This window comes from Gordonia humi (assembly GCF_014197435.1).
Taxonomy (GTDB): Bacteria; Actinomycetota; Actinomycetes; order Mycobacteriales; family Mycobacteriaceae; genus Gordonia; species Gordonia humi.
Map to the genome: position 1 here is coordinate 57,672 of NZ_JACIFP010000001.1, position 115,343 is coordinate 173,014.

The following is a 115,343-nucleotide window of genomic DNA, read 5'->3' on the forward strand; positions in this document are numbered from 1 at the left end:
GGCCGCTCGGCGCGTTGACCGGCGCACTCGTCGGACAGGTGATCGGTTCGCCAGAGACACTCGGGCTCGACGCCGCGTTCCCCGCGCTGCTCGTGGCTCTCGCCCTGCCCGCGCTCCGCAATCGCGAGACCCGGTGGGCCGCTCTGTTCGGCGGCGCGATCGCCTTGGCGACAGCAGGATTCGTCGCCGCGGGACTTCCAGTACTGCTGTCGCTGATCGGTATCCCCCTCGGGCTGCTGATGACCGGCCGACGTCCCGCGCGCACCGACAGCACGGTCGAGTCATGACCGGCTGGCAGTTCGCGGGCGCGGTCGCCCTGCTCGCCGGAGGCACCTACGCCATCCGCCTCGCGGGCGTCACGCTGCGGACCAGGACCACGGTCTCACCGCTCGTCGAAGCTCTCCTGGAGCGGTCGACCATGGTGCTGCTGATCGCTGTCGGCCTCACCGGAACCCTCTTCGAGGGGACCGACCTCGCCGGCCCCGCACGCCCCGTCGGGGTCGCGATAGGCGTCGTCGCGGCATGGTTCAAAGCGCCGCTGGTGGTCGTGATCGTCGCCGCGGCGGCATCGACGGCGCTGTTGCGGCTGGCGGGGGTGCCGTAGCTCGACCCCGTATCTCCTGCGCGGACGGCTCCTGAGCGCGGGCCGAGGACCCGGCGCGCATGCGGCCTCGCCCTACAGCCGCTTGAGCGCCGACCTGGTCAGCGTACGGACATCCGACTGTCCCGACAGACCGAGCGTCAGATCGAGTTCGGCGACGATGTTCGCGACCGCGTCGCGCGCACCGTCGGCACCGTTCAAAGCGAGACCGTACATGTGCGGGCGTCCGATGCAGACCGCATCGGCCCCGAGCGCCAAGGCCTTGAACACGTCGGAGCCGGTGTAGAAACCGGAGTCGACGAGGATCTTGAGTCGCCCGGACACGGCGTCGACGACGTCGACGAGCGCATCGGTGGACGAGATCGATCCGTCGACCTGTCGACCGCCGTGATTGGAGACGATGATGCCGTCGACGCCGCGCTCGACGGCCTCGAGCGCGTCGTCGGGATGCAGGACGCCTTTCAGCACGATCGGCAGGTCGGTCAACTCGCGCAGCACGGCGAGATCGTCCCAGTTCAACGACGGCCGCGAATAGATGTCGAGGAAAGTCTCGACGGCCGCGCGCGGCTCGGGCGCGGTGAGGTTGCGGCGCAACTCCCCCGGTACGTTCCGCGCGATCGACAGCAGGGTCTTGATCGCACCGATGCTGATCTCCGGCTTCTCTTTCGTCGCGCCTTTGAGCCGCTCGGCGACGATCTCCCAGAACGTCGGATCGGAGGTGTACTGGTCGATGCCCTCCGCGCGCGCGAACGGCAGCGACCCGAGGTTCAGATCCTGCGGGCGCCAGCCCAGCATCGTGGTGTCGAGGGTGACGACGATCGCCGCCGCGCCCATCGCCTCCGCGCGAGAGACGAGACTGCGCACGAGACGGTCGTCGGTGGACCAGTACAGCTGAAACCAGCGCGGGGCACCGGGCCGCACCGACTCCATCTCGGCGGCGACGTCCTCCATCGGCGCGCAGCCCTGGTTGGAGAAGATGTACGGCAGACCGAGTTCGGCCGCGGCGTGCCCGATGTGGACGTCGGCGCGATCGTGGGCGAGCGCGCCCGCCCCGACCGGTGAGAACAGGATCGGGGCCGGCAGCGTCTGACCGAAGAGATCCGTCGCCAGATCGCGGTCGCTGGTGTCGCGCAACATGCGCGGAACGATGGCCCACCGGTCGAGCGCCTCGCGGTTGGCCGCCATCGTCCGTCCCTCACCCGCGCCCCCGGCGACGTACGCCCAGCCGCGCCGGCTCATCCTCGCGCGGGCGCGCCGCTCGAGAGTCGCGAAGTCGGTGGGGACGGACGGGGTCCGTCCGTGGATTCCCGCGGAGTAGATCTCATTCTGTCGTGCCCGCCCATAGTTCTGCGCCATGGCGTTCATTCTGGCCTACGCCGGCGCGTGTGCGGTCAGTCCCGGCGCAGGAAGAAGTAGAAGTGGTCGTCTCGGACCAGAGACGTACTGCCGTTCATGATCCCCATCAGGGTGTTCTCGTCGACCCTCTTGAAATGGTCGATGACCGGCTGGCCGTCGTAGACCATGGACGCGGTCGTCTCACCGCGGAACTCGACCATCCACAGGCTCGCCGCACCCTTGCCGATCTCGAGATCCGAGTACAGTTCGCCGTCGGCGTTCCGACACACCATCGGAGCGACGTCGTAGCGGCCGCGCAGCCATTTGCCGTGCCAGCCGACCGCCGCCAGCTGCCCGTCGAGCTTGTGCCCGGACGGCAGTTCGCCGCCCGCCCAGTCGCCGATGACGTCGTCGACGGACACCGGCGGCAGCGCCGCCCAGATCGCGTCCAGATCCGCGGGCGCGCTGATCTCCTGCGATGCCGCCAGTCGCTCGAACTCGGCGACGGCCCACTGCTCCGTAAGTTGACTCATGCTCACCGATGGTACGGCAATCTGAGTACGTTCGTTATCAGCTTGCTGCGCGACCCTTCACCGACGCCTGCAGCGCCGCGAGCAGGTCGGCCACCTCGTCGTCGCCCTCATCCTTCGGCGGCTCCGGCTCCTCGAACGCCTGACCGCCGCCTGCCTTCGCCTCGATCAGCTTGGCCAGTTCCCGCTGATAGGTGTCCTCGAACTGCGACGGGTCGAAGTCGGAGGCCATCGTCTCGATGAGAGAGGCGGCCATGTCGAGCTCCTGGTCGCGGATCTGCACATCGGAGGAGAGGAAGTCGAAATCGGGCTCGCGGACCTCGTCGGGCCACAGCAGCGTCTGCAGGGTCATCACCCCGTCGATCACGCGCAGCGCGGCGAGCCGGGTCCGATTGCGGAGGGTGAAGTTCGCGATCGCCAGCCGCTCTGTTCGCTCGAGCGCCTTCGCAAGCAGGACATAGGCTTTCGGAGATTTCGACGAAGGCTCCAGATAGTAGGGCTTGTCGAAGTAGATCGGATCCACCTGATCGATCGGCACGAACTCGAGGATCGAGATCTCGGGGCTCCGGGTCACCGGCAACTCGGCGAGATCGGCCTTCGTCAGTATCACCGGTTCGCCGTCGTCCGTCTCATAGGCGTTGGCGATATTCGCGTACTCCACCTCGGTGTCGGTGCCTTCGCGCACACGGCGGTACCGGATCCGGGTGCCGTCCTTGGCGTCGACCTGGTGCGAGCTGCGGTCATGACTCTCGGTCGCCGAGTACACCTTGACCGGCACATTCACCAGACCGAAGCTGAGGTCGCCCTTCCAGATGGAACGCATGCAGCGATTGTGCCACGGCGTCGTACGAATCGAGCCGCGACGACGCGGCACAGCAACTCGATGCCGACGCGGCACAGCAACTCAATGCCGACGCGGCACAGCAACTCAATGCCGACGCGGCACAGCAGCTCAATGCCGACGCGGCACAATGGCTCCATGCCGCAGAAGCTGGAGGTCGACGGGCGGTTCATCACCGTGACCAACCTCGACAAGGTGATGTATCCCGAGACCGGCACGCGCAAGTTCGACGTCCTGCAGTACGTGATCGAGGTCGCGGACGTGATGCTGCCGCACATCGCATCCCGTCCCATCACGCGCAAGCGATGGCCGCACGGCACCGGATCGGGCCCGTTCTTCGAGAAGGCGCTGCCACCCGGAACCCCGGACTGGTTGGCGCGCTTCACTATCGCGCACAACGAGGGCAAGACCGTGTATCCGGTGGCGCGATCGGCGGCCGACCTGGTGTGGCTGGCGCAGATGGCGGCGCTGGAACTGCACGTCCCGCAGTGGCGGATCGATCTGTCGGGAGTCGGCTCGGCGGGTGACGAGTCGCGTCGTACCGATCGCCTCGTCATCGATCTCGACCCCGGCCCGAACGTGCCGCTGAGGCACTGCGCCGACGTGGCGCTCGCGATCCGCGACGTCCTCGCCGACGCGGGGCTCGACTCGTACCCGGTGACCAGCGGCGGCAAGGGCGTCCACGTCTACGCGCGGTTCCCCGCACCGGTGAAGTCGGAGTCGGCGCGGGCCGTCGCCAAGCAGATCGCCGATTCGCTGGCCGCAGCGCATCCCACGGAGGTGACGGCGTCGATGTCGAAGGCGGCGCGGACGTCGAAGGTGTTCCTCGACTGGAGTCAGAACACGGCCGCCAAGACGACGCTGGCCCCCTATTCGCTCCGCGGTTCGGATCGGCCGCTCGTCGCCGCGCCGCGCACGTGGGACGAGCTCGCCGACCCGACGCTCGCCCAGTTGGACTACCACGACGTCCTGGACCGGCTCCGCGCCGACGGCGACCCGCTGGCCGACCTGGATCCGGTGATCGAGTCCGTCGTCGACAAGACCGTGGACCTCGGCGAGTACCGCAAGGCGCGGTCGTCGCGACTGCGCGGCGAGGCCGGGCCCGCCCGCGTCACCGGCACCGTGTCGGGAACCGCACCGATGCTGGCCGCCGACGAGGCGATCGACGGACTGACCGACGATGCGTGGGCGTTCGAGGGCAAGTGGGACGGCTTCCGCATCCTCGCGCGCCACCGCGACGGCGATGTTCGGCTGTGGTCGCGGTCGGGAGTCGACATGACCGCCGACTTCCCGGAGCTGCGCGAACTCGGTGCCGTCCTGCGCGGATTCGACGTCGTCCTCGACGGTGAGATGGTCGCCTACGACGCGACCGGCCGCACCGACTTCGGTCTCCTCGCGTCGCGACACCGTCGGGGCGACGAGTACACGCTGCGGTACCTGGTGTTCGACGTCCTGGAACTGAACGGCACCGATCTGACGTCGACGCCCTGGGACCGTCGACGTCAGATCCTGGACGAACTCGAACCGATCATCTCCTCGGCGTCGATCGCCGAGGTTCCCGGCCTGCTTCCCGGTCCCGGCGCCGACGCCGCCGAGCACGCCCGCGCCAACGGCTGGGAGGGCGTCGTCGCCAAACGTCGCGCATCGACATATCAGCCCGGGCGACGCAGCGCCGACTGGCGAAAGCACAAGAACTGGAACGACATCGAGGTGGTGGTCGGCGGCTACCGCCCCGGCCGCGGCGGACGGTCGGGCACCATCGGGTCGCTGCTCGTCGGGCTGCCCGCCGAGGGTGGGCTGCGGTACGTCGGCCGCGTCGGCACCGGATTCACCGACTCCGACCTCGACGCCCTCCTCGCCGAGCTCGAACCACTGATCATCGGTCGCAGCCCGTTCATCGGAACCCTCGACAGACCGGTGGCATCGAGTGCCACCTGGGTGCTGCCGAAGCTCGTCGCCGATGTCCGGTTCATGGACTGGACGTCGACGGGACACCTCCGTCATCCGAGTTGGCGCGGTGTCCGGCGCGACAAGCTGCCGGGAGATCTGTAGTACCGCGGCGCCTCGCACAGGTGGTCCGGCTCGGTCGAGTCACCGCTGCCCGGCGGGCCGACGCGCGGAGACCGAGACGGCGCTCGAACCGCTGGGGCTACTGCTGGGCGGGTCTGCGACGACTCCCGCCCAGCAGCAGGTCTCGGCGCCGCTCGACGGCGGAGGGGCCCGACCGACGCGGAACGTTCGAACGGTGTCAGCTCAGGTGGTGCACCTCCTGCAGTCCGTAGACCGGGGTGTCGATGCCCTCGAAGCGAGCCTTGAGCTGCAGAGCCAGGTACAGCGAGTAATGGCGCGACTGATGCAGATTGCCGCCGTGGAACCACAGGTTCTCCTGCTGGGTGGGCTTCCACATGTTCCGCTGCTCGCCCTCCCACGGGCCCGGATCCTTGGCCGTGTCCGAGCCGAGGCCCCACACCTTGCCCACCTTGTCGGCCACGTCCTGACCCATCAGGTCGGCGGCCCAACCGTTCATCGAACCGTAGCCGGTCGCGTAGACGATGACGTCGGCCTCCAGTTCGGTGCCGTCGTCGAGCACCACGCTGTCGGCGGTGATGTGGTCCACGCCTCCGTGCGCGAGTTTGATGGTGCCGTCGGCGACGAGTTCGCACGCGCCGACGTCGATGTAGTACCCGGAGCCGCGGCGCAGGTACTTCATGAAGAGGCCGGAGTCGTCGTCGCCGAAGTCCAGGAGGAAACCGGCCTTCTCGAGGCGATCGTAGTAGTCCTTGTCCTGCTCACGGATCTCGTCGTACAGCGGGATCTGGAACTGATGCATGATCTTGTACGGCAGCGACGCGAAGGTCATGTCGGCCTTCTTGGTCGTCATACCCGAGGCCACGGCCTCCTCGCTGTAGAGACCGCCGAGCGCGATCTTCATCAGCGACGCCGATTTCACCACGTGTGTCGAGGACCGCTGCACCATGGTGGTGTCGATGCCGTTCTCCACGAGGGCCTTGCAGATGTCGTGAGCCGAGTTGTTGGCGCCGATGACGACGACCTTCTTGCCGACGAACCCGTCGGGGCCGGGGTGCTGCGACGAGTGGTGCTGATCGCCCGCGAAATCGCCCGCGCCCGGGAACGACGGCACATTGGCCTTGCCCGACATGCCGGTGGCCAGGATCAGCTGCGTCGGATGCAACGTCATCTCCTCGCCGTCACGGTTCAGCTCCACGGTCCAGCGGCCCTGCGCCTCGTCGTAGGTCGCCGACGTGCACTCCGTGCGACTCCAGTACGGCACCTCCATGACCCGCGTGTACATCTCCAGCCAGTCGGCCACCTTGTCCTTGGGGGCGAACACCGGCCAGTTGGCCGGGAACGGCAGATACGGGAGGTGGTCGTACCAGACGGGGTCGTGCAGGCAGAGGGTCTTGTAGCGGCCGCGCCACTGGTCGCCGGGACGGTCGTACTTGTCGACGACGATCGACGGCACACCGAGTTGACGGAGTCGCGCGCCGAGGGCGATGCCGCCCTGGCCGCCGCCGATGACCAGCGCGTACGGCTCCACGGTGCGTCCGAGCGCGGCATCCTCCTCCTCTCTGCGCTCGGCCCACGACTTGGCGCCCGGATCGCTGCCGTGTGTGGCGCCCAGCGGACGACTGAACCCCTGCGACTCCTCGTGTCCCTTCAACTCCTGGAGAGTGGTGAGCAGCGTCCACGCGCGGTCCACGCCGTCGTCATCGGTGCGGATGCGCAGTTGACCGAAGCCTCGCCCGGTCTCGGTCTCGAACGTGATGAACGCCTCGGCCACGCCGTCGGCGTCGGTCGGCTCCTCGTCGGCGACGAAGCCTCGTGGCTTCGTCTCGGCCAGACGCGCCGTCAGCATGTCGATGATCTGCTCGCGGCCCTCGACCGTCTTCAGGTTCCAGGTGAACGAGACGAGGTCGCGCCAGTAGCTGTCCTCGACGAACAGCGCGGCCACCGCCTGCGGATCACCGGAGGCCAAGGCCTCGTTGAACTCGGCGAGCCAGGCGTCGACCCGCTCGGCCGGCGTCGCCGCGGTGTCGATCGGCGCGTCCACGGTCTGCGTCATGATGTGTCCTCTCCAGCAGTCCTTCATTCTTGTGATGGACAGCACACTCTCCCGGCGACCCCGCCGACAAGGGTTGCAGAGGGTTGCAACGCCGTTGACCGCGCTGCACGAGCGGGCGCACTCTGTACGGTGACAGAGATGTGACTGCGACCACATTCGAGTGAGGTGCACCATGACCACTGCGTATCGGGCTCCCGAACCGGCGCTCACCACCGGCGAGGATCCCCGTGAGTTCGCTCAGGTCCTGCACAAGGTCTACGACGCCGCGATGACCGGCGCCCGGCTGCCCGCACGTCCTCGCTCCGTGATCGAACAGTCGTGGGCGCGTGCCCTGGATGCCGGGGTCGATCCGGACATCGGCGGTCCGGCCGATCCGATCGCGGCCGCCGATCTCGCGGCGCGCCGCGGCGCGTCCGGTCTGACCGAGCTTCTCGACGATCTCGCGCACGGTCTGGACGTCGTCCTGCGCGACAGCCCGAACATCCTGGTGGTCGCCGACGCCGAAGGCCACGTCCTGTGGCGCGCCGGGACCTCGGCGGTCCGACGACGCGCCGACGGCCTCGGCTTCGTCGAAGGCGCATCGTGGGCCGAGAACGCGGTGGGCACCAACGCCATCGGCACGGCGCTGACCTCCGGACGGGCCGTCCAGGTGTTCTCCGCCGAGCACTTCGTCCGCACCCATCACGCGTGGACGTGCACCGGTGCGCCGATCCGTGATCCGCGCACCGGCCGCACACTGGGCGTGGTCGACGTCAGCGGTCCCGCGTCGTCGATCCATCCTGCGACCGTCGCCCTGGTCGACTCGGTGGCCCGTCTGGCCGAGGCCCGACTGCAGGGCGCGCACCGCGACCAGCTCGACATGCTGCGGTCGGTCGCCGCGCCCATTCTGGCCCGCACGGGACGGCCCGCGCTGGCCGTCGACGAGTTCGGCTGGGTGGCCGCCGTCGATCGGGTGGAGCCGCGGCGCCGCATCGCGCTCCCGCCCGACGTCTCGCCCGCCCGCATCGTCGTCGCAGGCCTCGGACTCTGCGATGTGGAACCGCTGCCCGGCGGCTGGCTGGTGCGCCCCGCGGGCGAGACCGTCCACGCGGGCACCGTCGTCACGATCGGCGACGTCGTGACGGTGACCTCGGGAGACGGCGCCTGGACGCACAGTCCGTCACCGCGACACCGCGACCTGCTGACGTTGCTTGCGCGCCACCGCACGGGTATGACCGCCGCCGAACTGTCCACGGCACTCTTCAACGATCCGACGCGCACGGTGACCGTCCGCGCGGAGATGTCCCGACTGCGCAAGGTGTTCGGCGGACTGCTCGCGACCGGCCCGTACCGGTTCGCCGACGAGGTGTCCGTCGCGGCGTGAGAACATCGGCGCTCCGCACCGTGCTGTACACCGTCGGGAGTGCCCGATCGTCACCGGTGCGGTCGAAGCGCCGCCTTCCGGATCTTTCCCGCGGGCGTCATGGGCAACGCGTCGACCACTTCGACGCCGTCGGGCACCTTGTAGTCGGCCAGAGCGCGCCGGCACCGGTCGAGCAGCGCATCGACGTCGACGGCGGCGTCCGCCGGTACGACGAACGCGTACCCGGTCTCCCCGTACCGCGCATCGGCCACGCCGATCACCGCGCACATCGCGACGGACGGGTCTGCGGCGATCACGTTCTCGATCTCGGCCGGGTACACGTTGTATCCTCCGCGAACGTACATCTCCTTCTTGCGGGCGACGATCGCGATGTGGCCGTCGTCGGACATCGTCCCGACGTCCCCGGTGGCGAGCCAGCCGTCGGATCCGAAGGTCGCCGCGGTCTCGTCGGGCTTGTCCCAATACCCTGCGGCCACGCACGCACCGCGCACCTGAAGCTCCCCCGTCTCACCGGCCGCGAGAACCGCTCCGCCGTCGTCGACGATCCGAGCCTGCGCACCGTCGAGCACCGTCCCGATCGACGTGCTGACCAGGTCGAGATCGTCGCCGGGCGGTGAGATCACGCAGGCGCCCGACGTCTCCGAGAGCCCGTACAGATTGGCCAGGCGGGGCCCGGCGAAACGCTCGGCGACCTGATGCGCGAGAGCCGGTTCCAGGTTCGAGCCGCCCACCACGCAGAGTCGGACTCCGCTCAGATCGGTCGCGGTGAACGACGGTGCACCCAACAGCATCCGATACATCGTCGGCACCCCGACGAACACCGACACCGGAGTCCGCGCCAGCCGATCGGCGACGAGATCGGGGTGGAATCGCGGCAGCAGGGCGACGGCGCCACCCGCGACGAGAGTCGAGCCGACGGTACAGGTCAGTCCGCCGACGTGGTTGAACGGCATCGCACCCAGGATCGTGTCCTGTGCGGTCTGCGCGAACCGATCGGCCTGCATCGCGGCCGATGCGAGCAGGCTCCGGTGGGTGAGCGTCGCGCCTTTGGGGTCGCCGGTGGTCCCCGACGTGTACAGGACGACGGCGAGATCGTCCGGTGTGACGGTCGGATCGTCGGCCGCCTCGGGCGCCGCGGCGACCGACCCGTTCCACGAATCGTCGCCGTCGCCGAGGTACCGGATGTGCTCGACGGTCGGCAGCTCGGGTCGCAGTCCGTCCAGGAACGGCCGGAACGCGAAGCCGCCGGCCTCCTCCTCGCAGATCAGGACGCGCGCACCCGACTGGCCGAGCATGTAGGTGAACTCGTGTTCGCGATAGACGACGTTCAAGGTCACCAGGATCGCGCCGAGTCGTGCGGTGGCGAAGTAGACGACGAGCCAGTCCGGGCTGTTCGATGCGGCGATCGCGACCCGGTCGCCGCGGGCGACGCCGAGCCCGCGCAGCACGTGCGCCGCCCGCCCCGACCGCTCGTCCATCTCGCCGTACGTGATCGTGTCACCGCCGAAATGCACGAACGGTGCGTCACCGGTGTCCCGCGCCCGGGCGGCGAGCAGTCCGCTGATGGTCCGATCCGTCATGGAGTCGATGAACGAGGCCATGCCCCAACGTAACCCGACAATCGGGCAGCGCGGACGGATTCATCCGGAATGGTCGCGGTGCGGTCGACGGGTCGACCCGAGCCGCTCCCGCGCATCGTCGGGCATGCCGAACACCAGGTCGCGTTCGGTGAGCAGCGCGGCACGACGATCGAGCGTACGACGTCGCGCATACAGCTGCTTGTAGATCCGGTTCGACCCGACCGAGTTCGCCGCGATCTGACCGGTGAGCTCGTCGATCGCCGCATCGAGATCGTCGTCGGCGACGCAACGGTCCGCCAGCCCGATGTCGGCGGCCTCTCGACCGTCCACGAACCGACTCGTGAAACTCAGCTCCTTGGCCCGGGACTCGCCGACGCGCTCGGGCAGTCGCACGGACATTCCCCACACCGGCGCCAACCCCCACCTGCCGTGGGTGTCGGCGATCCGAGCCGATTCCGCGACGACGATCAGATCGCATGCCAGCGCGAGTTCGAGTCCGCCGGTCAGACAGTGTCCGCGGACCTTCGCCACCGTGGGCATCGGCAGCGCTTCGAGCGCGTCGACGATCTCGGCCTCCCGGTACCGGTTCGCCGCCGCCTCGTCGTCGGCCACGGATCCGAGGTCGTGTCCGGCGCAGAACGAGCGACCCGCGCCGGCCAGCACCACGCAGCGGACGTCGGTACTCTCCGACAATCGGTCCAGGTGAGCGGCAAGTTCCTCGAAGAGCTCCGGGGTCACCGCGTTCAGCTTGTCCGGGCGATTCAGGGTCACGGTGGCGACGGCGGCGTCGATGCCCGTGGTTACCAGCGGTTCGGTCATGTCGGTCCCCGGCTCACGCGGTCAGATCGGCGTAGCGCGCGATGTGCAGATCTGTGGAACCGTACTCGTTCTCGATGACGGTCAGCCGACGGAAGCACCGGCTCACCGCGGTCTCGGCGACCATGCCCATGCCGCCGAGGAGCTGAACGGCGTTCTGTCCCACGAAGCGTCCCGCGCGTCCGACGGTGGCCTTGGCCACCGACACCGCCCGCGCGCGTTCGTCCGGTTCCGCGTGCAGCGACGCCGTCGCCAGATGCACGGCCGACACCGACTGCTCGATCTCCATGTACATGTCGACCAGCCGGTGTTGGATCACCTGGAAGTCCGAGATCGCCTGACCGAACTGTCGACGGCCCTTCGTGTACTCCACCGTCTCGGCCAGTGCACGACGCATCAGTCCGACCGCCTCCGACGACACCGCGACCGTCGCCTCGTCCATCACGCGGGACACGATCGGCCACGCCGCACCCTCGTCGCCGAGCAGTGCGGTCGCGGGCACCTCGACACCGTCGAACACGACATCAGCGGCGCGACGACGATCGGTCGTGCCGTACTCGGCCAACCGCAGCCCCGACGGACGCGTTAGGCCCTCGATCGGGACCAGGAACAACGAGATCCCCGACTCGTCACGCCGCGCACCGGACGTCCGAGCGGTCACGATCAGATGTGTCGCGTCGGGAGCGCCGACGACCACCGTCTTCTCACCGTCGAGGATCCACCCGTCGCCGCTGCGCCGCGCCGTGGCGGTGACATCACGACGGCAGTGCCCGCCCGCCGCCTCGGTGGCGGCGAAACCGATGCGCACCGTTCCGTCGACGATGCCGCGGAGGAGTTCGTCCGGCCCGCCCGCGTATCGCAGCAGACCGGCGCCGACCACGGCGGTCTCGACGAACGGTTCCGTGGCCGTCGCCGCGCCGAGCGCCTCGGTGACGGCCATGATCTCGACGGCGCCGCCACCCGATCCGCCCACCGACTCGGGCAGGGCCACGCCGAGGACGCCGATCTCGTCGGCGAGTCCGGCCCACCGATCGCCGTCGTCGGCCTCGCGCGTGCTCAGGAACGCCGACAGCGACTCGGTGAGCAGTTCCTGTTCTTTGGTCAAGGTGAAGTCCATCAGATCCCCAATGCGGATTTGGCCAGGATGTTTCGCTGGATCTCGTTGCTGCCCGCGTAGATCGTGCCCGCGCGGTCGTTCAGGTACCGCAGCGGCGCCACCGCCTGCCAGGGCTCTCCGCTGACGTATCCGTCGGCGGGCGGCTCGTACCCCGGGACCGGTCCGCCCGGTCGCGTGGCGTGCGGCTGGTAGACGGCGCCCCGCGGACCGGCCGCCTCCAGCAGCAGTTCGGTGAACGTCTGGCTCAGCTCGGTCGAGAGCACCTTGACCATCGACGACATCGTCCCCGGCGATCCGCCGTCGGCCACGACTGACAGCACCCGGAACTCAAGCATCTCCAACGCGTCGACGCGGATGCGGGCCTGTGCGAGCTTGTTCCGGAACACCGCGTCGTCGATCAGCGGCCGGCCGTCCGGGCCGGGCGCGGTCCGCGCGGCCTCGAGCACCTCGGCCGCCATCACCTGCAGCAGCGGGGCCGCGGCCACGCCGCCGCGCTCGAAGGTCAGCAGATACTTGGCGACCGTCCATCCGTCGTCGATCTCGCCGACGACGTTGGTCTTCGGCACACGCACAGCATCGAAGAACTCCTCGTTCTGAATGTGCTCGCCGGAGGACATCACGACGGGTTTGACCTGCACGCCCGGCGAGGTCATGTCGATCAGCAGGAAGGTGATGCCCTGCTGCTTGCGGCCGTCGCGGGAGGTCCGGACCAGGCAGAACATCCAGTTCGCCACGTTCGCGTGCGTGGTCCACACCTTGGTGCCCGAACAGACCAAGTCGTCGCCGTCGGCGACCGCCGACATGCTCAGCGACGCCAGATCCGATCCGGACTCCGGTTCGGAGTAGCCCTGGCAGAAGACGATGTCGCCGGAGGCGATCCTCGGCAGGAAGTACTCCTTCTGTTCGGCGGTCCCGAAAGCCATGGTCGCGTGTGCGACCTGGGAGATGCCCATCGGCGACAACGCCGGCGCACCGGCCAGCACCGATTCGCGGCTGAAGATGTAGTGCCGGGTCAACGACCAGTCGCATCCGCCGAACTCCACCGGCCAGGCGGGAGTCGCCCACCCACGCCGATGCAGGATCCGCTGCCACTGCATGCTCGCATCATGATCGGCGTACACGCTGGTCATCAACCGCCCGGCCGCCCGCAGTTCCGGGGTGAGCTCGGCGTCGAGGAACGCCCGTACCTCGTCCCGGAACGCGAGATCGTCCGGGGACCACTGGATGTCCATTCTTCTCCTGTCGTTCTGATGCCGCCTCGTGTACGCCGATCACCGGTCCTGGAACTGCGGTTCGCACCGCGCTCCGGAACGCCGTCGCCGCGTCCGTGCGGTGCCGCATGGGCGAGGTCGTGTCCGGGTACGGTCCTGCGACGCGATGCTCGCGTGGGTTGGGCGCTGCGTCGCCACTGAATCTAAATCCTGTCGATTACGTTCGCAAGCCGTCTCGGGATCCGATCCGGCGGTCCGTCGCGGGATTTAATCTAAAGGTTGACGGCACTCGGATCGCATGGGTAGCCTCTGAACGGTTCGCGCCCCGGCATCCGGTGGATCGGAACGAGTCCCGCCGCTCCTGCGGTCACGGAATCCGCCGTGACCCGGTCTACTGAACACACCCGAACCGACCGGAGGACCCCCGTTGTCCGTACGTCTCACCTTCTGCCTGACCAGACTCCCCCATCTCTCGCGCACCGAGTTCCTCGACTACTGGTACGACGTGCACGCACCTCTGGTCCGCGAACGCGCCGAACTCCTCGGCATCATCGGGTACGAGCAGTCGCACACCGTCGACGGCGATCCAGCGGCGCCGCTCGCCGCACACCGCGGAGCGCCCGGAGCGGTCTACGACGGGGTCGCCTCCCTCTGGTTCGAGTCTCTCGACGCGTTCCGATCCGGTGGACGGACTCGCGAGGAACGGGTCGCCGCGGCCGAGCTCGTCGAAGACGAGAAGAACTTCATCGATCTGTCGAAGTCACCGCTGTGGATGACCCGTGACCGCATCGTCGTCGCGCGTGACGGCTTGTGCGACGAGTAGACATCGACAAGGACAGGCGCTCTCGGAATCGAGAAGCACACGAGTGGCCGGGACGCCGTTCGACGCAGTGCACGGCCTTCGTTCAGGACGCCGCGACCGTGATCGCTCCGGCGACGACCGCGTCGGTGCCCGCATGCAGCAGACCCGTGATGAAGCTGCGGATCGTGACCTCGAAGAGCTGGTCCTCCGACCAGGAGTTCGCCGCGAGCGCCCGCATCAGCGCCGGATGGCGGTCCGCGTCGGCATGAGGGAACACCGCGGTATCGCTCGCACTCGACGTCGCGCGTCGCAGGCTGGACAGCACCGTTGCGAACGAGATCTTCTCCAACCCGTCGAGCAGGGCGACATGAAGCGCCGGGTCGATGTTCGACTCGGCCAGAATGTGCGCGCACCAATCATAATTTCCGGTGAGGACATCACGCGGAAGGAATTCCACAAGGACGATCGCAGCATTCGGATAGCGGCGAATGGCTTCACGATAATTGAAACTCAGCTCAACGAACCATTCCACCCAGTCGTCGTCTTGAGGCATCGGCGGCATCGGTGCCTCCCGCATGATCTTTCGAGCCACCTCCGTCATCAGCGCATTCCGGTCGGCGAAATAGTGGTACAGCGACGAGGTCTGGACGCCAAGTGCCCGAGCGACTTTCGGCATCGAGAACTTGTCCATGCCGATTTCTTCGATCAATTCGATGCTCGTATCGATCACCGACTGATGATCCAACAGGGGCTTACTGGGCCGAGCCATATTCCAGCCCTCCACTTCTCGTCACAGACAGGTGTCGTTTCATGCTAACCGATCACGACACGTTCAGATCGGCACGAATCCCGCCCCGTCGACACCGATAGACCACGCTGTGCGGCGTCGACGGCATCCCGACCGCCACGGCCGCGCGATCACCGCGCCGCAGCACCGGTCACCAGTCGAATCGCCCTCGGTAGTCGTTGACCGAGTCGACGAATTCCGGCGGCCGCTTCTCCAAGAAGGCGGTCACTCCTTCACGGATGTCGGCCGACACGCCACGGTCGAAGAGGATGTCCGACTCGAGACGGTGCGACTCCTGCGGACCGTCGGCACCCAGCATCCGCCACATCAGCTGACGTGTCAGAGCCACCGCGACCGGCGAGGTCCCCTCGGTGAACTCGGCGGCGATCTCCACCGCACGGTCCACGACCGAGGCGTCCGCGTCGACGATCTCCGAGACGAGGCCGGCGCGGTGCGCGTCGGCCGCGGTGACCATCGCTCCGGCGAGCGTCCACCGCAGTGCTTGGGCGATCCCGACGACCCGCGGGAGGAACCAGTTCGAGCACGCCTCCGGCACCAGGCCCCGACGGGCGAACACGAAACCGAACTTGGCAGTCGCCGAGGCGATCCGAACGTCCGCGGGCAGGGTCATCGTCACGCCCACTCCGGCGCTCGGCCCGTTCACGGCAGCGATGATCGGCTTCTCGGACGCATACATGCGCAGCGCCACCAGACCTCCGCCGTCCGGGGGCACCCCGTCGAATCCGTCCTCGGGTGCGAAGGCCTCGCCACCCTCCGCCAGATCGGCGCCCGCACAGAACGCACGCCCGGTTCCCGTCAGGATCACCGCACGGACGGCCTCGTCCGCATCGGTCACATCGAACGCCGCGACGATCTCGTCCCGCATCGCGAAGGTCATCGCGTTGAGCTTGTCCGGCCGGTTCAACCAGATGATCGCAACGGCTCCGCGACGCTCGATCCAGAGGGTGTCGCCCTCATGGATCCTGGTTGCGGAGGTGCCTACTGCTTCGGTCATGCGGGGCTCCATCGAGATAGAAGGTGATGCCGCACCGGAAATCGGCGCGGCGGGGCGCAGCAAAGGACAGATGTCCGATCAGACGAGTTCCTCGCTGTGCGACGACACGTCGGCCGTCGCTCGGTTCCCCAATTAATCTATAATCATTCAATTACTTGTCGCAACGCCGCTTCGAGATCCGCCGCCGTCGGGCCGGAGCGCCGACCTCACGCCTGTCTCCGGGGACGCCGTTCACTGGGATCGGTGGTGATGTGCCAACCCTCTGCCGGGTCGGCCGCACTCACGAGGCTGGTCTAGCCTGGTCTCGTACACGTACGTGGTCAACGGAGGGACGTGTCGACATGCTCGTCGTCGCGCAGATCAGTGACCTGCACTTTCGCGGGGACACCGAGCATCGCGGAAGGATCCTCGCGGTCCTCGACTACCTGCAGAACCGGTGCGGTGGCGCAGCGAACATCGACGCACTCCTCGTGACCGGCGACCTGACCGACGAGGGCACGGCCGAGCAGTACCGAGAGGCCGCCGACGCCCTCGTCACCGACATCCCGACCCTCACTCTGCTCGGCAATCATGACGACCGCGCGGCCTATCGGTCCGTCACCGCGCCCGACGACGCCGCCGATCCGTACGCGCCCGTCGACACGGCTCTGTTGCTCGACGATCTCCTCGTCCTCGGCCTGGACTCCTCGATTCCCGGACGCAACGACGGCGAACTGTCGGAGCAGACTCTCGCGTGGGCCGACGAGCAGATCGCCGCCGCGGGCGAACGCCCGGTGATCGTGTCGTTCCATCACCCGCCGGTGAAGGTCGGCATGCCGTTCATGGACTCGATCGCCCAGCTCGATCCGACCGCGTTCGACGCCTTCGTCCGACGACATCCGCGGATCATCGGCCTCGTGTGCGGCCACATCCATTCACCGTCCGCGACCGCGTTCGCCGAAGTCCCCCTGCTCACCGCACCGGGGGTGTCCTCGACGCTCAATCTGCCGTTCGAGGGCGACGACGTGCTCAACGAGTCCCAGCCCGCAGGCATGGCCTTTCACCTGATCGACGGAGACCGGCTCGTCACGCACTTCCGTAGCGTGATCTGAGACGGACCGACCCGCTACTCCAGTTCCTCCAACAACCCCAGCAGCGCCGGATGGTCCGGCGCGTGCCGGAGCCCTTCGACGAGCAGTTCGCGCGCCTGCGCGGGCTGCTCTCGTTCGAGCGCCTGCATCGCGCTCAGATGCAGCACGGGGATCAGCAGACCGATCCAGTTCGCGGCACGCGCGCGGCCTGCGACGTCGCGCAGCAGTCGTTCGGCGCGCTCGGGGTCGCGCGCGCGGACGATGTCGGCGCGCGCGAAGTCGAGACGGGCCCGCTCGAAGTCGACCGGGGCCGCCGTCGCCAACTCCTCGTACGAGTGATCGGCGCGTGCGAGATAGCCGAGCGCCCGATCGTGGTCGCCGGCGAAATGCGCGGTGAGCGCCGCCGTGCGCAGAGTGTCGGCCGCTTCGAAACCGTCACCGGCCTCGGCGAACGCCGCCACCGCCGCGTCCAGATCGTCGAGGGCCTCGCCGAACCGTTGCAGTTCCGCCGAGTCGACCGCCCGCGCCCGGTGCAGTTGCCCCATCACCCCGATCGGCGCCTGACCGGCGTATGCGTCGATGACCTGGGTGAACGAGGCGACCGCCTCGTCCGAGCGTCCCGCGGCCGAGTACGCGCGCGCCAGGATCTGAGTGCCGTGCAACTGCGCACCGAGGTCCCCGCGCGCGGCCATCGCATCGACGGCCTGCCGCACCGTCTCGACCACCGACAGCGGATCCTCCTCGCGCATCAGCATGACGTGTGCGAGATCGAATCGCGTCGAGTCGGCAGCGTACTCGTCGCCCTCCACCGTCCACACCGAGACGGCCCGCTCGGCGTCGTCGCGCGCAGCGTCGAGGTCGCCGACGTCGATCAGCAGCGACATGCGTGCGTTGAGCACCTGACCGAGTTGAGCGAACCGTGCGTTCGACTCCGCCTCGCCCATCAGGACCAGCGCCGCCGACAGGTCGGTGTGACTCTGGGCGAGTGCCGCGCCCTGCAGCGCGTCGACGAGACCGCCGCTCAGAGCCATCGCCTGATCCGGGTGGGAGGCGAGCGCCACCGCGCGTCGCGCGGCGACGAGCGCCGCGTCGATGTCCGCCGACGGGTCCGCCTCGTCGAGTTCCACCAGCAGGTCCGCTCGCAGATGATGCAGTACCGCTCGCTGGGCCGCGCATTCGGCCTCCACCGAGCCGATCGCGGTGGCCAGCGTCTCCGGGTCGGAGATGAACGCGATGTCCCCGCGGTCCACTCGATCGAGGACGGCGAGACCGGCGTCCACCGCGGCGACGGCGAGCTCGGTGTCGAACGGCGCCATCGACATCGCGCGCAGCCGCGCGAAGTTGGTCTGTGCTCCCGCACTCCAGGCGGGGTCGGCGTCTCGCCATTCGAGCAACGTCTCGGCGGGCGCGTCACCGCCGTGCACGGCCAACAGCGCCGCCAGCAGCTCCGACTGCGCCGACCACGACGGGTAGTCCTCCCGGGTGTCCTGTGCGACGGCCCGCAGGTCGGCGATCGCCTCCTGCGGATCCTGTCGTCGACGATCCCACGCGAGGATGTGGCGGGCCCGGGTCGCCTCCCGGCCGTCCAGTTCGCCGATCCGCTCGCGCAACAGGTCGGCGCACTGCGCCGACCGTCGGGGCGACACTCCGCCGAACGAGGTGAGCCCGCTGATCAGTTCCTCCGCGGTCCGCTCCGACACGGACTTCACTCGGCCGCCCGCATTGCGCTGCGACCCCGTCGTCCGCAACGCGAGGATCTCCTCGAACGCCGTGGACACCGTCGCCGACGCATTGCGGACGTCGAAGCGAGTCGCCGTCAGCCGGACCCGATCGGCCAGTCCGTCGGCGAACTCGGCGGCCGACACCAAGGCGGGCGCACCGTCGTCGCCGCGCCGGACGACCACCGTGTCCGGGTCGGCCGCGGCCGCCGATGCGAGCGTGGCCGACAACGCCGCCGCCAGATGTGCTTCGGCGTACGGGTGCGGGCATTCGTCGACCGCGTCGATGTACTTCACCGCCATCGGCAGCGCGTGATCGAGCGCGTCGACGCGCAGCAGTGCGGCCAACGCATCGGCGACGTGGTGATAGATCCGCACCGGACCGTAGGTCTCGACCAGCGAGGCGGCCGCCCGGATCACCTCGTCGCGACGCCCCTGTCGGCTCCACGCCTCGACGACCGCACCATAGGTCTCGGCCGGAAAGAATCCGCAGCGCTCGCTCGGGTCGCCGTCGAGGTCGGGCGTCGACAACGCCGTCGCCCGATCGAACGCTCCCGCCGCCGCGTACACACCGGCGAGCGTCGCGCGCGTCCCCGGTCCGCAGGTGCCCGCGGGCGGGGAGAAATCGGTGCACGCGTCGAGGATCGCGACCGCACCGGCCCGGTCGCCACGGTGAACGGCGACGGCGCCGCGCACCGACGCCTCGACGGCGGGCGCGTAGTAGACGGTGCCGCGCACCCGCCGCGCCCAGTCGTCGACGAGTGACTCGATCTGGTCGAGGGACAGTTCCGGCACCCCGACCAGCGAGCCCAGGAGGTCGACCATCGTCGTCTCGAACTGCTCGACCTGCCAGTCCTGCAAGTCCAATTCGGCGCCGTGCTCGGCGCGGGCGCGTAACAGCCAGACGATCAGCGTCAGCACATCGGTGGTCCGCGCGGACCAGAGCGCCGCATACGATCCTTCGAGGCGGGTGAGGAATCGCAGATCCAAGTCGTCGAGTTCGTCGGCGCGGGCGATCAGCGAGGGGAACTGCGAGAAGTCCTCGTGCCCGAACCGCGGATCGCCGTGCCGGGCCATCCACAGGTCGTCGAGCAGTTCGGAGACGGCCTGGTCCATCGGCTCGGCACTGGTCATTCCGGGGCTCCTTCGGCGTGGTCACGGGTGGCGAGGTCGGCGAGCAGGGTGATCGCCGAATCGAGTTCCGAGGCGGCCGCGACCCGGACCGACCGGCGAGCGCGAAGCATCGCCTGGCTGTAGACGGCCCGCACGAGGGCACCGGCGACCACGTCGTCACCCAACGACGGCAGTCGCCGGACCAGCGGATTCGCCGCGTTCAACACCAGGGACGGACGCGACGGCGCGCTCTGGCCGTCGTCGATCGCCGACAATGCGGCCAGCCAGGCGTCGGGCTCGCCCGCGGTCTGCGACAGCATCTCCGAGCGGTCTTGCGCGATCTGCGCGGCGTCGTCGGTGAGCAGCAGCGCGGACACCGACTCCGGCTCGAACACGCGCAGCGACACCTCGCAGTCGAACGGCGACACCGCGCGACGGGCCACCGCCGTCGCGCCGCTGAACTCCTCGCGGACCTCCGGTGACGGCATCGCCAGCGCCGACAGCAGGAACTGCTGTCCGATCGGCTCGCACCTCATCGTCGGATCGGCGGCGACGATCGCTCGGATGGCCGCCGTCTCGAAGGCGTGACCGGCGTTGACCAGCCCGATCCCGCGCCCGGCGAGGACGTCGGCGAGCACGCGGTAATCGTCGATGTTGCCCGCGTAGCGGATCGTGTCGAACCGCGCCCGGAACGTCGCCAGCGGCATCGGGCCCACATTGGTCTCGAACAGGCAGTGCTTGTCGACGAAGCCCAACAGCTCCGCTCGATGCGCGGCCAGCGCCTTCACTCCCTGCTCGTGGACGGCCAGGAACTTCTCGCGCAGCGCCGGGCGGGCGCCGAGCCCGGTGAGCCAGCCCTGGATCTGATCGCCCAACGACGCGGCGACCGCGTCGAACAGGTCGTCGTGGACGAGCCCTTCGCGCGACGCGGTCGGTTTGAGCCCGGTGGAATCGACCACGACGCGCACGAAGTACGCCCACTCCGGGACCAGGCCGGGAACGTCACCGATCAGCAGGCCCTTCACGTACGCGCGGTGGACGGCGCGGGCGACGAGGTCCCCGCCGGTCGGCTGCACGAACGCCACACCGCGCAGTCCGGCCTCCGGGACGTCGACGTCGAACATCTCGAGGGGTGTGAACCCGAACTCGTCCTGGCAGAACGCGACCCGAGCCGCATCGCGCCCGCCGGAGGCCTCGCCGAACAGTCCCGGCCCGCCGTTGACCCGGTCGCCGTTCACCAGCACCGGAGTCGGATGCATCGCGGTGAAATCCGCTGCGAGGGAACGCACCCGGTCGGGGGCGAGCCACATGCGGGTGTCGCCGCGCGCGTGCACGGAGACCGTGGTGCCGACCTCACCGCGGTCGCCGTCGCTCATCTCGACGCGGCCGTCCGACGATCCGGTCCACACCACCGGCCGCGAACCGTCGGCGTGCGAGGACACCTCGATGCGGTCGCCGACGAGGAAGCCGCTGAGCATGCCGACTCCGAACTGCCCGATCTGCGTGCTGGAACCGAACCCGAACTGGTCGCGCTTGGAGCTGGCGCCGATCGTGCCGAGCAGCCCGGCGATGGCGTCGGCGGACATTCCGGTCCCGCTGTCGGAGATCGCGAACCGCTCGCCGTCGGTGACGATCTCGACGGGCGCATCCGATCGGCCCGCGACGGTCTGCGCGTCGATCGCGTTCTGCAGCAGTTCCCGTACGTAGACCCCGGGCCCGGTGTACAGATTGGTGCCGAGAACATCGATCAAAGCGCGCAGATCGACGTCGAACATCGGGGCGTCATCCATGGATTCGATGGTACGGGCCGGGTGCGGCAGGCCTCATGCCCCCCGCTGTACCACGTCTCACCTCGGACGACCCGTTCATCTCCCGACGTAATTGGAGTGCGACGATGACCTAGGCGGATTCCGACGCACACGAAACGGGCCGCGCACTCGAGGGAGAGTGCGCGGCCCGTCTGGTGGGACGATCGAACTACAGCGCGGAGATGATGTCCTCCACACGGTCTTTCGCGTCACCGAACAGCATCTGCGTGTTCTCACGGAAGAACAACGGATTCTGCACACCGGCGTAACCAGCGGCCATCGAACGCTTGAAGACAATCACATCCTTGGCGTTCCACACCTCCAACACCGGCATACCCGCGATCGGCGACCCCGGATCCTCCGCAGCAGCCGGATTCACCGTGTCGTTGGCACCGATGACCAACACCACATCCGTCTCACCGAAATCATCATTGATCTCTTCGAGTTCGAGCACGATGTCGTACGGCACCTTCGCCTCGGCCAACAACACGTTCATGTGCCCGGGCAGACGACCGGCGACCGGATGAATCCCGAACCGCACGTCCACACCCTTCGCACGCAACTTGGCCGTCATATCCGCCACCGGGTACTGCGCCTGCGCCACAGCCATGCCGTACCCCGGAGTGATCACGACCGACTTCGCGTTCGCCAACAGTTCCGCGGCCGCATCGGCCTGAATCTCGCGGTGCTCACCGTAATCGGTGTCATCGGCCGGACCGGCCTCGATACCGAAACCACCCGCGATGACCGAGATGAACGACCGGTTCATCGCCTTGCACATGATGTAACTCAGATACGCACCCGAGGAACCGACCAACGCACCGGTCACGATCAACAGGTCGTTGTTGAGCAGGAAGCCCGACGCCGCGGCCGCCCAACCCGAGTACGAGTTCAGCATCGAGATCACGACCGGCATGTCACCGCCGCCGATCGAGGCCACCAGATGCAGACCCAGCAGCAACGCCACGACCGTGATCACCGCGAGCAGGATCATCGACGTCGTGTCGTCGTGCGTGTCCCGCGCGATGTAGAAACCGGTCAGGACGGCGAACACGACCAGCGCACCCACATTGATGAAGTTCTTGCCCGGCAACATCAACGGAGCGGACTTCATCTTCGCCGACAGCTTCAAGTTCGCGATGATCGAACCGGTGAACGTGACCGCACCGATGAAGATGCCGATCGCGACCTCGGCCTCGTGAATGTTCGTCAGCGACCGGATGTCACCGGGATCCACACCGGTCGGGTCGAAGCCCTCGATGGCACCGTTCCACCCGATGAGCACCGCGGCCAGACCCACGAACGAGTGCAGCAACGCGATCAGCTCGGGCATCCCGGTCATCTCGACGATCTTCGCGCGCCACAGACCGATCAGGGCGCCGATCACGACCGCACCGATCAACAGACCGATCGAGATCCACTTACCGTCGACCCCGGAAAGATGATCGACGGCCAGCGCGATGGTCGCGGCGAGCGCCACGACCATGCCCACGATCCCGTACGTGAGACCGCTCTTAGCGGACTCGTGCTTGGACAGTCCCGCCAACGACAGGATGAACAGCAACGCGGCGATGACATACGCCGCGATGGCGATGGAGTTGATTCCCATGACCGATCAGGCCCCCTTGCTGAACATGGCGAGCATGCGACGAGTCACCGCGAAGCCACCGAAGATGTTGATCGAGGCGAGCAGGATCGCGATCGCCGACAACACCCGAATCGTCGTGTCGTCCGTGGCGATCTGCAACAACGCGCCCACGATCACGACACCGGAGATGGCATTGGTCACCGACATCAACGGAGTGTGCAGCGCGTGCGCCACCTTCCCGATGACGTAGTAGCCGATCACGATCGCCAACATCAACACCGTGAAGTGCTGCGGGATCGGATCCGGCGAGAACGCCACGACGACCCCGTACAGGACGATGCCCAGCAGAACCAGCCCGACCTTCTTACCCGCCGACATCGGCTCGGAGGGCTCGACGACCGGAGCCTGGACAGCAGCGGCCTGCGGAGCGGCCGACACCTGCACCGGCGGCGGAGGCCACAACACGTCTCCGTCACGGGTCACCGTGATACCGCGCTGAACCACATCGTCCATGTCGAGCGTGAGCTCGCCGTCCTTGCCCGGCGTGATCAACTTGAGCAGGTTGACGATGTTCGTGCCGTACAACTGCGAGGTCTGCGCGGCCAACCGTCCCGCGAGATCGGTGTAACCCAGAATCGTCACACCGCCGGCGGTCACCGTCTTCTCACCGGGCACCGTGCCCGTCGCGTTACCGCCGTTGGCCGCGGCCATGTCGACGATCACACTGCCGTGCTTCATCGCGGCCACCGTCTCGGCCGACAACAGCTTCGGCGCCGGACGACCCGGAATCAACGCGGTCGTGATGACGATGTCGGCCAGACGGGCCTCCTCGTCGTACATCGACGCCGTGGCCGCCTCCTGCTCGGCGGTCATCTCCTTGGCGTAACCGTCCTGCGACTTCTCCGCCTCGAAATCGACCTTGACGAACTCGGCGCCCATCGACTCGACCTGCTCGGCGACCTCCGGACGCACGTCGAACGCACGCACCACCGCGCCCATCGCGGACGCGGCGCCGATCGCGGCCAGACCGGCCACACCGGCGCCCACGACGAACACGCGAGCAGGCGGAATCTTGCCCGCCGCGGTCACCTGACCGGTGAACATCCGACCGAACTCGTGCGCCGCCTCGACGACCGCACGATAGCCGGCCACATTCGCCTGCGAGGACAACACGTCCATCGACTGCGCACGCGAGATACGCGGGACCGCGTCCATCGCCAGCGCCGTCACGCCCGCCTTCTGAAGCTTCTCCACCAGTTCCGGGTTCCGCGCCGGAGCCATCTGCGAGATCACCGTCGCACCGCTGCGCAGACGCGAGATCTCGTCGTCCGAAGGCGCGTTCACCTTGACCACGACGTCCGCGCCCCACACATCGGCCGCCGAACCGGTACGCGCACCGGCCTCGACGAACGCCGCATCGGGCTGCTCGGCCAGATCACCGGCACCGGCCTCAACGACGACGTCGTAACCGAGCTGACGCAACTGCCCCACCGTCTTACCGGTGGCAGCGACCAACGTCTCGCCCGCCTTCGATTCCCGGGGGATGCCGATCAACATGACACTGCCTCTCCCACACTCATATCAGTTCTCACCTTGGTTGTTAGGCGCAACGAACGAGGACGAGGAGACACAAACCATAGAAGGACCACGAAATGCTGCATGAGCAGCTATTCTGCGTCCACCGGCCAGTGCGTCATCGAACTCGCGCGATGCGTGCGGGTGACACATGGCCGTTCCCGCGTATGAAAAACGTGCGACGAACTTAGCATGAGGGATCAAACCCTCAGTTCGCTGTAAGTCACATCACAGCGCCGGCTCAGGTGTGCGCTGCGGCCGATCTGCCGGCACGCCGCCCGAAGTACGACCCCTCACCGAGCTGCGTGCCCGATGCGTAGCCCTTCCCGTCCTGCGCGAGATTCGCGGCGCAGGCTCCGGCGGCGTACAGGCCCGGGATCACCGAACCGCTCTCGTTCAGGACCGCACCGTCGACCGTGGTCGCCATGCCACCGATCGTGAAACCGGCGTACAGCGCCTTGCCGAGGCTCATGTCGAAGGCCGCCCAGGGCCCGCGATCCTGCGGTGCGAGGAATTCCGGGCTCTTGTGGAGATCGGGGTCCTCGCCGTCAACAGCATAGGTGTTGTAGCGCTCGAGAGTCGAAACGAGGGCGGCACGGTCGAGGCCGAGGCCGTCGGCCATCTCCTCGACGGTCTCCCAGCCGTCGATGAACGGTGCGAGCGGGAACTCGGGGCGTTCCATGTGCGCCTCGTCGACGATCAGGTACGCGACGCGATCGGTCTGGTCCATGACGAACCCCGAGGTCCGCGAATGATAGGAGTCCTCGGCGACGAACCGCTTCGCCTCCTTGTTGACGATGATTCCGGTGAGCAGGACGGACGGTGGATACACCGGCGCGGTGATGAAAGCCTGATCCATGTGCTTGAGTCGCGCGCCGACGGAGACGCCCATGCGGATGCCGAGACCGTCGTCGTACGTGCTGCCGAGGGTGAACGGCTTCTCCGCCAACTGCGGAACGTGTTCGGCCACCATGTCGGGATTCATGACGAAGCCGCCGGCGGCGATGACGACATTCGTCGCGCGGATGAATCCCTCGGTGCGCCCCTCCTTGTACTGCACACCGACGACGGCGCCGGAGTCGTCGACGACGAGCCTGCGACCACCGACCTCGTAACGGATCGGCACGTTCAGCTCGCCGAGTCGCTTGACGAGCAGTTCGATCACCATGCCCGCCCCGCCGGTGTCGCCCTCGACGGGTACTTTGTGTCCACGCGGGGCCGGAACCGCCTGATCCTTGAACGGCCAGACCTTCTCGTTGCCGGTGAACATGAGGCCCTGGGTCTGCGGCTGGATGACCGCTTTCTCCGGGTAGTAGCTCCGCTCGAACTCGAAGCCGAGGCTTTCGAGCCAGTCGAAGTGCTCGACGCTGTCCTCGCAGTAGGCGCGGATCTTGTCCGGTTCCGGATCGCGCGAGACCGCGGTGATGTACTTGATCATCTCCTCGGCGCTGTCGGGATGGCCGGTCGCCTGCTGCACGGCGGTGCCGCCGCCGAGATAGAAGTGGCCGCCCGCCATGCACGTCGTACCGCCCGCCGCCGCCGACCGTTCCAGCACGATGACGCTCGCACCGTGGGACGCCGCATCGACCGCCGCGCAGCAGCCGCCGATGCCCGCGCCGAGGACGACGACGTCGACGGTGTCGCTCCACTCGGTCACGTCGCCGGAGTCGATGACTTCAGGGATGTCCAGTCCGCTCATGAGAACGATCCTAGATCACCATCTGTAACGTGTTCTAGTTTTGGGGTCGAGCCGCTGGTCAGCCCAGCCGTTCGCGGAGGGAGGAGATCTCCGCCGCGATCGCGGCGCGTCCGTCCCGGGTGAACCGTCGCACCTGGGTCGCCAGGACCGCGTCCGCGCCGACCGCACCGATGCCCAGGAGAGCGGCGACCGCGGTCCGCGCATCGTCGACGGTCGCCGCCTGCTCGACCGCGACCATCACCTCTTCCCTGCGCCGCAGACCCGCATCGACCGCGCTCAAGATCTCCAGGCGGTCGACGATCCGGGCGCGGACCTCAGCCGGATCCGGGCGCGGCTCGGAACCGCCGTCCGTGGTCCAGGCGAATCTCTCGTCGTCGATCGGCCCCGGTGTCAGCCCCGACACGGCGACCGAGGCGTCCTGGTTCGACGTCAACGAGACGACGACGCCGGTCGCCGCGTCGATCGACACCGTGATACGACCGTCCGGGCCGGCACCGGGTCTGCCGAGGTCGGTCGACCACGCGGGGCGGTCGCCGATCGCGACCTCGGCGGGTTCGGTGAGTGCACCGACCTCCCGTGACATCTTGTGCAGCATGCCGTCCGGACCGACGAGATCGGCGGGCCCGAATCCACTGGTGACCCAGGCCAGCCGGATCTTCTGCCCGTCCGGCATCTTCACCATCCGACCGTCCCGACCGCGGCTGAAAGCGCGCTCGCCGTCGTTGATGTACTGCACTTCGCCGTCTCGTTCGATCCGCCACCGCCCGCCGCCTCCGTGCCAGAAGTCGAGCACGTCGGTCCCGTCGTCCGGCGTCGTACTGATCAGGCGTCCGGCGAACGAGATCATCTCGGCGGCGGTGTTGCGGCCGACGAGCTCGGGCCAGGTCGGAGTCATGCGCTCACGGTATGTCAGATCCGCTGCACCGCAGCGGACACTCGCCGGGTCGCGCGCGAGTGATCAGGCCCGCCTCGACCTGAATGCACGCAGTCGCAGACTGTTGGCCACCACGAACACCGACGAGAGCGCCATCGCCAACCCGGCCATCATCGGATTGAGCAGAGCCGCGGCGGCGAGCGGCAATGCCGCGACGTTGTAGGCGAAGGCCCAGAACAGGTTTGTCTTGATGGTGCCCAGCGTCTTACGCGCCAAGGCGATCGCGTCGACGACGGCCCACAGATCACCGCTGACCAGAGTGAGGTCGCTCGCCTCGATCGCCACGTCGGTCCCCGTGCCCATCGCCAGACCGAGATCGGCCGACGCGAGAGCGGCGGCGTCGTTCACACCGTCGCCGACCATCGCCACCACGCGACCCCGCGCCTGGAGCGCGGCGACGGCCTCGACCTTCCCCTCGGGCCGAACGTCGGCGATCACCTCGTCGATCCCCACCAGATCGGCGACGTGACGCGCGGCGCCTTCGTTGTCGCCGGTCAGCAGGACCGGACGCAGTCCCATCCGGGTGAGTTCCGCGATCGCGGCGGCCGATGTCGGCTTCACCGTGTCGGCGACGACGATCACCCCCGCGACCACGTCGCGGAAACTGACGACGACGGGCGTCGCCCCCTGTGCCGACGCGTCCTCGATCGCGGTGCGAAGCTCGTCGCCGATCTCCCCGACCGCATCGCGCGGCGCGGTGACCGACACCGGAACCCCGTCGATCGTGGCGCGGACGCCCGCTCCCGCGAGGTTCGTGAACTCGCCGACCTCCGGCAGTTCGAGTCCTTCGGCGCGCCGCATGACGGCTCGCCCGATCGGGTGCTCCGACCCGGATTCGACGGCCGCGGCCCACGCCAGGACGGTCTCGACTTCGCTCGACCCGCCCGAGGACCCGCTCGACCGGAGGAAAGAAGTGTCCCCGGCGACGATCACATCCGTCACCGCCATCTCACCGGTGGTCACCGTGCCGGTCTTGTCCAGGACCACGGTGTCGACCCGACGCGTGGACTCGAGCACCTCGGGCCCCTTCACGAGGATGCCGAGCTGCGCACCGCGACCGGTGCCGACCATCAGGGCGGTCGGCGTCGCCAGCCCGAGCGCGCACGGGCAGGCGATCACCAGGACCGAGACCGCGGCGGTGAACGCCAGCGCAGGCCCGCCTCCCACGCCCAGCCAGAAGCCGAGCACACCCGCGGCGATCGCGATGACCGTCGGCACGAAGTACGTCGACACCCGATCCGCCAGGCGCTGGACCTGCGCCTTGCCCGCCTGCGCGTCGGCGACCATCTTCGCCATGTGCGCCAGCGCGGTGTCGGCGCCGACGGCCTTCGCCTCGACTTCCAGGCGTCCGTGCGCGTTCACGGTGCCGCCGACCACGGCGTCACCCACGGCGACCTCGACGGGCACCGACTCGCCGGTCAGCATCGACTGGTCGACGGCCGACGCACCGGCGACGACGACTCCGTCGGTGGCGACCTTCTCACCCGGCCGCACCACGAACGTCATGCCGATGCGCAGTTGCTCGATCGGGACCGTCGACTCGCGGCCCTCACGGATCACGGTCACCTCTTTGGCGCCCACCTCCGCGAGCGCGCGCAGCGCATCACCGGCCCTCAGCTTGGACCGTTTCTCGAAGTACCGGCCGGCGAGCAGGAACGTCGTGACACCCGCAGCGGCTTCGAGGTAGATGTTCGACGATCCGTCGCCCCGTGACGCGATCAGATCGAAGCCGTGGCGCATTCCGGGGACTCCGGCGTCGCCCCAGAACAAGGCGTAGATCGACCATCCGAACGCGGCGATCGTGCCGACCGAGATCAGTGTGTCCATCGTGGTGGTGCCGTGCCGCAGTCCGGCCGCGGCCGCGCGGTGGAACGGCAACGCACCCCAGACGACGACGGGCGCGGCGAGCGTGAGCGACAGCCACTGCCAGTAGGTGAACTGCCAGGCCGGGACCATCGCGAGAACGATCACCGGGACGGTGAGCACCGCCGACACCATGAGCCGTTGCCGAAGAGCGGCGACGTCGAGTTCGGCCCGCGTCGGGACGGGATCGCCCGACGGCTCCGCCTGGGCCGAGACCACGGGCGTCGCGTCGTATCCGGCCGATCGCACGGTCTCGATGAGCTGGTCCGGGGTGATCGCCGAGTCGTAGGCCACGTGCGCCTGCTCGGTCGCGTAATTGACCGTCGCGGTGACGCCGTCGACCTTGTTGAGCTTGCGTTCGATTCGGTTGGCGCACGACGCGCACGTCATGCCGATCAGGTCCAGATCCACCTCGTTGTCTGCGACGACCGACTGCGTCATGACATCATCCCCTCGTGCGTCTCGGAGTGACCGTGCGACGGTGCCGGATCGGTGTCCCACGGTCCGACGGCCCGCCCGATGCCGAACAGCAGACCGAACACTGCCGCGAGTCCGGCTGCGAATGCGGCGACCCGCACGCCGGGTCGCGACAGTGCGGCGGTCATCGAACCGTGTAGCCGGCTTCGACGACGGCGGCGGTGACCGCTGTGTCGTCGAGTGCGGCGTCGCTGGTGATGTCGACGCGACCGGACTCGACGTCGACCGCGACATCGGTGACGCCTGCGATCTCGCCGATCTCCTCGCGGACCGATGCGGCACAGTGTCCGCAGGTCATGCCGTCGACGGTGATGGTGGTCAGTTCACTCATGATTGTTCTCCTTCGTGGATCTCGCCTCCGCTCGACCGGCGGAGCCGTGGTTCAGGACTTGACCAGGCGAGTGATGGCTTGCATAGCCTCGGCGATCTTCGCGTCCGCGGCCTCGTCGCCCTCGCGCGCGGCGGAGACGACGCAGTGATTCATGTGATCGGACAGCAGCCCGAGGCTCACGGCCTGCAGTGCCTTCGTCATCGCCGACACCTGGGTCAGGATGTCGATGCAGTAGGCCTCTTCTTCGACCATCCGCTGCAGTCCGCGTGCCTGACCCTCGATGAGCTTGAGCCGCCGCAGATACCCGGCCTGATTGCCGATGTAGCCGTGATGACCGTGCTCCTGTTCACCGTGACAGCACTCGCCGGACGTCTCGTCGGCCATCTCCACACATCCTCTCAATACCCCCTGGCGGTATCAGGTCTACTCCGAACCCGACCGTTTGTCTACCCCTAGGGGGTATCAATGACGCCTAGATCACCACATGCCGGACGAGGAGCGCGCACGAGAGTCCGTCACCGACCGCTCGTGCGCAATCGCGCGGAGCGAGCCGCCTTATTTGCCGAAGCGGTCGGCCAGACGGGCCAGCGAGACCGCCATATCGCGGAGTGCTTCGCTGATCGCATGGGTGTCGTCGGTGACCGGACCGGTTCCCAAGCGTTGCGCGGCCTCGCGCACCGCCTCGGTCATCGCCTTCACATCGTCGCCCGAGAGCTGCCCCGCGACAGGCTCTGCCGTACGCGCGGGACCGGAGATCGGCCGAAGCGTGGTCGGCACACCCATGCGGACCGGATCGTCGTTGGAGGTGATGACCTGCAGGATCGACGTGGTCAGCGCCTCGTCGGAGGAGGCCCTGACCTCCATGATCGACGCGTCGGGATCGTCGCGGTACACCACTCGGGTCGCACCACCGGGGGCGTCGTCGCCGAGGGACGGCTCGAAGTGGTTGTCGATCGTGACGGGCCGGTGCTCGGCGGCCTCGACATCGGCGGGCTCGAATCGCGCGGGACCGGCCAGGACCGGCGGCGGTGCGATCTCCTGGTCGGCCGATGGAGACTCCTGCGCCGACGACGCGTCGAGCATCACCGGTTCGGGCGCGGGCACATCGGATACGGGCACATCGGGTACGGGCAGCTCCGGCGGGGTCCACGCGTCGGTCCCCGGCGCGACGTACGGGGCGTCGGCCGGTGCGAGCGACGGCAGCTCGGCGAACAACTGGTCCATCGCGGTCCGCTCGCCCGCGGCGAGCGGTTCGACGGGAGGCTGCGGGGCATGAGGCCAGCCCGGAGGCTTGGGCAGCGGCGGGAACGGAATCGTCGCCGGTTCGGGATCGAGATCGAAGGCCGACCACGGCTCGGTCGGCGGGAAGCCCCGCGACGGCGCCCGCGGCGGGGCGGGCACCGAGGGCTGCGGCGGGGCGGGAGCGGCGGGTTGCGGCGGAATCACCTGTGGAACCGGCGCACCGAAACGGTGCGCACCGCTGTGCCCGAGGTAGTAGAGGCACGGCGCACCGTCGAGTGCGGTGATCGGACAGGGCTCCTCATCGCGCAGCATCTGCGCTCCGCGCGCGAAATCGCCCCAGACCAGCCACCGACGTCGACCGTGGCTCCCCTGTCTGCCGTCGGAGGCGTGCGCGCCCGGATGCCCTTCGGGGAGAACGCATCCGACGAGCCATTCGGCGTCGGAACCCAGCCGGAGAGCGGCGCGCTCATCGGGGGTGGCGACGATCGACGACCAGCACCGGCCACCACTCATGGGCACACTCCCCTTCTCCCGCAGACTCCGTGTAAGTCTACGGAGCCCGATGAGGTCAGACTAGGGCATCCGCCACGACGCGCTCACCGATGACGACCAGTTCGTCGTCGACGAGGGCGAAACCGCGCGAGACGGCGCGCTCGGAGCGCTCGGGAAAATCGGCGCGCGAGTGGGCTCCGCGCGATTCCCGACGAGCCCGCGCGGCGGCGACGATCGCCCGCGCGGTGAGCAGTAGCGACGCGTCTTCGGCGACCCGCAGATCGTCTCGGTCCCGCGGCGCGGCCGTGGCCAGCAGTGCCGCGACCTCGGCGAGCCCCGCCGCATCCCGATCGAGAGCGACGCGCGCGGACATCGCGTCCTGCAGCACCGAACGGTCGAGGACCGCGGCCGAACCCAGAGCGGGAACGCCGATCTCGCGTATCGGCACACTCGCCCGCTCGACGGCCTGCGCCGCTGTCTGCCGACCCATCACCAGCCCTTCGAGCAGACTGTTCGAGGCGAGACGATTGGCACCGTGCAGACCGGTCCGCGCCGTCTCACCCGCGACGAGGAGCCCCGGCACGCCGGTCCGACCGGCGTCGTCGGTCACCACACCGCCGCACAGGTAGTGCGCTCCCGGGACCACCGGCAGCATCCCGCCGTCGACGTCGAGACCCGATGTCCGCACCCCGGCTGTGACCGTCGGGAAGCGCGCGGCGAAGTCGTCGACACCGGTGATGTCCAAGTACACGTGGTCGGCGCCGGTCCGCTCCATCGCGGCGCGCACCGCGCGTGCGACCACGTCGCGCGGGGCGAGGTCCCCGAGCGAGTGCACTCCGGCCGTGACCGAGGAGCCGTCGACGTCCACGAGGCGTCCGCCTTCGCCGCGGACCGCCTCACTGACCAGGGTGCGACGTCCCCGGGCCCCCGGCACGAAGAGCATCGTCGGATGGAACTGGACGAACTCCAGGTCGGCGACTCGCGCGCCGGCGCGCAGCGCCAGGGCCACGCCGTCACCCGTGGCCCCCGCCGGATTGGTGGTGGCCGCGTACACGTGCCCCACCCCGCCGGTCGCCAGGAGCACGGTGGGCGCCCAGACCACCGAGTGGACGCCGCCGTGCACATACGACACACCGACCGCCTGCCCGGCGTCGGTCAGCACCTGCGCGGCCCACGCCCGATCCAGAACCCGCAGGCGCGACTCGGCCGCCGCGGTGCCGAGCGCGGCCTGCACCCGAGCACCGGTGGCATCGCCGCCGGCGTGGATGATCCGCCGCACCGAGTGCCCGCCCTCTCGGGTGCGCAGGAAGCGGCCGTGTGCCGAATCGAACTCGGCGCCGCGCCCGACGAGCTGGGTCACCGCCGACCAGCCGTCGGACAGGATCGGCTCGCTCGCGGCCGCGTCGGTCAGTCCCGCACCGGCCGCCAGGGTGTCGGACAGGTGCAGCGCGATCGAGTCGTCGTCGGCCCCGGGATCGACGACGGCGATACCGCCCTGTGCGTAGAACGTCGCCGTCGACTGCTCCGCCCCGTCGGGACTCCAGCTCGCCCCCTTGTTCAGCACGATCACGTCCAGGCCGCGTTCGGCCGCCGACAGGGCGGCGGTCAGCCCGGCGATTCCGGCGCCGACCACCACGAGATCTGCCCGGCGTTCGGTGTCGGCCATGGCATCCTTACCTTTCTAAGTGGGTGACCGGAGACCTGCGTGTTCGTAGGCTGTGAGTTGCCCTGGGACTCCGGGTATGGCTGTCATGGTTCTGCTGTGGTTCATGGCCGAGGAGGAATGGCCGCCCGGTGTACCGCGACGACTCGACCGCTGATTGAAAGACGCGATGCGATCGCTCTGTAAGGACACGCCGGGGATGTCGTCTGCAGGGTTCCCTACTGTGCACCAACGACTTGCGAGGTGAGAGACCATGGCGAGAACTGTGTGGGCCGGTGTGGACGCCGGCAAGTCCGCACACCACTGCGTGGTGATCGACGCCGACGGCGAGCAACTGCTGTCCCGGCGCGTCGACAACGACGAGAAGGCCCTCGGCGACCTGATCGCCGCAGTCGGTGACCTGGCAGAAGGCGGTGAGGTCACCTGGGCGATCGACCTCAACTCCGGAGGCGGCGCTCTGCTGATCTCCCTGCTCATCGGCACCGGGCAGAGATTGCTCTACATCCCTGGCCGCACCGTCTACCACGCCTCGGCCGGGTATCGCGGCGACGGCAAATCCGACGCCAAAGATGCGGCCGTCATTGCCGACCAGGCCCGGATGCGTCGCGACCTGCAGCCCTTGCGCCCAGGCGACGACATCGCCGTAGACCTGCAACTGCTGACCGCCCGCCGTGGCGATCTTGTCGCCGACCGTACCCGCGCGATCAACCGGCTTCGCGCGGTGCTGCTGGAGATCTTCCCCGCACTCGAGCGGGCGTTTGACTACAGCGGTTCCAAAGCAGCACTGCTCTTGCTGACCAGATACCAGACTCCCGAGGCGATCCGCCGCACTGGCCGGGCCCGGTTGGAAGCATGGCTTCGAAACCATAAGGCGCGCAACGCCTCTGCGGTGGCACAGACCGCCATTGAGGCTGCCAACCAGCAACATATCCAGGTCCGCGGCCAGCAGGTTGCCGTCAGCATCGTGGCGCGGCTGGCGAAGGAGGTGATGGCCCTCGACGACGAGATCACCACGACGGAGACTCTCATCGAGGAGCGATTTCTCTGCCACCGGCATGCCGAGATCCTGACCAGCATGCCCGGCTTCGGCGTGATCCTGGCCGCGGAGTTCCTCGCCGCCACCGGCGGGGACATGGCAGTCTTCGGCACCGTCGATCGCCTCGCCGGGGTCGCCGGTCTGGCACCGGTCCCCAAGGACTCGGGACGGGTCAGCGGCAATCTGCACCGGCCGCGGCATTACAGTCGACGCCTGCTGCGTTCCTGCTACCTCGCCGCGCAGGTCGCCGCACGACGGGACCCCGATTCGCACGTCTACTACCAGCGCAAACGCGCCGACGGGAAGACGCACGTCCAGGCGGTCATCGCACTCGCCCGTCGGCGTCTGAACGTGCAATGGGCCATGCTCCGCGATCACAAGCCTTACGCCCCCTCTGTTCCAGAAACCCGAACGCCCACAGCCGCCTGACTACACCGAGATCGAAGCGCGACGCCACGAGGACTTGACAACGTCATTGAGATTCCTCCTTCGGTCACCCACTTATCGACTCATGGTCGAAAACTCCTTTCGACGCTAGACCTCCGACGCGGCGCGCGCCAGTGGGCGGGACCGGCGCCCTGCGTGGCTGGCTGGTGCGCGGGCCCGGGTCAACTACACTGCGGAACGGTGAAGACCATCAGAGACCAGGCACAGCCTGCACGCGGCCGACTGCCCGCCGTGTCGGCGGTCGCCGAAGTCGGCCGCTTCACCTCCACCGCGGGCCACGCGGCGTTCGGCGTCGGACGATTCGCCGTCGGCGCCGTCGGAGACCTGCTGCACGGCAGCCTGCCCGGACCGGCCGACGTGGCCCACGAGGTCCGCCGCACCTTCGAGCACCTCGGCCCGACCTACGTGAAGCTCGGCCAGCTCATCGCCTCGAGCCCCGGTGTCTTCGGCCCGGTGATGGCCGGCGAGTTCGAGTCGCTCCTCGACCGTGTCCGCCCCGCCGACTTCGCCGAGCTCCGCGCGATCGTCGTCGACGAACTCGGCGCCCCGCCTGAGGAGGTCTTCGCGACCTTCGACGAGACGCCGATCGCGTCCGCGTCGATCGCCCAGGTGCACACCGCCACCCTGCACACGGGCGAGGAGGTGGTCGTCAAGATCCAACGTCCGGGCATCGCCGAGCGGTTGGCTCCCGACGTCGCGATCCTCGAACGGGTCGCCGGTCTGCTGGAGGTCTCCGAGTACGGTCGCATGCTGTCGGCGCGGCACGTCGTGGAAGACTTCGCCGACGGGCTCGACGCCGAGCTGGACTTCCGCAACGAGGCCGCGACCATGGCCGAGTGGTTCGCCTGCCTGCAGCCGGGACCGTTCGGCGACCGTGTCCGGGTGCCCCACGTGTACGACGAGTTCACCACGCAGCGCGTGATGACCATGGAGCGCATCTACGCGACCCGCATCGACGACGTCGCCGCCGTCCGAGCCGCGGGCCACGACGGTGAGGCACTGTGCCGCAATCTCCTTCTGTCGCTGCTCGATTCGGCGTTTCACGGCGGACTGTTCCACGGCGACCTGCACGCCGGGAACGTGATGGTCGACGACGACGGGAAGCTGGTCCTCATCGACTTCGGCATCGTCGGACGGTTCGATGCCCGCACGCGCCGTATTCTGCGGCAGCTCGTCGTCGATCTGATCGTCAAACAGGACTACGACTCGGCCGGCCGCGCGATCTTCCTGCTGGGCGCCGTCCACAATCCCGGATCGACGGCCCGAGGCGCCGAGGACCTCAAGAAGGTCACCGTGCCGTTGTCGACCACCGAACTCGGGTCGATGAGCTATACCGATCTGGGCCGTCAGCTGGCGGCCGTCGCCAAGGCGCACGACGCCCGGCTCCCCCGTGAGCTGGTCTTGGTCGGCAAGCAGCTGCTGTACGTGGAGAAGTACATGAAGCTGCTCGCACCGCGCTGGAAGGCGATCAGCGACCGTGAGATCTACGGCTACATGGCTGGCATCCTGAAAGAAGCCGAACGTGATCGTCGAGCCCGCAATGCGTGAGGCGATGACCGACCCTGCACCCTCGACGAGGAGCCGAACCAAGTGAAGCGTGCCCTACTGGCCCTGATGGCGTTCCTCGGCGTCGCGTGCATCGCGGCGGCGATCGCCCTGCCGACGTACCTGGTGCCGAAGTTGAAGGTGGTGCCCCTCGACCTGGACATCACATCGGTCGCCTCCACCGTGTCGACCGACGGCGACGCGGGCGATCGATTCCCCGCCGTCATCTTCGACCGCTGCTCGGTCACCGAGCGCCACGCCAAGCAGTACGACGCGAACCTGACGCAGCAGCGACGGTCGGTGATCGTCGACCCGTCCGACTCCAAGCAGGCCACCCTGCAGTCGGCGCAGACCGTCCGGATCGACCGGGTGCGCGACGCCGACGGCGAGGAGCGCGACCTGTCGATGGCCACCGACGGCGACCGCCCGTGCGACGACGCGCTGCTGACCGCTTCCGTCGACCGCGTATCGGTGAACCGCAAGTCGTCGGCACCCAACGGCGCCGTCAGCTCGCTGCAGCTCGAGGCGGCACCCGACGGCGTCGACGTGAACGACGTGTCGGTCCAGATCCCGCACGAGCAGCGCCGCGGGTTCCAATACAAGTTCGGTTTCGACGTTCAGAAGACCGACTACCTGTACTTCGACACGAACACGCGCCAGGATGCGACCGCCAAGTACGAGGGCGAGCAGAAGATCGACGGCGTCAACACGTACCACTTCGTCGCCGACGTCCCCGAGACCGACCTCTCCGATCTGCCCGATGCCCAGGGCGACGCCGCGCTCGGCACCATCCTGAACATGCCCGCCCGCTGGTGGGGCATCCGCGGCAAGGGCGTGAAGTCGACCGACATGGTCGAGATGCACCGGTACGCGACCGCCAAGCGACACGTGTACGTCGAGCCGGTGACCGGCACGATCATCTACGGGTACGAGGATCAGCATCAGTACTTCAAGTCGCCGGACCAGAGCGAGGAGACGCCCGAACCCGTTCGCGACTTCCAGATGGACGCGCTCAAGGGAACGTTCAAATGGTCCGACGAGACGGTCGCTCAGCAGGCCGACCGCGCCAAGCACTATCTGACGCTGCTGAACGTCGGCGGCAAGTGGGTCCCGATCGCCCTCGGCGTGATCGGCGCGCTGCTGCTGATCGGCTGGGCGCTGCTCGTGTTCCTGGGCCGCAACAAGTCGGACGGCGGCGGTGACGCCGCAGACGGGCCGCAGGGCGGCCCGGACGACGACGGCCCCGACGACGGCTTCACGCCGAGCCCACACGACGGCGCGCCGACCGCCTACGCGTACGACGCGGAGCCCGCGACGACCACCGTGCTCCCGGCGGTGTCGCCGACCGAGACCACCACGGCCATCCCGGCACAGGAGCCGCCCGCCGACGACACCGCGACCACCTCGTGGGAACAGCCGGAGTGGAGCCGCGACGCCTGGCACGAACCCGAACGGGCCCAGCCGACCCATATCGCGCCGAGTCCGGCAGACGATGTGGACACCGGCTCGTTCCGAGCCGTCGCCGATCCGACCCGCCCCATGCCCGATTACGAGCGTTACCGCAGGCCGGAGGACCAGTCATGAACGCCGATCGACTCTTCGACGTCTCCGGACGCCACGTCCTCGTGACAGGAGGCGCCAAGGGGATCGGCGCGATGATCACCCGCGGCTTCCACGAGGCCCGCGCGACGGTGTACGTCTCCGGCCGGTCCGCGGCCGACTGCCGGTCGTTGGCCGACGAACTCGGCGAACGCATCGTCTCGCTGCCCGCCGATGTGAGCACACAGCAGGGCTGCCGTGATCTGGCCGCCGCGGTGGGCGAGCACACCGACCGGCTCGACGTCCTCGTCAACAATGCGGGAACCACCTGGGGCGCGGACGTCGAGGAGTATCCCGATGAGGCGTGGGACAAGGTGCTCGCCCTGAATGTGAAGGCTCCGTTCCACCTGACCGCCGCGTGCCTGCCGATGCTGCGCGCCGCGAGCGACGCCGACCGTCCCGCCCGCGTGATCAACATCGGTTCGGTCGACGGCATGCACGTTCCGGTGTTCGAATCGTATGCGTATTCGACGTCGAAAGCGGGCGTGCATCAACTGACCCGACACCTGGGCAAGCGTCTGGCCGGCGAGCACGTCACGGTCAACGCGATCGCCCCGGGCCTCGTCCCGTCGAAGATGACGAAGTTCCTGCTCGCGGGCGACGGCGAGGCCCAGCTGTCGGCGAGCGTCCCGCTCGGGCGCCTCGCGCGGCCCGACGATCTGGCCGGCGCCGCCATCTTCCTGGCCTCGCCCGCCGCGTCCTGGATCACCGGTGCGGTGCTCCCGGTCGACGGCGGCATGGTGACACTGCAGTAGGGCTCAGTCGCCGCTACCGCCGCGCCACGGCCCGCCCGGCCGCGCGTCCGGAGAAGATGCAGCCGCCGAGGAAGGTCCCCTCCAGTGCGTTGTAGCCGTGGACTCCGCCACCGCCGAATCCGGCGACCTCACCTGCCGCGTACAGACCGTCGAACGCCGACCCGTCCGGATGCATCACCTGCGAGTCGAGATTCGTCTCCAGGCCGCCGAGGGTCTTGCGAGTCAGAATGTTCAGACGCACCGCGATCAACGGACCGTGCGCCGGATCGAGCAGGCGGTGCGGTTTGGCGACGCGGACCACCTTGTCGCCCAGGTAGTTCCGCGCGTTGTGGATCGCCATGACCTGCGCGTCCTTGCTGTATCCGTTCTCCATCTGCGCATCGCGCGAGGAGATCGTCCGCTCGAGCTCCTGCAGATCGATGTGTCCGCCGCGGCCGATCTCGTTCATCCCCTCGACCAGCTCGGGCAGCGTGTCACGGACGACGAAGTCGACGCCGTGTCTCGTGAACGCCTCCACCGGCCCCGGCATGCCCTTGGCCAGCCGACTCCGCGCGGCGAGCTTCAACGACTTCTCGGTGATGTCCGGGTTCTGCTCGGAGCCCGACAGAGCGAACTCCTTCTCGATGATCGACTTGTCGAGCACGAACCACGAGTAGTCGTAACCGGTGCTCAGGATCGCCTTCATCGTCGTATTCGTGTCGAAGCCAGGGAAGTTCGGCGCCGGGAGACGGTTGCCGTTCGCGTCGAGCCACAGCGACGACGGCCCGGGAATGATCCGGATGGCGTGCTCGGACCAGATCGGATCCCAGTTCTGGATGCCTTCGGTGTAGTGCCACATGCGGTCACGGTTGACGATGTTGCCACCCGCGGCCTCGGTGATCTCCAGCATTCGACCGTCGACGTAGTCGGGCACACCGGCGATCATGAACTTCGGCACCGGACCGAGACGCTCGGTGGGCCAGTTCTTGCGAACCAGATCGTGGTTGTGGCCGATGCCGCCCGAGGTGACGATCACCGCGCCGCCGCGAATCTCGAAGTCGTCGGTCTCGACGCGCGAGGACGGGACGCCTCGCTCGGTGTCGCTGTGCTCGAGCACCCGACCGCGCACACCGACGGCCGTGCCGCCGTCGACGATCAGCTCGTCCACCCGGTGCCGGAACGCGAACGTCACCAGCCCCTTCTTCTCCGCCTCCAGCACGGGCTCGAGGAACACCCGGACCACTTCCGGCCCGGTGCCCCACGTCAGATGGAACCGGGGAACCGAGTTCCCGTGGCCGTCGGCGAAGCCGCCGCCGCGTTCGGCCCAGCCGACCACCGGCGTGAATCGCAGTCCGAGATCGTGCAGGTACTGGCGTTTGATCGTCGACGCGAAGTCGACGTAGGCGCGTGCCCACTGCCGAGGCCAGTAGTCCTCGTCCTCCCGGTCGAAGCCCGCCGACCCCATCCAGTCCTGCAACGCGAGTTCGGGAGAGTCCTTGACGCCGAGGCGACGCTGCTCGGGACTGTCGACCAGGAAGATGCCGCCCAACGACCAGTACGCCTGCCCACCGAGGTTGGCGCGATTCTCCTGATCGACCACGACGACGCGTCTGCCCGCCCGGGTCAGCTCGTAGGTGGCGACCAGACCCGCCAGTCCCGCCCCGACGACGACGGCATCGGCGGTGTTCTCCCCTGTGGCCACGACAACCCCTCTCCCGCGGGCTACGGTATCGCCCACATCACATCGAGTGACTCTACCGCCATTCCGAAGAGGCCCTCCGGCCCACGCCGTGAGTACTTCCGAGATCCGTTCTGATCCAGTGGATCCCGAGCGGCCACCCCGCCGGGCACCGCAAGCGACGCCCCCGCGAAACCGCCGCCGCTCGGGCTGGGAATCACATTCGAACCAAATGAGTGCTTGACATCACATACACCTGGTAGTTCACTATATCCAATGGTCCTACCAATTGATGAATGGACCAGATATCTCCCTCCCCGTCCACCCTCGACCACTGGAGATCATCCGTGACTACCTCCGCGGAGGCGTCCACCGACGCCGCCATGATGCGCCGCGTACTCAGAGCAGGCGCGATCGGCAACTTCATCGAGTACTTCGACAACGCGCTGTACGCCTACTTCGCAGTGACCATCGCGAAACTGTTCTTCCCGAGCGACGACCCGGTCGCCGGCCTCCTTGCGACGTTCGCAGTGTTCGGAATCGCATTCTTCATTCGGCCGGTCGGCGGCATCGTCTTCGGCCACATCGGGGATCGACTCGGACGTAAGCGCCAGTTGATTCTCGCGCTGCTCCTCATGAGCCTCGCGACCACGATCCTCGGGCTGCTCCCGACGTACGACTCCGTCGGAGTCCTCGCCCCGATCCTCCTCGTCGTGGTCCGCCTGCTTCAGGGCTTCTCCGTCGGTGGAGAATCGACCGGGGCCTTCGTGCTGGTCGTCGAACACTCGGACACCGAGTCGCGGGGTAGGAACACGGCTCCGCTGATCGTGTCCTCTGTGGCGGGTGCACTGTTCGCGGCGGTCGCGGCACTCATCCTGACCGCCGCACTGCCCGCCGACTCGATCACCGGTTGGGGTTGGCGAATCCCCTTCCTCCTGGCGATCCCGCTCGGCATCGTCGGCGTCTACCTGCGACTGCACATCGACGACTCGGAAGCGTACAAGGAAGCGGCGAAAGAATCCGCGGTCATCAGCAGCGAAGCCGAACACCGCCCCATGCCTCTGGTCGAGGCGTTCCGCACCGTGCCGAAGCAGATCTTCATCTTGTTCGCCTGGGTCTCACTGCAGGCCGCGGCCGGATACATCACCGTCGGGTACATGGTTTCTCACCTGCAGCAGTTCGAGGACTACTCGTTCAGCGTGTCACTCGGGATCTACATCGCGGCACTGGCGATCGCGATGGTGCTCTCCTCTCTTCTCGGACGCCTGATGGACCGGATCTCCCGCAAGGCGTTCGCGTCGATTCTCGCGGTCGGACTCGCAGTCTGGGTCTTCCCGGCGTTCGCGCTGATGTCCTTGGGGCCGGTGGCTTCCGCGATCGGTCTCGGCGTCTTCGCCTCACTCATGTACGGCACGATGATCACGTCCGGAGTGGCGATCGTCGAACTCTTCCCCGTCGACGTGCGCGCCAGCGCCAGCGGCCTCGCATACTCGGTCGCATTCGCCGTATTCGGCGGAACCGCTCCGTACATCGCGACCTGGCTATCCGACAAGCTCGGTGCCACCGCGCCGTCGTACTACGTCATCGTCTTCGCCGTCATCGGCATATTCATCGCACGATGGGGCATCCCCAACGCCCGGCAGATGAACGTCATCGCCGATCCGTTGACCTCGGCGGGCAGCGAAGCCGCTTCCAGCCACCGACTCGCGACGTAGCGCTAGACTAGCGCCCCAGATCAGATCGTGAGAGTGCCCCAGACACCCGAGTCTGGGGCACTCTCACGTAAAGACACCTTCCACGACGGAGGCCTTGCGATGACCTCACACTCCGGCGAGTCCGTGATCAGCCGGGTCGCCCGTATTCTTGCCGCCTTCGACCGCGAGACGCGGTCGATGCCGCTCACCGTCCTCGCCGACCGGACCGGACTGCCGCTTCCGACCACGTACCGGCTCGTGTCCGAGCTCGTCCGCTACGGGCTGCTAGAACGCGACGCCGACAAACAGATCCGCGTCGGCTTACGCCTATGGGAGCTGTCGACACGCGGCAACGAGACCCTGTCGCTCCGTGACACCGCCCTTCCCTACATGGAAGATCTGTTCGAGAGCCTCGGATGTCTCACCACCCTCTCCGTTCTCGACGGCGGGACTCTGCTGTACGTGGAGCGGATGACTCCGACCGGCTTCTCCTTGGACCGAGCGCTCGTCGCACAGCGACATCCGATTCACGCCGCGTCATCGGGCCTCGTGCTCCTCGCGTTCGCACCCGCCGACGTCCAGGACGAGTTCCTCACGAAACCGCTCCGCAAGTACACCGAGAACACCATCACCGACGAACGCACCCTGCGACGGCTGCTCGCCGAGATCAGGAAACAGCGGTTCTGTTCGGCACCCGGGATCGGGACGCCGGGATGGACCGGCATGGCGGTCCCGATATTCGGCGCGGCGCGGCAGGTCGTCGCCGCGTTGAGCGTGGTGTACGAGAGCGGCACCGAGCGCCCCCGGGAGGCCGTACCCGCGCTGCATTCGGCATCGTTCGGGATCTCGATGGCGCTCGGTGTGAAGCCGCCGAGACGCTCCTGAACCGACCCGCCGACCGAGGCTTTCGGTCAGCGAAAACGGAGCACTCTCATCACATTCGCGGTGGCAACGTGGTGTGCAGCACACCCCGTCGAGAGGATACTCATGACCAGCCCCGCCCATGTCGACGACCGCGTCACGGACACCCCGACCGTTAGGGGAGACAGCCTTCCCTACTCCCACGAACTGGAATGGCCGACGGGACTGACCCCGTGGACTGTGATCGACGAGACCGGAGCCCAAGGCGAACCGTACGCACATTTCGCCTGGATGCGGGAGAACCATCCGGTTCTACGCGTCAGCCACCCCGACGAGGACGTGTACTTCGTGTCCCGATACCAGGACGTGCGGAAGGGCATGCGCTCACCGAAGATCCTGAACAACCAGGTGAACGACGTCCCGCCGTTCGCCTTTCCGACGCTGCTCGACGGGAAGACGCACGCGAAACTGCGAAAGGTGATCGCGTCGGCGTTCATCCCGAAGGCGATCGCACTCGTCGAAGACCGGGTGCGCGAGGTCTCTGCCGAACTGGCTCAGTCGTTCGTGGCGAACGGCGGCGGCGAGGTCGTGGAACAGGTGTCGCGGCCGCTCACCATCGCCACCATCAGTGGAATCCTCGGCGTACCGATCGACGACATCGAGAAGATGAACTTCCTCGCCGACAAGCTCTTCGTGTTGTTCGCTCGGGTGTCCCGTATGGCTCCGGGCGATGCCGACGACGAGAGATACGCGAACGAGTTGTTCGCATACCTCAACCAGACTCTTCGCCGGCTGCACGCGGAACAGAGCGAGACCGTCGCCGGTCTGATCGCTCGCGCATGGCTCGACGACGGGGTGCTCACCGAGGACGAGGCCACCGAACTGTGCGCCTTCGTGTTCGTCGCGGGCTTCGAGACCACCGAACGTCTCATCGCCGGAGGGTTCCGCGAACTGCGTGCGGACCCGAACCTGCTCGTCCGTATCCGGGCCAACCCCGCGGAAGACGGCGAGAAGTTCATCGAGGAACTCGTACGGTTCCGGGGACCGGTGCACAAGGCGCCGCGACGCGCCGTCGACGACATCGAGATCGCGGGCGTCGTGATTCCGAAGGGCTCCATCGTTCGGCTGCTCCTGGCCTCAGCGAACCGAGACGAATCCCGATGGCCGCACGCCGACGAGTTCGACATCGACCGAGAGGCCGACGGGCACTTCGGCTTCGGGCACGGAGTACACGCATGCCTCGGAGCACCCCTCGCCAGGCTCGAGAGCCGCATCTTGTTCGAAGAGCTCGCCAAGCGCGCCGAATCGGTGCATTTCGACCCCGACGCCGACCTGGAACTCCTCAAAGGCAGCAGCCTCACCAACGGTGTCGACTCCCTTGTCGTCACCGTCACGCCCGTGTCCTGACGCGGTCGGTGCACGTCATCCGGATATAGAGAGGTCGGTGTTCGCCAAGCGAACACCGACCTCTCTGTCAGGCACCGATCCGCGGAACGGATCTCAGAAGTTCGTGCAGCCCGCGTCGACCACGAAGTCCGTACCCGTCATGTACTTCGACTCGTCGGACGCCAGGAACAGCACCGCATCACTGACGTCCTCCGGCTGAAGCCTCTCCACGTCGAGCGCATTGCCGAATGTGACACCGATACGCGGATCCCGTTCGATGAGTTCACCGATACGCGACAGCCCGTTGGTCAGTTCGGTCTCCACACCCGTCGGATGAACGACGTTGACCCGAATGGCATGTCGGGCGAGCTCATTCGCCATCGTCTTCGCGACGCCGGACAGGCCGTGCTTGGAGGCGACGTACGGCGCGAAGAACGGCACGCCCTGCACCCCGCACGTCGAACCGGTGCAGATGATCGAGCCGCCGCCGCCTTCGATCAGATACGGCGCGGTGATCGACATGGTGTTCCAGGCCCCGGTGAGGTTCGTGTCGATGGTGTCCTTCCACACCTCGTCGGTCACCTCGTCCCACGAGCCGAGCACGCAGATCCCGGCATTCGCGACGACGATGTCGATGCCGCCGAGTCGCTCGGCGCCGAGGCGGGCCGCTTCCCGCAGTTCCTCGGGCGCGCGGACGTCAGCGACACTGGTGACCGCTCGGCGCCCGAGTGCCTCGACGAGCCTCGCCGTCTCCGCCAGCTCGTCCGGGCTCGGCATCACGTAGTCGGTGGTCGTGTACTCGGTGCACGCGTCGACGGCGACGATGTCGGCTCCTTCGCCGGCCAGGCGAAGCGCGTGACTGCGCCCCTGGCCTCGTGCAGCACCCGTGATGAACGCGACTCTTCCGTCAAGTCGACCGCTGGACATGTTCGATTCCTTCCTTCGATTCACAATGATCAGAGCTGCAGTGCCACGAACTTGGTCTCGAGGAACTCCTCGATCCCCTCTGTGGATCCCTCCCGACCGAGCCCGGACTTCTTCGTCCCGCCGAACGGAGCGGCGGCGTACGCGACGGTTCCGCGGTTGAGTCCGACGTTGCCGGACTCCAGCGCTTCAGAGACCCGTACCGCTCGCCGCAGGTCCTCGGTGAAGACGTACGAGACGAGCCCGTAGTAGGTGTCGTTCGCCCGAGCGATGACGTCGGCCTCGTCATCGAAGGGGATCAGCGCGATCACCGGGCCGAACACCTCTTCGCGCATGAGTTCGGCCGTCGACGGGATGTCTCGGAGGATCGTCGGCGGGTAGAAGGTCCCAGGCCGATCAATACGGTGTCCGCCGGTGACCAGGCGGGCTCCCCGCGCGACCGCGTCGTCGACCATCGCCTGAACGTGCGAGACCTGCTTCTCGTTGACCAACGGCCCCAGCGTCACAGCCGGATCGAGGCCGTGGCCCTGAACGAGCGCGGTCACCCGCGTGAGAACGCGCGACTCGAACTCGTCGACCAACGTCGAGTGCACGAAGATCCGGTTGGCGGACGTGCACGTCTGGCCGCAGTTCCACATCTTGTTGATCAGCAGGCTGTCGACGGCGACATCGAGGTCGGCATCGTCGAAGACGATGAACGGCGCATTGCCGCCCAGCTCCATCGAACAGTTCACGACCTCCTGCGCCGCCTGCTCCAGCAGCTTCACACCGACCGAGGTCGACCCGGTGAACGAGAGCTTGCGCGCGAGGCCAGATCGGATCAGCGGTTCCATCACCGCATTCGACTCACTCGTCGTCACGACGTTCACCACCCCGGCGGGAAGACCCGCGTCGAGGAGGATCGCCACGAAGGCGAGCACCGCGAGCGGAGTCTCCTTGGCAGGTTTGACGACCGCGGTACAGCCCGCCGCGATGGCCGGGGCGAGCTTGCGGACCGCTTGGGACAGCGGAAAGTTCCACGGGGTGATCAGGACGGACGGACCGATCGGCGCTCGGGTGACGATCATTCGCCCGTCGACGCCCGGATTCTGTTGGTACGAACCGTGCACACGCACGGCCTCCTCCGCGAAGTGCTGAATCCACTCGGCGACACTCGTGAGCTCGGCCAGCGACTCCGCGAGCGGTTTGCCGGATTCCACGGTGAGGACACGTGCGAGGTCGTCTCGACGTTCATCGAGCAACGCGAGCGCACGCAACAGAATGCGCTGTCGATCGCGCGGAAGCAGCGCGGCGAAACCCGCTTGTGCGGCGACGGCGGCGTCGAGTGCCCGGCGCCCGTCGGCGGGCGAGGCATCCGCGACCGCACACACGATTTCGCCCGAACCCGGGTCGACGACGTCGAACGTGCGGTCATCGGCCGCCGGCTGCCAGAGTCCGCCGATGCACAGCTGCGTAGGCGTCCGCGCCGGCAACGCGGTGTCCGACGGTGTCACGGTCCCGGTCACAGGGTCTCCCTCTCATAGGTGGCGTCACGGTTCTGATACGCGGCCTTCGTCCCCTTGTCACGGCGCTCGCGGAAGAAGTTGAACTCGTCCTCCTCGAACGACAGTCCGGTGCCGAGCGTGTGTCCCACGGCTCCGCGCATGAACTGCTGTGAGCCGCCGAGCGAATCGATCGCCATGTTGTGAATCGCCTTCCCGAGCACGATCGCGTCCCGGGGATTGCGCGCGACCTTCTCGGCCCACCGCTCGGTCGTCGCCTCGAGGTCCGCCGCGGGCACCGAGATGTTGGCGAGCCCCAGACGTTCGGCGTCTTTGCCGTCGAACTGTGAACCGAACAGCAGGAGTTCTCGAACCTTCTTCGGTCCGTACGTCAGGATCTGCATGTTCAGATGCCAGGTGTTGCCCGCGAAGCCCAGCCGTTGCTCGGCGTGGCTGAACTTCGCATCGTCGGCGCAGACGACGAGATCGACCAGTTCGGTCAGGTACATTCCGAATCCGACCGCGGATCCCTGGACCTGCGCGATCACCGGCTTCTCCGCGTACTGGAACGCCATGTACTCGTCGGCGAGCTTCTTGTCGAAGGACAACCGGGCTCGTTGACTCATCCGGAACGGCTTCCCGTCCGCTCCCTTGCAGTCCAGGCCGAACACTCGCACCACGTCGTCGAAGTCGTGTCCGGCGCAGAACGATCTGCCACGCCCTTTCAGAATGATCACCTTGATGTCGTCGTCGGCTTCGAGTTCATGAAGGCGCTCGACGAGGAACTGCGCGTCGTCGAAGGTGAGAGCGTTGCTCTTGTCCGGCCGGTTGAGGACGAGGCGACCGACATGGCCGGATCGTTCGACCAGGACCGGATGATGCGATGTGTTGCTCATGCTTACTCCTGTGTTGAGAGTGTCGGCCGTGCGGCGGCACGGCGGGCGAGGACGGTGTCCAGGTCGGTCGTCTCGAGCCTTCCCGTGCGCTCGGACGTCGCCCAGGGGCGACCCGGAACGCGGAGGCGGCGACCGCCGGAGATCTCCACCTCGTCGAAGAATCCGCGGTGATCGCTCAGCTGCGGGTCGTCGAGCACTTCGTCCACCGATCGCACCGGAGCTGCCGGCACCGCGTGCTCCTGTGCGAGATCGAGGATCTCGTCGCGGCTGTGGGCCATCAGCCACGGAGCGACGAGCTCGTCGACCTCGTCGGGATAGTCCATGGCGATCGCGTACAGATCCCGATAGCGATCGAGCTCGGACCACTCCGGATCGCCCATCATCGCGAGCATGCTCTCCCATTCGCGCTGACTTCGCGTGATCATGGCGACATAGCCGTCCTTGCACGGAAACAGTCCGAACGGGTAGCGGCCGCCGGACCCGGGGGCCCGACGACCGTCCCGCCGCAGCGGGATGTCGTAGTACGACGCGACCGCACCGTAGATCCGGACGTAGGACGCCAGGACCTCCGAACCGGCGATCTCCACTCGTCGACCTCGGCCGGTGCGCCGCGCGACCAGGAGCGCAGTGTTCGCGGCCGCCGCACCGTGCAGTCCGAGTTGCAGCGACCCGATCCCGTTGGGCAGCGCGAGCGGCTCGCGGTCGGGCGATCCGACCATCTCCATCAGTCCGCTGCGAGCCTGCATGGTGAGCTCGCCGCCCTCGTCCGCGCCGGGGGCCGCCGTCAACCGCACGTGACTGATCCTCGGATTGAGGCGGTTCACCGACTCGAAGTCCCAGCCGCGGCGTCGAAGCTCGTCCTCGGGCAGGTCGGTGATGATCAGGTCCGCGTGCGGCACCAGTTCGTCGCACAGGACCTCGTCGAGCCAACCGGTGCTGCGGTCGGCCGGTGGACCTATCGCGTCCTTGTACGGGTCGAGGAACGCTCGGGCGCTCTCGGGGAGCGCTGCTCGCCGCGCATCGTCGTCGACGACGATGACGTCGCCGCCCATGTCGGCGATCAGCTTGCCCGCGAACGCCGCCGATCGGGATCGACCGATCTCGATGGTCACCGTGTCGTTCAGCAGACCGGGCTCCGGTGTCGACGTCGTGGTCATCGCAGTGCCCCCTCCTCGTCGAATCCTTGCAATGTCTCGTCGGTGACGTAGCGCGTCAGCACCGCGGAGTTGTCGCTTCCCAGGAGTGGCGCGACGCTGCGCACTCGCGGCAGTCGGCCGTCGAGACGCCACGGAACGCTCGTGATGTGCAGATCACCGACGAGCGCGTTCGGATGCGCGATCGTCTGGGTGAATCCCCGCGCGGCGCTCGCCGGATCCGCGGCCACCTGGTCGGGGGTCAGAACCGGTGACGTCTCGACGCCGCGAGCCGTCAACCGCGCGAGCAGCTCGTCACGCGAGACCGATCCCCGACTCAGATCCTCGGCACCGAGTCCGTCCGTCGCGCCGGCCGCGGCGATCCACCCGCTTCCGTCTCGGTCGCCGGGATCACGAATCAGTGTCCACGGACGTCCGTCCGGGTCGGCGTTGCCACGGGGTCCAGGCGGAGTGCCGGTGACGCCGTACTCGGCGAACGCCTCACCCGCCAGTGTCGACGCCGCTTCGATCTGCGACAGATCGATGTGACAGCCCTGACCGGTGTCCTCGCGACCTCGCAGCGCAGCGGACACGAGAGCGACACCGTAGAAGCTGCAGTTGAGATCGGCGAGCGCCAACGCCGAGCACCCGAGAACGTCTCCGTCGTCGTACCCGATCAGCCCTTCGACGCCTGCCAACGCACTCATCACAGGTGCGTACGACCGCTGGGTGCGCAACGGACCGGTCTGGCCGTAGCCGCTCGCGGACAGGATCACCAGACGCGGAAAACGTGCGCGCAGGTCCGCGACGGTGAGTCCGAGTCGATCGAGCCACCCCGGCACGAAGTTCTCGATGAAGACGTCGGCGTCGCCGAGCAGGTCGAGGAACAGTCCCCGACCTGCCTCCGTCTTGAGGTTCAACGTCACGCTTCGCTTGCTCGAGCTGGCCTCGTGCAGCAGTTGGAACGCCTCGTCGGCCGGAAATCCCTCCGGATCCGTCGGCCTCGGCAGTCGCGCCCTGTTGACATCCGGTTTGGCTCGCGACTCGACCTTCACGACCTCGGCGCCGAGTTCGGCGAGTACGCGGCCGACGAGCGGAGCGGACACCGCCGTCGTCACTTCGACGACGTTGACTCCGTCCAGCCACTCGATGTCGGTCAACGGCGGTCCGATGCGTTCGGCGTCTCGCACATCAGACATTCGCGAGCACCTCGTGTCCGTCGGCCGACCAGCCGGCCAGCACGTCTTCGGACTCGAGCACTCGCCCGGTCACCTGCTCCGGGGTCGCGGCGCCGAGGATCACCGCGGCTCGGCCCATGACGTCCGGCTTCTCGGCGTTCGGGTCGTCGGCCTTCAGGACACCGTGGAACACGGGCCCCGGAGTCGCGACCAGTCGAGACGGACGCAGCGCGTTCACCGCTATGCCGTCGTCGTACACCTCCGCCGCGAAGCCCGTGGTGAGTCGGTCGAGAGCCGCTTTGATCATGCCGTACACGGTGGTCGTGCCCTTCGCGTTAAACCGCGACGGCGGCATCTCCGGATGCTTCGACTCCCACGACGTGATGTTGATGATCGAGCCGGTGCCGCGGTCCCGCATAGCCGGCAGCACCAGCTGTGTGAGGTGCAGCGGTGCGGCCACCTGAATGTCGTACATGAGCCGCACTCGACTCGGCTTGAGTTCGGCGCCCGCTTGAAAGAAGGTGACCGCGGCATTGTTGACCAGGATGTCGACCTTGCCGAAGTGCTCGACCGCCTCGTCGACGATGCGCTGCCTGTCCACCTCGCTCGTGAGGTCGGCGACGATCGTGTGCACGCGACCGCCGGCCGCGACCACGGCGGCAGCGGTCTCCTCCAGGGTGCCCGGCAATTTGCCCGGCTGGTCGTTGCTCGAGCGTGCCGTGATGACCACGTCGGCGCCCGCTCGCCCGAGTTCTTCGGCGATCGACGCACCGATCCCACGACTGGCGCCGGTGATGAGTGCGACTCTGCCCGTCAGAATTCCCATGTGAACTCTCCTTATTGCTCAATAGAAGTCGGTGTGGCCCTCCGGCGAATCGGATCGATCCGCCGGACGTCGGCTATGTCAGTTCGCGCCTACGCGGACGAGGCGGTCGGTGTGGAACGTCCGGCCAGATGCTCGGATCCAGTCGCGCCAAGCGCCAGAGCAGCGGCGCCGCCGCCACGATGGAAGCGATCTCCTGGGCGCTCAGCTCGTCCAGCCGCTCGGCCAGAAGCGCGTCGCGCGCTGCGATCGACGCACGCAGTCGGACCCGCCCCTCGTCGGTGATGACCACGAACACGCGTCGCCGATCATCGCCGTGATCGTCGACTCGGCGAACGAGCCGATGCCGCTCCAGCCGTTGGACCACTTCGGTCATGCTCGATACCGCCCGTTCCTGGGCTGCGGCCAGTTCGGTGACGCTCTTGGGCTCGCCGACAGAGAGCTGACTGAGCGTCTGCGCTTGGGCCGACGGCAGCGCCCGCTCGCGTCCGGCGTTGCGGAGGGTGTCGGCGAGAATCGTGATCGGCACACGGATCATCGCCGCGACAGCATCGACGGTGAGCGCGTCACCGTCTGCCTCGAGAATCACGCTGGACCTCCTCGAATGGTTCGGCATCCGAGCCATGTTTCCGCCAAATTTTTTTCGCCCCGAGCCGTTCCCCGGGGTGACGCGCATCCACGTCACCCGGGAAACGGTTCGGTCGCCGTCAGTCCTCTTCGGGCGCGACCGTCACCGTCGCTCCGTCAAGCGCCTCGCGCGCGTCCACCTGGCACGACAGTCGCGACCGGTTCGCGTCGTAGTGTTCGGACTCCTCGAGAAGCTCGAGTTCGTCCTCGCTGCGCTCGCCGAGTTCGTCGACGATGCTCTTATCGAGGAAGACGTGGCAAGTCGCGCACGACGCGGTTCCTCCGCACGAGGCGAGCACCTCGAAGTCGTTGTCGCGAAGCGTCTCCATGAGCGTCTGCCCCGGTTCCCATTCGACGCTGCGGGATGCGCCGTCACGGTCGACGACGTTGATCACGGTCTGTGTTGCGGTAGTCATGGGCTGCCTTTCGTGTGAGGTCTCGTCGTGGTCAGAGTGTTGAGGTCTGCGGGGCCGGTATCGCCTCGCCGAGCTTGATCGAGACGTCGGCCGCCGCGTCGACGTCGATCGGTGTCGCACGTGCGATCAGCTTCTTTCCAGCGGTGAAGTCGCTGAGCGATCCGACGGTGTCGAGCGCCGCCAGGCGACCGTCGCGCACGTAGAGCACCGTGCAGCGGCCGTCGGCGAATCTGCCTCGCAGAACTATCTGGTCGTCGGGACGCCGCAGCCCCGCGGTCTGCAGGCGGACCCCGTGCTGGATCGTCCAGAACCACGGAACCTCGTCCTTGCCCCTCGCCGATCCCATGATGCTGTTCGCCGCGTTCGTCGCCTGTGCCTGCGCGCTCTGGATGCTCTCCAAACGGCGGTCCACTCCGGCCTCCGCATCGACCAGACGTGTCGCGTCCCCGCACGCGTACACGTCCGGATCAGAGGTTCGCGAGTCCGCGTCGACGATGATTCCGTCACGCACGTCGAGTCCGGCGGCCTCCGCGAGGTGGTGATTCGGCACCACGCCGATACCGGCGACCACGACATCGGCGGGGTACGACGAGCCGTCTGCGGTCATCACCGACTCGACGTGTCCGTCTCCGGAGATCGCAGTGACCTCCGCGCCGAACACGAACCGGGTGCCGTGCTCGGTGTGGAGCCGTTCGAAGAACGCCGATACCGGGTGGGACGTCACTCTGCTCATCACCCGATCCGCGTACTCCAGAACCGTCGTCTCACAACCGATCACGGCAGCCGCGGCCGCGACCTCGAGGCCGATGTAACCGGCTCCGACGATCACCACTCGGCGCCCGGGCCGTAGAGCGTCCCGGAGCGCGACCGCGTCGTCGCGCGTCTTGAGAAGATGCACTCCAGTCAGCGATCCACCAGGAATCCGCAGGGCCCGAGGCGCCGATCCCGGCGCGAGGATCAGTTTGGTGTAAGCGATCGATCGACCGCCCGCGATGTGCACGAGATGAGCTCGACGGTCGATCGACTCGACCCGGCCGTGCACTCGTTCGATCGACTTGTCCGCGAAGAACTGCTCCTTCCGCAACGGCGGTATCGAAGCGTCTCCCTGTCCTTCGGCCTTGAGGAAGTCCTTGCTCAAGGGAGGGCGTTCGTACGTCTCGCCGCTCTGTTCGTCGATCACCACGACGCGACCCGGCCAGGCCGCCAACCGGACTGCGGCATGGACTCCCGCGTGACCTGCTCCGACGATCACGACGACGTCTTCGAGCATCTCGGTCTCACTTCCTTCCAGTCTGGAGTGATGGACACCACTCATGCTTGCAGTCATGGCGGTCGGCACAGTCATGACTTTCGGTGAACGAAAACGTGCACGTCAGCCTGCCGATCCATGACCGTCACGGCGCGGTTTCGGAGCGATCCACAGCCCCGTGGCACGTGCACAGACCTGCCCGCCGGCGACGATCTCGCCTTCGGCGAAGGTCTTGCGGCCCTCGGCTTCGACGACGCGGCCGACGATGCGCAGTTCTTCGAACAGGGGGACCGGACGCTCGTACGTCACGGTCAGTTCACGCGTGAAACTGATTCCCGTCGACGCGTGACGAACCGCATACCAGAGCACGTCGTCGAGCAGGACTCCGACGTAGCCCCCGTGCAGCATGTTGCGCGGGCCCTGATACTGCAACGGCAGAGTCACCCGGAACTCGCACTCGTCACCATCGCTGACATGAGTCAGCGGCGGAGCGAGTGGATTGCGTTGACTCAGCACGGGATTCGTGAACATCCGCACTCGCCCCCGATGGTCCAGCCTCGGGGGATGCACCGGAACCCGATCCCGCAGAGCGGCCGGATCCTCGAGTGCCCACTGCACGGATCGAACCTCCGCGGCGACCACGGACCGCAGGTCGTCACCGGTCTCCCGCAGGAGACCGGCGGAGAGACGGCGACACACCTCGGCGACATACTCCGCCAACGCACTGTCCTCCGACGATTCCGGGGCGGGCCGGCTATCGACATCGAGCAAGTCGCTCATCGTCACTCCTGTCACATAAAGGTCGAACCAATTGGGTAGTGCCGCCAGCCTATGCCATTCCGATTGGTATGACCAACAAACCTATTGACGTTGAGTGTGATTTAAGTCATGATCGACTGACGCCCGCACAGCCACGTCTGGCACGCCGAACAACAGCGACAGACACGCGGATCGCACAGTCGCCCGCCCCTCACACGAGAGAGACCGCCGATGCCCCAGCAGTCGCCCACACCGGCTACCGACTCCGGCCCCGCCCCTGGAATCACGATCACCGATCTGGTCAAGACGTTCGAGACCCCCGACGGCGTCGTCACCGCCGTCGACAACGTCAGCCTCCACGTTCCCGAAGGCTCGTTCTTCACCATCGTCGGACCGAGCGGATGCGGGAAGACCACGATCATCCGCATGCTCGCAGGCCTGGAGGACCCGACGTCCGGCCAGATGGACATCAGGAAGTCGTCCGACGACGGCCCTGTCACGAACTCGATGGTGTTCCAAGGCGATTCACTGTTTCCTTGGATGACGGTCTGGGACAACGCCGCATACGGCCTTCACATGCGCCACGCACCGAAGTCCGAGATCCGCGATCAGGTCGGCCACTATCTCGACAAGACCGGACTCACCCGGTTCGCGAAGGCGTACCCGCACCAGTTGTCCGGCGGAATGCGTCAACGGGTGTCCATCGCCCGCGCCTTCGCCAACGACCCGGACGTCTTCTACATGGATGAGCCGTTCTCCGCACTGGACGAGCAGAACAAGACGATTCTGCAAGAAGAGCTGCTCCGCACCTGGGAGGAGAGCCGCAAGACGGTCATCTTCATCACCCACAGCGTCGACGAGGCCGTGACTCTCGGCGACCAGGTGATGATCATGACCGGGCGTCCCGGCCGAGTGAAGCAGTTGGTGGACGTCCCGTTCGACAGGCCGCGGAGCGTTCTGGAACTACGACGGCAGCCCGAGTACGGCGAGATGATCTACGACATCTGGGGATCTCTGAAGGACGAAGTCGGCGGAGCCGCAGCATGAGCGCCCCCGCTACGCCGGCGGGTTATAGCGATCCCCGCAACACCTTGAACTTCAAGGAGTTGCGGGGATCGTGTCGTTCAATGAGTTGAAAGAGATGTTTCTTGAGACGCTGAGGTGTTCGGACATCGGGATCTCAGCCGCCGCTCGCGAGGTCGGTGTCAACCGGAACACCGCGTACGGGTGGGCGCGACGGGCCGGGATCCGTGGACGTGGGGTCAGGGGGAACGGCCCTCACCCTCGTAAGTCTGAGTACGTGCAACTACGCGCCGATGGCATGTCACAGTCAGAAGCAGCGGCCAGAGTGGGCGTCAACGTGCGCTCAGCGAGGGACTGGGACCAGGGTGTCCGGCATGTGAGTAACTCCCGTATCTATCCCGATGGCACCGTGATCGATTACAACACCGGTATGACTATGCAGGTAGAAGTTCCCGCCCTGCCAGCGGTGGAGGCCGTGCTCCATCCCCGGTATCTCTCGCTCGAGGAGCGGGAGACGATCGCTGACCTGTATCGCAGTGGCATGAGCCTGCGAGCGATCGGTCGCGTGCTGGGAAGACCTGCCTCGACGATCAAGCGTGAGCTCGATGCTCGTTCTGAGGACGGCCGCTATCAGCCCTACCTCGCCCATCGCGCCTGGGCAGCGTCGAGGTCCAGGCCGAAGTCCTCGAAGCTCGTCACCCACGTGTCGTTGCGGGAGTACGTGCAGGAGAAGCTGTCGGTGCGGTGGTCGCCGGAGCAGATCAGCCACACTCTGAGGAAGGAGTTTCCCGACGACGAGAGTATGAGAGTGAGCCCGGAGACGATCTATCAGGCGTTGTACGTCCAGGCACGCGGTGGGCTCAAGCGTGAGGTCGCGGAGACACTGCGGACCGGGAGGACACGCCGGAAGCCGCGCAAGCATCCCGGCCAGCGCATGTCCAGGTTCATCGACGAGATGGTGATGATTTCGAAGCGGCCGCCCGAGATCGAGGACCGCGCGGTGCCTGGCCATTGGGAAGGTGATCTGATCGTCGGGCCAGGCAGTGCTTCGGCGATCGTGACGCTGGTGGAGCGAACGACTCGATACGTGCTCCTGGGGCATCTGCCCGGCGGGCACACCGCCGGGGAAGTCCGTGACGTGCTCATCGGGTTGATCGGTACGCTGCCTGAGCATCTGCGGGGGTCACTGACCTGGGACCAGGGCGCCGAGATGGCAGCGCATAGGCAGTTCAGCATCGCGACTGGGGTTCCGGTCTATTTCTGTGATCCGCACTCACCCTGGCAGCGGGGCAGCAACGAGAACACAAACGGGCTTCTGCGCCAGTACTTCCCGAAGAGCACGGACCTGCGGCCGTACGGGTCTGAAGACCTTGAGCACGTCGCTCAAGAGCTCAATGGTCGTCCACGCAAAACGCTCGGCTGGGATACCCCAGCCGAGCGTCTGCGTGATCTACTGATGATGCCTTAACCATCAGGTGTTGCGAGGACCCCTAGAAACTGCCCGCCCCGTACGGGAGCACACCACGTGTCCGCCGAACCGACGAAGAAGGCACGCAGGCCACGACGGAGCATCGGTCAGCGGTTGGGATCCGAGCGCGCACTGGCCGTCCTCGCCCCGGTCGGACTACTCGTCGTCTGGGAGATCCTCGTCCGTGTCGGCATTCTGAACTCCCAGTTCTTCCCCGCACCGACCACGATCTTCGACGAGTTCCTTCGACTCGCAGGCAACGGTGCACTCCTGGACACCACCGTGATCAGTCTCCGACGACTCGCCGTCGGGTTCGTCCTCGGTGCGGTGCCCGCCGTGATCATCGGTATCGCGATGGGACTGAACCGGTGGGTGCGCAACATCGCGGACCCGCTCATCGCCGCCCTCTACCCGATCCCGAAGAGTGCGATCTTCCCGCTCCTGCTCATCATCTTCGGCCTCGGCGAATCGTCGAAGATCGCCGTCGTCGTCATCGGAGTCTTCTTTCCCGTCGTCGTGAACACCGCCGCAGGCGTCCTCGGCATCCCGAAGATCTACCACGATGTCGCGAAGAACTTCGGAGCGAGTCGGCTTCAGGTGTTCCGAACCGTCGCCCTGCCCGGTGCCACGCCCCTGATCATCGCCGGAATGAAGCTCGGCATCGGCATGGCGCTGATGTTGATCGTCATCGCCGAGATGCTCGGCGGCACCGACGGTCTCGGTTTCATGATCTGGAACTCGTGGTCGACCTTCCAAGTCGAGACCATGTATGTCGCGTTGGTCCTCATCTCCGTCCTCGGCGTCGTCCTCACCTACCTGCTGACGGAGATCGAACGTCTCCTCACCCCGTGGAACCGATCCACCCACTGATCCGTCAAATTCGTCCGAAAGGTGCCATCGATGCCATCACTCACGACGTTTCGATCGTCTCTGAAGAGACGTGTCCCTCGCCGACGCCTCGTCCGCACTGCCGGAGTCTTCATCGCCGCTGCTTCCATCGTCGGCCTGACCGCATGCGGTTCGAGCGATGACGATTCGGGAACCGTGACATTGGGACACGCGGCCGGGTTGTCGAATGCCCCCTTGTACATCGCGCTGGACCGAGGATACTTCCAAGACGAGGGCCTCACCGTCGATCTCAAGGCGTTCAAGTCCGGCGGCGACATGGTCGCACCGCTGTCCTCAGGACAGCTGGACGCCGGTACCGGAGCCCCGGGAGCCGGGTTGTTCAACGCGATCGGACGAGGCCTGGGCATCCGGCTCGTCGCAGACACCGGCCAGCTCAGAGACGGCACCAAGTACTCCTGCCTGCTCGTCGACAAGAAGTTGGTGGACAGCGGCCGGTACAAGTCCATCGCGGACCTGAAGGGCGAACGCCTCGGACTGTACGCGGACGGCACGTCGACCACCCTGTGGTTCGACAAGGCGTTGGCGTCGGCGGGACTCGAGCGCTCGGACGTCCAGGCCAACTATCTCAGCGGCCCCGATCAAGCCATCGGTCTGGAGAACGGTTCGATCGATGCGACGAACGTAGCGGAGCCTTATGCCACCAAGCTGGTCGACGAGGGAACCGCGGTCAGAGTCGCCTGCGGCGGCGACTTCTATCCAGGTCAACAGCTGGGCGCCATCATGTACGGCACCGACTTCTCCGAGAAGAACCCGGACGGAGCCGTCTCGTTCATGAAGGCCTACCTCCGCGGGGTCGCCGACTTCCGGGCGTCGGTGTCCGACGGACACATTCAAGGCGCCGATTCGGACGAGATAGTCCAGATCGTCGCCAAATACACCGAACTCGACCCCGAACTCATCGCCAAGACGTTCGTCGCGCCGGTGGACCCGAACGGCGCTCTGAACGCCGAGGGGCTCGCCGACGACATCGAGACCTACCGCAAGGCGGGACTGATCGAGAACAGCGGTCTCACGGTCGACGACGTCGTCGACACCTCCTTCGTGGAGAAGGCCGCCGCGGCGATGCCGTCCAAGTAGCAGTCGATTCGGCGACCGCGGACGGGGCGTCCCGTCCGCGGTCGTCGTGCGCACCAGAGAGGAACGCATGCGCGCGCTCACATATCGCGGACCCGGACGCGTCGAATGGACCGAGGTACCGACACCCGAACCCGATGCCGGTCAGGTGAGAATCGAAGTGACGGCCTGCGGCGTCTGCCATACCGATGTGACGTTCCGGGAGTCCCCGACACCGGCACTGCCCGTCGGCCTCACGATGGGACATGAGATCGCGGGCGTCGTCTCTGCGCTCGGCGTCGGCGTCACGTCCCTGTCCCCCGGCCAACCCGTGGTGGTGCACACGGTCTGGGCGTGCGGTACCTGTCGGAACTGTACGGCAGGGCGACAGAACGCGTGTCTGAGCACCTCGGGACGGCTCGTCTCACCACACGGACCGGGAACACGATTCGACGGAGGCATGGCGGAGTACGTCGTCGTACCCGCATCGTCCGTCGTCGCCGCCGACGGCATCGCGCCCGCCCTCGCCGCGGTGCTCCCCGATGCCGGAATCGTCCCCTACCACAGCATTCGCACGAGCCTGTCGCTCCTCGGCCCCGGCTCATCCGCGACAGTGATCGGAATCGGTGGGCTCGGGCAGTTCGCCGTCTCGATTCTGCGAGCGACGACGGCCACCCGAATCATCGCGGTCGACGTCCGGCGGCAAGCGCTCGCCGCGGTCGCCGACGAGGTCGATGCGGCAGTCGACGCCCGCGACCCCGACGCGATCGAACAGGTGCTCGCCCACGCCGGCGGACACGGGCCGGACGTGGTGCTCGACTTCGTCGGGAGCACCGAGACGCTCCGCATGGCGACGTCCTCCGTCGCGCCCTACGGTGCGATTCACGTCCCGGGTCAAGCAGGCGGAGTGTTCGAGTTCGAGACCGTTCGCACGACGGCCTCGATCCCTCGAGGGGCGACGATCGACCGGCCGTACTCGGGAACGCGCCGGGACCTCGTCGACGTCGTCGCGCTGGCGCGGAACGGTCTCGTCGGCGTCGACGTCACTCCGTACCCGTTCCACCGTGCGCTGGACGCCTACGACGATCTCCACGCGGGTCGGATCATCGGTCGCGCCGTCGTGGTCCGGTGAGCACCGGGGCCCCGTCGATCGAAGGAGATGTGTCCATGGCACGCGTGTGGCTTCTCGCGATGACCGTCGCGACCGGTGTCCTGCTGTCATTGCAGGCACGAATCAACACGTTCCTCGCGCACGATCTGGGCAGCGGTCTCGGTGCCGGCGCACTCGTCTTCTTCTTCGGCCTGCTCACCACCCTGGTCGTGACCTCTGTGGTTCCCGCCGCGCGTCGAAGCGTCCGATCCTCGTGGGACATGCTGCGCCGACGCGAACTGCCTCGCTATCTGCTGCTGGGCGGACCGATCGGCATCATCGTCATTCAGGCCCAGATCGCCGAGGTACCGGTGGTCGGAGTCGCGCTGTTCGCGATGTCGTTCATCGTCGGGCAGATGATGTCGGGCGCGGTGATCGACTACTTCGGGTGGTCGGTCGGCGTTCGCCGCAGACTCAGCGCGGTCGGCGCCGTCTCCCTGCTGTTCGCACTGGCGGGGGTGACCGTCTCGAGCCTGCCGGGTCTGAAGACGAGCGGCTCCGGCGTGTGGCTCGCATGCGCCGTCGCCTTCATCGCGGGCGGCGCCGTCGGCGTTCAGATGGCGTTCAACGGCGCCATCACCGCCGCCGTGGGACGGCCCGAAGCCGCGGGCGTCGCGACGTACGTCTTCGGCACTCTGATGTACGTCGCACTCATCGCCGTGACATCCGCCGTCGACGACGGAGCCACCCTGGCTTCGTACACTCATGTGCGCTGGTGGTACTGCGCACTCGGCGTGATCGGACCGACGGTCGTGCTGGCCGGCGCGGCTCTCGTCCGCCGCATCGGCGTTCTCTTGTTCGCGGTAGGGGTGGTCGCCGGACAACTCGCGGGTTCGCTCGTGCTGGACGCCGTATGGCCCGCGGCCGCGGGCACGCTGTCCTGGCTCACCCTCCTCGGAGCGGTCATGGCCGGTGTCGCCCTCGTCTGCCTGCAGCGGTGGGGACAGCGCACGGTCGTCGACGAATCGGACCCGTCGATCTCCGGATCCGTCGTCAGCTGCGAACGCTAGCCCATCGAATAGGGACCAGGGCGTACTAGGGCGCAGGGCGGTCGATGCCCACGTTCGTAGCGGGCCCGTCGAGCGCGTTCGCCACTCCGGCGACGTGCGATGGCGCGACCGCTGCGCGTCGATCAGCCACGTCGGTGACACGATGGCGGCCGTGGACGCGGCGACGGTCCGCAGGACCGCCGCCGCGTCCACGATCGACCGCCGTCACAATCCGAGTTGTGCGGCCGCCAGTTCCCGGTGGTGATCGGGAGTGCCGAAGAGGACCTCGTTGCTCTTGGCCCGCCGGAAGTACAGGTGTGCGAGATGCTCCCACGTGAAGCCGATGCCGCCGTGCACCTGAATCGTGTCGTAGGCGGCGCCGACGAATGTCTCGGCGGTCAGCGCGTGCGCCATCGCGGCCTCTCGCGGAAGCAGCGGATCGTCGTCAGCCGCCGCGCGCGCCACCCGATACGCTGCCGCGCGGGAGAGCTCGACGTTCAGCAGAAGGTCGGCGAGCTTCTGCTTGACGGCCTGATAGCCGCCGATCACCTGACCGAATTGTTCTCGGGTCCGGGCGTAGTCGGCCGAGACCTCGAGCAGCCGGAGCGCGGCGCCCGCATTCTCCGAGGCCAGCGCGACCGACGTCATACGCAGCATATGGCTCACGTACTCCCATCCCGAGCCGTCGTCGCCGACGAGCTCCGCGGGCACGCGATCGAGAGCGACCAGTGCCTGTCGACGGGTGAGGTCGAGGGTGTCGACCCGCTCCACCCGGACCCCCTGAGACCTCGGATCCACGGCGAACACCGACACGCCAGCCGCGGTCCTGGCCGCCACCAGTAGGACGTCTGCGGTCTCCGCGTCGATCACGTTCGACTTGAGCCCGCTGATCTGCCACGAGTCGCCCGAATGTTCCGCGGTCGCCTGGACTCCGTTCGGCTCCCACTCCGCAGAGGCCTCCAGCACCGCGACGGCCGCGCATGTGCGGCCGGCAGCGATCCGCGCGAGCAGATCCGCCGTGTACGGCGTGTCGCCGACGGCCAGAAGAAGGTTGGCCGACAGCACGACCGTCGCCAGGAACGGGGTGGGCGCGAGTGCCCGACCGAGCTCTTCCATGACGATCGCGGCCTCCACCTGTGTGAATCCGGAACCGCCGAACTCGTCGGGGATCGCCAAGGACTGCAGGCCGAGTTGTTCGGCCATCTGGGACCAGACGCTACGGTCGAAGCCCTCGTCCGAATCGACGAGGGCACGGATCTGCTCTTCGGCGAACTTCTCCTCGCAGAACCGCCGAACGGTCATCCGCAGCTCCGTCTGTTCGGGGGTGAAGACCGATGCCATGACTACTTCCTTTCTCGGCTCCTGGACGGAGACCGGGCTCTGACTCGTTGTATCGGCCGTCGGGACCGAGAGGGATCTACACCGTCTCCGAGAACACACCGGGGACCTCGAAATCGAAGACGCCGGCGTCGAACGAGTCGTACGACGGGTAGTCCACGAGTTCATACAGCCGTGCACGGGTGAGCATTTCGGGCACCTGCGACTCCTGCGTGCCCGCCGCCACGAGTTCGTCCAGCGTGCGCTCGGCCGCCCCCATGGCACTCCGCAGAAGGGTCACCGGGTAGATGATCATGTCGACGCCGACGGACGCCAGTTCGTCGACGGTGAACAACCTGCTCTTCCCGAACTCGGTCATGTTCGCGAGGATCGGTACGTCGACGGCCGCCCGGACCGCGGCGAACTCGTCGAGGGTGGCCATCGCTTCGGGGAAGATCGCGTCGGCGCCCGCGTCGACGAGTGACTTCGCGCGATCGACCGCCGCCGCCAGTCCTGCTTCACCGTCACCGTTCGCACGTGCGTCCGTCCGGGCCATGATGAGGAAGTTCCCGTCGCGACGTGCGTCCACCGCGGCCCTGATCCGTTTGACGGCCACGTCGAGCCCGACGACGGCCTTCCCGTCGAGGTGTCCGCAACGCTTCGGATTGACCTGGTCCTCGATGTGACATCCGGCCAGGCCGGCGTTCTCGAGTTCCTGCACCGTCCGAGCGACGTTCATCGCCTCACCGAATCCGGTGTCGGCGTCGACGATCGCCGGGAGATCGGTCATCCGGGCGATCTGCCCGGCCCGGGTCGCGACCTCGGTGAGCGTGGTCAGTCCGATGTCGGGCAGACCCAGATCATTGGCGAGCACCGCACCGGAGATGTAGACCCCGGGGAAGCCCTTCTCCTCGATGAGACGAGCCGACAGCGGATTGAAGGCGCCCGGGAACCGCGCGATCTGATCGCCCGCGAGGGTCTCCCGCAGGCGCTTCCGCTTCTGTTCGGGGGTGGTCTGTGAATAGAGCATGTGCAGAGCCTTTCTGTTACCGGACCATGCCGATGCCGCCGTTGACCGAGATGGTCTGCCCGGTGATGAATCGTGAACCGTCGCCTGCGAGGAACACCATCACGGGAGCGAGGTCGCGATCGGAGTCACCGAGGTCACCGCCGAGCGGGACCTTGGAGTACACGCCGGCACGGCCGTCCTGTCGGCCGGCGTCCGTCATCGGTGTGCGCATGGCGGGCACCACCACATTGGCGCGGATGCCGTGCGGACCGAACTCGAGGGCGATCGTCCGCGTCCACGCGTGCACCGCCCCCTTGGTCGCCGAGTACCCGGCCAGCCCGCGGATCGCGGTCATGCCCGCATCGGAGCCGAAGTTGATGATGTGACCCGATCCCGCGGGCTTCATCGCGGTGAACGCCGCCTGATTGGTGTACAGGGTTCCGCGCAGGTTGACTCCGAGTAGGAAGTCGAAATCGGCCTCCGTGAGTTCTTCGGCCGGCCGGGCACGTTGCACACCGGCCACATTCACCAGGACGTCGAGCCCTCCGAGCCGGTCGGCGGATTCGGCCACAGCGGTGAACACCGCGGCGCGATCGGACACGTCGACGGCGGAGAATCGGATGCGCGACCCGGTCTCGGCGGCGATCTCGTCGGCGACCGCACGTCCCCGATCCTCCTTGAGATCCATCGACACCACACTCGCACCTTCGCGGGCGAACGCACGCACGATGGACTCACCCATGCCCTGGGCCCCGCCGGTCACGACGATCCGTCGGCCGGCCAGCTGCCCGAGACTCTTCTGTTCGCTCATGCTCGCTCCTGCGGGTTCGCCGTTGCGGCGATCTGTTCGACGATCAGGCTCGCCAGTTCCGCGGGCTGTCGGCGATGCCCGATGTGGCCGGCCCCTTCGATCGTGGCGAGACGACCGTTCGGCACCGACCGAGCGAGCACTCGCGCACCGTTCACATGCCGGTCGTCGGTCAGGCTGCCGTGAACTGCCAGCACCGGCACCGCGATCTGAGCGAACTCGAACACCGGTCCGCGGTTCTGGGCGTCGCTCAGCTCCGTCGCCCAAGCGGGACCGCAGGTCAGCAGGCCGTCCCGCTGCGTGTCGGTCAACGCGGCCCACCGCTCGTCACCCATGTGAGCGCGCAGGAATCGCGTGGCCGCCGCCGTGACCTGCGGTATGTCGTTCACATCAGCGGGAAGTCCGACGGGCGGCCACCACGGCAGCCAGGGCATCGGGGTCTCGTATGCGACCAGTCCGCGGAAGACACTCGGGTCTCGTTGCGCCGCGGCGAGAGCCACCAGACCACCGAGGCTGTGCGCCATCACGACGGACGGGCGGCCGTCGAGTATCGACAGCAGGTCGTCCGCGTGCTCGGCGATGCGATTCGGCATGCGGCCGTCGAGATGCGAGTCCCCGTAACCTCGCCGGTCATACGTGATCGTGTCGACGTCCGTCAGGCTCGCCACGAGGCGGGAGAAGCTGCCGCCGGTGTCCATGGCGCCATGAACCAGAACCACGCGCGGTGCGTCGTCTCTGCCGACTGTAGTCCGACGAACGGCGATACCGTCGAGAGTGAGGTCCGGCGAGATCATCCGCGCCGTCCGTCTCGCGGCTGTCCCAGGACCTTCTCCGCGAGGGAGTTGCGCACGATCTCATCGGTACCGGCGAAGATGTGCACTCCCGGCTCGCCGAGCACGAGGCTGTTCCAGCTGAACGTTCCCCATTCTCCGTTGTCCGCGGCCAGTTTCGGGCCGAGAACCTGTGTCGCGAGATTCGCGGCACGCCGAAGATTGAAGCTCAGAGCGAGCTTGCTCGCCAGCGGTGTCGGATCGGAGCGGTACGCCTTCGCCCCTCCTTTGTCCGACCCGTTCGAGGTCAGTTGGCGAGTGGCCCAGAACCCGGTCATCGTCTTCACCAGCTGCTGTCGGACCAGTGGATCGTCCTGCTTGCCCATCTCCCGCACGAGGGCGATGAGTCGGGACCCGTTCGCCAGGCCCGAACCCGATCGACTCAGGCCCGACCCGATGCCCGCTCGCTCGCGCGCGAGGATCTCGCTCACGACGTCCCACCCCTGCCCGACCTCGCCGAGCAGGTACTCGTCGGGTACGAACGCGTCGTCGAGGTACACCTCGTTGAACGCCGCCCCACCGGTCATCTGCCGCAAGGGCACCACTTCGACACCCTCTTGGTGCATGTCGAGGACGAACGCGGTGAACGCCCGACGCCCGGGCTCGTTCGACGTCCGAGTGAACACGACGCCGATGTCGGCGAGATGCGCGTCCGACGTCCACACCTTCTGCCCGTTGAGCTTCCAGCCACCGTCTACACGGGTCGCGCGAGTACGGGCGGAGAACATGTCCGACCCGGCGTCGGGCTCCGAGAACAGCTCACAGGCGACCAGCTCGCCCTGCTGCATCCGGACCGGAATCGTCGTCCGGACGCTCTCGGTGGCGCGTGCGAGAAGGACCGGACCGAGAACGTGGTCGAGCTTGAAATAGGTGTCACTGGGTGTCTCGTAGCCGGCCTCGACACGGCGGTACGCGCGAAGGTGCTTACCGGACAGCCCGGCGCCCCCGTGCTCCACCGGACCGTCGATCCAGCCGAATCCCGCATCGAAACGCACTCGGCGCCAGCGCCGAGCATCATCGAGTCGTACGCGCTCCTCTTCGGAGTCGGGCTCTTCCCAGAGCTTCACTCCGGAGTCCTCGCCGACGCCCCACTCGAACGCGGTGCGCGCCTGCCGCTTGGCGAGGTGCTCGTCGAGAAATGCGGTGGCACGCTCGACGAATGCCTCCAGGCTCTCCTGGTTCCCTGCATCGGCAGTGTCCGCCATGGTCATTCCTTTCTGAAGTGCCGGCGACCACGCGGGTGCACCGGCCGTCGGTTCTACCGAGACGATGTGGGCGAAGTCGCGATCTGATCGTTGTGGGCCCCCAGGTCGGCCCTGGGCCGCGCCGTCGACGGCGTCCTGCTGAATCGAGGGGCCGGCGCGGGCTCGGGGTATCCGTCGACGTCGACGAAGGCATCACGCGATCGGTGCGCTCGCGCCTGCGGAGCCTCTCCGGGAGACAGGACCGGCGCGAAGCACGCGTCGATGCCGTCGAAGGCCGCCTCCCACTCCGACCGGGTGCGTTCCCGGACCCGGTCGGCGATGAGCATCCGGCGATCGGGCCAGGCCGCGCGGTCGTGCTGAGGATGCATCACCTGCGCGGGAAGATCCAGGACATCGACCATCGCGTCATAGAACCTGCGCTCGAGCGCGCCGAAGGAGACGAAACGCCCGTCGGAGGTCTCGTAGACGTCATAGAACGGCGCACCGGTGTCGAAGAGGTTGGTTCCTCGCTCGTCGTTCCACCGGCCGTGGCTTCGAAGATGGTGGACCACGGTCATCAGCTGCGATGCACCGTCGACGCAGGAGGCGTCGACGACCTGCCCCAGTCCGGAGCGTCCACGCTCCACGAGCGCGGCGAGGACGCCGACGGCGAGCAGCATGCCTCCGCCGCCGAAATCGCCGACGAGTGCCAGAGGCACAGTCGGCGCCTGGCCCGCTCGGCCGATCGGTTCCAGTGCACCGGCCGCCGCGACGTAATTGATGTCGTGGCCCGCGGTCGACGCGTTGGGGCCATGCTGCCCCCAGCCGGTCATCCTCGCGTACACGATCCGCGGATTCTCGGCCCGAACGTCGTCCGGGCCGAGTCCGAGCCGCTCCATCACGCCCGGGCGGAAGCTCTCCACGACCACGTCTGCGTCGCATGCGAGAGCCCGCGCGCGTGCCAGTCCGTCGGGGTCCTTCAGATCGACGGTCACCGAGATCCGCCCGCGACCGAACGCATCGTCGGCTCGATGGCGCTCGGCCGCACGGGGCGTCGACGGTCTGTCGATCCGCACGACCTCGGCGCCCATGTCGGCGAAGAGCATGCACGCGAACGGTGCCGGACCCTGCCCGGCGAACTCCACGATGCGAAGTCCTTCAAGTGTTCCCGGCATGGGTCGATCCGTCGTCAGGCCGACGCGGAGTCGTCGAGGTCGACGACTCCACGGTCGATCCACTGCTGCTTGAGCAGCTTCTTGTCCATCTTTCCGATCGCGGTCATCGGCAGCTTCTCGGTGCGCACCCACCAGCGCTCGGGTGTCTCGAAGCGGCCGAGATACTGCCTGCAGAGTTCGATCACCGCCTCCTTGTCGAACGATGCTCCAGGTGCCAGGACCGCGACCGCGCCGACGATCTCGCCGAGATCGGGGTCGGGCAGTGCGACGACGCCCACGTCGGCGAAGCCCTCATGCCGCTGCAGAGTGTTCTCGATGTTCGCCGCCGCGATGTTCTCGCCGCCTCGGATGATGATCTCTTTGGCACGGCCGGTGATGTACAGGTAGCCGTCGTCGTCGATCCGCCCGATGTCTCCGGTCGCGACCCAACCGTCCGCGTCGGCGACGGGCCCCTCGCCGACGATCTCGAGCGGCACGTTCGGGCTGCGGCCGTAGATCTCACCGTTGCCGTCCTGGTCGGCGCCGACGATCTTCAGATCGATCACGGGCAGTGGACGCCCGACTCGGCCCGGATGCCCGTCGATCTCCTTACCGGCCGCCGCGGCGAGAAGTCCACCGGTCTCGGTCAGCCCGTAGAGGCTTCCCACCTTCTTGCTCACCTTCGGGAAGTTCGCCGCGATACGAGCGCGGAGTTCTTCGGGAACGGCCGAGCCGCCGAGCGGGATCGAACCGAGCGAAGAGACGTCGCGCACGGCGAGGTCGGGATGATCGAGAACTCGCGAGACCATCGTGGGAATCGCTCCCCAGGATGTGATGTTCTCCGCTTCGATCAGTCGCAAGACCTCGGCCGGGTCGAACTTCCCGTCGAGCATGACGAGTTTTCCGCCCTGGAGGATCGTCGCGCAGCTCACCTGGACGCCGGCCAGATGGAACAGTGGAACGGTCTGCAGGCTGGCGGTGCCGCGGAAGTCGTCGTCGAGTTCGGTGGGGAGGCGACGGGTCATGCTCAGCAGGTTCTGGAGGTTGCCGACCACCGAACGCTGTGACACCAGGATCCCCTTCGGGATGCCGGTGGTGCCCGAGCTGAACATCACCAGGGCCGGGTCGTCCTCATCGACGCTCGCCAGGCGGAGCGTCGCGGGTTCCTTCGCATCGACGAGTCGGCGGATCTCCGCGAACGGTACACACGACACCTGGTGCATCTCGACGTCGGTGACGGCCAGTTTCGGCTGCACTCGACCGAGGATGACCTCGATCTCGTGATCACCCCACCACGGATTGCCGAGTACCGCGACCGCGCCGAGGCTCTCGACCGCCCAGAAGGTGACATACCATTCGACGCTGTTGAATCCGTGAATGAACACCCGGTCGCCCGGGGCGATGCCGTACGCGGCGATCCGATTCGCGACCGCGGCGACCGCCTGTTCGTGCTCTCGGTAGGTGATCCGGCGTTCGCCCTGCACCAGGAATTCGCGGTCGCCCCACCGTCGGGCGTCGAGAAGCAGTTCGCCGACCGATCGCGGACGGTTCTTATACACGCGGACGGGGAATCCCCGCACGTCTGCATCGACTACCTCACGGCCCCACCGCACCGGGGCCTCCTGCTGTGTGATCGTCACGTCATAATCTCCTTGCTCATGGTCTACGCGGCACCTGCGCGCCGTCCGGTCAAGCGCGCGCGTGCTCGGCCGCCACGGAATCGTTGATGATGCCGCGGGCACGCAGGTCGTCGATCTGGTCGGGACTCAGGCCGTACTCGGCGAGAACCTCGTCGGTGTGCTCGCCCAGCGCCGGCGCATAGCCGCGCGGCCCGGTCTTGGCCTGGTGGAAGCGAATCGGATTGTTCGGCACCTTGTACGGCCCGAATCGAGGATGGACGAGTTCGGTCACCGCCCGGTTGTGCACCACCTGCGGGTCCTCAAGGGCCTCCTCCATCCGGTGGATCGGGCTGCACGGAACTCCGGTGCCCTCGAGTCCGGCCAACCAGTACTCGGCGGGCTCCGTGCTGAACAGCCGTTGGAGTCGACCGCAGAGTTCGTCACGGTTCTCGATCCGGTCGGTGTTCGTGGCGTACCGCGGATCGCTGAAGTCCTCGAACTGACTCAGATACGGTACGAGCTTGCTCCAGAAATGGTCGTTGAGGCAGGCGAGGATGAAGTAACGTCCGTCGGATCCCAGGAACGGTTGATACGGCACGAGCTGGGGATGGCCGCCGCCGAGTGGCCTGAACTTCGTCCCGGTCTTGTCATAGGCGGTGATGTAGTTGGCGAACGCCGCGACCTGCCCGTCGAGGAGGTTGATCGCTATCTTGTCCCCGACCCCGGTCCGATCGCGCAGGCGCAGGGCCGCACAGACACCGAAACCGAGAAAGAACGACCCGACGAAATCGGCGATCGGGACACCCACCTTGACGGGCCCGCCGTCGACCTCACCGGTCACCCCCATCATTCCGCTCAATGCCTGGGCGAGGATGTCCATACCCGGCTGATGGGCACGAGGACCGTCTTCACCGAACGCGGTGATCGCGGCGTAGACGAGGCGGGGATTCACCGTCTTCAAGGTCTCGTAGTCGATCCCCATCCGCACGATGGCGTCAGGCCGGAACGCCACGACGAACACGTCGGCTTCACGCACCAGTCTCATGAGGACCTCGTACCCCTGAGGATCCTTCAGATCCAGGGCGATGGACCGTTTGCTCCGGTTGACCCCGAAGAAGTACGCGCTCTCACCCGGACCGTACGCATTGTCGACGAATCGGAAGCTGTCACCCTTCAACGGCTCGACTTTGATGACGTCGGCGCCGAGATCCCCCAGCATCGAGGTCCCGTACGGCCCGGCACCGATCTGCGAGAGGTCGACGACTTTCACGCCGCTGAGCGGAAGAATCTCCCGATCCGCCCCAGTCGTTGCACCCGTGTTCATCACAACCCTCTCTCATAAAGTCCTAACGGTCTAACCATTTGACATGTCGGTGCACCACCCTGTCAACGCAGCATGGAGGATTCGTCCACCATTTCACAATGGTTTGACCTTTACTGGACCCTCTAATACAGTCGAGTGTGCTCTGTCCCACACTGAAGGAGATTGAGAACCGTCGTGACCCATCCAGTCGAATCCGAATTCATCGACGTCGAGGGACTACGCGCCTTCGTCGCCCGACCATCCTCCGAGCCCGCCGTCGACGCGGGCATGCTGCTTCTGCCCATGATCACCGGGATCGGCAGCCAGGTCCGCGAGTTCGCGGAGGAGATCGCCGCATCGACCGGTGCTGTCGCGCTCTCATGGGATCCGTGGCACGGCAAGAGCTCCGACGACACGGGCTTCGACGAACTCGCGCACCTGCACGAGGAGTTGGAGGACGCCGTCGCCGTAGCCGAGCAGCAGACACTGCTCCGGCACCTACGGAGCGAGCTCGGTCTCACGAAGGTCGGCGTGGTCGGTTGGTGCCTAGGAGGACGCTTCGCCTTCATTCTCGGCGGCCTCGATCAGGATCTGGCGAACGTACTCGCCTTCCATCCCACAGTGCCCGGCGAGCCCGCCCCCACGCATTCGCACGACGCGGTCGCTCTCGCCGCCCAGATCAGCGCCCCGACGTTTCTCGCCTACCCCGGCAAGGATTCGATCGTCCCGAAGGAGAACTTCCTCGGCCTGCAGTCCGCGCTGCAGTCTCGCGAACACGCGCCGAGCATCATTCATCTGTACCCGCAGGCCAAGCACGGCTTCAGCGACCAGCGGCGGCACAACGAAGAGGTCAACGCCTCCGCGTACGGACTGTCCTGGCCTCAGGCCCTCTCATTCATCGCCGCGACCACCGCGCCGTAACGCGCCATAGACGAGGAGTCATCATGGAACTCAAGGTAACCAAGTACCGGATCGACGACGACGGCGTCGCCACTGTCTGGTTTCATCGGCCAGGTCGCGGGAACTCGTGGACCAACCTCATGAACACCGAGTATCGGTGGATCATGAACACACTCGATCGCGATCCCAAGGTCCGCGTCGTGGTCGTCACCGGAACGGGCGACCAGTTCTGCGTCGGCGCCGACACCAAGGCGCTCAATTTCTACACGACGAACGACCGCGACTACGCCGACACCGTCGACCAGAGTCACGCCGCTCAGCCCGGCGCCGGGGTGAACGACGAGTTCGAGACCGACCTCATCTGGCATTGGGGACTGCGCGTCCCGGTGATCGCCGCGATCAACGGCGCCTGCGCGGGTATCGCGGCGGCCATCGTCTCGTTCTGCGATCTGAGGTTCGCCGCCGAGAACGTCAAGTTCACCACTTCGACTCCGCGGCTCGGACTTCCCGCCGAGTACGGACTGTCGTGGATCCTGCCGCGCATCATCGGGACGACGCACAGCGCCGACATCCTGTTCACCGGGAGGATCGTCTACTCGCAGGAATTGGACCGCATGGGCTTCCTCAACGGGTTGTTCCCGAAGGACGAGCTGATGGACGAGGTATACAAGACGGCCCGCATGATCGCCGAGCAGGTCTCACCGGCATCGGTCACGTCGGCGAAACGCCAGATGTACTCGGAGCTGCTGCATCTCAGCCCGCGTTCGGCGATCGACGGATCCAAGGGGATCATCGATCACTTCATGCGTCAGCCCGACTTCCAGGAAGGCATCGCGGCATACAACGAACGACGCGCGCCGCGATTCGCCGACCCGGTTCTCGAGCCGCGTCCCTAGGATCGGGGCCGCTCGATCAAGACCGTACGTACGACCCTCGCGTCCAGGACCGCTGCCGGGATGCCCTGCGGACGGGACGTCTCGGCCGTCGAGCCGGCCGAGGCCCCCGGCCGAAGCACACTGGAACGGCGACACCTGCACCGGCCTTGCTACGTCGCCGAATACGTGCCGAACACGTTGGTCAGCAAACGGCCCGACGACGACTCGATCCGGGCGCGGACCGTCGTGACACGTCGACCGGTTCGCTCCAGGTCCGCACGCAGCATCACCGCACCGGACTCGTCGTCGGCGACGGTGATCGGCCGCTGATACCCGACAGTGAGGTCGAGCATCCGCATCCGGGACGACGGCAGGGCCTCGCGCATCACTCGATCAGCCATCACCGCGTGCAGCCCGCCGTGGACGATCCCCACGTGGTTGGACACCGGCTTCGAAGGGTGCGCGACCATCACGGCCCGGCCGTCGGAGATCGATTCGACACGGCTGCCGAACAGGTCGTCGATGTCGATGGGCCTGCCGGGCGGGGTCAGACCGTCGATTGTCGAGCGCGCTTCATCGACAGACACTCCGACCACCGCGAACCGCGCGGTGCAGACCGCGATGGCCGTGCCCCCGGGACCGATCAGTGTCGCCCGACCGAGCCCGTAGTGCTCATCCACCGCCATCGACGTCCCCACCGCCGTCACGTCGACTCCGACGGCGGGAAGATCTCCGATCGTGTCCAATCGAAGTCCGACCGTCCGAATGGCCGTGTCCGCCGGCAGCATCGATCCGACGGCTTGCGCGGCGGACACGTCGGCGAGCACTCCGAGCCAGCTCCATGCGAGCTCACGCATACGGAACAGATCGGGAATCGGCATCACGACCCTCGACCGCCCCGACACGGCTTCCACGACTCGACATCCAGTGAGGACGTCCGCGGGGTGCCGAGGCCCCCACGACGTCGGATCCATGACCATCACGACTCCCGGCGACAGGCTGTGCGGTTCGTGCTTCTTAGCCTCGATCCACCGATGAGTCGGGGTGTTCAGCGGGTGTCCTGACGCAGAGATGCCCCTCTGACCGGGAAGAATAGAGCTTGTCTAAGGTCCTATTCGCCCAGCCAGAGAGGCATCTCGTAGATGCAATTCAAGCACGCTCCCGCCGCGGTGTCGGCAGTGTTCGATGACCCGAATGTCGTGTCGGCGGTCGGCCTGGTCCCGATGCTGCGACTCGCGCGGGCCGCGGGGCTCGTTTCGCTGTCGCAGGCCCGGTTGACGGTGCCGACGGACAAGGGCTCCAACGCCGGCGGCAAGGTGATGGCGTTGGTGGCGGGGATGCTCGCCGGGGCGGACTCGATCGACGACATGAACCTGCTCCGCCACGGCGGAATGGGCCGGTTGTTCGCGAGGACCTACGCGCCGTCGACGCTGGGATCGTTCCTGCGCGCGTTCACCTTCGGACATGTCCGCCAACTCGACGCCATCGCCTCCCGGGTGCTTCAGAGCCTCGTTTCGACGGCGCCGCTGCTGCACGCGCACGGCGATGAGCAGGTGATGGTGGATCTGGACGACACCATCATCGAAGTCCACGGGTATCAGAAGCAGGGCGCCTCGTTCGGGTACTCCGGCGTCCGCGGCCTGAACGCACTCCTCGCCACGGCATCGACGACCTCGTCGGCGCCGGTGATCCTCGCCCAGCGGTTGCGGCAGGGCAAGATCGGGTCCCCGAAAGGCGCCGCGCGGATCGTCGGCGACGCCCTCGCCACCCTCCGCCGCTCGAACCCCGGCAGCGGTGCCAGGCCGTTGCTGCGCGCGGACTCCGCGTTCTACGGCCACGCCACCATCGGCACCGCGATCAGCGCTGGCGCGGACGTGTCGGTCACGGTGCGGATGGATCCGGCGGTGAAAGCCGCGATCGCTACCATCCCCGATGACGCATGGGAGATGATCGAGTACACCGACGCGATCCGTGACGAGACCACCGGGCAACTGATCTCGAAGGCCGAGGTCGCCGAGATCCCGTTCACTGCGTTCCGCTCGAGGAAGAAGGCGGAGCAAATCGCGGGGCGGCTCGTGGTGCGCCGGATCCCTGACCTGAACCCGAACAAGGTGGAGCAGCCGACACTGTTCGACACCTGGCGGCACCACGCGTTCTTCACCACCACCGACAAGAACGTCACGGACACCGTTGCCGCGGACAAGACCCACCGCGGCCACGCGATCATCGAGCAAGTCCACGCCGACCTGAAGAACGGGCCACTCGCGCACCTGCCCTCCGGGGTGTTCACCGCGAACAGCGCCTGGCTCGTCCTCGCCGTGATCACGTTCAACCTCACCCGCACGGCCGGGGTCATCGCCGACCGCGCCGGACGACTCGCGAGAGCCACGACCGCGACCATCCGCCGCACCCTCATCCACATTCCCGCACGCCTGGCACGCTCCGCGCGCCGGGTCACGTTGCACCTGCCCGAGGCCTGGCCCTGGCAGACCGCCTTCGCACGACTGTTCGCCGTCACGCACGCACCACCACCGGCAACGGCCAGCTGACCACCGCCGCAACCCGCGGCACGACCGAGACCCAGTGGACGACCGGGATGCGACGCCCGGAACCCAGCCCTGCCCCCGCTACCTCACCAGGCGGCGATCACACCGACCCCGCCCACCCAGGACTCATCGGTGGATCGAGGCTTAGAGCGCACGCCGCCCGTGCATCAGGCATACACGTACCCGTCGAACAGCCGTCGAGTGGTGCGGTAGGTCGAGGCGTGCACGGCCCGCCACCCGTCCGCGGTGTCCGCGACGGCCGCATTCGCATCGAGAACACCGGACGGCGTACCGATCCGGATCGGGTCCGCCGACGAGGACGCGGGACGCGCGGCATCGTTCACGACGGTCCCCGGCAGGCGGGCCGCGATCGACGAGCAGAGCGCGCCCGTGACCGGAACCGCTCGGTGCGGCCGTCCGCTGGATATGAAACGAACGATCACGTCCACGTCATCGGATGCGACATGCTCGTTCGAGAGGGTGCGGTACGTCGCGGGCGGACCGACCACCGCGATGAACGGGACCAGCCGATTCGCCGCGGCCTCCTCGACAGTGGCGGCGATCCGCATGGCGACGGCTGCTGCGCGCCGGATCGTCTCCAGCCGATCGAGAAGGCCCGGCGCCGCCTCGATCTCCTCAGGAGACTCGGTGCCGACCAGCGACAGCGCCTCGGCCGGCACGAACACGCACGGATTCGCCGCGTCGACGTACGACACCTCGACGGCTCCGATCGAGTCCACGTCGACCCTGTCACGACTGTTCCCGGTCGGCAGCAGTCTCCCGGTCACCGCGCCCCCGGGGTCGAGGAAGTCCAGACGCACCGGTGCGGCGGTACCCGACACTCCTTTGATCGCATAGTCTCCGTCCACGACGCTGCGACCGTTACGGACCGAGAACGTCGATGCGATCAGCTTGCCGGTGTTGACATTGTGGATGCGGACCCGCGCTTGTCCGTCCGCGGGTACGGGAACGATGCCCTCATCCACCGCGAACGGACCGATCGCCGACGACATGTTTCCGCAGTTTCCGCCGTAGTCGACGCTCGCCGTGTCGACCTGGACCTGCCCGAACAGGTAGTCGACGTCGGCATCGGGGTGGGTCGGCGGACCTACGACACACACTTTGGAGAGCGACGAGATCCCGCCGCCCATGCCGTCGAGTTGGCGCCCGTACTCGTCCGGGCTCCCCATCGCGCGCAGGAAGAGCGCGTCCCGATCGGCTCGGTCGTCCGGCAGATCCTCCCGGTGAAACACGAGACCCTTGCTGGTTCCGCCACGTACGAACGCGGCCGCCACTGGATGTCGCACCGTGCCTCCTTCTACTTCGCTCAGAACGGCCTGGGCGCCGGCGCACCCTCGGAGACCGCCAGGCGCATCGCGCCGATTCGGTCGATCTCGATCACGACCTCGTCACCGGGCCTCACCGGCCCGACGCCCTTCGGTGTACCGGACGCGATGAGATCGCCGGGCTTGATCTCGACGACGGAGGAGATCAGTTCGACGGCTTCGGCGATGCCGACGATCATGTCGGACATCTGCGCACCCTGCCGCACCTCGCCGTTCACCGAGAGACTCGACCGCAGGGTGTCGACCTCGCCGACCTCGTCGGCCGTCATCAACCACGGACCGACCGGCGTGAACGTCGAGAAGGACTTCCGCAGAGACCGGTCCTCTTCGTGCTCGCCCGGGTCGATGCGCATCGTCAGGTCCACCAGCGCCGAGTACCCGAAGACGTGCGACATCGCCTCGGCACGCGGGATGTTGCGGCCGCCAGAGGCCATCACGACGGCCAGTTCGCATTCGTGGTCGAATCGGCGGGTCGAACCCGCGGGCAGTTCGATGCCGTCGGCGGGACCGGACACCGACCCTGCCGCTTTGAGGAAGAACCCCACGTCGCGCGCCGTACGGCCTCCCGTCGTGATCGATCTGTCGCCGATCTCCCCCAGGTGCGCCCGGTAGTTCGCAGGTATGGCGAAGACCTGGGGCGGCGCCGGGTTCGGTGCTCGCAGCGCGACGTCGGACAGCGACCGGACGCCGCCCTCTGCAATCGCCACTGCCGACTGCGCCGACGCCCAGTTGCGGATCAACCAGTTCATCCGCTGCTCCGGCCATTCGTCGAATATCGTCGGCACCACCGACGTGACGTCTCGGACGGAGTCCCCGTCGACGACTCCGATTCGGAAATCGTCGAAGACTGCGAGCCTCATCGCTGGACCTCTGCTTCGCCCGCGTCGTCGAGGATCTCCTCGTGAAAGGTCCTCAGGTAGCGGAAGATCGGACTGTCGTCGACCCGGAAGAGCTTCGCTTCCTCCGTGCCCCCGTTGAGGTGCCGGTGCGTCGCCCACGGCGGAATCGAGAAGAAGTCGCCCTCCGCCCAGTCGAAACGGTGCCCCTCGACGACCGTCGTACCGGACCCCTCGGTGACGTAGTACACCTTGCTCCCGGTGTGGCGATGCGCCCTGCCCTCGAACCCCGGCCGGATGATCTGCGACTTCATCGACAACGACGGGAGAGCCGAACCGCCTGTGGTCGGATCCTGATACTCGAGGATCACATCGTCGACGGGGTCGGGCTCGAGACCCTTCGCCATCTCCATGGCGCTGTCGGTCTGGGCCTTCGGGTAGGCGAGCAATGGATTCCCGAACGGTCGCTCGACTCGTCCCACCGGCCGCATCGTGCCCGAGCCGAATGAGCGGTACGACGTCTCCGGGTACTCGCCGACGACCTGGGTGTCGGTGGGGAGCGGATCGAAGTGAATGTTGTGGAGCTTCTTCATGACCGAGACGTCCAGAACATCGAGCCAGATCATCGGTTCGTCACCGTGATGGACGTGGTCGTGGTACATCCAGTTCGGAGTCAAGACCAAGTCGCCCTCGTTCATCAGGTAGTTCTCGCCCTCGACCGTCGTCGAACAGCCGTCGCCGTGCATGATGAACCGGAACGCGTCCGGAGTGTGGCGGTGCGCAGTGGCGACCTCGCCGGGATTGATGTACTGGATCGACGCCCAGAACGTCGGGGTGGTCCCGTACTCGAGACCGGGGTTCGCCAGTCGTAGCGTTCTGCGGTCACCGCCGGGAGTGAGGTCGAGCACCCGACCGAGCTCCTCCAGATATCCCCTGAGATCGGCCCATTTCCAATGCATGGGCCGCATCGTCGACTCCGGTCGGCGTGTGAACAGTGGCGGCTCATCAGGCTGAGAGATCCGCAGCCCGTCCTTGCCGAGCCTGTCCCGCAGTCGCCGACGGGCCTCTACGTCACTCGAACGCGTAGTGGTCTCGGTCACCGTTCCTCCTCGTCATAGAACCTTCACCAAATGGTCGAACCATTCAGTCAATGCTAAGACCGCGCTCGCCAGAACGTCAAGACAATGGGTCGCCCATTGACATGGTCCAATGGTTTGACCGATAGTTGAGGCGACCTCCAGACTCCGGCAACTGAAAGGTGGAGACATGGCAGACAGGATCCCGGTTCTGATCGTGGGCGGAGGCCCCGTCGGACTCGCGCTCGCAGGCGACCTCGGATACCGCGGAGTGAAATCGCTGCTCGTAGAGGCGCGCGGCGGAACGATCTTCCAACCGAAGATGGACATGATCGGCATTCGTTCGATGGAGTTCTGCCGCCGATGGGGCATCACCGACGACGTCCATTCGGCCGGGTACAACCGCGACTACATCCAGGACTGCGCCTGGGTCACGAACCTCAACGGCTACGAGTTCGGTCGCGAGGAGTTTCCGGCGCCGAAGGATGAGAAGAACCCGCTGCAGAGCCCCGAACATCGTGAACGATGCCCGCAGAACTTCTTCGATCCCGTGCTGAAGCGCTTCGCCGGGTCGACCGGGGACTCCGAGATCCGCTACCGGACCGAGCTCGTGAGCTTCGTCGACCACGGCGATCACGTGACCGCGACGCTGCGCGACAGGGTCGCCGACACCACCTACGACGTCGAGGCCGACTTCTTGGTCGGTTCGGACGGAGGCGACAGCACGGTGCGCAACCGACTCGGGATCGAGATGAGCGGTGAAGGTGCACTGACGTACACGTCGAATGCGATCATCGAGTGCGACGGCCTCGAAGACCTCCACACGACGGCGCCGGCCTACCGGTACATCTTCATCGGCCCCGAAGGGACCTGGGCGACCCTGGTGGCGATCAACGGTCGGGATCATTGGCGATTCTCGCTCATCGGCGATGAGACCCAACGCGATGTGTCCGAGGACGAGATGCGTGCGGCCGTCGTCCGCGCCGTGGGGCGAGAGTTCGACTTCACGATCCTGTCCATGCTCCCGTGGGTGCGTCGTCAGCTGGTCGCCGACTCGTATCGGTCAGGCCGCGTGTTCCTCGCCGGGGACTCCGCCCACCTGACCTCCCCGACGGGAGGCTTCGGCATGAACACCGGCCTTCTCGACGCCGTCAATCTGTCGTGGAAGCTCGCCGCCGTCATCCAGGGGTGGGGCGGGGAGGTGCTTCTCGACAGTTACGAGTACGAACAGCGCCCCATCGCCATTCGCAACGTGACGGAGTCGGGAGACAACCTCAGGCGCATGCTGGGTCCACGCGTGGCGAAACCGAAGCCCGAGGTCTTCGACGACGACAGCCCCGAGACGGAGGCCGCGCGCCGAGAGTACGGCGACGCCTACACCGAAGCGATGAAGCGCGAATGGCACAGCATCGGCATCCACCTGGGATACGTGTACGAGGGCTCACCGATCGTCGTGCCCGACGGGTCGCCGATGCCTCCGCTCACCGTGCAGACCTACGAGCAGAACGCGCGTCCGGGATCCCGTGCGCCGCACGCGTGGCTCGCCGAGGACCGGTCGACCCTGGACGAGTTCGGCAAGGAGTTCGTCCTGATGCGCTTCGACGGCGGCATCGACACGGGAGATCTGACGCAAGCCGCGACAGACGCCGGGATCCCGCTCCGCCTCGTCGACATCGACAACGCCGAAGTCCGCGAGCTCTACGGGACTCCGCTCACGCTCGTACGCCCCGACGGATCGGTGGCGTGGCGAGGTCACGACGCCCCCGCCGACCCCGCGTCACTCGTACGTCGTGTCGCTGGCCGTCAGGTTCTGGCGACACTCGGATAGGCCCGATACCCTCCCAGAGCGCGCGAGACGGCGCCGATCCGGTCCTCGACCGGCTCGGCGCCGTCGTCGATGGGACGTGAGCTGTCGGAACCGTCCACCGCGTCGGATCAACGGAGCCGCCGAGCGAGGCAGAGGATGCTCGTGGACAACGCCCGATCGCCATCCATACCCCGACGCTCCGGACCGCGTCCTCGGCCCGGAGCGTCGATGCGAGAAGACCGGATCAGACCTGCATCGCGATGAACTTGGTCTCGAGGAACTCGGCGATCCCTTCCGGTCCGCCTTCACGGCCGAGACCGGACTGCTTCACACCGCCGAACGGAGCGGCGGCGTTGGACACGCTGCCCTGGTTCAGCCCGACCATCCCCGACTCCATGGCCTCGGACACCCGGATCGCCCGGCGCAGATTCTCGGTGAAGATGTATGACACGAGGCCGTACTCCGTATCGTTAGCCAGGGCGATCACCTCCTCTTCCGTATCGAAGGCGACCAACGGCGTCACCGGGCCGAAGATCTCCTCCTTGAGGATCCGCGATCCCGCGGGAACGTTCTTCAGAACGGTCGGTTCGTAGAAGAAGCCCGCTCGATCCGGGATCGTGCCGCCGACGACGAGCTCCGCGCCTCGCTCCACCGCATCGTCCACCTGACCGGCGACGCTGGACTGCTGTCGAGCATTGATCAGCGGGCCCAGATCGACGCCGTCGTCGACGCCGCGTCCCATCGTGAATCCGGACATGCGCTCGGCCAGGCGAGTCGAGAACTCGTCGATGACCGAGCTGTGGACGAAGATGCGATTCGCGGCGGTGCAGGTCTCCCCGGCGTTGCGCATCTTGGTCAGCATGATCCCCTCGAGCGCGTTGTCGAGGTCCGCATCGTCGAAGACGATGAACGGCGCATTGCCGCCCAACTCCATGGACGTCTTCATGACGTGCTCTGACGCCTGTGCGAGAAGCAGCTTGCCGACCTCGGTCGATCCCGTGAACGAGAGCTTGCGCGCCTTGCCCGAGCCGATCAGCGGACCGATGACCGACGACGACGAACTGGTGGTCACCACGTTGACCGCCCCGGCGGGCACACCGGCCTCACGGAAGATCTCGGCAAGCGCGAGCATCGTCAGCGGGGTCTCCTTCGCGGGCTTCACCACGACGGTGCAGCCCGCCGCGATCGCCGGCGCGACCTTGCGGCAGCCCATCGACATCGGGAAGTTCCACGGAGTGACGAGGAGCGTCGGGCCTACCGGCTGATGCAGCACGATCATCCGACTGCCGCCGTTCGGCGCCTCCTGATAGTTGCCGGAGATACGGACCGCCTCTTCGGCGAAATGCAGGACGAACTCGCGGGCGAGCTCGATCTCGGCCGCGCTCTCGGCGACGGGCTTGCCCGCTTCGAGCGTCATCAGGACCGCGAGTTCGTCCTTGCGCTCGCCGAGCAGCTCCCACGTGCGGTACAGCATCCGGGAACGGGCGCGCGGACTCGTCGCGGCGAATGCGGCCTGCGCATCCACTGCCGCGTCGAGTGCGGACAGCGCGTCGTCGACGTTCGCGTCCGCGATCTTGCACAGCGGCGTGCCGGTCGACGGATCGAGCACGTCGAACGTCGCCTCGCCCGTCGCCTTCCGCCACTGCCCACCGATGAACAACTCCATCGGAGCAGCCGCGAGCGCTGCGCTCTCGGTAATGGTCGAGCTTGTCACTCCAGCCTCCTACTTGAGGTTCCGCACCCGTGTTGTGCGGATACTATGAATGCTACAGTCAAATGGTCAAACCAATGGATTCACGTTCATAATGTAGTCCGACAAGGAAGTGGAAGCAATGCGCCTGGCCGATAAGAAGATCATGATCACCGCGGCCGCGTCCGGCATGGGCCGAGCGGGAGTGGACCTGTTCACCAGGGAGGGGGCCACCGTCGCGGCCGTCGACCGAGACGGCCCCGCCCTGGAGAGACTCGTCGACGAGGTCACCGCCGCCGGCGGCAAGGTGGAAGCATTCGTCGCCGACCTCTCCGACGCCGCGGCCACCGGCGATGTCTTCGATCGGTCGGTCGAGTGGCTCGGCGGGCTCGACGGATTCTGGAGCCACGCGGGAATGCCGGGTCCGAGCGACGTCGAAGACTTCGATCTCGACCACTTCCGCACCGTCACCGATCTCAACATCACCCAGCACACCATCCTCTCGGGCCGTGCCGTGACGGCGATGAAGGAGAACGGCTCCGGATCGATCGTGTTCACCTCGTCCGCCGTCGCACTCGTGGGATCGCTGCAGAGCCCCGTCTACTCATCGGTGAAGGCCGCGCTCGTCGGCCTGACCAAGGGCCTCGCAGTTCGTTACGCCACGGACGGCATCCGGGTGAACTCCATCTGTCCGTCGATGGTCGCCACCCCGATGCTCTACAACGACTTCATGAAGTCCGACGGCCGGTTCACCAAAGAGGAGACCGAGGCGCGCTTCGTGTCGGCCATCCCGATGGGGCGCCCCGGCAGGCCCGAAGAGATCGCACACGCCGCGCTCTGGCTGCTCTCAGACGACGCGTCGTTCGTCACCGGCATCGCGATGCCAGTCGACGGCGGCCTGGTCGCTCGCTGAACCTGGTCCCGCGTCGACCGAGCCTCACCACTCGGTCGGCGCGGCGCCGCGGATGGTGATGGGGCCGTCATGCCGGGCAACACCCCGGAACGACGGCCCCATTACCACGGGTGCGCGCTGCCCTCGGTACCGAACTCACGCCCCGACATCCGCGGCGGTCGGACCATGACATTCGCCGACACTCAGCCCGCGAGTTCCTGCTCTCGCTCGCTGAGTTGTTCCTCCAGTCGCTTGAGATGGGCCGACATCTGCGTGATCGCGGCCTCCGCGTCTCGTTCCCGCAGACTGGCCACGAACTGTCGACGCATCTCCCCGACATTCGTCAACGGCCGCGGACTCACGCGTGTTATGCGCGCCTGCACGACGCTGGCGAGCGAGTTCATGAGCATGACGAGCACTTCGTTGTGCGTGGCCTCCGCGAGGAGCGTGTAGAAGTGCGTGATCCGGATCGTTCTAGTGCTGCCGACCTCTTCGATCGAGTCCGTGTACCGCTCCACCTTCGCGATGTCCTCGTCGAGCCGCACGAAGTCCTCCTCCGTCGCGCGCTCACAGACGAGACGAATCACATCGGAGGTCAAGAGGATTCGAGCTTCCAGAAGGCTCTCCGACGAGAGCGCCCCCAAGGACGCGAGGTCATTCACGGCGCGTGTGACGACGGCCGGGTCGCCGGGCCTGATGAACACACCGCCGTTGACACCCGGCCTGGACTCGACCATGCCGCTCATCTCGAGGCCACGGAGTGCTTCACGGACACCCTGCCGGCTGACTCCGAAGATCTCCGCCATGTCGCGCTCGGCGGGCAGCCGTCCACCCGGTTTGATCCGTCCCTCGGTGACGGCGGCCCGGATCTGCTCCGAGACGTGTTCGAACCCTCGACGCGGCTTCACTCGAGTGAAGAGCGGAGTGTCGTCACCGCTCAACGACTCGAACGAATCACCAGCGGACTGCACCTTATCGGCCATGTTCCCTCCCCAATCGGTAGTGGCCCGCCTCGGACACGGAGCGCTCATTGAGTTTCACGCCATCGTACCGCGAATAACCCTTTGGTCAAACCGTTGATCCACCCGGCGATATCATCATGAGGTCACAACCCGGACTCGCCCCGTCGTTCCTTTGGACAGACTGTCACGATTGGATTACGCTCACTCACCGAACGGGGGTCAGGGTCTTCGGGCCAAGACAAATCTCTCCCGCGGTCGCGCACGTGGCCGCCGACAGAAGGACATACGCATGCTCTCCAGCGCCCGCAAGCGCTTGACCGCTGGTGTCGTCGCGTTGGCTGCTGCCGTCGCGGGCACCGCCGTGGCAGTCGCACCCGCACCGCGGGCCCAGGCCGCAGGCGACGTCGAACAGGTCTACTCGGCCTCGATGCACCGCAACATCCCGGTGAAGATCGTCGACGGCGGGGGCCGGGGCGCCAAGCCGACCCTCTACATGCTCGACGGCCTGCGCGCCCCGAACAACACCAGCGGCTGGCTGCAGAACACCCGCGTCGACAGCTGGATGGTCGGCAAGGGCACCAACGTCGCCATCCCGTTCGGCGGCGCGGGCAGCTTCTACACCAACTGGGAGAAGCGCGACCCGAAGCTCGGCCTCAACAAGTGGGAGACGTTCCTGACCAAGGAACTCCCCGCTTACATGAAGAAGCGCCACAACAGCGACAACCGTCGCAACGGCATCGCCGGTCTGTCGATGTCCGGTACCGCGGCGCTGAACCTGGCCTCGCGTCACCCGAACTTCTACAAGGCCGTCGCGTCGTTCAGCGGTTACCCGACCGTCACGATGCCGGGCTTCGGCCAGGGCATCCAGGCGTCCGTCATGGAGATGGGCGGCAACCCGGTCAACATGTGGGGCATCTGGCCCGCCGGCGAGTGGGCCGCCAACGACCCGTTCCTGACCGCCGGCAACCTCGCGGGTCACCGCGTCTACGTCTCGTCCGGCACCGGCATGGGCTCCAAGTACGACTCGTCGATCACCCCGGGCAGCGGCAACTTCAACGCCACCAAGTTCGCGCAGATGGTTCCGCTCGAGGTCGCCGCATCGGCCAGCTCGCAGATGTACATCGCTCGCCTCGCCACCGTTCCCGGCGTCAAGGTGACCACTCACATCACGCCCGACGGCGCGCACTGGTGGGACTACTGGCAGGAGAACTTCAAGCACGCGTGGACGAGCACCTTCCGTCCGGCGTTCTTCTAGGGGTCTCGACTCCGGTCGACCAGCAGGCAGACACCGCGGTCGGTGTCCCGTTCCCGGGACACCGACCGCGGTTCTTTCTGTCCGATGCGCCACGTCCGCACACACCTTGTCACCACCCACGGCTACGCTGAGACGCGTGGGTACCGGACAGCACATTCTGACTCGTAAGACGCCGTCGGCGATGTTCCTCGTGATGACGATCGACGACGGCGGTGAGGACGCCGTCCGCGAGGCTCTCACCGGGCTGTCGGGCATTGTGACCACGGTGTCCTCACGTGTCCCCGAGGCCACGCTGTCGGCGGTCGTCGGCATCGGCTCGGCCGCATGGGACCGCCTGTTCTCCGGCCCCCGACCCGCCGAGCTGCATCCGTTCATCGAACTGACCGGCGAGGTCCACACGGCCCCGTCGACGCCGGGCGACATCCTCCTGCACATCAAATCCGACCGGCAGGATCTGGCCTTCGAGGTCGGCCGCCTGTGGACCGCGTCGCTCGGCGATGCCGTCACCACCGTCGACGAGGTCCACGGCTTCCGATACTTCGACATGCGCGACCTCATCGGGTTCGTCGACGGCACCGAGAATCCGACCGGCGACGACGCCGTCGCCGCGATCCTCGTCGACGCCGAAGACCCCGACTTCGCCGGCGGCAGCTACGTCGCGATCCAGCGGTACGTCACCGACTTCACATCGTGGAACGCCCTCCCGGTGCCCGATCAGGAGGCGGCGATCGGTCGCAGCAAGGTCGAGAACATCGAGTTCGACGACGATGTGAAGCCCACGAACTCGCACATCGCGCTCAACGTCATCGAGGACGCGAACGGCGAAGAGCTCGATATCGTGCGGGACAACATGCCCTACGGCGACATCGCGGGCGACCGCGAGAAAGGCACCCTCTTCATCGCGTACTCCAAGACACCCGCCATCACCGAGCAGATGCTGCGAAACATGTTCATCGGCGAGCCGGAGGGCAACCACGACCGACTCCTCGACTTCACCACCGCGGTGACCGGCACCCAGTTCTTCGCGCCGACCACCGAGTTCCTCGACGATCCGCCGCCGGCGCCCGACACGCAGATCCCGCAGACACCCGCTGCCACGGACACGTCCGACGGCTCCCTGGGCATCGGCCGCCTCCGTTGAGCGCCACGATCGAACTTCCCCCGACGAAAGGACATCGAAAATGAGTAATCTGCACCGCGACCTGGCTCCGATCTCGGCCGCCGCCTGGACCGAGATCGAAGAGGAGGCAGGACGCTCGTTCAAACGCAACGTCGCCGGACGTCGCATCGTCGACGTCAAGGGGCCGCTCGGCCTCGACACCGACTCGGTGACTGTCGGACACCGCACCAAGATCGACTCCCCCGCCGACGGCATCACCGCGTATCTGCGCACCGCACAGCCCCTCGTCGAGCTGAAGGTTCCGTTCACGGTGACCCGCGAATCGATCGACGACGTCGAACGCGGCGCCGCGGACGCCGACTGGGACCCCGTGGTCAAGGCCGCGCGCGAACTCGCACTCGCCGAAGACCGCGCGATCTTCGCCGGTTATCCGGCCGCGCAGATCACCGGACTCGGTGCGGGCGCGACCACTGTCGCCCTTCCCGAGGACATCCGCACCTACCCCGACGCGCTCAGCCAGGCCATGAACAAGCTGCGCCTGAACTCGGTCGACGGCCCGTACTCGCTGGCGCTGTCGGCGGATCTGTACGCGCGGGTCAATGAGACCTCCGACCACGGGTACCCGGTGCGCGAACACCTGCGCCGCATCCTCGGCGACGGCGAGATCGTCTGGGCCCCGGCGATCGACGGCGCCTACCTGGTGTCCACCCGCGGCGGCGACTTCGAGTTCACCATCGGCCAGGACGTGTCCATCGGCTACGACTCGCACGACGCCGACGTCGTCAACCTGTACTTCACCGAGTCGTTCACCTACCTCACGTACACGCCGGAGGCCGCCATCGCACTGCGCTGACGGCCGGGACGAAAACCGCTCGTCCCACCCGCCGCGGGACGTATAGAGTCGACGGAGTGCTCATCCGCCTGCTTCGTACGTACCTGGCCGGGTACAGACGATTCATCATCGCCGTCGTCGCGCTTCAACTGATCGCGACGGCGGCGATGCTGTATCTGCCGACCCTCAACGCCGACATCATCAACAACGGCGTCGCCACCGGCGACACCGGTTACATCCTGTCGACGGGCGGATGGATGCTGCTCGTCTCGCTGGCGCAGATCGTCTGCTCGGTCGCGGCCATGTACGCGGGCGCGCAGGCCTCCCTCGGCGCCGGGCGCGACATCCGCCACGACCTGGTGCATCGGGTCAACGAGTTCTCCGGACGTGAAGTCGGGAGGTTCGGCGCACCGTCGTTGATCACCCGGACCACCAACGACGTCCAGCAGGTTCAGCTGCTCGCGGTCATGTCGATCTCGATCCTGGTGACCGCACCGATCATGGGTGTCGGCGGCATCGTGATGGGCATGTACGAGGCGTTCTCGATCTCGTGGCTGCTGGCCGTGGCCGTGCCGGTCCTCGGCCTCACGATGGGTCTGATCATCGCCCGGATGATCCCCGCGTTCCGTTCCATGCAGACCCGCATCGACAGTGTGAACCGGGTGATGCGCGAGCAGATCACCGGCATCCGCGTGGTCCGCGCCTTCGTCCGCGAACGCCACGAGACGGCCCGCTTCGGCGTCGCCAACGACAGCCTCGCCGACGCCACTCTGCGCGTCGGGCGGATGATGGCCGTGATGTTCCCGGCCGTCATGCTCATCACCAACCTCACCCTGGTGGCCGTCCTCTGGTTCGGCGGGCACGCGGTCGGCGACGGCAGCGTCGAGATCGGCTCGCTGACCGCCATGATCAGCTACGTCATGCAGATCATGATGTCGGTGATGATGGCCTCGTTCCTGGCGATCATGGCCCCGCGCGCAGGTGTCTGCGCCGAACGCATCTGCGAGGTCCTCGACACCGAGTCGTCCGTGCACTCCCCCGCGGTCGCCGTCGCGCAGACCGACGATCCCGCGGTCATCGAGTTCGACGACGTCGAGTTCCGCTATCCGGGCGCCGACGACGCCGTCCTCAATCACATCTCGTTCGCCACCCGGCCGGGCACCACGACCGCCGTCGTCGGATCGACCGGATCGGGTAAGACCACCCTGGTCAACCTGATCCCGCGCCTGATCGACGCCACTGCGGGCACCCTGCGCATCGGCGGAGTCGACGTCCGCGACCAGGATCCCGATCGGCTGCGTGCGAGCATCGGTCTCGTCCCGCAGCGCCCCTACCTGTTCTCCGGAACCGTCGCCAGCAATCTCCGCCACGGCGATCCCGACGCGACGGACGAGCAGTTGTGGGAAGCTCTCGAGACCGCGCAGGCCGCCGACTTCGTGCGCGCCATGCCCGACGGCCTGGACACCGCGATCGCGCAGGGCGGCACCACGGTGTCCGGTGGACAGCGCCAGCGCCTGGCCATCGCTCGGGCACTCGTCCGCAGGCCCGCCGTCTACGTCTTCGACGACTCGTTCTCGGCGCTCGACCTGCAGACCGATGCGAGACTCCGCGCCGCACTGGTCCCGGCGACCCGAGACGCGGCGATGATCGTCGTCGCGCAGCGCATCTCCACCGTGACCTCCGCCGACCAGATCGTCGTCCTCGACCAGGGCACGATCGTCGGACTCGGCACTCACGAAGAACTCCTCGCCTCGTGCGAGACGTACGCCGAGATAGCCGAGTCCCAGCTGGCGATCGGAGCCGCGCAATGACCCGCCCGGGAGCACCCGGCGCGCCGGGCATGGAGAAGCCCCACTCCTTCGGGCCGTCGCTCAAACGGCTGATCCGCCAGCTCGGCGCGTACCGCGGCATGATGACCGTCGTCCTGATCACGATCGTGGGATCCGTCGCCCTCAACGCCTACACGCCGCGTGTTCTCGGCGACGCCACCAACGAGCTGTTCGACGGCGTCATCGGTTCGCAGTTGCCCGCGGGTCTCACCAAAGATCAAGCGGTTCAAGGCCTTCGCGACTCCGGCCACGGCACCTTCGCCGACATGGTCTCGGCGATGGACGTGACTCCCGGACAGGGCATCGACTTCTCCGCGGTCGGCCGCATCCTCGGGCTGGTCCTGATCCTGTACGTCGCCGCGGCACTTCTCGGCTGGCTCGGCGCCTTCCTGCTCAACAAGGTCGTCGTCGGGACCATCACCGGCCTGCGAGCCCGTATCGAGGGGAAGATCCACCGACTGCCGCTCAAGTTCTACGACGAGTCGGCCCGCGGCGATCTCCTCTCTCGCGTCACCAACGATCTCGACAATCTGTCGCAGTCGCTGCAGCAGACCATCAGTCAGTTCCTCAACTCGGTGCTCATGGTGATCGCGATCCTGATCATGATGTTCTCGATCTCACCGGTCCTCTCGCTGATCGCCATCGCCACCGTGCCGCTCGCCGCGATCGCCACCGGGCTCATCGCCAAGCGCTCCAAACCGCACTTCGTCGGACAGTGGTCGTCGACCGGGGCGCTCAACGCACAGATCGAGGAGGCGTTCACCGGCCACGAACTGGTCAAGGCGTTCGGGCGACGCAACGAGGTCGAGGCCGCCTTCGACGACCGCAACGAGAAGCTCTACGAATCGTCGTGGCGCGCCCAGTTCATCTCGGGCATCATCATGCCGACGATCATGTTCTTGGGGAACCTGAACTATGTCGCCGTCGCCGTGGTCGGCGGGCTCCGCGTCGCGTCCGGCAGCCTGTCCCTCGGCGAGGTCCAGGCGTTCATCCAGTACTCACGCCAGTTCACCCAGCCGCTCACCCAGATCGGCTCCATGTTCAACCTGATGCAGTCGGGCGTCGCCTCCGCCGAGCGCATCTTCGCCGTCCTCGACGAGGACGAGGAGTCGCCCGATCCGGTCGACGCGCAGACCCCCGCCACCGATTCCGGCCGCATCGTCTTCGACGACGTGTCGTTCCGCTACGTCGACGACGCGCCGCTCATCGAGAACCTCTCGCTGACCGCCGAGTCCGGCGACACCATCGCGATCGTCGGCCCCACCGGTGCGGGCAAGACCACCCTGGTCAACCTCATCCTGCGGTTCTACGAACTCGACGGGGGCACCATCTGGGTCGACGGCGTCGACGCCGCCGCGATGACGCGGGACGACCTCCGCGAACGCACCGGCATGGTGCTGCAGGACTCGTGGCTGTTCGGTGGCACGATCTACGACAACATCGCCTACGGCGACCCGGACGCCCCTCGCGAGGAGGTCCTCGAAGCGGCGAAGATCAGCCACGTCGACCACTTCGTCCGCACTCTCCCCGACGGCTACGAGACGGTGCTCGACGACGAGGGCGGCGGCGTCAGTGCAGGCGAGCGTCAGCTCATCACGATCGCCCGAGCGTTCCTCGCCAAACCGTCGATTCTCATCCTCGACGAGGCCACGAGTTCGGTCGACACCCGGACCGAACTCCTGATCGGGAAGGCCATGGCCAATCTGCGCGCCGATCGCACGAGCTTCGTCATCGCCCACCGTCTGTCGACCATCCGCGATGCGGACACCATCGTCGTCATGGAAGACGGACACATCGTCGAACAGGGCGATCACGATTCGCTGCTGGCGGCGAAGGGCGCGTACTTCCGGCTCTACAACGCCCAGTTCTCGGCCGCGGTGTCCTAGGCCGGAGGCCGGAACCGACTTCACGCCGCAGGCATGGGTTCACGCTCCGTGTCGGACGGAGGGCGCGAGCCCACGCCGCGGGCGTGTTCGGGCGTCTGCTCCGCCCCGACCTTCGCCTTGCGCGCGGCGTTCATCGTCGTCCCCACCGACGCCGCGATCACCGCGGCGATGGCGAGGGCGGGCAGCAGACCGATGGCCTGGTGCAGCAGCGCCAGTCCCGCGAGGGCCGCGATCGCCGGCTCCAGACTGAGCAGGACGCCGAAGACGTGTTCGGGGAGACGACGGAGGGCGCCCTGTTCCAGGGTGTACGGAATCACCGAGCCGAGCAGCGCCGTACCCGCACCGAGCGCGAGAAGACGCCAGTCGTGCATCGCGGGCAACGCCTGCCCCGTGCCGATCGGGAGCAGGACCACCGTCGCGACGACGAGCGCCACCGCCAGACCACCCGATCCCGGCACCGTCCGACTGACGCGAGCACCGGTCAGGATGTAGCCCGCCCAGAACAGTCCCGCGATCAACGCGCAGGCCACACCGACCATGTCGAGCGACGACGCACCGAGCACACTGTCGATGCCCAGCAGTGCCATGCCGACGAACGCCAGACCGACCCACAGCAGGTCACTGCGTCTGCGAGAGAGCACCGAGGACAGGACCAGCGGGCCGAGGAACTCGATCGCCACCGCCGTGCCCAACGGGATCCGCGAGATCGCCGTGTAGAAGAAGCCGTTCATCGCCGCCATCATCACGCCGAACGCGATGATCGCCGCCCACTGGCGTCGACCCCAGCCGCCGATCCGGGGACGAGCGACGACGACCAGCACCCCCGCCGAGATCGCGAGCCGCAGCAGGGTGACGCCCCACGTGCCCATCGCATCGAACAGACCCACCGCGAGGGCCGCGCCGAACTGCAACGACGTACACGAACCCACGATCATCGCCACCGCCGCGCCTGTCCGCCTGCCCTGCGTCGTCTCTGTCACGCGGTCCAGTCTCCGCCACGCGGTAAAGTCAGTCCAGCGAATCTTTCCTACGAATAATCATTAGACGAAGTGATGAATCGAGGCGGCGATGCTGAACGTCACACGGTTGCGCATCCTGCGTGAACTCCACATCCGCGGCACGCTCGCAGCGGTGGCGGACGCGCTCTCGTACACGCCGTCGGCCGTGTCTCAGCAACTGTCGCAGCTCGAACGAGAAGCCGGTGTGCCCCTATTGGAACGGGTCGGTCGCGGTGTCCGTCTCACCGCTCCCGCGGTCGGCCTCGTCGAACACGCCGATGCCGTCATCACTCGGCTCGAACTGGCCGAGGCCGAACTCGCCGCATCGCAGCCCGACGTCCACGGCACGTTATGTGTCGCACTCTTCCAGTCGGTGGTCCTCGAGCTCGCGCCGGCGACGCTCACTCTGCTCGCCGAGCGGCATCCGCGTCTGCGCGTGGAGATCATCCAACGCGACGAGGACCTGGCGACGAGCGGGATGCTGGCGCAGGAGTTCGACGTCGTGCTCGGCGAGGAGTTCCCCGGGCGCCCGCATCCGGTCCGGCCCGACGTCGACCGTCGAGACCTGCTCCGCGACCCGCTGATGCTCGCGCTGCCGTCGCACGGCAGGTGGGCGGATCTGCCGACGACCCTCACCGATCTCGCCGCCGCTCCGTGGGCGCTCGACCCCGCGACGACGGCGATGGGCGCGTGGTCGCGGGACATCTGCCGGAGCGCCGGATTCGAGCCGGACGTCCGCTTCGACACCCCCGATCCGCTGTTGCAGGCGCACCTCGTGCGGACCGGGCACGCCGTCGCGTTGATGCCGTCTCTGCTCGCCGACCGGCATCTGACCGGCACCCGCCTGGTCGCACTGCCCGACGACCCGCACCGCATGCTGTACACCGCCACGCGCCCCGGACGGACCGACCACCCGGCGGTACGCGCGTTCCGCGACGCCCTCGGCGAAGCCGCCGCGGCGATCAACGACCGTGCGGAACAATAGGGCTCGAGAAGGAGGTCCTCGTGCCCGCATCCCGCATCGTGTTGATCCGCGCCGTCAACGTCGGAGGCGCCAAACTCCCCATGGCCCGACTCCGAGAGATCGCCGCCGACCTCGGTGCGAGCGACGTGTCCACGTACATCGCGTCCGGCAACCTGCTCTGCACTCCGCCCGGCGACGCCGATCGCTTCGACCGATCGCTCGAACAGGCGATCGCCGACGAGTTCGGTTACATTCGGGAGGTGATCAGCAGGACGCCGGACGAGGTCGAGACCGCCGTCGCCGCGTTCCCGTTCGGGGAGTCCAGACACGGGCACGTGTACTTCCTCACCGGCACGCCCGACGCCGACGCGGCGGCCGCCTTCTGCGCCACCGACTTCGGGAACGGCGAACGTCTCGCCGTGATCGGCGACGATCTGCACATCGACTATCCCGAGGGAGCGGGCGCCAGCAAGCTCACCCCGGCCAAGATCGCACGCGGACTCGGTGTCACCGGGACCGGCCGCAACCTGCGGACCTGCCGCACCCTCGTCGAACGCGCCCGCGCATGAGCGAGCAGTCACCTCCCCCGGGCGCCGTCGACGCCCGGTTCACCCTGGCGGCCGAGCGCACCCTCCTGGCCTGGTTGCGGACCGCCCTCGGCCTGGTGGCCGCCGGCGTGGCCGTGCTGCACGTGGTCGGCGAGTTCGCCTCACCCGCGCTGCAGACCGCACTCGGAATCGTCCTGATCGTGCTCGGCATCGCATCGGCGGTGGTCGGATCGTGGCGGTGGTACCGCGTGACGCACTCCCTGGAGAACGGCGGACCCATGCCCGCCCCGATCGGGATCTGGCTCCTGATCGGCGGCCTCGTCGTCGTGTCGGTGGCATTCATCTTCGTCCGATGAGCTCCCGGTAACCTCTGAACCCATGAGTGATGCTCCCAAACCTGTCGAGATCTCCACCGACGGCGCCTGCCTCGGCAATCCCGGTCCCGGCGGATGGGGTGCGGTCCTGCGCTACGGCGACGTCGAGAAGGAGCTCTCCGGGGCCGAACCCGACACCACCAACAACCGGATGGAACTGATGGGCGCCATCCAGGCGCTGAACGCGCTGACCAGACCGTCGCACGTCATCCTGTACACGGACTCGAGCTACGTCCGCAACGGCATCACCAAGTGGGTCAACGGCTGGATCAAGAACGGGTGGAAGAACTCCAGCAAGCAGCCCGTCAAGAACATGGACCTGTGGCAGGAACTCCTCGAGGCCGAGAAGCGTCACACCGTCGACTGGCGCTGGGTCAAGGGCCATGCCGGAGACAAGTACAACGAGATCGCCGACACCCTCGCGACGACGGCGGCCCGCACGCTGAAGGGCTGAGCGCCCCGCCCCGTCACACCTCGATCGGCGGATACAGCTGGTCCATCGACATCTGTCGGTTCCGTCTGGCCGCCCACGAGCTGATCGCGACACTGACGACCAGGACTCCCGCAAGCACGATCACCGACGTCCACAATCGGTGATCGACGCCGCCCGAGATCAACTGCCGCAGGCCGGTCACCGCATAGCTCATCGGATCGTAGGGATGCACGATCTGCGCGAGCGTGGCCGTCGTCTCCACCGGGTAGATGCCGCCGGACGCGACGATCTGCACCATGAGGAACGCCAGCGACACCACTCGTCCGACCGCGACCCCGAACACCGCGTTGAACATCTGTATCAACGCCAGGAAGGCCCCGGACACGAGCAGCATGAAGCCGATCATGCCGATCGGATGCTTCGCGTCGAGCCCGACGGCGAAGTGCGCAACCAGGAACATGACCACGACCTGGGCCACCACCACGAGGATCGCGGGCAGATACGAGGCCAGCACCGTCCGGAGGCCACCGACACCGTCGAGCACCGGTCGGACCTGTAGCGGCTTGATCAGCATCCAGATGATGATGGTGCCGATGAACAGGGCCAACGGGATGAAGAACGGGGCGAAGCCCGCACCGAAGGTCGGTGCCTTATTGTGCGTCACCGAGCTCAGTTCGACGGGCTGGGACAGGTTGGCCGCGGTCTTCGTCCGCTGCTGAGCGTCGCCGAAGTCGGGAATCTGCTTCACACCGTCGGCGAGGCCGGTCGCCAGCTGGTCGGCGCCGGCCGCCAGCTTCGGGGTGCCGTCGGCGAGTTGCTGCGCGCCGTCGGCCAACTGCTCGCTGCCGTCGGTCAGCTGGATCAGTCCGGAGTGCAACTGGGTGGCGCCGGTCGAGAGCTGGTTCGCACCGTCGGCGAGCTCGGTGATCTTCCCGGTGAGCTGCCCGCTCTCGAGCATGGCGAGCATGCTGCGCAGACCCGAGTCCTTGTCGGCGAGCTGCGACGACAGCGACTTCGACTGCCGTGACAGTTCGGTGACGCGCGCGGTGGTCCCGGGGTCGACGCCCTGCGTGCGCAGAAAGTCCTGCACCGGTGCGAGCGACGATGCGAGTGCACGCGCGCTGGGATCGCCGCTGCGTCGCAGCTGGGCGACGACGCCGCTCAGCGCCTTCTCCGCCTGCGACTGCCCCTGACCGACGGCTCCGACGCCGTCGAGCACCGTCGACATGTCACGGGTCAACCGCGTCGCGTCACCGACGAACTCCGACGGCTTGAAGCCCGATTGGTCGAACTGTTTCAGAACCGCCATGAGCGGTCCCGTGGCCTGGCCGACGCCCGCCGCGAGTCGTCCGGCGCCGTCGGCGAGCTGTGCCGAGCCGTCGCGTGCGGTCACCATGTTGGTCGCGAGTTCGTCGGCTCCCGCCGACAACTGCTGGGCGCCGTCGTTCGCGGTGGTCAGACCGTCGGCGAGCTGTCCGGCACCGTCGGACGCAGTGACCAGACCGCTGCCCGCCGAGGTGAGTCCGATGAGGATCTGGTCGACGGCCTGCTGACCGATCGCGCCGTTCACGGCCTCCAGCACCTGCGCGGACGCGTTCTGCCCGATGATGCCCGCCAGATAACTGTTGGCATCGTTGTACTGGAACTCGATCGTAGCCTTGTGCGGATCGTCGGAGACCGCCGAGGCGATGGCGCTGGAGAAGTCTTTCGGGATGGTGATCGTGAAGTAGTAGCGTCCGTGCGCGAGACCGTCGGCGGCGTCGGCGGCATCGGTGGCGGTCAGATCGAGTTCTCCGGACTTGAGCAGCTGCTCCTGCACCTGGCTGCCCGCATCGAGCTTCTCACCCTGCGACATCGCACCGACGTCCTCGTTGACGACGGCCACGGAGACCTTGTTGACCTCGTCGAACGGGTTCCAGAAGACCCACAGGTACATGGCCCCGTACAGCAGCGGCATCAGAATGATGGTGACGAGCGCGATCTTGGGCATCGCGCCCTTGCCGTACCGCTTGAACTCGGTGCCGATCGAGGCTCCGGCGAGCATCAGTTGGTCCCTTCGTTGTGAATGAGATCGTTCGGAGTCAGACCGGGCGTCTCGAGTACGAGTCGTTGACCGACGTCGTCGACCGGATTGCTGGTCGCGGTGATCACCGTCTGTTCGCGGCCGAGCTCGACCAGCCGCGCGAGCGCCGTGTACTGGTCGGCGGTACTGCTCAGCTGGTCGACGGCGCCCGCCACCAGCAGCGGCGGACGTTTCGTGTTCGCCAGCGCCACGCGGAGCAGGAAGACGTCGAGCTCGCTCAGATCCTCGACGTACGCCTTCGGGTCCGGGACCGGCAGTGGTCCGAACACCGGTCGGCAGACGTCCTCGACCGACTGCGCGGACGAGACGATCAGGCGGTACCACGGGGCGTCCCAGCGACGTTTCTCGGTGACGAGTGCGCCGACAGTGACCGCGTCGTACACCGCGTCGAGGTCGTCGACGGCGCCGATCGCGGCCCGGGCGAAGATCCGCTTCGGTCTCGTCTCACCCATCACCGACAGGTCGCCGGACTTCGGCTTCATCCGCCCGGCGAGTGTGAGGAGCAGACAGGTGCGGCCCGACCCGGCCGGACCGGTGAGCACGGTGAGCCCGCCGACCGGGATGTCGAGGTCGAGCGGCCCGTACACGGACGTCTTCTCCAGACCTCGGGCGACGACGGCCCAGGTCTGCTGCGCACTGGTCATGGACTGTCACCCTAATCGGCCGAACGGACTACCACGAGTAGGCGAGCCGGTCCAGTGCCTGAACGAACGGTATCGGGAAACGAGTGGTCCGAGTCACCACTGTGAACGGCTCGGGTCCGTTGTAACGTGCGTCTCAGGGACCACGCCCATTGATTGTATATTCGGCAGTCGGAACGGATCTCACACCGAGGAGGACCATGTCACAGGTCAACGCCGACGACTTCGCCCAGATCGCGGCGGCCGTGCACGAGTTCATCCGGACTCGGGTCCTCCCGCGCGAACGGGAGATCGCCGACGGCGACGCGGTCCCCGACGACCTCGTCGCCGCGGCCAAGGAGATCGGCCTGTTCGGGTACGCGATCCCCCAGGAGTGGGGCGGCCTCGGCCTCGACCTGCAGCAGGACGTCGAACTGGCGCAGGAGTTCGGCTACACCGCACTCGCGCTGCGCTCGATGTTCGGCACCAACAACGGCATCGCCGGCCAGGTGCTGGTCAACTTCGGCACCGACGAGCAGAAGTCGACATGGCTCGAACGCATCGCCTCCGGCGACGTGGTCGCCTCGTTCGCGCTGACCGAACCGGGCGCGGGCTCCAACCCGTCGGGACTGCGCACCAAGGCCGTCGAGCAGCCGGACGGCTCGTGGATCATCGACGGCGGCAAGTGCTTCATCACCAATGCGCCCACCGCGAACCTGTTCGTGGTCTTCGCGCGCGTACGTCCCGCCGACGACGACGGCCCCGGCATCGCGGTGTTCCTCGTCCCGGCCGACGCACCGGGTGTGTCCGTCGCCGACCGCGACAAGAAGATGGGGCAGGAGGGCGCGTGGACCGCCGACGTCCACTTCGACGGCGTGCGCGTCGAGAAGTCGGCACTGGTCGGCGGCAGCGTCGACGTCGGCTACAAGGCCGCGATGGTGTCCCTGGCGCGCGGACGCGTCCACATCGCAGCGCTCGCGGTCGGATCCGCGCAGCGTGCACTCGACGAGTCGCTGCGCCACGTCGCCGTCACCACCCAGGGCGGCACTCCGATCGGCGACTTCCAGCTGGTCCAGGCACATATCGCCGATATGCAGACCGGAGTCATGGCGGGGCGGGCCCTGGTGCGCGACGCCGCCGCGAAATGGGTGTCGGAGGAGGATCGCCGCATCGCGCCGTCGGTGGCGAAACTGTTCTGCACCGAGATGGTCGGGCAGGTCGCCGACAAGGCCGTCCAGGTCCACGGCGGCTCCGGCTACATGCGCGACAGCGTCGTCGAACGCATCTACCGCGACGTCCGACTGCTGCGGCTCTACGAGGGCACCAGCGAGATCCAACGCCTGATCGTCGGCGGCGGACTCGTGCGGCAGGCCAAAAAGGAAGCGAAGGGGAAGTAAGTGCTGCTCGAAGGAAGGATCGCCGTCGTGACCGGCGCGGCGCAGGGAATCGGACTGGCGATCGCCGAGAGGTTCGTCGCCGAGGGCGCCCGTGTGCTGCTCGGCGACCTCGACGCCGACCAGGTGGCACAGTCCGCCGCATCCCTCGGCGACGATGCCCGAGGCGTCGCCTGCGATGTGACCTCGGGCGACGACGTGCAGCGCCTCGTCGACACCGCCGTCGCCGAATTCGGTGCCGTCGACGTCATGGTCAACAATGCGGGCATCACCCGCGATGCGACCATGCGGAAGATGACCGAGGACCAGTTCGACCAGGTCATCGACGTCCATCTGAAAGGCGTCTGGCACGGGACTCGCGCTGCCGCCGCACACATGCGCGAGCGCAAGACCGGCTCGATCATCAATCTGTCGTCGATCTCCGGCAAGGTGGGTCTAGCAGGCCAGACCAATTACTCCGCGGCCAAGGCCGGCATCGTCGGGCTGTCGAAAGCCGCGGCCAAAGAAGTCGCCTACCTCGGGGTACGCGTCAACTGCATCCAGCCCGGACTGATCCGCACCGCCATGACCGAGGCCATGCCCGAGCGGATCTGGGATCAGAAGATGGCCGAGATACCGATGGGCCGTGCCGGCGAGCCGAACGAGATCGCCGGTGTCGCGACGTTCCTCGCATCCGATCTGTCGTCGTACATGACCGGCACGGTGCTCGAGGTGACCGGCGGACGATACATGTGAGCCGGTCGCCGCGCACCGCCGTCACCGACGAGCCGACCGGGCCGTCGCCGGTGGCGGCGCTCGTCGCGATCTTCGACGACGGTCACCTTGGTCACACGCTGAGTCGTACGTCACCGAGCCGCGTATGATCTGTTCGCAGGATGGCATCACAGCCATGATGCGAACAGGAGATGCGGATGCTCGACACGGTCGAACTCGCCTACGACCAGCACGGCCCGACCGACCGGACGCCGATCGTCTTCCTCGGCTCGCTGGGCTCGGACCGGTCGATGTGGCGACCGCAGGTGGACGGGCTGGCCGACGAGCATCACGTCATCACCGTCGATCTACGCGGGCACGGGCAGTCGCCGGTGCCGGTCCGCACGTACACGGTGGAGGCGATCGCCGACGACGTCGCCGCACTCCTCACGCGCTTGGAGATCGCGCGGGCGCACATCGTCGGCCTGTCGCTGGGCGGCGCCACCGCCCAGCAGCTCGCCCTCACTCATCCCGATCGAGTCCGCTCGCTGACACTGCTGTGCACATCCGCTCGATTCGGCGATCCCGAGCCGTGGGTCGACCGCGCCCAGTCGGTCCGTGCGAACGGCACCGAATCCCTGGCCCAGGCAGTGGTCGGTCGATGGTTCACACCGATGTTCGCTTCACGGAACCCCGGTCTGGTCGCTCGTATGGAGGCCATGGTGTCCGCGACGTCCGACGAGGGCTATGCGGCGTCGTGCGAAGCGCTCGCGACGTTCGACTCACGTGCGGCACTGCCGAACATCGACGCACCGACGCTGGTCATCGGCGGCACCGATGATCCGGCGACGCCGCCCGCGCACCAGGAGTTCCTCGCCGATCGCATTCCGGGCGCGCACCTGAAGATCATCGACTACGCCGCACACCTCGCCTCGTACGAGCAGAGGTCCGTGGTGAACGCCGCCGTAGCCGAACACGTCGCCGGCGCCTGAGTATGGCCGAACCGTCGTCGGACTACGTCCAGTCGCTGGCCCGCGGCCTGTCGGTGATCCGCGTGTTCGGAGCCGACGCGCCGCGGCAGACCCTCACCGATGTCGCCAAGGCCACCGGACTGTCACGCGCCACCGCGCGCCGGTTCCTGTTGACGCTCGTCGAACTCGGCTACGTCGCCACCGACGGCTCGTTGTTCTGGCTCACCCCGCGCGTCCTGGAGCTCGGTTACAGCTATCTGTCGAGCCTGGATCTGTCCGAACTCGCCGGACCGCATCTGGAGACGTTGTCGGCCACCGTGCACGAGTCGAGCTCGGTGTCGATCCTCGACGGCGCCGACATCGTCTACATCGCGCGTGTGCCGGTCAGCCGGATCATGACCGTGTCGATCCGCATCGGCACCCGATTCCCGGCGCACGCGACGTCGATGGGACGGGTGCTGCTCGCCGGCCTGTCGCCCGCCGACCTCGACGCCCACCTGGTCGGCGCGTTGGAGCCGGTCACCGACCGGACCGTCGTCGACGTCGACACACTGCGCGCCCAGCTCGACGAAGTCCGCGAACAGGGATTCTGTCTGGTCGATCAGGAACTCGAGGAGGGGCTGCGCTCACTGGCCGCCCCGATCCGGAACCGGGCCGGGACCGTCGTCGCCGCGGTGAATCTGGCGACCCAGGCGAGCCGGTACACGACGTCGCAGATCCGCAAGAACCTCGTGCCGCCGCTGCTCGACGCGGCCGCCGCCATCTCCACCGACCTCACCCGAGCCGGTTGATCCGTCCCCTCTCGTCAAGGAGTCTCCTCATGCCCGAAGCCGTCATCTGCTCCCCGCTGCGCACCCCCGTCGGGCGTTTCGGCGGATCACTCGCCTCGGTCCCGGTCCAGCGACTGGCCGCGGACGTTCTACGCGCCCTGGCCGAGCGCACCGGTCTGGACACCCAGCGCATCGACGACGTGGTGTTCGGTCAGGCCTCCCCCAACGCCGAAGCACCCGCGCTGGGCCGCGTCGCCGCACTGGACGCCGGCTACGGCATCGAGGTGCCCGGCATGCAAGTGGACCGCCGCTGCGGCTCCGGCCTGCAGGCGATCGCCCTCGCCGCCATGCAGGTACAGACCGGCGTGGCCGACCTGCTGATCGCGGGCGGCGCCGAGTCGATGAGTCGGACCGAGTTCTACACGGACGCCATCCGTTTCGGCGTCAAGACGCCGTCGGTAGAACTCAACGATCGCCTCGCCCGCGGGCGCGTCACCGCGGGCGGCAAGGACTACCCGGTGCCCGGCGGCATGATCGAGACCGCCGAGAACCTGCGCGAGCAGTACTCGATCACCCGCGAGGCCCAGGACGAGATGGCCGTCGCCTCCCACCACCGCGCCGTCGCCGCGCGGGAGGCGGGCAAGTTCGCGAACGAGATCGTCCCGATCACGGTGACCGGCCGCAAGGGCGACACCGTCGTCGACATCGACGAGCATCCGCGCGCCGACACCTCCGTCGAGACCCTGTCGACGCTGCGGGCGATCCGCGCCAAGATCGATCCGGCGTCGACAGTCACCGCGGGCAACTCCAGCGGCCAGAACGACGGCGCCGCCGCCTGCATCGTCACCACTCCGGACATGGCCGAGAAGCTGGGACTGCGCCCGCTGGCCGCACTGCGCTCGTGGGCACTGGCCGGCGTCGCACCGAAGACCATGGGGATCGGCCCCGTTCCCGCGTCGGAGAAGGCGCTCGGTCGTGCCGGCCTGACCCTGGCCGACATGGGCGTCATCGAACTCAACGAGGCGTTCGCCGCACAGGCCCTCGCCGTCTTGCACGAATGGGGTCTGTCCGCCGACGACGACCGCCTCAACCCCAACGGCTCGGGAATCTCCCTCGGACACCCGGTCGGCGCCACCGGCGCGCGTATCGCCGCGACTCTGCTCAACGAGATGGACCGCCGCGAATCGCGCTACGGCCTGGAGACCATGTGCATCGGCGGCGGCCAGGGCATCGCCGCCGTGTTCGAGAGGCTGTGACGGAATCTCGCCTCTGACCTGCACGTTTTACAGGTCTTGATAACGTCGGCCGAGTCATCAAGACCTATGAAACGCCAGGTCACAACATCTCCGCTAACTAAGACTCACAACCTCTCAATCTCCAGCAACTAAGTAATTCCCTCCTCCTTATCGCGCTCGTAATGTGACTGACAACGCAGTCGCATCCGATTTGTGAAGGAGGCCGAGAGTGTTCGTCGCTCCCACCGACGTCGTCGTCGCGACCACCGTCGACGATCTCGACGCCGCCCGCCTGCAGGCGAGATCCTGGCGGTCGCCGGAGATGAGCATCGCCGATTCGGATCTGACCGACGCGGCGCTCGCGGATCTCAACAGAACCGCCGACGGCGCGGGGGCGCACTCGTTCGCACGCACCGTCGCGGCTGTTCAAGCCGCACGCAACGGCGAACAGCCGGTGATTCCGCACATCGATGCGGCGACGGAGATCTTCCGGACCTCTCTTCGCGACGATCTGATCGACGGCTGGCTGTACGTCCGCGAATCCGACGGCTATCTGCACCCGTACCTGGTCGTGTCGATCACCTTGGAGCAGGCCGACCGCACCCGCGGGGCGCGCATCAAGTTCACGATGGAGGCCGACAATCCGACGGTCAAGCGGCCCTCACGCGCGCCGCGCGTCCTCTACTTCGAGGAGACCGAGATCGCGGGTAAGACACCCACCGAGGTCCTCACCGCCGCGGGCGCTTACAAGGAGACAGCGCAGCTACGAGCCGAGTACGACGAGCGTCGAGCCGCCTTCGGCGAGATCATCGACGACGGCTTCGGCCGCCAGTACTCGTTCACCGGCCGCGCCATCCGCACCGACGACTACCGGGCGCCCAACAAGCGCGACGACCGCAAAGTGGTGCACGACGTCGCGCCGGCGGAGATCGCGGCACTGCGCGCGGTGGCTCCGTCGATCCTGCATCCCGGCGACGCCTTCGGCCCCGTCCCGGTGATCACCGCGGTCCGCGTCTTCGACCTCGGCGCGCAGGACTTCATCGACGTGAACACCGGCGACCTCACCCCGTACGCCTACGATCCTCACCTGGGCGACAAACTCGTCCTGCCCGACGACCAGCGGGAGCTTCTCGACATCCTGACCACCGACATCTCGGTGTTCACCGGCGACATCATCGACGGCAAATCCGCGGGCAATGTGGTCCTGGCCAAGGGCCGACCCGGTGTCGGGAAGACGTTGACCGCCGAGGTGTACGCCGAGGTCACCGGCCGTCCCCTGTACTCGATACACACCGGGTCGCTCGGCATCACCGCCGAACTGGTCCGCAAGAACCTCGAGGTGATCTTCGACCGCGCCAAGCGGTGGTACGCCGTCCTTCTCCTCGACGAGGCCGACGTCTTCGTCGCCGAACGCGGCTTCGACATGGAACAGAACGCGATCGTCGCCGAGTTCCTGCGCACCCTCGAATACTTCGACGGTCTGCTGTTTCTGACCACCAATCGGGTCGACGGCGTCGACGAGGCGATCCTCGCACGATGCGCTGCCGTCCTCGAGTACCGCGCACCCGGTCCCGACGACGCGCGCCGCGTGTGGCAGATCCTCGCCGAGGGAAACGACGTCGTCCTCGACGACCGCCTGCTCGACGACCTCGTCGCCGGCTATCCGGACATCACCCCGCGCGACATCAAGATGCTGCTGCGACTGGCCCTGCGCATGGCCGCGCACCGAGGGGTGCCGCTGTCCGCCGACGTCTTCGCCCGCAGCGGATCGTTCCGCGGCCTGCACTATGTGCCCGCCGACCGGCGCGCCTGAACCTCAGCCCGAACAAGCCCTCAGCCCGCATCGACAAGGAGTCATCATGACCGACACCAGTTACCAGACCGAGTCCACCGCTCGCGCAGCCGATTCCGGCGCCAACGCGTCGGCCCAGTTCCGTGAGCGCATGGCCTCCTCGGGTGGGCGGCCGGGTGTCGTCGACCACGAGCGCGTCAATCTCCTCGCGGGGAAGGCCGTCAAGGCGCTCAACGACCTCATCGTCGAGGAACAGGTGAGCTACACCGAGTACAACGCGCTCAAGGCGTGGCTGATCCGCGTCGGCGAAGACGGCGAATGGCCACTGTTCCTGGACGTCTGGCTCGAGCACTCCGTCGAAGAGGTCGCCAACGCACACCGCGAGGGCAGCAAGGGCACCATCGAGGGCCCGTACTACATCGGCGGATCGCCCGAGTTCGCGTCCGACGGAACCATTCCCATGCGCGACGGCGAGCCCGGAACCCCACTGGTCTTCGAGGGCCAGGTGCGCTCGGTCGACGGCAGCCCGCTGGCCGGCGCCAAGCTCGAACTGTGGCACGCCGACGACCTCGGCTTCTACTCGCAGTTCGCCCCCGACCTGCCCGAGTGGAACCTGCGCGGCACCTTCGTCGCCGACGACGACGGCCGCTACGCCTTCCACACCCTGCGCCCGGCCCCGTACCAGATCCCGACCGACGGCGCCTGCGGGCAGCTCATCGCCGCTGCGGGCTGGCACGCCTGGCGGCCGGCTCACCTGCACTTCAAGGTGAGCGCACCCGGCCACGAACTGATCACCACGCAGCTGTACTTCCCGGGCGATCCGCACAACGAGGACGACATCGCCTCCGCCGTCAAGCCCGAGCTGATGCTCGATCCGCGCGACAACCCGAACGCCGACGGCGAGATCGTCTCGTACGACTTCGTCATGGATCCCGAGCAGTAGCCTTCCTTCGTCTTCTCCGGCGCCGCGGTGCATCCGCCGATTCGCGGTGCCGAGAGACCCCATCTGATCTGATCGGAGACCTGTCGCCATGAGCGATCTGACGATCACCGCGGTCGAGGCGATCCCGTACCGCATCGCGTATCGCAAGCCGCTGCGCTTCGCATCCGGGGAGGTGACGCACGCCGACCACGTCCTGGTCCGCGTCCACACCGCCGACGGGCACGTCGGGACCGCCGACGCACCGCCGCGACCGTTCACCTACGGGGAGACCCAACGCGGCATGGTCGCGGTGATCGAGTCGGTGTTCGCACCGCAGCTCATCGGGCTCGACGCGTCCCGCCGCGAGGTGCTGCACCAGCGGATGCACCGCACCGTCGCGAATCCGGTGGCCAAAGCCGCGGTCGACATGGCCGTCTGGGACGTCCTCGGACAGGCGTGGAACATGCCCGTCACCCGGCTCCTCGGCGGCTACACCGACCGGATGCGGGTGAGCCACATGCTCGGCTTCGACTGTCCGGACGCGATGGTCGACGAAGCCGAGAGGATGCGCGACACGTACGGCATCACCACATTCAAGGTGAAGGTGGGCCGCCGACCGATCGACGACGACGTCGAAGTGGTCCGCGCACTGCGCACGTCGCTCGGCTCGAAAGCCGAACTGTACATCGACGGCAACCGCGGCTGGTCCGCGTCCGAGTCGGCACGCGCCCTGCGCGAACTCTCCGACGTCGGACTGACCCTCGCCGAGGAACTGTGTCCGGCCGACGACGTCCTCGGACGACGCTGGCTCGTCGCCCAGACCCCGGTACCGTTCGTCGCCGACGAGTCGGTGTCGACGCCCGCCGAGGTGACCCGCGAGATCCTCGGCGGCTCGGCGACCGCGATCTCCATCAAGACCGCCCGCACCGGATTCACCGGGTCGAACGAAGTCCTCTCTCTCGCAACGGGACTCGGTGTCGAGGTGGTGATGGGCAACCAGATCGACGGCCAGCTCGGCAGTGCCTGCACGCTGGCCTTCGGCTGCGCGAAGAAGGCCACCAGCGCCCGCGCCGGGGAGCTCTCCAACTTCCTCGACATGAGCGACGACCTGCTCACCGAACCGCTGCGGATCGTCGACGGGGAGATGCTCGCCCCGACCGACCCCGGCATCGGCGTACACGTCGACCCCGACAAACTCGCCCACTTCCGCCTCGACTGATGGGCCGCCGATCTCTGCTCCGCTCGATCAGCGGGAGGCACTCCGCTCGATCAACGGCTGACCACCACTAGAAAGGCCGACCATGTCCCTCTACGCCGTCCGTATGGACGTCGCCATTCCCGACGATCTCGACCCGCAGATCCGCGCCGAGACGATCGCCCGCGAGAAGGCCTACAGCCAGGATCTGCAGCGTTCGGGCGAGTGGGTGCACATCTGGCGGTGCGCCGGCCAGTACTCGAACATCTCGATCTTCGACGTCCCCGACAACGAACGCCTCCACGAGATCCTGTGGGGCCTGCCGCTGTTCAAATACATGACGATGGACGTGACGCCGCTGGCGACCCATCCGTCCGACATCCGGGCGTGAGCCGTTCCGAGGCACGGCACGCGCCGACGTTTGTAGGCTGAGCACGCTGCCCGTGTGTGGAGTACGGGAAGCAGAGAGGCCCCCATGGAGCTCCGCCATCTGCGGTACTACATCGCCGTCGCCGAGGAATGCCACTTCGGGCGGGCCGCAGAACGGCTGCACATCGCACAACCCCCATTGTCGCAACAGATCAAACAGCTCGAAGCAGAGCTGGGCGTCAAGCTTCTCGAGCGGTCCACTCGCAAGGTCGAACTCACCGATGCGGGCCTCGCCTACCTGCAGCGGGCTCGCGAGGTGGTGTCCGCGGTGGACGCCGCCGGCGATGAGGCCGTCCGCATCGCCGACGGCGAGGTGGGCCGTCTCGCCATCGGTTTCACCGGGTCGGCCACCTACGACCTGCTGCCGACGATGGCCCGCCGACTCCGCGCGAGCATGCCGGGCATCGAACTCGACCTTCGCGGCGAGATGCTGACGCCCGAGCAGACCACCGCTCTGCGCGAGGGCGTGATCGACCTCGGAATCCTGCGTCCACCGGTCAACGATCCGGAACTGGATCTGGAGGTGCTCCGCCACGAGGCGATGACCGCCGTCGTGCCGACCGACCATCGACTGGCGCAGCAGGACGCCGTTCACCTCTCCGATCTGGCCGACGAGCCGTTCATCTCCTACCCGTCGCACCTGCGCTCGGTCGTGATGCAGGTGGTGGTCGACTCCTGTCAGCAGGCCGGGTTCACCCCGGACATCCGCCATGAGGTCGGTGAGACGTCGACCCTGGTCTCCTTCGTCGCGGCCGAGCTCGGCGTGGCCATGGTGCCCGAGTCGGTCAAGCAGCTCCAGATCACCGGTGCCGTCTACGTCCCGATCGTCGACGCCCCGGAGGTCGCACTGGCGATCGCCACCCGCCACGGCGACGATTCGCCTCACCTGGCGCGCGTCCTACCGTTGGTCCGAGGCATCCTCACCGGCGACTGAGCCGGTACCGACCCCCGGAGAGCATCACTCGCCTCACCTCAGTCACTCTCGACATCAATAGTGATTCAACTCATATGACCTACGTCTCAATAGGCCGGAAATGAATACTTCACTCCTCCTACTGACTGCGGAAAGGTTCTCTACAGACGCAGTTACCCGACCGCGCCACCAGGAGGAGAACCACCATGACGCCGTTCATGTGGAGAGTGCAAGAGCTACTCGAAGGCGATGCCGGCCAGGCTCCCGACACCGAACCGTCCATCGAGGTCTCGGTCGCCGAGGGCACCGACACCCAGGTCATCGTCCGGTCGCTCGCCGAGCAGTTGGTCAGCGAGGCCAATGCGGTCCTCGCCTGGCACGCCGGTGAGAACCCCCGCGAAGTGACCCTCGTCGACGAGACCGGTCCGGGAACCCTCGCCTTCACTCTGGCCTGCGGCGACCGCAGCGCCCGCATCGAAACCCAGATCACGGGCCACACGGCCACCGCACAGCTGATCGACGACGACGCACCGGCCGCCGAGCCGCGCCGCCTGACCGACGAGGACCAACTCCAGTCGCTGGTCCTCGAACTCATCGCCGACTGACAACCAGCCCACACACGAGGAGGACGTCGATGCAGTACGAACTCAAATACAAGGTCATCGAGCCCAAGCGCCACACCTACCAGAACATCATCGATCGCTTCGGCGACCAGCCGGCCACCCGCTACCAGGAGGCCACGCTCGACATCGAGCCGCGGGAGAACTTCCACTACCGTCCCACCTGGGACTCCGAGCGCGAACTGTACGACGAGCGCTACTCCGCGCTGCGCCTGACCGATCCGTACACGTTCGCCGATCCGCGACAGTTCTACTACACGCCGTACGTGACCAACCGCGCCGCATTCCACGACGAGTTCGGCAAGACGGTCGCGTACTTGGAATCGCGCGATCTGCTGGCCAAGATGCCGCAGGGGTGGCAGACCGTGCTCGGCACCGTCGTCCTGCCGCTGCGTCATTACGAGTCGGGCGCGCAGTTGGTGAGCGTCGCCGGTGCACGATTCGCATACGGATCGTCGCTGTCACAGTGCGCGAGCTTCGCTGCGTTCGACCGGATCGGCAACGCGCAGATCCTCTCCCGCGTCGGGATCGCGCTCGGCAGCGGCACCGCCGACCGTCTGGGTCTGGCCAAGACCGAATGGCTCGAGGGCGCGCATCTGCAGCCACTGCGCAAGCTGATCGAGGAGATCATGGTCACGGACGACTGGGCCGAGGGACTCCTCGCCGTCGACGAGATCGACAAGCGCATCTACCCAGCCTTCTACTCCGGACTCGACGAGGCCGCTCTCCTCGGCGGTGCGGGCGCGTACAGCCTGTTCGCCCAGCACATGACCACGTGGTTCAAAGATCAGCGCAAGTGGCTCGACGCGCTGATCAAGACCTGGCGTGAGGACGCCACGCACGGCGAGGCCAACGCCGCCGTCCTCGACCGCGTCGAACGCGAATGGGGCGCCCGTGCGCAGGAGGCGGTCGATGCACTGCTCGCCGTCGCCGCGGACCACATCGATCTCGACTCGCTGGAGGAAGCATGACCAACACCCGCCCCGTCGGCATCGACATCCAGGAATCCGACGACAACCGGATGCTGGTGCACGCCATCGCCTCCGACAACCCGGACATGACCGTCCAGCAGCTCCCCGGCCTGATGAAGCTGTCCGCGCCGGGCCGCATCGAGATCAACCGCGAGACCATCGAAGACCGACTCGGGCGCGAATGGGAGACGGGCGAGTTCCAGCTCGCCATCGTCACCTACACCGGGAACTTCGCCGAATGGGACGACGACCAGATCATCGTCGCCTGGGACCACTGAGGAGCATCGTATGACCACCGCCAAGACCCCTCGCCGCGCCAAGAAGCTCCCCATGAAGCAGCGGTACTCGCTGCTCACCCGTGACCTCGACTGGGAACCGTCCTATGTCGAGCGCGAGGAGCTCTACCCGTACACCTCGTACGAGGGCATCAAGATCCACGACTGGGACGGCTGGGAGGACCCGTTCCGGCTGACCGTCGACGCCTATTTCAAGTACCAGGCCGAGAAGGACAAGCGTCTCTACGCCGTACTCGACTCGTTCGCGCAGAGCCAGGGGCACCTGAGTCTGTCGGACGCGTCGTATCTGAACGCGATCAAGCTGTTCATTCAGGGCGTCACCCCGCTCGAATACCAGGCACACCGCCACTTCGCGTACCTCGCGCGGTACCTCGAGGGTCCGGCGCCCCGGTTCGCCGCACTGTGTCAGAGCGTCGACGAGTTGCGTCACTGCCAGACACAGATCCACACCATCAGCAACTACAACAAGTATTACGACTGGTTCCACTCGTTCTCGCAGATGCACGACCGCGTCTGGTATCTGTCGGTGCCCAAGTCGTTGTTCGACGACGCCATGACCGCGGGTCCGTTCGAGTTCCTGATCTCGATCTCGTTCAGCTTCGAGTACCTGCTGACCAACCTGTTGTTCGTGCCGTTCATGTCGGGCGCCAGCTTCAACGGCGACATGCCGACGATGAGCTTCGGGTTCTCGGCGCAGTCGGACGAGAGCAGGCACATGACACTCGGCCTGGAGGCCATCAAGTTCCTGCTCGAGCAGGACGAGGACAACGTGCCGATCATCCAGGAGTGGGTCGACAAGTGGTTCTGGCGCGCGTACCGCATGTCGGCGCTGGTCGCCGGAATGATGGACTACATGCTTCCCAAGCCGGTGATGAGTTGGAAGGAGGCGTTCGAACTGTACTTCGAGCAGCAGATGCTCGGCGGTCTGTTCCCGGACCTGGAGTTCTACGGCATCAAGCCGCCGCGCCACGTCGCCGACGCCGTCGCCGAGAAGGACAAGCTCTCGCACGAAGTCTACAAGATCCTGCACAACTTCTCGTTCGCCGCATCGTTCACCACGCAGACCCCGACGCCGGAGAAGATGGCGTGGCTGTCCGAACAGTACGGCGAGGCGTTCGACGAGTTCTATGCGCCGACATGGGAGAAGCACCGTCGCATCGAGGACGAGGGCGGCCGCGTCTTCTTCCAGGGGTTGCCGCAGCTGTGCCAGGTGTGCCAGGTGTGCCAGGTGCCGATGGCGTTCACCGAATCCGACGATCCGACCAAGATCTCTTTCCGCACAAGCGAATTCAAGGAAGAGACCTACCACACCTGCAGCGACGGCTGCCAGTGGATCTTCGAGCGTGAGCCCGAGAAGTACATCCAGGCGTGGTTGCCCGTGCACCAGATCCTGCAGGGCAACTGCGGTGGCCCGACGGTGCCCGAGGTCCTCGACTGGTACGGCGTCCAGGAGGGCGACAACGGTGAGTACAAGGGCTCCCGCGATCACCAGTCGTGGTTGGAATGGCACGGCGAGACTACTGAGAAGGAGGCCTGAGCCATGGCTGTGAAGGCACTGTACGAGTACGACTACCCGGCCGCCGACCGCGCGGAGGTGTTCGGCGACGACCAGCTGGTCTACGTCCACTGGATCGGCAACCCGCTGTTCTGCTCGGCCGCCGCGGTCCGCGTCCCGAAGGACATGACGTGGTCGGCGTTCGTCGCCGACGTCGTCACGCCGTGGGCGCAGACCGACCCCGACTTCGACCCGTCGTCGATCACCGGTTGGAAGCTGTTCGACGACGACTTCGCCCCGGCCGACGACGCGTCGCTGACCGCCGCGGGAGTCGGGCACAAGTCGCTGGTCAAGTTCACGGTGTCGAACTGACATCAGGGTCGAACTGAGCGGAAGGAGCCAGATGATGACCGAGACGTTCACCGTGACGGTGGAGCCGTTGGGCACCGAGTTGACCTGTCGCGCAGACCAGTCCGTGCTCGACGCCTGTCTACGGAACGGGGTGTGGCTGCCGCACGCCTGCACGCACGGCACGTGTGGAACCTGCAAGGCGGAGGTCCTCGACGGTGAGGTCGACTTCGGCGACGCGTCGCCGTACGCGTTGGTCGACAGCGACCGCGACGACGGCTACGCGCTGATGTGCGTCGCGACGCCGAAAGAGGACATCGTCATCGAGGGCGACGTCGAACTGGAGGAGGGCATCGAGATCTATCCGGTGCGCGACTTCACCGGCACGATCGCGATCCTCGACGAGGCCGCGCCGAACGTCAAGCGGATGGTCATCGATCTCGACGAGCCGATGGACTTCAATCCGGGCCAGTACGTGCAGTTGAACATGCCCGACGGTGACGATCGACCGTACTCGATCGCGAGCAGCCCGAGCGAGCCGTCGCGCATCGAGCTGCACATCAAACGATCCGAGGGCGGTGCGGCCACCGACGGGTGGATCTTCAAGGATCTGAACGCGGGCGATCCGATCAGCCTGTCGGGACCGTACGGCCAGTTCTTCTTCCACCCGGCGAAGGACAAGCCGCTGATCCTGTTGGGGAGCGGCACCGGTTTGGCACCGCTCAAGTCGATCCTGCGGCATGTCGCCGAACTCGACGACGAGGGCGAGTGGGAGCACGAGGTGGTCTTGTTCCACGGCGTCGCCACGGGCGACGACCTGTACGAACACGAGTGGCTCAGTGAGTTCGCGGACGACCGCGAGTGGTTCACGTACCAGCCGGCGGTGTCGCGGGAGGAGTTCGACGGCAGACAGGGCCGCGTGCCCGTCCTGCTGACCGAGGACTTCCCGCGCGCCGGCGGCAACTCCGCGTACATCTGCGGCAACCCCGCCATGGTCGAGGACACGATGAAGGCGCTGATGCAGGCGCGCCTGTTCCCCCGCGACATCTACCGCGAGGACTTCTTCGACTCCGCCGATCGAGCCGCAGGCGGTCACGTGGTGAGGAGCCCGCTGATCAAGCGGTAGGCGCCGCTTGCGGGCGAGCATCGACGCTGCGGGGCGTGCGCGCACCATGACGCGTCCAGACCAGCGGGGTCGGCTCGTCCCCTAGACCACCGGGACCGGCGTCCCCTGGAACGCCAACAGCAGCCACTCCCCGTCCACCTGTTTCCACACCGCCAGGCTCGCGTTCCGCATCGATTTGTCGACGCCGTTCGCGGTGATGTCGGCGTTCATCTCGCCGATCACCAGGGCGACGTCGTCGACGATGCGGATATCGTGGATCGGGTGGTCGACGCGGTGGTACACGTAGAAGCCCTCGCGCACTTTGGCGAGGTACTCGTCGAGCGTGTCGGTGACACCGGAGGAGTGCGTGTACACCAGGTCCGGATGGCAGAGTCGCGCGAAGGCGTCGACGTCGCCGTCGATCATCGCCTGGAAGCGAGCGTCTTCACCGGTTGCGACGATCCTCGCCGCATCGTTCATCGGATCGGGTTCTTGTACCGGTCGAGGTAGGTGATCTCCTCGACGGGCGGACGCTGTGCCGATCGGAACGAGGTGCCGGTCGTGTAGGCGACGGGGATGAGTCCGGCCTGTGTCATATGCGGCGGGATGCCGAGGACGTCGGCGGCCGCGGCCTCCTCGTTGAGGTGCAGCGTCGTGTAACAGCTGCCGAGTCCACGGCTGCGCAGCGCGAGCTGGAAGGTCCATGTCGCGGGGAGGATCGACCCCATCAGACCGGCCGCGGCCGCCGTGTTCGGCGAGTCGCTGACCTGATCGAGACGTCCGATGATCAGTGGAATCACCAGTACCGGGACCTCACCGAGATGTTCGGCGAGGTAGTTGGCGCTGGTCGCGACGCGGCCGGACTGGGTGCCCTCCTCAGCGTTGGCGGCTCCATTGGCGAGGTACTCGCCGCCGCCGCGCCGGTAGATCTCTGCGAGCTTCTCCTTGGTGTCGGCATCACGGACCACCAGCCACCGCCAGCCCTGGTTGTTGGAGCCGGTCGGCGACTGCACCGCGAGCCGCAGGCACTCGAGGACGACGTCGTCGGGGACCTCGCGGGTCAGATCGAGTCGCTTTCGGACCGACCGCGTCGTCGACAGGAGGGCGTCGGTCTGGGTCAGGTCGAAGTCGTCGGAATCGAAGCGCTCTACGAGGGTCATACTCCGATCGTAACGACCATCGCGCACCACAGAGACGTCGTCGGATCAGTGTTCGGGGTGAACACCGATCCAACGACGTCTCATGCGAGCGGCCGAATGCGATCTATGCGGCCTTCGATTCCGTCTGTGCTTGTTCCAGCGCCTGCGCGACGATCTCGGCGACGTCGACCATCGGCTTCACCTCGAGTGCGTCGAGGACCTCCGCCGGGACGTCGTCGAGATCGGGCTCGTTGCGCTGCGGGATGAAGACGGTCTTCAGCCCGTTGCGTTGCGCGGCGAGCAGCTTCTGTTTGACGCCGCCGATCGGGAGGACACGCCCGTTGAGCGTCACCTCGCCGGTCATGCCGACGTCGCTGCGAACTCGTCGCCCGGTGAGCATCGACACCAGCGCGGTGACCATCGTGACACCCGCCGACGGTCCATCCTTGGGAACGGCGCCCGCCGGGAAGTGGATGTGCACCGTGCCGTCGAGTGCGGCCGGGTCGATCCCGAAGTCGGCCGCGTGCGCCTGCACGTAGCTCAGCGCGATCTGCGCCGACTCCTTCATCACGTCGCCGAGCTGCCCGGTCAGCTTGAGCTGCGGGCCGCGCCCGTCTGCTGATCGAGCGCCGCCTTCTGCTGATCGAGCGGAGTCGATGCCCCCGGCCGACAACGCTTCGATGAACAGCACATCGCCACCCATTCCGGTCACGGCCAGTCCGGTCGCGACACCGGGGACTTCGGTCCGCTCGGCCGTCTCCGGCGTGAAGCGGGGCCGCCCCAGGTAGTCGACGAGATCGTCGACGTCGACGGTGATCGCACCCGGCTCGGTCGACTCCTTGACCGCCACCTTGCGCAGTGCCTTGGCGAGGAGTCGCTCGAACTGCCGCACTCCCGGTTCTCGGGTGTAGTTCGCGGCGACCTCGCGCAGCGCGTCGTCGGTGATCGTCACTTCGTCGGCGGTGAGCGCGGCGCGTTCCATCTGGCGCGGGACCAGGTAGTCCCGGGCGATGGCGACCTTGTCGTCCTCGGTGTAACCGTCGATGGTGACGAGCTCCATGCGGTCGAGCAGAGCCGACGGGATGTTCTCGACGACGTTGGCGGTCGCGAGGAACACGACGTCGCTCAGATCCAGGTCGAGGTCCAGGTAGTGGTCGCGGAACGTGTGGTTCTGCGCCGGGTCCAAGACTTCGAGCAGGGCGGCCGCCGGGTCGCCCCGGTAGTCCGAACCGACCTTGTCGATCTCGTCGAGCAGGACGACGGGATTCATCGATCCCGCCTCGCCGATCGCGCGGACGATGCGTCCGGGCAGCGCGCCGACATACGTGCGGCGGTGTCCGCGGATCTCCGCCTCGTCGCGCACGCCGCCGAGGGCCACGCGCACGAACTTGCGCCCGAGCGCCCGGGCGACCGATTCGCCGAGCGAGGTCTTGCCGACTCCGGGAGGACCGGCGAGCACCATCACGGCGCCCGACCCGCGTCCGCCGACGACGGACATGCCGCGCTGCGCGCGACGGCTCCGAACCGCCAGGTATTCCACGATCCGATCCTTGACGTCGTCGAGCCCGTGGTGGTCGGCGTCGAGGATCTCCCGTGCGCCCGCCAGGTCGACGGAGTCGTCGGTGGTGACGTTCCACGGCAGGTCGAGGACGGTGTCGAGCCAGGTACGGATCCAGCCCGCTTCCGGGCTCTGGTCGGTCGACCGTTCGAGCTTGCCGACTTCCCGCAGCGCCGCCTCGCGGACCTTGTCGGGGAGATCCGCGGCCTCGACGCGACCACGGTAGTCGTCGGCGCCGTCGGGCTCGTCCTCGCCGAGCTCCTTGCGAATCGCGTTGAGCTGTTGGCGCAGGAGGAACTCCTTCTGCGTCTTCTCCATGCCGTCCCGGACGTCGGATGCGATCTTGTCGCTGACCTCGGTTTCGGCGAGATGCTCGCCCGTCCACTCGATGAGCAGCCGCAACCGCGCGTCGATGTCGCCGGTCTCGAGGAGTTCCCTCTTCTGCTCGTTCGTGAGCCACGACGAGTACCCGGACGTGTCGGCCAGCGCCGACGGGTCGGTGAGCTTGTTGACCGCGTCGATGACCTGCCACGCCTCACGACGTTGCAGCATCGCCAGAACCACCTTGCGGTATTCGGCCGCGAGCTCCTTGGTCTGCTCGGTGACGGGCGTCTCGTCGACGAGGTCGACCTGCACCCACAGTGCCGCGCCCGGACCGGTGGTTCCGGTTCCGATGTGAGCGCGTTGTTCGCCGCGGACCACCGCGACGTGCTGTTCCTGTCCCGGGACGCGGCCGACCTGCACGATCGACGCGATCACGCCGTGCGTCGGGTAGCGATCGTCCAGTCGCGGTGCGATCAGGATCTTGTTCTCGTCTCCCGAGCGCGCCGCGTCGACCGCGGCCTGCGCCGTCTCGTCCAGCGGCACCGGGACCACCATCCCGGGGAGCACCACCAGATCGGGAACGAACAGCACGGGAACGGAAATGTTGTCAGACATGGACACCTCCAAAGTTCAGTCTGATCGACTCAACATTGGTCGCGACCGCTTTGTTCCCGACGGTATGCCCGGCCGACTCCCGAGCCCCGGCACAGTCGGGCTCATGCGACGTTCTCGGTGTGATGCCGCACTGAGGTCCGGGCGGTTCGGGCGGAACCCGCCCCGGACGAGCACGGGTTGTCGCCGGAGGGCGCCCCCTCGGCGCGACCGTCGTCCACACCGCTTGACTATTAGTAACCATTAGGTTACCAATATTCTATGGACGCGTTCGATGCACTCGCCGACCCGGTGCGACGGCAACTGCTGCAGCGACTCGCTGCCGGGTCGGCGCGGGTCGTCGATCTCGCCGCCGAGTATCCGATCAGCCGTCCGGCCGTCAGCAGACATCTGCGCATATTGTCCGAAGCATCGCTCGTCACCGTGACGCCCCAGGGCCGTGAACGGCACTACGCGATCGCCTATGACGGCCTCGAATCGGTGCGCGACTACCTCGCCACACTTCGCGGCAGGCCACCCGTTCCCGAACGGGCACTCGACGCCCTTGAACTCGAGGTACGTCGAACCACTCGTGAGCGTGATTCCAGTTCGGGACGAGCAGAGAACCACGACGACGACCACAGCAAGGAGCACAGCGCATGAACGCTCCGACCCCGACCGGTCGCCGCCGCGATCACGGCGGCGAAACCTACTGCGAGTGGCAACGCACCTTCCACGCACCGATAGACGACGTCTGGGCCGCCGTCACCGAA

General features: G+C 67.1%; 103 protein-coding genes and 1 pseudogene (2 of these 104 cut by a window edge). 51 read left to right on the forward strand and 53 right to left on the reverse strand.

Annotated elements, in window-relative coordinates:
- Together BKA16_RS00260 and BKA16_RS00265 are read left to right on the forward strand one after the other, a co-directional pair.
- On the forward strand, positions 1 to 287 hold the 3' portion of the coding sequence (locus BKA16_RS00260; RefSeq protein WP_183368683.1) for an AzlC family ABC transporter permease. Its footprint begins 427 nt before the window's first position; the window shows 287 of its 714 coding nt (coding positions 428-714); the start codon falls outside the window, past its left edge; its stop codon occupies positions 285 to 287.
- On the forward strand, positions 284 to 604 hold the full coding sequence (locus BKA16_RS00265; protein WP_183368684.1) for an AzlD domain-containing protein: 321 nt from the start codon (positions 284 to 286) through the stop codon (positions 602 to 604). The genes BKA16_RS00260 and BKA16_RS00265 overlap by 4 nt, the downstream gene beginning before the upstream one ends.
- A gap of 72 nt (positions 605 to 676) precedes the next feature.
- On the opposite strand, the gene BKA16_RS00270 is transcribed toward BKA16_RS00265, so the two are convergent.
- From BKA16_RS00270 to ku, 3 genes and pseudogenes are all read right to left on the reverse strand, one after another.
- Complete coding sequence (locus BKA16_RS00270; protein WP_183368685.1) at positions 677 to 1,957, reverse strand: alpha-hydroxy-acid oxidizing protein; 1,281 nt, start codon at positions 1,955 to 1,957, stop codon at positions 677 to 679.
- Positions 1,958 to 1,992: 35 nt separating this feature from the next.
- Positions 1,993 to 2,469, reverse strand: a complete 477-nt coding sequence (locus tag BKA16_RS00275) for a DUF4334 domain-containing protein (protein WP_183368686.1) — start codon at positions 2,467 to 2,469, stop codon at positions 1,993 to 1,995.
- A gap of 46 nt (positions 2,470 to 2,515) precedes the next feature.
- Positions 2,516 to 3,289, reverse strand: a pseudogene (gene ku / locus BKA16_RS00280) (non-homologous end joining protein Ku); the annotation flags it as partial.
- Between the two features lie 156 nt (positions 3,290 to 3,445).
- Here ku and ligD point away from each other — a divergent pair.
- Positions 3,446 to 5,359, forward strand: a complete 1,914-nt coding sequence (gene ligD / locus BKA16_RS00285) for a non-homologous end-joining DNA ligase (protein ID WP_183368688.1) — start codon at positions 3,446 to 3,448, stop codon at positions 5,357 to 5,359.
- Positions 5,360 to 5,555: 196 nt separating this feature from the next.
- Here ligD and BKA16_RS00290 read toward each other — a convergent pair whose 3' ends face one another.
- Positions 5,556 to 7,391, reverse strand: coding sequence for an NAD(P)-binding domain-containing protein (locus tag BKA16_RS00290; protein ID WP_183368689.1), 1,836 nt, complete (start codon positions 7,389 to 7,391; stop codon positions 5,556 to 5,558).
- A 172-nt stretch (positions 7,392 to 7,563) separates the two neighbouring features.
- On the opposite strand from BKA16_RS00290, the gene BKA16_RS00295 reads away from it, so the two are divergent.
- Complete coding sequence (locus tag BKA16_RS00295; RefSeq protein ID WP_183368690.1) at positions 7,564 to 8,754, forward strand: GAF domain-containing protein; 1,191 nt, start codon at positions 7,564 to 7,566, stop codon at positions 8,752 to 8,754.
- A gap of 50 nt (positions 8,755 to 8,804) precedes the next feature.
- On the opposite strand, the gene BKA16_RS00300 is transcribed toward BKA16_RS00295, so the two are convergent.
- Genes BKA16_RS00300 through BKA16_RS00315 form a run of 4 tightly spaced genes read right to left on the reverse strand, consistent with a single transcriptional unit; the run spans position 8,805 to position 13,499 of the window.
- Positions 8,805 to 10,355, reverse strand: a complete 1,551-nt coding sequence (locus BKA16_RS00300) for a class I adenylate-forming enzyme family protein (protein WP_183368691.1) — start codon at positions 10,353 to 10,355, stop codon at positions 8,805 to 8,807.
- A gap of 39 nt (positions 10,356 to 10,394) precedes the next feature.
- Positions 10,395 to 11,153, reverse strand: a complete 759-nt coding sequence (locus BKA16_RS00305) for an enoyl-CoA hydratase/isomerase family protein (protein ID WP_183368692.1) — start codon at positions 11,151 to 11,153, stop codon at positions 10,395 to 10,397.
- A 13-nt stretch (positions 11,154 to 11,166) separates the two neighbouring features.
- Complete coding sequence (locus tag BKA16_RS00310) at positions 11,167 to 12,267, reverse strand: acyl-CoA dehydrogenase family protein (protein WP_183368693.1); 1,101 nt, start codon at positions 12,265 to 12,267, stop codon at positions 11,167 to 11,169.
- Positions 12,267 to 13,499, reverse strand: a complete 1,233-nt coding sequence (locus tag BKA16_RS00315) for an acyl-CoA dehydrogenase family protein (RefSeq protein WP_183368694.1) — start codon at positions 13,497 to 13,499, stop codon at positions 12,267 to 12,269. The genes BKA16_RS00310 and BKA16_RS00315 overlap by 1 nt, the downstream gene beginning before the upstream one ends.
- Before the next feature lie 406 nt (positions 13,500 to 13,905).
- Between BKA16_RS00315 and BKA16_RS00320 the strand changes: the two genes are divergently transcribed.
- Positions 13,906 to 14,301 (forward strand): EthD domain-containing protein, encoded by a 396-nt coding sequence (locus tag BKA16_RS00320; RefSeq protein ID WP_183368695.1) that lies wholly within the window; start codon positions 13,906 to 13,908, stop codon positions 14,299 to 14,301.
- 82 nt (positions 14,302 to 14,383) lie between these two features.
- On the opposite strand, the gene BKA16_RS00325 is transcribed toward BKA16_RS00320, so the two are convergent.
- Both BKA16_RS00325 and BKA16_RS00330 read right to left on the reverse strand, forming a co-directional pair.
- Positions 14,384 to 15,010: a TetR/AcrR family transcriptional regulator gene (locus BKA16_RS00325; RefSeq protein ID WP_343067224.1), complete on the reverse strand. Its 627-nt coding sequence runs from the start codon at positions 15,008 to 15,010 to the stop codon at positions 14,384 to 14,386.
- 208 nt (positions 15,011 to 15,218) lie between these two features.
- A complete protein-coding gene (locus BKA16_RS00330; protein ID WP_183368696.1) occupies positions 15,219 to 16,082 on the reverse strand; it encodes an enoyl-CoA hydratase-related protein in 864 nt (287 codons plus the stop codon).
- Positions 16,083 to 16,423: 341 nt separating this feature from the next.
- On the opposite strand from BKA16_RS00330, the gene BKA16_RS00335 reads away from it, so the two are divergent.
- A complete protein-coding gene (locus BKA16_RS00335) occupies positions 16,424 to 17,173 on the forward strand; it encodes a metallophosphoesterase (RefSeq protein WP_183368697.1) in 750 nt (249 codons plus the stop codon).
- A 14-nt stretch (positions 17,174 to 17,187) separates the two neighbouring features.
- Here BKA16_RS00335 and BKA16_RS00340 read toward each other — a convergent pair whose 3' ends face one another.
- The 12 genes from BKA16_RS00340 to nadB all read right to left on the reverse strand — a co-directional run bounded on the left by BKA16_RS00340 (position 17,188) and on the right by nadB (position 33,658).
- Entirely contained in the window at positions 17,188 to 20,004 is a 2,817-nt protein-coding gene (locus tag BKA16_RS00340) for a hypothetical protein (RefSeq protein ID WP_183368698.1), read from the reverse strand.
- Complete coding sequence (locus tag BKA16_RS00345) at positions 20,001 to 21,773, reverse strand: HSP90 family protein (RefSeq protein WP_183368699.1); 1,773 nt, start codon at positions 21,771 to 21,773, stop codon at positions 20,001 to 20,003. Before BKA16_RS00345 ends, BKA16_RS00340 begins: the two co-directional genes overlap by 4 nt.
- 187 nt (positions 21,774 to 21,960) lie before the next feature.
- The gene (pntB, locus tag BKA16_RS00350; protein ID WP_183368700.1) at positions 21,961 to 23,400 is read right to left on the reverse strand and encodes a Re/Si-specific NAD(P)(+) transhydrogenase subunit beta; all 1,440 of its coding nucleotides are present in this window, start codon (positions 23,398 to 23,400) and stop codon (positions 21,961 to 21,963) included.
- Between the two features lie 6 nt (positions 23,401 to 23,406).
- Positions 23,407 to 24,936 carry a Re/Si-specific NAD(P)(+) transhydrogenase subunit alpha gene (locus BKA16_RS00355; protein ID WP_183368701.1) on the reverse strand — a complete coding sequence of 510 codons (1,530 nt, stop codon included), beginning with the start codon at positions 24,934 to 24,936 and terminating at the stop codon, positions 23,407 to 23,409.
- Between the two features lie 259 nt (positions 24,937 to 25,195).
- On the reverse strand, positions 25,196 to 26,653 hold the full coding sequence (locus BKA16_RS00360; RefSeq protein ID WP_183368702.1) for an FAD-binding protein: 1,458 nt from the start codon (positions 26,651 to 26,653) through the stop codon (positions 25,196 to 25,198).
- Between the two features lie 58 nt (positions 26,654 to 26,711).
- Positions 26,712 to 27,548 (reverse strand): hypothetical protein, encoded by an 837-nt coding sequence (locus BKA16_RS00365; RefSeq protein WP_183368703.1) that lies wholly within the window; start codon positions 27,546 to 27,548, stop codon positions 26,712 to 26,714.
- A 63-nt stretch (positions 27,549 to 27,611) separates the two neighbouring features.
- Positions 27,612 to 29,891, reverse strand: a complete 2,280-nt coding sequence (locus BKA16_RS00370; protein WP_183368704.1) for a heavy metal translocating P-type ATPase — start codon at positions 29,889 to 29,891, stop codon at positions 27,612 to 27,614.
- Entirely contained in the window at positions 29,888 to 30,055 is a 168-nt protein-coding gene (locus BKA16_RS00375) for a hypothetical protein (protein WP_183368705.1), read from the reverse strand. The genes BKA16_RS00370 and BKA16_RS00375 overlap by 4 nt, the downstream gene beginning before the upstream one ends.
- Positions 30,052 to 30,258: a heavy-metal-associated domain-containing protein gene (locus BKA16_RS00380; RefSeq protein WP_183368706.1), complete on the reverse strand. Its 207-nt coding sequence runs from the start codon at positions 30,256 to 30,258 to the stop codon at positions 30,052 to 30,054. The genes BKA16_RS00375 and BKA16_RS00380 overlap by 4 nt, the downstream gene beginning before the upstream one ends.
- A 51-nt stretch (positions 30,259 to 30,309) precedes the next feature.
- On the reverse strand, positions 30,310 to 30,642 hold the full coding sequence (locus BKA16_RS00385) for a metal-sensitive transcriptional regulator (RefSeq protein ID WP_183368707.1): 333 nt from the start codon (positions 30,640 to 30,642) through the stop codon (positions 30,310 to 30,312).
- A gap of 171 nt (positions 30,643 to 30,813) precedes the next feature.
- Complete coding sequence (locus BKA16_RS00390) at positions 30,814 to 32,013, reverse strand: hypothetical protein (RefSeq protein WP_183368708.1); 1,200 nt, start codon at positions 32,011 to 32,013, stop codon at positions 30,814 to 30,816.
- Between the two features lie 55 nt (positions 32,014 to 32,068).
- Positions 32,069 to 33,658, reverse strand: a complete 1,590-nt coding sequence (gene nadB, locus BKA16_RS00395; RefSeq protein ID WP_183368709.1) for an L-aspartate oxidase — start codon at positions 33,656 to 33,658, stop codon at positions 32,069 to 32,071.
- Positions 33,659 to 33,908: 250 nt separating this feature from the next.
- Here nadB and BKA16_RS00400 point away from each other — a divergent pair, with 250 nt between their 5' ends.
- The 4 genes from BKA16_RS00400 to BKA16_RS00415 all read left to right on the forward strand — a co-directional run bounded on the left by BKA16_RS00400 (position 33,909) and on the right by BKA16_RS00415 (position 39,037).
- Positions 33,909 to 35,120 carry an IS110 family RNA-guided transposase gene (locus tag BKA16_RS00400; RefSeq protein ID WP_183368710.1) on the forward strand — a complete coding sequence of 404 codons (1,212 nt, stop codon included), beginning with the start codon at positions 33,909 to 33,911 and terminating at the stop codon, positions 35,118 to 35,120.
- Positions 35,121 to 35,327: 207 nt separating this feature from the next.
- Positions 35,328 to 36,686, forward strand: coding sequence for an ABC1 kinase family protein (locus BKA16_RS00405; protein WP_382427763.1), 1,359 nt, complete (start codon positions 35,328 to 35,330; stop codon positions 36,684 to 36,686).
- A gap of 42 nt (positions 36,687 to 36,728) precedes the next feature.
- Positions 36,729 to 38,267 carry a cell envelope lipid trafficking protein PgfA gene (gene pgfA / locus BKA16_RS00410; RefSeq protein WP_183368712.1) on the forward strand — a complete coding sequence of 513 codons (1,539 nt, stop codon included), beginning with the start codon at positions 36,729 to 36,731 and terminating at the stop codon, positions 38,265 to 38,267.
- The gene (locus tag BKA16_RS00415; RefSeq protein ID WP_183368713.1) at positions 38,264 to 39,037 is read left to right on the forward strand and encodes an SDR family oxidoreductase; all 774 of its coding nucleotides are present in this window, start codon (positions 38,264 to 38,266) and stop codon (positions 39,035 to 39,037) included. The genes pgfA and BKA16_RS00415 overlap by 4 nt, the downstream gene beginning before the upstream one ends.
- A gap of 13 nt (positions 39,038 to 39,050) precedes the next feature.
- Here BKA16_RS00415 and BKA16_RS00420 read toward each other — a convergent pair whose 3' ends face one another.
- Positions 39,051 to 40,718: an FAD-binding dehydrogenase gene (locus BKA16_RS00420; RefSeq protein WP_183368714.1), complete on the reverse strand. Its 1,668-nt coding sequence runs from the start codon at positions 40,716 to 40,718 to the stop codon at positions 39,051 to 39,053.
- A gap of 323 nt (positions 40,719 to 41,041) precedes the next feature.
- Between BKA16_RS00420 and BKA16_RS00425 the strand changes: the two genes are divergently transcribed.
- The 3 genes from BKA16_RS00425 (at position 41,042) to BKA16_RS00435 (ending at position 44,656) form a co-directional block, all read left to right on the forward strand.
- Positions 41,042 to 42,409 carry an MFS transporter gene (locus BKA16_RS00425; protein ID WP_183368715.1) on the forward strand — a complete coding sequence of 456 codons (1,368 nt, stop codon included), beginning with the start codon at positions 41,042 to 41,044 and terminating at the stop codon, positions 42,407 to 42,409.
- A 99-nt stretch (positions 42,410 to 42,508) separates the two neighbouring features.
- Positions 42,509 to 43,273, forward strand: a complete 765-nt coding sequence (locus BKA16_RS00430; RefSeq protein ID WP_183368716.1) for an IclR family transcriptional regulator — start codon at positions 42,509 to 42,511, stop codon at positions 43,271 to 43,273.
- A gap of 102 nt (positions 43,274 to 43,375) precedes the next feature.
- On the forward strand, positions 43,376 to 44,656 hold the full coding sequence (locus BKA16_RS00435; RefSeq protein WP_183368717.1) for a cytochrome P450: 1,281 nt from the start codon (positions 43,376 to 43,378) through the stop codon (positions 44,654 to 44,656).
- A gap of 93 nt (positions 44,657 to 44,749) precedes the next feature.
- Here BKA16_RS00435 and BKA16_RS00440 read toward each other — a convergent pair whose 3' ends face one another.
- From BKA16_RS00440 to BKA16_RS00485, 10 genes are all read right to left on the reverse strand, one after another.
- Positions 44,750 to 45,562 (reverse strand): mycofactocin-coupled SDR family oxidoreductase, encoded by an 813-nt coding sequence (locus BKA16_RS00440; RefSeq protein ID WP_183368718.1) that lies wholly within the window; start codon positions 45,560 to 45,562, stop codon positions 44,750 to 44,752.
- Positions 45,563 to 45,591: 29 nt separating this feature from the next.
- Positions 45,592 to 47,064, reverse strand: coding sequence for an NAD-dependent succinate-semialdehyde dehydrogenase (locus BKA16_RS00445; protein ID WP_343067225.1), 1,473 nt, complete (start codon positions 47,062 to 47,064; stop codon positions 45,592 to 45,594).
- Positions 47,061 to 47,936 (reverse strand): enoyl-CoA hydratase/isomerase family protein, encoded by an 876-nt coding sequence (locus BKA16_RS00450; protein WP_183368719.1) that lies wholly within the window; start codon positions 47,934 to 47,936, stop codon positions 47,061 to 47,063. The genes BKA16_RS00445 and BKA16_RS00450 overlap by 4 nt, the downstream gene beginning before the upstream one ends.
- Before the next feature lie 2 nt (positions 47,937 to 47,938).
- Complete coding sequence (locus tag BKA16_RS00455) at positions 47,939 to 49,093, reverse strand: CoA transferase (RefSeq protein ID WP_183368720.1); 1,155 nt, start codon at positions 49,091 to 49,093, stop codon at positions 47,939 to 47,941.
- Positions 49,090 to 50,268 (reverse strand): CaiB/BaiF CoA transferase family protein, encoded by a 1,179-nt coding sequence (locus BKA16_RS00460; protein WP_183368721.1) that lies wholly within the window; start codon positions 50,266 to 50,268, stop codon positions 49,090 to 49,092. The genes BKA16_RS00455 and BKA16_RS00460 overlap by 4 nt, the downstream gene beginning before the upstream one ends.
- Positions 50,261 to 51,073, reverse strand: a complete 813-nt coding sequence (locus tag BKA16_RS00465; RefSeq protein ID WP_183368722.1) for an SDR family NAD(P)-dependent oxidoreductase — start codon at positions 51,071 to 51,073, stop codon at positions 50,261 to 50,263. Before BKA16_RS00465 ends, BKA16_RS00460 begins: the two co-directional genes overlap by 8 nt.
- A 73-nt stretch (positions 51,074 to 51,146) precedes the next feature.
- Positions 51,147 to 51,659, reverse strand: a complete 513-nt coding sequence (locus BKA16_RS00470) for a MarR family transcriptional regulator (RefSeq protein WP_183368723.1) — start codon at positions 51,657 to 51,659, stop codon at positions 51,147 to 51,149.
- A 118-nt stretch (positions 51,660 to 51,777) separates the two neighbouring features.
- Entirely contained in the window at positions 51,778 to 52,113 is a 336-nt protein-coding gene (locus tag BKA16_RS00475) for a 2Fe-2S iron-sulfur cluster-binding protein (RefSeq protein ID WP_183368724.1), read from the reverse strand.
- A 31-nt stretch (positions 52,114 to 52,144) separates the two neighbouring features.
- Entirely contained in the window at positions 52,145 to 53,383 is a 1,239-nt protein-coding gene (locus BKA16_RS00480) for an NAD(P)/FAD-dependent oxidoreductase (RefSeq protein ID WP_183368725.1), read from the reverse strand.
- A 102-nt stretch (positions 53,384 to 53,485) separates the two neighbouring features.
- On the reverse strand, positions 53,486 to 54,142 hold the full coding sequence (locus BKA16_RS00485; protein ID WP_183368726.1) for a PaaI family thioesterase: 657 nt from the start codon (positions 54,140 to 54,142) through the stop codon (positions 53,486 to 53,488).
- 210 nt (positions 54,143 to 54,352) lie between these two features.
- Here BKA16_RS00485 and BKA16_RS00490 point away from each other — a divergent pair, with 210 nt between their 5' ends.
- The 6 genes from BKA16_RS00490 to BKA16_RS00515 all read left to right on the forward strand — a co-directional run bounded on the left by BKA16_RS00490 (position 54,353) and on the right by BKA16_RS00515 (position 60,734).
- On the forward strand, positions 54,353 to 55,168 hold the full coding sequence (locus tag BKA16_RS00490; RefSeq protein ID WP_183368727.1) for an ABC transporter ATP-binding protein: 816 nt from the start codon (positions 54,353 to 54,355) through the stop codon (positions 55,166 to 55,168).
- Between the two features lie 274 nt (positions 55,169 to 55,442).
- A complete protein-coding gene (locus BKA16_RS00495) occupies positions 55,443 to 56,612 on the forward strand; it encodes an IS30 family transposase (protein ID WP_183368662.1) in 1,170 nt (389 codons plus the stop codon).
- A 57-nt stretch (positions 56,613 to 56,669) separates the two neighbouring features.
- Positions 56,670 to 57,482, forward strand: coding sequence for an ABC transporter permease subunit (locus BKA16_RS23720; protein ID WP_221246707.1), 813 nt, complete (start codon positions 56,670 to 56,672; stop codon positions 57,480 to 57,482).
- Positions 57,483 to 57,656: 174 nt separating this feature from the next.
- On the forward strand, positions 57,657 to 58,598 hold the full coding sequence (locus BKA16_RS00505; RefSeq protein ID WP_183368728.1) for an ABC transporter substrate-binding protein: 942 nt from the start codon (positions 57,657 to 57,659) through the stop codon (positions 58,596 to 58,598).
- A gap of 67 nt (positions 58,599 to 58,665) precedes the next feature.
- On the forward strand, positions 58,666 to 59,706 hold the full coding sequence (locus BKA16_RS00510) for an alcohol dehydrogenase catalytic domain-containing protein (RefSeq protein WP_183368729.1): 1,041 nt from the start codon (positions 58,666 to 58,668) through the stop codon (positions 59,704 to 59,706).
- Between the two features lie 35 nt (positions 59,707 to 59,741).
- Positions 59,742 to 60,734: a DMT family transporter gene (locus BKA16_RS00515; RefSeq protein ID WP_183368730.1), complete on the forward strand. Its 993-nt coding sequence runs from the start codon at positions 59,742 to 59,744 to the stop codon at positions 60,732 to 60,734.
- A gap of 204 nt (positions 60,735 to 60,938) precedes the next feature.
- Here the strand turns inward: BKA16_RS00515 and BKA16_RS00520 are convergent, their stop codons facing one another.
- From BKA16_RS00520 to BKA16_RS00555, 8 genes are all read right to left on the reverse strand, one after another.
- Complete coding sequence (locus tag BKA16_RS00520) at positions 60,939 to 62,054, reverse strand: acyl-CoA dehydrogenase family protein (protein WP_183368731.1); 1,116 nt, start codon at positions 62,052 to 62,054, stop codon at positions 60,939 to 60,941.
- Between the two features lie 76 nt (positions 62,055 to 62,130).
- The gene (prpB, locus tag BKA16_RS00525) at positions 62,131 to 63,060 is read right to left on the reverse strand and encodes a methylisocitrate lyase (protein WP_183368732.1); all 930 of its coding nucleotides are present in this window, start codon (positions 63,058 to 63,060) and stop codon (positions 62,131 to 62,133) included.
- A 16-nt stretch (positions 63,061 to 63,076) separates the two neighbouring features.
- Entirely contained in the window at positions 63,077 to 63,850 is a 774-nt protein-coding gene (locus BKA16_RS00530) for an SDR family NAD(P)-dependent oxidoreductase (RefSeq protein ID WP_183368733.1), read from the reverse strand.
- Complete coding sequence (locus tag BKA16_RS00535; protein WP_183368734.1) at positions 63,847 to 64,566, reverse strand: alpha/beta fold hydrolase; 720 nt, start codon at positions 64,564 to 64,566, stop codon at positions 63,847 to 63,849. The genes BKA16_RS00530 and BKA16_RS00535 overlap by 4 nt, the downstream gene beginning before the upstream one ends.
- 71 nt (positions 64,567 to 64,637) lie before the next feature.
- Complete coding sequence (locus BKA16_RS00540) at positions 64,638 to 65,882, reverse strand: acyl-CoA dehydrogenase family protein (protein WP_183368735.1); 1,245 nt, start codon at positions 65,880 to 65,882, stop codon at positions 64,638 to 64,640.
- Positions 65,883 to 65,935: 53 nt separating this feature from the next.
- On the reverse strand, positions 65,936 to 67,036 hold the full coding sequence (locus tag BKA16_RS00545; RefSeq protein ID WP_183368736.1) for a CaiB/BaiF CoA transferase family protein: 1,101 nt from the start codon (positions 67,034 to 67,036) through the stop codon (positions 65,936 to 65,938).
- Between the two features lie 14 nt (positions 67,037 to 67,050).
- The gene (locus BKA16_RS00550) at positions 67,051 to 68,655 is read right to left on the reverse strand and encodes an AMP-binding protein (protein ID WP_183368737.1); all 1,605 of its coding nucleotides are present in this window, start codon (positions 68,653 to 68,655) and stop codon (positions 67,051 to 67,053) included.
- A 49-nt stretch (positions 68,656 to 68,704) separates the two neighbouring features.
- Entirely contained in the window at positions 68,705 to 69,904 is a 1,200-nt protein-coding gene (locus tag BKA16_RS00555; protein ID WP_183368738.1) for a CoA transferase, read from the reverse strand.
- Positions 69,905 to 70,132: 228 nt separating this feature from the next.
- On the opposite strand from BKA16_RS00555, the gene BKA16_RS00560 reads away from it, so the two are divergent.
- Together BKA16_RS00560 and BKA16_RS00565 are read left to right on the forward strand one after the other, a co-directional pair.
- Positions 70,133 to 70,858, forward strand: coding sequence for a dienelactone hydrolase family protein (locus tag BKA16_RS00560; protein WP_183368739.1), 726 nt, complete (start codon positions 70,133 to 70,135; stop codon positions 70,856 to 70,858).
- A gap of 23 nt (positions 70,859 to 70,881) precedes the next feature.
- The gene (locus BKA16_RS00565; protein ID WP_183368740.1) at positions 70,882 to 71,733 is read left to right on the forward strand and encodes an enoyl-CoA hydratase-related protein; all 852 of its coding nucleotides are present in this window, start codon (positions 70,882 to 70,884) and stop codon (positions 71,731 to 71,733) included.
- Positions 71,734 to 71,882: 149 nt separating this feature from the next.
- On the opposite strand, the gene BKA16_RS00570 is transcribed toward BKA16_RS00565, so the two are convergent.
- Positions 71,883 to 72,593, reverse strand: a complete 711-nt coding sequence (locus BKA16_RS00570; protein WP_183368741.1) for a PaaI family thioesterase — start codon at positions 72,591 to 72,593, stop codon at positions 71,883 to 71,885.
- Between the two features lie 261 nt (positions 72,594 to 72,854).
- Between BKA16_RS00570 and BKA16_RS00575 the strand changes: the two genes are divergently transcribed.
- On the forward strand, positions 72,855 to 74,261 hold the full coding sequence (locus BKA16_RS00575) for an IS1380 family transposase (RefSeq protein WP_183368742.1): 1,407 nt from the start codon (positions 72,855 to 72,857) through the stop codon (positions 74,259 to 74,261).
- A gap of 164 nt (positions 74,262 to 74,425) precedes the next feature.
- Here the strand turns inward: BKA16_RS00575 and BKA16_RS00580 are convergent, their stop codons facing one another.
- The 3 genes from BKA16_RS00580 to BKA16_RS00590 are packed head-to-tail and all read right to left on the reverse strand — an operon-like array spanning position 74,426 to position 77,540.
- A complete protein-coding gene (locus tag BKA16_RS00580; protein ID WP_183368743.1) occupies positions 74,426 to 75,565 on the reverse strand; it encodes a PrpF domain-containing protein in 1,140 nt (379 codons plus the stop codon).
- A gap of 20 nt (positions 75,566 to 75,585) precedes the next feature.
- Positions 75,586 to 76,464, reverse strand: coding sequence for a fumarylacetoacetate hydrolase family protein (locus BKA16_RS00585; protein WP_183368744.1), 879 nt, complete (start codon positions 76,462 to 76,464; stop codon positions 75,586 to 75,588).
- The gene (locus tag BKA16_RS00590; RefSeq protein WP_183368745.1) at positions 76,461 to 77,540 is read right to left on the reverse strand and encodes a cupin domain-containing protein; all 1,080 of its coding nucleotides are present in this window, start codon (positions 77,538 to 77,540) and stop codon (positions 76,461 to 76,463) included. Before BKA16_RS00590 ends, BKA16_RS00585 begins: the two co-directional genes overlap by 4 nt.
- A gap of 166 nt (positions 77,541 to 77,706) precedes the next feature.
- Here BKA16_RS00590 and BKA16_RS00595 point away from each other — a divergent pair, with 166 nt between their 5' ends.
- Entirely contained in the window at positions 77,707 to 79,344 is a 1,638-nt protein-coding gene (locus tag BKA16_RS00595; protein WP_183368746.1) for an FAD-dependent oxidoreductase, read from the forward strand.
- A gap of 223 nt (positions 79,345 to 79,567) precedes the next feature.
- Here the strand turns inward: BKA16_RS00595 and BKA16_RS00600 are convergent, their stop codons facing one another.
- On the reverse strand, positions 79,568 to 81,022 hold the full coding sequence (locus BKA16_RS00600) for an NAD-dependent succinate-semialdehyde dehydrogenase (RefSeq protein WP_343067588.1): 1,455 nt from the start codon (positions 81,020 to 81,022) through the stop codon (positions 79,568 to 79,570).
- A gap of 133 nt (positions 81,023 to 81,155) precedes the next feature.
- Here BKA16_RS00600 and BKA16_RS00605 point away from each other — a divergent pair, with 133 nt between their 5' ends.
- Positions 81,156 to 81,926 (forward strand): SDR family NAD(P)-dependent oxidoreductase, encoded by a 771-nt coding sequence (locus BKA16_RS00605; protein ID WP_183368747.1) that lies wholly within the window; start codon positions 81,156 to 81,158, stop codon positions 81,924 to 81,926.
- A gap of 182 nt (positions 81,927 to 82,108) precedes the next feature.
- Here the strand turns inward: BKA16_RS00605 and BKA16_RS00610 are convergent, their stop codons facing one another.
- Positions 82,109 to 82,888 carry a FadR/GntR family transcriptional regulator gene (locus BKA16_RS00610; protein WP_183368748.1) on the reverse strand — a complete coding sequence of 260 codons (780 nt, stop codon included), beginning with the start codon at positions 82,886 to 82,888 and terminating at the stop codon, positions 82,109 to 82,111.
- A 268-nt stretch (positions 82,889 to 83,156) separates the two neighbouring features.
- Here BKA16_RS00610 and BKA16_RS00615 point away from each other — a divergent pair, with 268 nt between their 5' ends.
- The 5 genes from BKA16_RS00615 to BKA16_RS00635 all read left to right on the forward strand — a co-directional run bounded on the left by BKA16_RS00615 (position 83,157) and on the right by BKA16_RS00635 (position 89,789).
- Positions 83,157 to 84,122 (forward strand): alpha/beta hydrolase, encoded by a 966-nt coding sequence (locus tag BKA16_RS00615; protein ID WP_183368749.1) that lies wholly within the window; start codon positions 83,157 to 83,159, stop codon positions 84,120 to 84,122.
- Between the two features lie 136 nt (positions 84,123 to 84,258).
- Complete coding sequence (locus BKA16_RS00620; RefSeq protein WP_183368750.1) at positions 84,259 to 85,263, forward strand: Dyp-type peroxidase; 1,005 nt, start codon at positions 84,259 to 84,261, stop codon at positions 85,261 to 85,263.
- Between the two features lie 40 nt (positions 85,264 to 85,303).
- The gene (locus BKA16_RS00625; protein ID WP_183368751.1) at positions 85,304 to 86,095 is read left to right on the forward strand and encodes a family 1 encapsulin nanocompartment shell protein; all 792 of its coding nucleotides are present in this window, start codon (positions 85,304 to 85,306) and stop codon (positions 86,093 to 86,095) included.
- A gap of 56 nt (positions 86,096 to 86,151) precedes the next feature.
- Positions 86,152 to 87,885 carry an ABC transporter transmembrane domain-containing protein gene (locus BKA16_RS00630; protein WP_183368752.1) on the forward strand — a complete coding sequence of 578 codons (1,734 nt, stop codon included), beginning with the start codon at positions 86,152 to 86,154 and terminating at the stop codon, positions 87,883 to 87,885.
- Positions 87,882 to 89,789, forward strand: coding sequence for an ABC transporter ATP-binding protein (locus BKA16_RS00635; protein ID WP_183368753.1), 1,908 nt, complete (start codon positions 87,882 to 87,884; stop codon positions 89,787 to 89,789). The genes BKA16_RS00630 and BKA16_RS00635 overlap by 4 nt, the downstream gene beginning before the upstream one ends.
- Positions 89,790 to 89,809: 20 nt before the next feature.
- Here BKA16_RS00635 and BKA16_RS00640 read toward each other — a convergent pair whose 3' ends face one another.
- Complete coding sequence (locus tag BKA16_RS00640; protein WP_343067228.1) at positions 89,810 to 90,769, reverse strand: EamA family transporter; 960 nt, start codon at positions 90,767 to 90,769, stop codon at positions 89,810 to 89,812.
- A gap of 88 nt (positions 90,770 to 90,857) precedes the next feature.
- On the opposite strand from BKA16_RS00640, the gene BKA16_RS00645 reads away from it, so the two are divergent.
- Genes BKA16_RS00645 through rnhA form a run of 4 tightly spaced genes read left to right on the forward strand, consistent with a single transcriptional unit; the run spans position 90,858 to position 93,127 of the window.
- Positions 90,858 to 91,772: a LysR family transcriptional regulator gene (locus BKA16_RS00645; RefSeq protein ID WP_183368754.1), complete on the forward strand. Its 915-nt coding sequence runs from the start codon at positions 90,858 to 90,860 to the stop codon at positions 91,770 to 91,772.
- 20 nt (positions 91,773 to 91,792) lie between these two features.
- Positions 91,793 to 92,320, forward strand: coding sequence for a DUF1697 domain-containing protein (locus BKA16_RS00650; RefSeq protein ID WP_183368755.1), 528 nt, complete (start codon positions 91,793 to 91,795; stop codon positions 92,318 to 92,320).
- Positions 92,317 to 92,655 (forward strand): YidH family protein, encoded by a 339-nt coding sequence (locus BKA16_RS00655; RefSeq protein ID WP_183368756.1) that lies wholly within the window; start codon positions 92,317 to 92,319, stop codon positions 92,653 to 92,655. The genes BKA16_RS00650 and BKA16_RS00655 overlap by 4 nt, the downstream gene beginning before the upstream one ends.
- Before the next feature lie 22 nt (positions 92,656 to 92,677).
- Entirely contained in the window at positions 92,678 to 93,127 is a 450-nt protein-coding gene (gene rnhA, locus BKA16_RS00660; protein ID WP_183368757.1) for a ribonuclease HI, read from the forward strand.
- Between the two features lie 13 nt (positions 93,128 to 93,140).
- Here the strand turns inward: rnhA and BKA16_RS00665 are convergent, their stop codons facing one another.
- A complete protein-coding gene (locus BKA16_RS00665) occupies positions 93,141 to 95,150 on the reverse strand; it encodes a YhgE/Pip domain-containing protein (RefSeq protein ID WP_183368758.1) in 2,010 nt (669 codons plus the stop codon).
- Positions 95,150 to 95,833, reverse strand: coding sequence for an ATP-binding cassette domain-containing protein (locus BKA16_RS00670; RefSeq protein WP_183368759.1), 684 nt, complete (start codon positions 95,831 to 95,833; stop codon positions 95,150 to 95,152). The genes BKA16_RS00665 and BKA16_RS00670 overlap by 1 nt, the downstream gene beginning before the upstream one ends.
- 197 nt (positions 95,834 to 96,030) lie before the next feature.
- Between BKA16_RS00670 and BKA16_RS00675 the strand changes: the two genes are divergently transcribed.
- The 16 genes from BKA16_RS00675 (at position 96,031) to BKA16_RS00750 (ending at position 110,979) form a co-directional block, all read left to right on the forward strand.
- Positions 96,031 to 97,206, forward strand: a complete 1,176-nt coding sequence (locus BKA16_RS00675) for an acyl-CoA dehydrogenase family protein (protein ID WP_183368760.1) — start codon at positions 96,031 to 96,033, stop codon at positions 97,204 to 97,206.
- 3 nt (positions 97,207 to 97,209) lie between these two features.
- The gene (gene fabG / locus BKA16_RS00680; RefSeq protein ID WP_183372807.1) at positions 97,210 to 97,938 is read left to right on the forward strand and encodes a 3-oxoacyl-ACP reductase FabG; all 729 of its coding nucleotides are present in this window, start codon (positions 97,210 to 97,212) and stop codon (positions 97,936 to 97,938) included.
- Between the two features lie 176 nt (positions 97,939 to 98,114).
- Positions 98,115 to 98,888 (forward strand): 3-oxoadipate enol-lactonase, encoded by a 774-nt coding sequence (gene pcaD, locus BKA16_RS00685; RefSeq protein WP_183368761.1) that lies wholly within the window; start codon positions 98,115 to 98,117, stop codon positions 98,886 to 98,888.
- Between the two features lie 2 nt (positions 98,889 to 98,890).
- Positions 98,891 to 99,658, forward strand: coding sequence for an IclR family transcriptional regulator domain-containing protein (locus BKA16_RS00690; RefSeq protein ID WP_183368762.1), 768 nt, complete (start codon positions 98,891 to 98,893; stop codon positions 99,656 to 99,658).
- A gap of 29 nt (positions 99,659 to 99,687) precedes the next feature.
- Positions 99,688 to 100,893, forward strand: coding sequence for an acetyl-CoA C-acetyltransferase (locus tag BKA16_RS00695; RefSeq protein ID WP_183368763.1), 1,206 nt, complete (start codon positions 99,688 to 99,690; stop codon positions 100,891 to 100,893).
- A gap of 208 nt (positions 100,894 to 101,101) precedes the next feature.
- Positions 101,102 to 102,685, forward strand: a complete 1,584-nt coding sequence (locus BKA16_RS00700; RefSeq protein WP_183368764.1) for an AAA family ATPase — start codon at positions 101,102 to 101,104, stop codon at positions 102,683 to 102,685.
- A 46-nt stretch (positions 102,686 to 102,731) separates the two neighbouring features.
- The gene (gene catA / locus BKA16_RS00705) at positions 102,732 to 103,607 is read left to right on the forward strand and encodes a catechol 1,2-dioxygenase (protein ID WP_183368765.1); all 876 of its coding nucleotides are present in this window, start codon (positions 102,732 to 102,734) and stop codon (positions 103,605 to 103,607) included.
- A gap of 97 nt (positions 103,608 to 103,704) precedes the next feature.
- The gene (locus BKA16_RS00710) at positions 103,705 to 104,805 is read left to right on the forward strand and encodes a mandelate racemase/muconate lactonizing enzyme family protein (protein ID WP_183372808.1); all 1,101 of its coding nucleotides are present in this window, start codon (positions 103,705 to 103,707) and stop codon (positions 104,803 to 104,805) included.
- Positions 104,806 to 104,887: 82 nt separating this feature from the next.
- Positions 104,888 to 105,172 (forward strand): muconolactone Delta-isomerase, encoded by a 285-nt coding sequence (gene catC, locus BKA16_RS00715; protein WP_221246711.1) that lies wholly within the window; start codon positions 104,888 to 104,890, stop codon positions 105,170 to 105,172.
- 84 nt (positions 105,173 to 105,256) lie between these two features.
- Positions 105,257 to 106,144 (forward strand): LysR family transcriptional regulator, encoded by an 888-nt coding sequence (locus BKA16_RS00720; RefSeq protein ID WP_183368766.1) that lies wholly within the window; start codon positions 105,257 to 105,259, stop codon positions 106,142 to 106,144.
- Between the two features lie 185 nt (positions 106,145 to 106,329).
- A complete protein-coding gene (locus tag BKA16_RS00725; RefSeq protein WP_183368767.1) occupies positions 106,330 to 106,728 on the forward strand; it encodes a hypothetical protein in 399 nt (132 codons plus the stop codon).
- A 29-nt stretch (positions 106,729 to 106,757) separates the two neighbouring features.
- Complete coding sequence (locus BKA16_RS00730; RefSeq protein WP_183368768.1) at positions 106,758 to 107,714, forward strand: ferritin family protein; 957 nt, start codon at positions 106,758 to 106,760, stop codon at positions 107,712 to 107,714.
- Positions 107,711 to 107,992, forward strand: a complete 282-nt coding sequence (locus BKA16_RS00735; protein ID WP_183368769.1) for an MmoB/DmpM family protein — start codon at positions 107,711 to 107,713, stop codon at positions 107,990 to 107,992. The genes BKA16_RS00730 and BKA16_RS00735 overlap by 4 nt, the downstream gene beginning before the upstream one ends.
- Before the next feature lie 10 nt (positions 107,993 to 108,002).
- Entirely contained in the window at positions 108,003 to 109,547 is a 1,545-nt protein-coding gene (locus BKA16_RS00740) for a ferritin family protein (RefSeq protein WP_183368770.1), read from the forward strand.
- A gap of 3 nt (positions 109,548 to 109,550) precedes the next feature.
- Positions 109,551 to 109,877, forward strand: a complete 327-nt coding sequence (locus BKA16_RS00745) for a phenol hydroxylase subunit P4 (protein ID WP_183368771.1) — start codon at positions 109,551 to 109,553, stop codon at positions 109,875 to 109,877.
- Between the two features lie 34 nt (positions 109,878 to 109,911).
- Positions 109,912 to 110,979 (forward strand): 2Fe-2S iron-sulfur cluster-binding protein, encoded by a 1,068-nt coding sequence (locus tag BKA16_RS00750; RefSeq protein WP_183368772.1) that lies wholly within the window; start codon positions 109,912 to 109,914, stop codon positions 110,977 to 110,979.
- Positions 110,980 to 111,060: 81 nt separating this feature from the next.
- Here the strand turns inward: BKA16_RS00750 and BKA16_RS00755 are convergent, their stop codons facing one another.
- From BKA16_RS00755 to lon, 3 genes are all read right to left on the reverse strand, one after another.
- The gene (locus tag BKA16_RS00755; protein WP_183368773.1) at positions 111,061 to 111,438 is read right to left on the reverse strand and encodes a nuclear transport factor 2 family protein; all 378 of its coding nucleotides are present in this window, start codon (positions 111,436 to 111,438) and stop codon (positions 111,061 to 111,063) included.
- On the reverse strand, positions 111,435 to 112,118 hold the full coding sequence (locus tag BKA16_RS00760) for a nitroreductase family protein (RefSeq protein WP_183368774.1): 684 nt from the start codon (positions 112,116 to 112,118) through the stop codon (positions 111,435 to 111,437). Before BKA16_RS00760 ends, BKA16_RS00755 begins: the two co-directional genes overlap by 4 nt.
- Positions 112,119 to 112,221: 103 nt before the next feature.
- Positions 112,222 to 114,594, reverse strand: coding sequence for an endopeptidase La (gene lon / locus BKA16_RS00765; RefSeq protein WP_183368775.1), 2,373 nt, complete (start codon positions 114,592 to 114,594; stop codon positions 112,222 to 112,224).
- A gap of 258 nt (positions 114,595 to 114,852) precedes the next feature.
- Between lon and BKA16_RS00770 the strand changes: the two genes are divergently transcribed.
- Together BKA16_RS00770 and BKA16_RS00775 are read left to right on the forward strand one after the other, a co-directional pair.
- Positions 114,853 to 115,233 carry an ArsR/SmtB family transcription factor gene (locus tag BKA16_RS00770; protein ID WP_183368776.1) on the forward strand — a complete coding sequence of 127 codons (381 nt, stop codon included), beginning with the start codon at positions 114,853 to 114,855 and terminating at the stop codon, positions 115,231 to 115,233.
- Positions 115,230 to 115,343, forward strand: partial view of an SRPBCC family protein gene (locus BKA16_RS00775; protein WP_183368777.1) — the start only. It continues 408 nt past the right edge of the window; only the first 114 of its 522 coding nucleotides appear in the window; it begins with the start codon at positions 115,230 to 115,232; its stop codon lies off the right edge, out of view. The genes BKA16_RS00770 and BKA16_RS00775 overlap by 4 nt, the downstream gene beginning before the upstream one ends.

What these genes read in the sequence shown, in the direction of transcription:
- BKA16_RS00490 (WP_183368727.1), top strand. Translation starts at nt 54,353, where the DNA reads ATGCCCCAGCAGTCGCCCACACCGGCTACCGACTCCGGCCCCGCCCCT.
- BKA16_RS00735 (WP_183368769.1), top strand. Translation starts at nt 107,711, where the DNA reads ATGACCAACACCCGCCCCGTCGGCATCGACATCCAGGAATCCGACGAC.
- BKA16_RS00510 (WP_183368729.1), top strand. Translation starts at nt 58,666, where the DNA reads ATGCGCGCGCTCACATATCGCGGACCCGGACGCGTCGAATGGACCGAG.
- BKA16_RS00465 (WP_183368722.1), bottom strand. Translation starts at nt 51,073, where the DNA reads ATGGGAATTCTGACGGGCAGAGTCGCACTCATCACCGGCGCCAGTCGT.
- BKA16_RS00530 (WP_183368733.1), bottom strand. Translation starts at nt 63,850, where the DNA reads ATGAGCGAACAGAAGAGTCTCGGGCAGCTGGCCGGCCGACGGATCGTC.
- BKA16_RS00295 (WP_183368690.1), top strand. Translation starts at nt 7,564, where the DNA reads ATGACCACTGCGTATCGGGCTCCCGAACCGGCGCTCACCACCGGCGAG.
- BKA16_RS00385 (WP_183368707.1), bottom strand. Translation starts at nt 30,642, where the DNA reads ATGGCCGACGAGACGTCCGGCGAGTGCTGTCACGGTGAACAGGAGCAC.
- BKA16_RS00740 (WP_183368770.1), top strand. Translation starts at nt 108,003, where the DNA reads ATGACCACCGCCAAGACCCCTCGCCGCGCCAAGAAGCTCCCCATGAAG.
- BKA16_RS00450 (WP_183368719.1), bottom strand. Translation starts at nt 47,936, where the DNA reads ATGAGCAACACATCGCATCATCCGGTCCTGGTCGAACGATCCGGCCAT.
- rnhA (WP_183368757.1), top strand. Translation starts at nt 92,678, where the DNA reads ATGAGTGATGCTCCCAAACCTGTCGAGATCTCCACCGACGGCGCCTGC.
- BKA16_RS00360 (WP_183368702.1), bottom strand. Translation starts at nt 26,653, where the DNA reads ATGAGCGGACTGGACATCCCTGAAGTCATCGACTCCGGCGACGTGACC.
- BKA16_RS00625 (WP_183368751.1), top strand. Translation starts at nt 85,304, where the DNA reads ATGAGTAATCTGCACCGCGACCTGGCTCCGATCTCGGCCGCCGCCTGG.
- BKA16_RS00615 (WP_183368749.1), top strand. Translation starts at nt 83,157, where the DNA reads ATGCTCTCCAGCGCCCGCAAGCGCTTGACCGCTGGTGTCGTCGCGTTG.
- BKA16_RS00415 (WP_183368713.1), top strand. Translation starts at nt 38,264, where the DNA reads ATGAACGCCGATCGACTCTTCGACGTCTCCGGACGCCACGTCCTCGTG.
- BKA16_RS00695 (WP_183368763.1), top strand. Translation starts at nt 99,688, where the DNA reads ATGCCCGAAGCCGTCATCTGCTCCCCGCTGCGCACCCCCGTCGGGCGT.
- BKA16_RS00340 (WP_183368698.1), bottom strand. Translation starts at nt 20,004, where the DNA reads ATGACCAGTGCCGAGCCGATGGACCAGGCCGTCTCCGAACTGCTCGAC.
- BKA16_RS00270 (WP_183368685.1), bottom strand. Translation starts at nt 1,957, where the DNA reads ATGGCGCAGAACTATGGGCGGGCACGACAGAATGAGATCTACTCCGCG.
- BKA16_RS00610 (WP_183368748.1), bottom strand. Translation starts at nt 82,888, where the DNA reads ATGGCCGATAAGGTGCAGTCCGCTGGTGATTCGTTCGAGTCGTTGAGC.
- BKA16_RS00375 (WP_183368705.1), bottom strand. Translation starts at nt 30,055, where the DNA reads ATGACCGCCGCACTGTCGCGACCCGGCGTGCGGGTCGCCGCATTCGCA.
- BKA16_RS00585 (WP_183368744.1), bottom strand. Translation starts at nt 76,464, where the DNA reads ATGAGGCTCGCAGTCTTCGACGATTTCCGAATCGGAGTCGTCGACGGG.
- BKA16_RS00565 (WP_183368740.1), top strand. Translation starts at nt 70,882, where the DNA reads ATGGAACTCAAGGTAACCAAGTACCGGATCGACGACGACGGCGTCGCC.
- BKA16_RS00645 (WP_183368754.1), top strand. Translation starts at nt 90,858, where the DNA reads ATGCTGAACGTCACACGGTTGCGCATCCTGCGTGAACTCCACATCCGC.
- BKA16_RS00495 (WP_183368662.1), top strand. Translation starts at nt 55,443, where the DNA reads ATGTCACAGTCAGAAGCAGCGGCCAGAGTGGGCGTCAACGTGCGCTCA.
- ligD (WP_183368688.1), top strand. Translation starts at nt 3,446, where the DNA reads ATGCCGCAGAAGCTGGAGGTCGACGGGCGGTTCATCACCGTGACCAAC.
- BKA16_RS00400 (WP_183368710.1), top strand. Translation starts at nt 33,909, where the DNA reads ATGGCGAGAACTGTGTGGGCCGGTGTGGACGCCGGCAAGTCCGCACAC.
- lon (WP_183368775.1), bottom strand. Translation starts at nt 114,594, where the DNA reads ATGTCTGACAACATTTCCGTTCCCGTGCTGTTCGTTCCCGATCTGGTG.
- BKA16_RS00520 (WP_183368731.1), bottom strand. Translation starts at nt 62,054, where the DNA reads ATGGCATCGGTCTTCACCCCCGAACAGACGGAGCTGCGGATGACCGTT.
- BKA16_RS00365 (WP_183368703.1), bottom strand. Translation starts at nt 27,548, where the DNA reads ATGACTCCGACCTGGCCCGAGCTCGTCGGCCGCAACACCGCCGCCGAG.
- BKA16_RS00575 (WP_183368742.1), top strand. Translation starts at nt 72,855, where the DNA reads ATGCAATTCAAGCACGCTCCCGCCGCGGTGTCGGCAGTGTTCGATGAC.
- BKA16_RS00730 (WP_183368768.1), top strand. Translation starts at nt 106,758, where the DNA reads ATGCAGTACGAACTCAAATACAAGGTCATCGAGCCCAAGCGCCACACC.
- BKA16_RS00300 (WP_183368691.1), bottom strand. Translation starts at nt 10,355, where the DNA reads ATGGCCTCGTTCATCGACTCCATGACGGATCGGACCATCAGCGGACTG.
- BKA16_RS00315 (WP_183368694.1), bottom strand. Translation starts at nt 13,499, where the DNA reads ATGGACATCCAGTGGTCCCCGGACGATCTCGCGTTCCGGGACGAGGTA.
- pcaD (WP_183368761.1), top strand. Translation starts at nt 98,115, where the DNA reads ATGCTCGACACGGTCGAACTCGCCTACGACCAGCACGGCCCGACCGAC.
- BKA16_RS00595 (WP_183368746.1), top strand. Translation starts at nt 77,707, where the DNA reads ATGGCAGACAGGATCCCGGTTCTGATCGTGGGCGGAGGCCCCGTCGGA.
- pntB (WP_183368700.1), bottom strand. Translation starts at nt 23,400, where the DNA reads ATGGGAATCAACTCCATCGCCATCGCGGCGTATGTCATCGCCGCGTTG.
- BKA16_RS00720 (WP_183368766.1), top strand. Translation starts at nt 105,257, where the DNA reads ATGGAGCTCCGCCATCTGCGGTACTACATCGCCGTCGCCGAGGAATGC.
- BKA16_RS00755 (WP_183368773.1), bottom strand. Translation starts at nt 111,438, where the DNA reads ATGAACGATGCGGCGAGGATCGTCGCAACCGGTGAAGACGCTCGCTTC.
- BKA16_RS00290 (WP_183368689.1), bottom strand. Translation starts at nt 7,391, where the DNA reads ATGACGCAGACCGTGGACGCGCCGATCGACACCGCGGCGACGCCGGCC.
- BKA16_RS00265 (WP_183368684.1), top strand. Translation starts at nt 284, where the DNA reads ATGACCGGCTGGCAGTTCGCGGGCGCGGTCGCCCTGCTCGCCGGAGGC.
- BKA16_RS00675 (WP_183368760.1), top strand. Translation starts at nt 96,031, where the DNA reads ATGTCACAGGTCAACGCCGACGACTTCGCCCAGATCGCGGCGGCCGTG.
- BKA16_RS00655 (WP_183368756.1), top strand. Translation starts at nt 92,317, where the DNA reads ATGAGCGAGCAGTCACCTCCCCCGGGCGCCGTCGACGCCCGGTTCACC.
- BKA16_RS00455 (WP_183368720.1), bottom strand. Translation starts at nt 49,093, where the DNA reads ATGACCACGACGTCGACACCGGAGCCCGGTCTGCTGAACGACACGGTG.
- BKA16_RS00635 (WP_183368753.1), top strand. Translation starts at nt 87,882, where the DNA reads ATGACCCGCCCGGGAGCACCCGGCGCGCCGGGCATGGAGAAGCCCCAC.
- BKA16_RS00665 (WP_183368758.1), bottom strand. Translation starts at nt 95,150, where the DNA reads ATGCTCGCCGGAGCCTCGATCGGCACCGAGTTCAAGCGGTACGGCAAG.
- BKA16_RS00380 (WP_183368706.1), bottom strand. Translation starts at nt 30,258, where the DNA reads ATGAGTGAACTGACCACCATCACCGTCGACGGCATGACCTGCGGACAC.
- BKA16_RS00330 (WP_183368696.1), bottom strand. Translation starts at nt 16,082, where the DNA reads ATGACCGAAGCAGTAGGCACCTCCGCAACCAGGATCCATGAGGGCGAC.
- BKA16_RS00335 (WP_183368697.1), top strand. Translation starts at nt 16,424, where the DNA reads ATGCTCGTCGTCGCGCAGATCAGTGACCTGCACTTTCGCGGGGACACC.
- BKA16_RS00605 (WP_183368747.1), top strand. Translation starts at nt 81,156, where the DNA reads ATGCGCCTGGCCGATAAGAAGATCATGATCACCGCGGCCGCGTCCGGC.
- catC (WP_221246711.1), top strand. Translation starts at nt 104,888, where the DNA reads ATGTCCCTCTACGCCGTCCGTATGGACGTCGCCATTCCCGACGATCTC.
- BKA16_RS00305 (WP_183368692.1), bottom strand. Translation starts at nt 11,153, where the DNA reads ATGACCGAACCGCTGGTAACCACGGGCATCGACGCCGCCGTCGCCACC.
- BKA16_RS00430 (WP_183368716.1), top strand. Translation starts at nt 42,509, where the DNA reads ATGACCTCACACTCCGGCGAGTCCGTGATCAGCCGGGTCGCCCGTATT.
- BKA16_RS00770 (WP_183368776.1), top strand. Translation starts at nt 114,853, where the DNA reads ATGGACGCGTTCGATGCACTCGCCGACCCGGTGCGACGGCAACTGCTG.
- BKA16_RS00690 (WP_183368762.1), top strand. Translation starts at nt 98,891, where the DNA reads ATGGCCGAACCGTCGTCGGACTACGTCCAGTCGCTGGCCCGCGGCCTG.
- BKA16_RS00310 (WP_183368693.1), bottom strand. Translation starts at nt 12,267, where the DNA reads ATGGACTTCACCTTGACCAAAGAACAGGAACTGCTCACCGAGTCGCTG.
- BKA16_RS00275 (WP_183368686.1), bottom strand. Translation starts at nt 2,469, where the DNA reads ATGAGTCAACTTACGGAGCAGTGGGCCGTCGCCGAGTTCGAGCGACTG.
- BKA16_RS00670 (WP_183368759.1), bottom strand. Translation starts at nt 95,833, where the DNA reads ATGACCAGTGCGCAGCAGACCTGGGCCGTCGTCGCCCGAGGTCTGGAG.
- BKA16_RS00390 (WP_183368708.1), bottom strand. Translation starts at nt 32,013, where the DNA reads ATGAGTGGTGGCCGGTGCTGGTCGTCGATCGTCGCCACCCCCGATGAG.
- BKA16_RS00725 (WP_183368767.1), top strand. Translation starts at nt 106,330, where the DNA reads ATGACGCCGTTCATGTGGAGAGTGCAAGAGCTACTCGAAGGCGATGCC.
- BKA16_RS00750 (WP_183368772.1), top strand. Translation starts at nt 109,912, where the DNA reads ATGACCGAGACGTTCACCGTGACGGTGGAGCCGTTGGGCACCGAGTTG.
- catA (WP_183368765.1), top strand. Translation starts at nt 102,732, where the DNA reads ATGACCGACACCAGTTACCAGACCGAGTCCACCGCTCGCGCAGCCGAT.
- BKA16_RS00435 (WP_183368717.1), top strand. Translation starts at nt 43,376, where the DNA reads ATGACCAGCCCCGCCCATGTCGACGACCGCGTCACGGACACCCCGACC.
- BKA16_RS00370 (WP_183368704.1), bottom strand. Translation starts at nt 29,891, where the DNA reads ATGACGCAGTCGGTCGTCGCAGACAACGAGGTGGATCTGGACCTGATC.
- BKA16_RS00440 (WP_183368718.1), bottom strand. Translation starts at nt 45,562, where the DNA reads ATGTCCAGCGGTCGACTTGACGGAAGAGTCGCGTTCATCACGGGTGCT.
- BKA16_RS00355 (WP_183368701.1), bottom strand. Translation starts at nt 24,936, where the DNA reads ATGTTGATCGGCATCCCCCGGGAATCGAAGGCGGGCGAGACGTTGGTC.
- BKA16_RS00515 (WP_183368730.1), top strand. Translation starts at nt 59,742, where the DNA reads ATGGCACGCGTGTGGCTTCTCGCGATGACCGTCGCGACCGGTGTCCTG.
- nadB (WP_183368709.1), bottom strand. Translation starts at nt 33,658, where the DNA reads ATGGCCGACACCGAACGCCGGGCAGATCTCGTGGTGGTCGGCGCCGGA.
- BKA16_RS00485 (WP_183368726.1), bottom strand. Translation starts at nt 54,142, where the DNA reads ATGAGCGACTTGCTCGATGTCGATAGCCGGCCCGCCCCGGAATCGTCG.
- BKA16_RS00460 (WP_183368721.1), bottom strand. Translation starts at nt 50,268, where the DNA reads ATGTCTGATGTGCGAGACGCCGAACGCATCGGACCGCCGTTGACCGAC.
- BKA16_RS00545 (WP_183368736.1), bottom strand. Translation starts at nt 67,036, where the DNA reads ATGCCGGGAACACTTGAAGGACTTCGCATCGTGGAGTTCGCCGGGCAG.
- prpB (WP_183368732.1), bottom strand. Translation starts at nt 63,060, where the DNA reads ATGCTCTATTCACAGACCACCCCCGAACAGAAGCGGAAGCGCCTGCGG.
- BKA16_RS00540 (WP_183368735.1), bottom strand. Translation starts at nt 65,882, where the DNA reads ATGGCGGACACTGCCGATGCAGGGAACCAGGAGAGCCTGGAGGCATTC.
- BKA16_RS00745 (WP_183368771.1), top strand. Translation starts at nt 109,551, where the DNA reads ATGGCTGTGAAGGCACTGTACGAGTACGACTACCCGGCCGCCGACCGC.
- BKA16_RS00760 (WP_183368774.1), bottom strand. Translation starts at nt 112,118, where the DNA reads ATGACCCTCGTAGAGCGCTTCGATTCCGACGACTTCGACCTGACCCAG.
- BKA16_RS00345 (WP_183368699.1), bottom strand. Translation starts at nt 21,773, where the DNA reads ATGGATGACGCCCCGATGTTCGACGTCGATCTGCGCGCTTTGATCGAT.
- BKA16_RS00570 (WP_183368741.1), bottom strand. Translation starts at nt 72,593, where the DNA reads ATGCCGATTCCCGATCTGTTCCGTATGCGTGAGCTCGCATGGAGCTGG.
- BKA16_RS00475 (WP_183368724.1), bottom strand. Translation starts at nt 52,113, where the DNA reads ATGACTACCGCAACACAGACCGTGATCAACGTCGTCGACCGTGACGGC.
- BKA16_RS00480 (WP_183368725.1), bottom strand. Translation starts at nt 53,383, where the DNA reads ATGCTCGAAGACGTCGTCGTGATCGTCGGAGCAGGTCACGCGGGAGTC.